This is a genomic window from Corynebacterium sp. HMSC067D03 (assembly GCF_001811185.1).
Lineage (GTDB): Bacteria > Actinomycetota > Actinomycetes > Mycobacteriales > Mycobacteriaceae > Corynebacterium > Corynebacterium coyleae.
This window is the reverse complement of sequence record NZ_KV803783.1, coordinates 1-91,231: the sequence shown is the minus strand read 5'-3', so window position 1 is coordinate 91,231 and position 91,231 is coordinate 1. Positions and strand designations below refer to the sequence as shown.

Annotated in this window: 99 protein-coding genes, 1 tRNA gene, 3 pseudogenes and 1 riboswitch; of the genes and pseudogenes, 49 read left to right on the top strand and 54 right to left on the bottom strand. The window is 61.6% G+C overall.

Going from position 1 to position 91,231, the window contains the following annotated elements; translation table 11 throughout:
* Positions 1-143: 143 nt before the first annotated feature.
* The gene (locus tag HMPREF2785_RS02130; protein ID WP_246821131.1) at positions 144-836 is read right to left on the bottom strand and encodes a CPBP family intramembrane glutamic endopeptidase; all 693 of its coding nucleotides are present in this window, start codon (positions 834-836) and stop codon (positions 144-146) included.
* 10 nt (positions 837-846) lie between these two features.
* Between HMPREF2785_RS02130 and HMPREF2785_RS02125 the strand changes: the two genes are divergently transcribed.
* Positions 847-920 (top strand) — tRNA-Leu (locus HMPREF2785_RS02125).
* 196 nt (positions 921-1,116) lie between these two features.
* Positions 1,117-1,581 (top strand): S-ribosylhomocysteine lyase, encoded by a 465-nt coding sequence (locus HMPREF2785_RS02120; protein WP_070614141.1) that lies wholly within the window; start codon positions 1,117-1,119, stop codon positions 1,579-1,581.
* 5 nt (positions 1,582-1,586) lie between these two features.
* On the opposite strand, the gene HMPREF2785_RS02115 is transcribed toward HMPREF2785_RS02120, so the two are convergent.
* Positions 1,587-2,528: a suppressor of fused domain protein gene (locus HMPREF2785_RS02115; RefSeq protein ID WP_070614140.1), complete on the bottom strand. Its 942-nt coding sequence runs from the start codon at positions 2,526-2,528 to the stop codon at positions 1,587-1,589.
* A gap of 98 nt (positions 2,529-2,626) precedes the next feature.
* On the opposite strand from HMPREF2785_RS02115, the gene HMPREF2785_RS02110 reads away from it, so the two are divergent.
* Positions 2,627-3,409: a Bax inhibitor-1/YccA family protein gene (locus HMPREF2785_RS02110; RefSeq protein WP_070421698.1), complete on the top strand. Its 783-nt coding sequence runs from the start codon at positions 2,627-2,629 to the stop codon at positions 3,407-3,409.
* Between the two features lie 105 nt (positions 3,410-3,514).
* Here HMPREF2785_RS02110 and HMPREF2785_RS02105 read toward each other — a convergent pair whose 3' ends face one another.
* The 3 genes from HMPREF2785_RS02105 to HMPREF2785_RS02095 form a co-directional block, all read right to left on the bottom strand.
* Positions 3,515-4,024: a hypothetical protein gene (locus HMPREF2785_RS02105; RefSeq protein ID WP_070452562.1), complete on the bottom strand. Its 510-nt coding sequence runs from the start codon at positions 4,022-4,024 to the stop codon at positions 3,515-3,517.
* 37 nt (positions 4,025-4,061) lie between these two features.
* A complete protein-coding gene (gene greA, locus HMPREF2785_RS02100) occupies positions 4,062-4,583 on the bottom strand; it encodes a transcription elongation factor GreA (protein ID WP_070421690.1) in 522 nt (173 codons plus the stop codon).
* 106 nt (positions 4,584-4,689) lie between these two features.
* On the bottom strand, positions 4,690-5,139 hold the full coding sequence (locus tag HMPREF2785_RS02095; protein ID WP_246821130.1) for a DUF4307 domain-containing protein: 450 nt from the start codon (positions 5,137-5,139) through the stop codon (positions 4,690-4,692).
* 102 nt (positions 5,140-5,241) lie between these two features.
* Here HMPREF2785_RS02095 and mca point away from each other — a divergent pair, with 102 nt between their 5' ends.
* From mca to HMPREF2785_RS02080, 3 genes are read left to right on the top strand one after another with little or no spacing between them, the layout of a single operon-like run.
* Positions 5,242-6,123 (top strand): mycothiol conjugate amidase Mca, encoded by an 882-nt coding sequence (mca, locus tag HMPREF2785_RS02090; protein WP_070614138.1) that lies wholly within the window; start codon positions 5,242-5,244, stop codon positions 6,121-6,123.
* Positions 6,123-6,422: a hypothetical protein gene (locus HMPREF2785_RS02085; RefSeq protein WP_070452565.1), complete on the top strand. Its 300-nt coding sequence runs from the start codon at positions 6,123-6,125 to the stop codon at positions 6,420-6,422. The genes mca and HMPREF2785_RS02085 overlap by 1 nt, the downstream gene beginning before the upstream one ends.
* A gap of 20 nt (positions 6,423-6,442) precedes the next feature.
* Positions 6,443-7,222: an isoprenyl transferase gene (locus tag HMPREF2785_RS02080; protein ID WP_070421686.1), complete on the top strand. Its 780-nt coding sequence runs from the start codon at positions 6,443-6,445 to the stop codon at positions 7,220-7,222.
* Positions 7,223-7,234: 12 nt separating this feature from the next.
* On the opposite strand, the gene coaA is transcribed toward HMPREF2785_RS02080, so the two are convergent.
* The gene (coaA, locus tag HMPREF2785_RS02075) at positions 7,235-8,158 is read right to left on the bottom strand and encodes a type I pantothenate kinase (RefSeq protein ID WP_070421685.1); all 924 of its coding nucleotides are present in this window, start codon (positions 8,156-8,158) and stop codon (positions 7,235-7,237) included.
* A 112-nt stretch (positions 8,159-8,270) separates the two neighbouring features.
* Between coaA and glyA the strand changes: the two genes are divergently transcribed.
* Complete coding sequence (gene glyA, locus HMPREF2785_RS02070) at positions 8,271-9,563, top strand: serine hydroxymethyltransferase (protein WP_070614147.1); 1,293 nt, start codon at positions 8,271-8,273, stop codon at positions 9,561-9,563.
* Here glyA and HMPREF2785_RS02065 read toward each other — a convergent pair.
* Positions 9,560-9,946 carry a DUF5997 family protein gene (locus HMPREF2785_RS02065; protein WP_070421696.1) on the bottom strand — a complete coding sequence of 129 codons (387 nt, stop codon included), beginning with the start codon at positions 9,944-9,946 and terminating at the stop codon, positions 9,560-9,562. The genes glyA and HMPREF2785_RS02065 overlap by 4 nt on opposite strands.
* 25 nt (positions 9,947-9,971) lie before the next feature.
* Here HMPREF2785_RS02065 and HMPREF2785_RS02060 point away from each other — a divergent pair, with 25 nt between their 5' ends.
* Positions 9,972-10,592, top strand: coding sequence for a LysR family transcriptional regulator substrate-binding protein (locus HMPREF2785_RS02060; RefSeq protein ID WP_070614137.1), 621 nt, complete (start codon positions 9,972-9,974; stop codon positions 10,590-10,592).
* 25 nt (positions 10,593-10,617) lie between these two features.
* Entirely contained in the window at positions 10,618-11,226 is a 609-nt protein-coding gene (locus HMPREF2785_RS02055) for a hypothetical protein (RefSeq protein ID WP_070421683.1), read from the top strand.
* Positions 11,227-11,292: 66 nt separating this feature from the next.
* On the opposite strand, the gene HMPREF2785_RS02050 is transcribed toward HMPREF2785_RS02055, so the two are convergent.
* The 4 genes from HMPREF2785_RS02050 to HMPREF2785_RS02035 form a co-directional block, all read right to left on the bottom strand.
* Entirely contained in the window at positions 11,293-12,852 is a 1,560-nt protein-coding gene (locus HMPREF2785_RS02050) for an MDR family MFS transporter (RefSeq protein ID WP_070421682.1), read from the bottom strand.
* Complete coding sequence (locus HMPREF2785_RS02045; RefSeq protein ID WP_070452573.1) at positions 12,846-13,454, bottom strand: TetR/AcrR family transcriptional regulator; 609 nt, start codon at positions 13,452-13,454, stop codon at positions 12,846-12,848. The genes HMPREF2785_RS02050 and HMPREF2785_RS02045 overlap by 7 nt, the downstream gene beginning before the upstream one ends.
* A gap of 27 nt (positions 13,455-13,481) precedes the next feature.
* Entirely contained in the window at positions 13,482-13,985 is a 504-nt protein-coding gene (locus HMPREF2785_RS02040) for a hypothetical protein (RefSeq protein WP_070614136.1), read from the bottom strand.
* Between the two features lie 66 nt (positions 13,986-14,051).
* A complete protein-coding gene (locus HMPREF2785_RS02035) occupies positions 14,052-15,452 on the bottom strand; it encodes a class II fumarate hydratase (protein WP_070452579.1) in 1,401 nt (466 codons plus the stop codon).
* 103 nt (positions 15,453-15,555) lie between these two features.
* Between HMPREF2785_RS02035 and HMPREF2785_RS02030 the strand changes: the two genes are divergently transcribed.
* Positions 15,556-16,248, top strand: coding sequence for a CPBP family intramembrane glutamic endopeptidase (locus HMPREF2785_RS02030; RefSeq protein ID WP_083308821.1), 693 nt, complete (start codon positions 15,556-15,558; stop codon positions 16,246-16,248).
* A gap of 53 nt (positions 16,249-16,301) precedes the next feature.
* Here HMPREF2785_RS02030 and glpX read toward each other — a convergent pair whose 3' ends face one another.
* Complete coding sequence (gene glpX / locus HMPREF2785_RS02025; protein WP_070452585.1) at positions 16,302-17,312, bottom strand: class II fructose-bisphosphatase; 1,011 nt, start codon at positions 17,310-17,312, stop codon at positions 16,302-16,304.
* A 142-nt stretch (positions 17,313-17,454) separates the two neighbouring features.
* Here glpX and HMPREF2785_RS02020 point away from each other — a divergent pair, with 142 nt between their 5' ends.
* On the top strand, positions 17,455-18,027 hold the full coding sequence (locus tag HMPREF2785_RS02020; protein ID WP_083279348.1) for a DUF4245 domain-containing protein: 573 nt from the start codon (positions 17,455-17,457) through the stop codon (positions 18,025-18,027).
* Between the two features lie 10 nt (positions 18,028-18,037).
* Here the strand turns inward: HMPREF2785_RS02020 and HMPREF2785_RS02015 are convergent, their stop codons facing one another.
* Both HMPREF2785_RS02015 and xseA read right to left on the bottom strand, forming a co-directional pair.
* Entirely contained in the window at positions 18,038-18,307 is a 270-nt protein-coding gene (locus tag HMPREF2785_RS02015) for an exodeoxyribonuclease VII small subunit (protein ID WP_070421676.1), read from the bottom strand.
* A gap of 42 nt (positions 18,308-18,349) precedes the next feature.
* Positions 18,350-19,624, bottom strand: coding sequence for an exodeoxyribonuclease VII large subunit (xseA, locus tag HMPREF2785_RS02010; RefSeq protein WP_244268710.1), 1,275 nt, complete (start codon positions 19,622-19,624; stop codon positions 18,350-18,352).
* A 103-nt stretch (positions 19,625-19,727) separates the two neighbouring features.
* On the opposite strand from xseA, the gene HMPREF2785_RS02005 reads away from it, so the two are divergent.
* Positions 19,728-20,699: a 4-hydroxy-3-methylbut-2-enyl diphosphate reductase gene (locus HMPREF2785_RS02005; RefSeq protein ID WP_070421675.1), complete on the top strand. Its 972-nt coding sequence runs from the start codon at positions 19,728-19,730 to the stop codon at positions 20,697-20,699.
* 53 nt (positions 20,700-20,752) lie between these two features.
* On the opposite strand, the gene HMPREF2785_RS02000 is transcribed toward HMPREF2785_RS02005, so the two are convergent.
* From HMPREF2785_RS02000 to HMPREF2785_RS01990, 3 genes are read right to left on the bottom strand one after another with little or no spacing between them, the layout of a single operon-like run.
* Entirely contained in the window at positions 20,753-21,430 is a 678-nt protein-coding gene (locus tag HMPREF2785_RS02000) for a DUF6542 domain-containing protein (RefSeq protein WP_180949987.1), read from the bottom strand.
* Between the two features lie 11 nt (positions 21,431-21,441).
* The gene (locus HMPREF2785_RS01995; RefSeq protein ID WP_070614134.1) at positions 21,442-22,491 is read right to left on the bottom strand and encodes a DNA recombination protein RmuC; all 1,050 of its coding nucleotides are present in this window, start codon (positions 22,489-22,491) and stop codon (positions 21,442-21,444) included.
* A gap of 31 nt (positions 22,492-22,522) precedes the next feature.
* The gene (locus HMPREF2785_RS01990; RefSeq protein ID WP_070614133.1) at positions 22,523-23,899 is read right to left on the bottom strand and encodes an AI-2E family transporter; all 1,377 of its coding nucleotides are present in this window, start codon (positions 23,897-23,899) and stop codon (positions 22,523-22,525) included.
* 83 nt (positions 23,900-23,982) lie between these two features.
* Between HMPREF2785_RS01990 and ychF the strand changes: the two genes are divergently transcribed.
* The 4 genes from ychF (at position 23,983) to HMPREF2785_RS01970 (ending at position 28,147) form a co-directional block, all read left to right on the top strand.
* Positions 23,983-25,071 carry a redox-regulated ATPase YchF gene (gene ychF / locus HMPREF2785_RS01985; RefSeq protein WP_070452600.1) on the top strand — a complete coding sequence of 363 codons (1,089 nt, stop codon included), beginning with the start codon at positions 23,983-23,985 and terminating at the stop codon, positions 25,069-25,071.
* An 18-nt stretch (positions 25,072-25,089) separates the two neighbouring features.
* Positions 25,090-25,386 carry a recombinase family protein gene (locus HMPREF2785_RS12165; RefSeq protein ID WP_070452603.1) on the top strand — a complete coding sequence of 99 codons (297 nt, stop codon included), beginning with the start codon at positions 25,090-25,092 and terminating at the stop codon, positions 25,384-25,386.
* Between the two features lie 255 nt (positions 25,387-25,641).
* Positions 25,642-27,426, top strand: coding sequence for a hypothetical protein (locus HMPREF2785_RS01975; protein ID WP_228496378.1), 1,785 nt, complete (start codon positions 25,642-25,644; stop codon positions 27,424-27,426).
* A complete protein-coding gene (locus tag HMPREF2785_RS01970; protein ID WP_016456434.1) occupies positions 27,413-28,147 on the top strand; it encodes an ATP-binding cassette domain-containing protein in 735 nt (244 codons plus the stop codon). The genes HMPREF2785_RS01975 and HMPREF2785_RS01970 overlap by 14 nt, the downstream gene beginning before the upstream one ends.
* Positions 28,148-28,280: 133 nt before the next feature.
* Here the strand turns inward: HMPREF2785_RS01970 and HMPREF2785_RS12160 are convergent.
* Positions 28,281-28,403, bottom strand: a pseudogene (locus HMPREF2785_RS12160) (IS3 family transposase); the annotation flags it as partial.
* A gap of 146 nt (positions 28,404-28,549) precedes the next feature.
* Here HMPREF2785_RS12160 and HMPREF2785_RS01965 point away from each other — a divergent pair.
* Together HMPREF2785_RS01965 and erm are read left to right on the top strand one after the other, a co-directional pair.
* Positions 28,550-28,783, top strand: coding sequence for a recombinase family protein (locus tag HMPREF2785_RS01965; protein WP_224784272.1), 234 nt, complete (start codon positions 28,550-28,552; stop codon positions 28,781-28,783).
* 349 nt (positions 28,784-29,132) lie between these two features.
* Complete coding sequence (erm, locus tag HMPREF2785_RS01960) at positions 29,133-29,987, top strand: 23S ribosomal RNA methyltransferase Erm (protein WP_070600915.1); 855 nt, start codon at positions 29,133-29,135, stop codon at positions 29,985-29,987.
* Between the two features lie 70 nt (positions 29,988-30,057).
* Here erm and HMPREF2785_RS12155 read toward each other — a convergent pair whose 3' ends face one another.
* The 4 genes and pseudogenes from HMPREF2785_RS12155 to merA form a co-directional block, all read right to left on the bottom strand.
* Positions 30,058-30,411, bottom strand: a complete 354-nt coding sequence (locus HMPREF2785_RS12155) for a type IIL restriction-modification enzyme MmeI (RefSeq protein WP_016423158.1) — start codon at positions 30,409-30,411, stop codon at positions 30,058-30,060.
* Between the two features lie 374 nt (positions 30,412-30,785).
* Positions 30,786-31,175: pseudogene (locus tag HMPREF2785_RS01950) on the bottom strand (peptide chain release factor I).
* A 192-nt stretch (positions 31,176-31,367) separates the two neighbouring features.
* Positions 31,368-31,718, bottom strand: a complete 351-nt coding sequence (locus tag HMPREF2785_RS01945; protein WP_005293255.1) for a hypothetical protein — start codon at positions 31,716-31,718, stop codon at positions 31,368-31,370.
* Positions 31,715-33,136, bottom strand: a complete 1,422-nt coding sequence (gene merA, locus HMPREF2785_RS01940) for a mercury(II) reductase (protein ID WP_070452615.1) — start codon at positions 33,134-33,136, stop codon at positions 31,715-31,717. The genes HMPREF2785_RS01945 and merA overlap by 4 nt, the downstream gene beginning before the upstream one ends.
* Before the next feature lie 98 nt (positions 33,137-33,234).
* Here merA and HMPREF2785_RS01935 point away from each other — a divergent pair, with 98 nt between their 5' ends.
* Positions 33,235-33,624 carry a heavy metal-responsive transcriptional regulator gene (locus HMPREF2785_RS01935; RefSeq protein ID WP_005290994.1) on the top strand — a complete coding sequence of 130 codons (390 nt, stop codon included), beginning with the start codon at positions 33,235-33,237 and terminating at the stop codon, positions 33,622-33,624.
* A 46-nt stretch (positions 33,625-33,670) separates the two neighbouring features.
* Here HMPREF2785_RS01935 and HMPREF2785_RS12340 read toward each other — a convergent pair.
* Positions 33,671-33,916: pseudogene (locus HMPREF2785_RS12340) on the bottom strand (alkane 1-monooxygenase); the annotation flags it as partial.
* Positions 33,917-34,121: 205 nt separating this feature from the next.
* Here HMPREF2785_RS12340 and HMPREF2785_RS01925 point away from each other — a divergent pair.
* Together HMPREF2785_RS01925 and HMPREF2785_RS01920 are read left to right on the top strand one after the other, a co-directional pair.
* Positions 34,122-35,096: an NAD-dependent epimerase/dehydratase family protein gene (locus HMPREF2785_RS01925; protein ID WP_070568673.1), complete on the top strand. Its 975-nt coding sequence runs from the start codon at positions 34,122-34,124 to the stop codon at positions 35,094-35,096.
* A 560-nt stretch (positions 35,097-35,656) separates the two neighbouring features.
* Positions 35,657-37,660: a hypothetical protein gene (locus HMPREF2785_RS01920; protein WP_246821128.1), complete on the top strand. Its 2,004-nt coding sequence runs from the start codon at positions 35,657-35,659 to the stop codon at positions 37,658-37,660.
* A 235-nt stretch (positions 37,661-37,895) separates the two neighbouring features.
* On the opposite strand, the gene HMPREF2785_RS12335 is transcribed toward HMPREF2785_RS01920, so the two are convergent.
* Complete coding sequence (locus tag HMPREF2785_RS12335; RefSeq protein ID WP_210386074.1) at positions 37,896-38,513, bottom strand: RCC1 domain-containing protein; 618 nt, start codon at positions 38,511-38,513, stop codon at positions 37,896-37,898.
* A 29-nt stretch (positions 38,514-38,542) separates the two neighbouring features.
* On the opposite strand from HMPREF2785_RS12335, the gene HMPREF2785_RS01915 reads away from it, so the two are divergent.
* The 3 genes from HMPREF2785_RS01915 to HMPREF2785_RS12265 all read left to right on the top strand — a co-directional run bounded on the left by HMPREF2785_RS01915 (position 38,543) and on the right by HMPREF2785_RS12265 (position 40,803).
* Positions 38,543-40,024: an ApeA N-terminal domain 1-containing protein gene (locus HMPREF2785_RS01915; RefSeq protein ID WP_070568670.1), complete on the top strand. Its 1,482-nt coding sequence runs from the start codon at positions 38,543-38,545 to the stop codon at positions 40,022-40,024.
* A gap of 274 nt (positions 40,025-40,298) precedes the next feature.
* On the top strand, positions 40,299-40,628 hold the full coding sequence (locus HMPREF2785_RS01910) for a nucleotidyltransferase family protein (protein WP_070614131.1): 330 nt from the start codon (positions 40,299-40,301) through the stop codon (positions 40,626-40,628).
* Positions 40,549-40,803, top strand: coding sequence for a HepT-like ribonuclease domain-containing protein (locus HMPREF2785_RS12265; RefSeq protein ID WP_083308018.1), 255 nt, complete (start codon positions 40,549-40,551; stop codon positions 40,801-40,803). Before HMPREF2785_RS01910 ends, HMPREF2785_RS12265 begins: the two co-directional genes overlap by 80 nt.
* Positions 40,804-40,894: 91 nt before the next feature.
* On the opposite strand, the gene HMPREF2785_RS12140 is transcribed toward HMPREF2785_RS12265, so the two are convergent.
* The 3 genes from HMPREF2785_RS12140 to HMPREF2785_RS01890 all read right to left on the bottom strand — a co-directional run bounded on the left by HMPREF2785_RS12140 (position 40,895) and on the right by HMPREF2785_RS01890 (position 41,758).
* Positions 40,895-41,056: a VOC family protein gene (locus HMPREF2785_RS12140; protein WP_246816755.1), complete on the bottom strand. Its 162-nt coding sequence runs from the start codon at positions 41,054-41,056 to the stop codon at positions 40,895-40,897.
* Positions 41,057-41,267: 211 nt separating this feature from the next.
* Positions 41,268-41,510, bottom strand: coding sequence for a hypothetical protein (locus HMPREF2785_RS01895; protein WP_070568665.1), 243 nt, complete (start codon positions 41,508-41,510; stop codon positions 41,268-41,270).
* A 2-nt stretch (positions 41,511-41,512) separates the two neighbouring features.
* Positions 41,513-41,758 carry a ribbon-helix-helix domain-containing protein gene (locus HMPREF2785_RS01890; protein WP_034662589.1) on the bottom strand — a complete coding sequence of 82 codons (246 nt, stop codon included), beginning with the start codon at positions 41,756-41,758 and terminating at the stop codon, positions 41,513-41,515.
* 129 nt (positions 41,759-41,887) lie between these two features.
* Here HMPREF2785_RS01890 and HMPREF2785_RS01885 point away from each other — a divergent pair, with 129 nt between their 5' ends.
* Together HMPREF2785_RS01885 and HMPREF2785_RS01880 are read left to right on the top strand one after the other, a co-directional pair.
* Positions 41,888-42,169, top strand: a complete 282-nt coding sequence (locus HMPREF2785_RS01885) for a type II toxin-antitoxin system RelE/ParE family toxin (RefSeq protein ID WP_070568662.1) — start codon at positions 41,888-41,890, stop codon at positions 42,167-42,169.
* 34 nt (positions 42,170-42,203) lie between these two features.
* A complete protein-coding gene (locus HMPREF2785_RS01880) occupies positions 42,204-42,464 on the top strand; it encodes a HigA family addiction module antitoxin (RefSeq protein ID WP_070568690.1) in 261 nt (86 codons plus the stop codon).
* A gap of 54 nt (positions 42,465-42,518) precedes the next feature.
* Here HMPREF2785_RS01880 and arfB read toward each other — a convergent pair whose 3' ends face one another.
* From arfB to HMPREF2785_RS01860, 4 genes are all read right to left on the bottom strand, one after another.
* Positions 42,519-42,962: an alternative ribosome rescue aminoacyl-tRNA hydrolase ArfB gene (gene arfB / locus HMPREF2785_RS01875; RefSeq protein WP_070614130.1), complete on the bottom strand. Its 444-nt coding sequence runs from the start codon at positions 42,960-42,962 to the stop codon at positions 42,519-42,521.
* Between the two features lie 31 nt (positions 42,963-42,993).
* Complete coding sequence (locus tag HMPREF2785_RS12135) at positions 42,994-43,281, bottom strand: putative glycolipid-binding domain-containing protein (RefSeq protein ID WP_070614129.1); 288 nt, start codon at positions 43,279-43,281, stop codon at positions 42,994-42,996.
* Positions 43,282-43,302: 21 nt separating this feature from the next.
* Entirely contained in the window at positions 43,303-43,620 is a 318-nt protein-coding gene (locus HMPREF2785_RS01865) for an amphi-Trp domain-containing protein (protein WP_070614128.1), read from the bottom strand.
* A gap of 95 nt (positions 43,621-43,715) precedes the next feature.
* On the bottom strand, positions 43,716-44,762 hold the full coding sequence (locus HMPREF2785_RS01860) for an FUSC family protein (protein ID WP_070614127.1): 1,047 nt from the start codon (positions 44,760-44,762) through the stop codon (positions 43,716-43,718).
* Positions 44,763-44,900: 138 nt separating this feature from the next.
* Between HMPREF2785_RS01860 and aac(3)-XI the strand changes: the two genes are divergently transcribed.
* A complete protein-coding gene (gene aac(3)-XI, locus HMPREF2785_RS01855; protein ID WP_046095284.1) occupies positions 44,901-45,347 on the top strand; it encodes an aminoglycoside N-acetyltransferase AAC(3)-XI in 447 nt (148 codons plus the stop codon).
* Here the strand turns inward: aac(3)-XI and HMPREF2785_RS01850 are convergent.
* Both HMPREF2785_RS01850 and HMPREF2785_RS01845 read right to left on the bottom strand, forming a co-directional pair.
* Positions 45,344-46,375, bottom strand: a complete 1,032-nt coding sequence (locus HMPREF2785_RS01850; RefSeq protein ID WP_070568648.1) for a sensor histidine kinase — start codon at positions 46,373-46,375, stop codon at positions 45,344-45,346. The genes aac(3)-XI and HMPREF2785_RS01850 overlap by 4 nt on opposite strands.
* Positions 46,372-47,040 (bottom strand): response regulator transcription factor, encoded by a 669-nt coding sequence (locus HMPREF2785_RS01845; RefSeq protein WP_210384137.1) that lies wholly within the window; start codon positions 47,038-47,040, stop codon positions 46,372-46,374. The genes HMPREF2785_RS01850 and HMPREF2785_RS01845 overlap by 4 nt, the downstream gene beginning before the upstream one ends.
* A gap of 83 nt (positions 47,041-47,123) precedes the next feature.
* Here HMPREF2785_RS01845 and HMPREF2785_RS01840 point away from each other — a divergent pair, with 83 nt between their 5' ends.
* Together HMPREF2785_RS01840 and HMPREF2785_RS01835 are read left to right on the top strand one after the other, a co-directional pair.
* A complete protein-coding gene (locus HMPREF2785_RS01840) occupies positions 47,124-47,963 on the top strand; it encodes an acetyltransferase domain-containing protein (RefSeq protein ID WP_070614126.1) in 840 nt (279 codons plus the stop codon).
* Positions 47,944-48,795 (top strand): trypsin-like serine protease, encoded by an 852-nt coding sequence (locus tag HMPREF2785_RS01835; RefSeq protein ID WP_070614125.1) that lies wholly within the window; start codon positions 47,944-47,946, stop codon positions 48,793-48,795. The genes HMPREF2785_RS01840 and HMPREF2785_RS01835 overlap by 20 nt, the downstream gene beginning before the upstream one ends.
* A 52-nt stretch (positions 48,796-48,847) precedes the next feature.
* On the opposite strand, the gene HMPREF2785_RS01830 is transcribed toward HMPREF2785_RS01835, so the two are convergent.
* The 4 genes from HMPREF2785_RS01830 to HMPREF2785_RS01815 form a co-directional block, all read right to left on the bottom strand.
* Complete coding sequence (locus tag HMPREF2785_RS01830; protein WP_070614145.1) at positions 48,848-49,396, bottom strand: DUF488 domain-containing protein; 549 nt, start codon at positions 49,394-49,396, stop codon at positions 48,848-48,850.
* Between the two features lie 20 nt (positions 49,397-49,416).
* A complete protein-coding gene (locus HMPREF2785_RS01825) occupies positions 49,417-50,955 on the bottom strand; it encodes an HNH endonuclease signature motif containing protein (protein WP_070614123.1) in 1,539 nt (512 codons plus the stop codon).
* An 82-nt stretch (positions 50,956-51,037) separates the two neighbouring features.
* Complete coding sequence (locus HMPREF2785_RS01820) at positions 51,038-52,132, bottom strand: hypothetical protein (protein ID WP_070614121.1); 1,095 nt, start codon at positions 52,130-52,132, stop codon at positions 51,038-51,040.
* A 37-nt stretch (positions 52,133-52,169) separates the two neighbouring features.
* On the bottom strand, positions 52,170-52,649 hold the full coding sequence (locus tag HMPREF2785_RS01815) for a DUF1707 SHOCT-like domain-containing protein (RefSeq protein WP_070484427.1): 480 nt from the start codon (positions 52,647-52,649) through the stop codon (positions 52,170-52,172).
* Between the two features lie 51 nt (positions 52,650-52,700).
* On the opposite strand from HMPREF2785_RS01815, the gene HMPREF2785_RS01810 reads away from it, so the two are divergent.
* Positions 52,701-53,474, top strand: a complete 774-nt coding sequence (locus tag HMPREF2785_RS01810) for a MerR family transcriptional regulator (protein ID WP_070614119.1) — start codon at positions 52,701-52,703, stop codon at positions 53,472-53,474.
* 56 nt (positions 53,475-53,530) lie between these two features.
* Here the strand turns inward: HMPREF2785_RS01810 and HMPREF2785_RS01805 are convergent, their stop codons facing one another.
* From HMPREF2785_RS01805 to HMPREF2785_RS01785, 5 genes are all read right to left on the bottom strand, one after another.
* Positions 53,531-54,283, bottom strand: coding sequence for an ABC transporter ATP-binding protein (locus tag HMPREF2785_RS01805; protein ID WP_070614116.1), 753 nt, complete (start codon positions 54,281-54,283; stop codon positions 53,531-53,533).
* 4 nt (positions 54,284-54,287) lie between these two features.
* A complete protein-coding gene (locus tag HMPREF2785_RS01800; protein WP_083279338.1) occupies positions 54,288-55,370 on the bottom strand; it encodes a FecCD family ABC transporter permease in 1,083 nt (360 codons plus the stop codon).
* Positions 55,370-56,581, bottom strand: coding sequence for an ABC transporter substrate-binding protein (locus HMPREF2785_RS01795; RefSeq protein ID WP_070614114.1), 1,212 nt, complete (start codon positions 56,579-56,581; stop codon positions 55,370-55,372). Before HMPREF2785_RS01795 ends, HMPREF2785_RS01800 begins: the two co-directional genes overlap by 1 nt.
* A 118-nt stretch (positions 56,582-56,699) precedes the next feature.
* Positions 56,700-56,984, bottom strand: coding sequence for a hypothetical protein (locus tag HMPREF2785_RS01790; protein ID WP_070484440.1), 285 nt, complete (start codon positions 56,982-56,984; stop codon positions 56,700-56,702).
* A complete protein-coding gene (locus tag HMPREF2785_RS01785) occupies positions 56,984-58,003 on the bottom strand; it encodes a hypothetical protein (protein WP_070614112.1) in 1,020 nt (339 codons plus the stop codon). The genes HMPREF2785_RS01790 and HMPREF2785_RS01785 overlap by 1 nt, the downstream gene beginning before the upstream one ends.
* A 38-nt stretch (positions 58,004-58,041) precedes the next feature.
* Between HMPREF2785_RS01785 and HMPREF2785_RS01780 the strand changes: the two genes are divergently transcribed.
* On the top strand, positions 58,042-58,533 hold the full coding sequence (locus HMPREF2785_RS01780) for a 2'-5' RNA ligase (protein WP_070421633.1): 492 nt from the start codon (positions 58,042-58,044) through the stop codon (positions 58,531-58,533).
* A gap of 16 nt (positions 58,534-58,549) precedes the next feature.
* Here HMPREF2785_RS01780 and HMPREF2785_RS01775 read toward each other — a convergent pair whose 3' ends face one another.
* Positions 58,550-59,326, bottom strand: a complete 777-nt coding sequence (locus HMPREF2785_RS01775) for a spermidine synthase (RefSeq protein WP_070614110.1) — start codon at positions 59,324-59,326, stop codon at positions 58,550-58,552.
* Between the two features lie 46 nt (positions 59,327-59,372).
* Between HMPREF2785_RS01775 and HMPREF2785_RS01770 the strand changes: the two genes are divergently transcribed.
* Positions 59,373-59,888: a pyridoxamine 5'-phosphate oxidase family protein gene (locus HMPREF2785_RS01770; RefSeq protein WP_070452676.1), complete on the top strand. Its 516-nt coding sequence runs from the start codon at positions 59,373-59,375 to the stop codon at positions 59,886-59,888.
* Positions 59,889-59,929: 41 nt separating this feature from the next.
* On the opposite strand, the gene HMPREF2785_RS01765 is transcribed toward HMPREF2785_RS01770, so the two are convergent.
* The 5 genes from HMPREF2785_RS01765 to HMPREF2785_RS01745 all read right to left on the bottom strand — a co-directional run bounded on the left by HMPREF2785_RS01765 (position 59,930) and on the right by HMPREF2785_RS01745 (position 65,607).
* The gene (locus HMPREF2785_RS01765) at positions 59,930-61,414 is read right to left on the bottom strand and encodes a DHA2 family efflux MFS transporter permease subunit (protein WP_246821126.1); all 1,485 of its coding nucleotides are present in this window, start codon (positions 61,412-61,414) and stop codon (positions 59,930-59,932) included.
* 33 nt (positions 61,415-61,447) lie between these two features.
* Entirely contained in the window at positions 61,448-62,950 is a 1,503-nt protein-coding gene (locus HMPREF2785_RS01760) for a DUF4185 domain-containing protein (protein ID WP_070614106.1), read from the bottom strand.
* 127 nt (positions 62,951-63,077) lie between these two features.
* Entirely contained in the window at positions 63,078-63,497 is a 420-nt protein-coding gene (locus HMPREF2785_RS01755; RefSeq protein WP_070421628.1) for a cupin domain-containing protein, read from the bottom strand.
* Between the two features lie 53 nt (positions 63,498-63,550).
* Complete coding sequence (locus HMPREF2785_RS01750; protein ID WP_070614104.1) at positions 63,551-64,627, bottom strand: hypothetical protein; 1,077 nt, start codon at positions 64,625-64,627, stop codon at positions 63,551-63,553.
* A 20-nt stretch (positions 64,628-64,647) separates the two neighbouring features.
* A complete protein-coding gene (locus HMPREF2785_RS01745) occupies positions 64,648-65,607 on the bottom strand; it encodes a DUF808 domain-containing protein (RefSeq protein WP_070614102.1) in 960 nt (319 codons plus the stop codon).
* A gap of 216 nt (positions 65,608-65,823) precedes the next feature.
* On the opposite strand from HMPREF2785_RS01745, the gene HMPREF2785_RS01740 reads away from it, so the two are divergent.
* The 9 genes from HMPREF2785_RS01740 to HMPREF2785_RS01700 all read left to right on the top strand — a co-directional run bounded on the left by HMPREF2785_RS01740 (position 65,824) and on the right by HMPREF2785_RS01700 (position 76,283).
* Positions 65,824-67,422 (top strand): peptide ABC transporter substrate-binding protein, encoded by a 1,599-nt coding sequence (locus HMPREF2785_RS01740; RefSeq protein WP_070614100.1) that lies wholly within the window; start codon positions 65,824-65,826, stop codon positions 67,420-67,422.
* Between the two features lie 223 nt (positions 67,423-67,645).
* On the top strand, positions 67,646-69,223 hold the full coding sequence (locus HMPREF2785_RS01735; RefSeq protein ID WP_070614097.1) for a peptide ABC transporter substrate-binding protein: 1,578 nt from the start codon (positions 67,646-67,648) through the stop codon (positions 69,221-69,223).
* Positions 69,224-69,342: 119 nt separating this feature from the next.
* Complete coding sequence (locus tag HMPREF2785_RS01730; protein ID WP_070421623.1) at positions 69,343-70,269, top strand: ABC transporter permease; 927 nt, start codon at positions 69,343-69,345, stop codon at positions 70,267-70,269.
* Positions 70,270-70,306: 37 nt separating this feature from the next.
* On the top strand, positions 70,307-71,257 hold the full coding sequence (locus tag HMPREF2785_RS01725) for an ABC transporter permease (protein WP_070421663.1): 951 nt from the start codon (positions 70,307-70,309) through the stop codon (positions 71,255-71,257).
* A complete protein-coding gene (locus HMPREF2785_RS01720; RefSeq protein ID WP_070614095.1) occupies positions 71,254-72,939 on the top strand; it encodes an ABC transporter ATP-binding protein in 1,686 nt (561 codons plus the stop codon). The genes HMPREF2785_RS01725 and HMPREF2785_RS01720 overlap by 4 nt, the downstream gene beginning before the upstream one ends.
* Before the next feature lie 92 nt (positions 72,940-73,031).
* Positions 73,032-73,135: riboswitch (TPP riboswitch) on the top strand.
* Positions 73,127-73,729 carry an ECF transporter S component gene (locus tag HMPREF2785_RS01715; RefSeq protein ID WP_070421621.1) on the top strand — a complete coding sequence of 201 codons (603 nt, stop codon included), beginning with the start codon at positions 73,127-73,129 and terminating at the stop codon, positions 73,727-73,729. It overlaps the preceding riboswitch by 9 nt.
* Positions 73,730-75,064 carry an ABC transporter ATP-binding protein gene (locus HMPREF2785_RS01710; protein WP_070614093.1) on the top strand — a complete coding sequence of 445 codons (1,335 nt, stop codon included), beginning with the start codon at positions 73,730-73,732 and terminating at the stop codon, positions 75,062-75,064.
* On the top strand, positions 75,061-75,822 hold the full coding sequence (locus tag HMPREF2785_RS01705; protein WP_070614091.1) for an energy-coupling factor transporter transmembrane component T family protein: 762 nt from the start codon (positions 75,061-75,063) through the stop codon (positions 75,820-75,822). The genes HMPREF2785_RS01710 and HMPREF2785_RS01705 overlap by 4 nt, the downstream gene beginning before the upstream one ends.
* Positions 75,819-76,283, top strand: coding sequence for a nucleoside/nucleotide kinase family protein (locus tag HMPREF2785_RS01700; protein WP_070568601.1), 465 nt, complete (start codon positions 75,819-75,821; stop codon positions 76,281-76,283). The genes HMPREF2785_RS01705 and HMPREF2785_RS01700 overlap by 4 nt, the downstream gene beginning before the upstream one ends.
* Here the strand turns inward: HMPREF2785_RS01700 and HMPREF2785_RS01695 are convergent.
* From HMPREF2785_RS01695 to HMPREF2785_RS01670, 6 genes are all read right to left on the bottom strand, one after another.
* The gene (locus tag HMPREF2785_RS01695; protein ID WP_070614089.1) at positions 76,273-78,198 is read right to left on the bottom strand and encodes an ABC transporter ATP-binding protein; all 1,926 of its coding nucleotides are present in this window, start codon (positions 78,196-78,198) and stop codon (positions 76,273-76,275) included. The two genes, HMPREF2785_RS01700 and HMPREF2785_RS01695, sit on opposite strands and share 11 nt — an antisense overlap.
* The gene (locus tag HMPREF2785_RS01690) at positions 78,195-79,184 is read right to left on the bottom strand and encodes an ABC transporter permease (RefSeq protein WP_101740371.1); all 990 of its coding nucleotides are present in this window, start codon (positions 79,182-79,184) and stop codon (positions 78,195-78,197) included. Before HMPREF2785_RS01690 ends, HMPREF2785_RS01695 begins: the two co-directional genes overlap by 4 nt.
* A gap of 103 nt (positions 79,185-79,287) precedes the next feature.
* The gene (locus tag HMPREF2785_RS01685; RefSeq protein ID WP_070421616.1) at positions 79,288-80,271 is read right to left on the bottom strand and encodes an ABC transporter permease; all 984 of its coding nucleotides are present in this window, start codon (positions 80,269-80,271) and stop codon (positions 79,288-79,290) included.
* Positions 80,272-80,399: 128 nt separating this feature from the next.
* Positions 80,400-82,103, bottom strand: coding sequence for an ABC transporter family substrate-binding protein (locus HMPREF2785_RS01680; RefSeq protein ID WP_070421615.1), 1,704 nt, complete (start codon positions 82,101-82,103; stop codon positions 80,400-80,402).
* A 388-nt stretch (positions 82,104-82,491) separates the two neighbouring features.
* The gene (locus tag HMPREF2785_RS01675; protein WP_070614087.1) at positions 82,492-83,028 is read right to left on the bottom strand and encodes a ribonuclease FAU-1 family protein; all 537 of its coding nucleotides are present in this window, start codon (positions 83,026-83,028) and stop codon (positions 82,492-82,494) included.
* A 3-nt stretch (positions 83,029-83,031) separates the two neighbouring features.
* Complete coding sequence (locus HMPREF2785_RS01670) at positions 83,032-83,649, bottom strand: Rv1157c family protein (protein WP_224213884.1); 618 nt, start codon at positions 83,647-83,649, stop codon at positions 83,032-83,034.
* Between the two features lie 277 nt (positions 83,650-83,926).
* On the opposite strand from HMPREF2785_RS01670, the gene HMPREF2785_RS01665 reads away from it, so the two are divergent.
* From HMPREF2785_RS01665 to HMPREF2785_RS01630, 8 genes are all read left to right on the top strand, one after another.
* The gene (locus tag HMPREF2785_RS01665) at positions 83,927-84,253 is read left to right on the top strand and encodes a hypothetical protein (protein ID WP_070452725.1); all 327 of its coding nucleotides are present in this window, start codon (positions 83,927-83,929) and stop codon (positions 84,251-84,253) included.
* 74 nt (positions 84,254-84,327) lie between these two features.
* Positions 84,328-86,244 carry a translational GTPase TypA gene (typA, locus tag HMPREF2785_RS01660; protein ID WP_070484497.1) on the top strand — a complete coding sequence of 639 codons (1,917 nt, stop codon included), beginning with the start codon at positions 84,328-84,330 and terminating at the stop codon, positions 86,242-86,244.
* A 10-nt stretch (positions 86,245-86,254) separates the two neighbouring features.
* Complete coding sequence (locus tag HMPREF2785_RS01655) at positions 86,255-87,877, top strand: ABC transporter family substrate-binding protein (protein ID WP_070614085.1); 1,623 nt, start codon at positions 86,255-86,257, stop codon at positions 87,875-87,877.
* The gene (mshB, locus tag HMPREF2785_RS01650; RefSeq protein WP_070614083.1) at positions 87,874-88,749 is read left to right on the top strand and encodes an N-acetyl-1-D-myo-inositol-2-amino-2-deoxy-alpha-D-glucopyranoside deacetylase; all 876 of its coding nucleotides are present in this window, start codon (positions 87,874-87,876) and stop codon (positions 88,747-88,749) included. Before HMPREF2785_RS01655 ends, mshB begins: the two co-directional genes overlap by 4 nt.
* Positions 88,746-89,069 (top strand): hypothetical protein, encoded by a 324-nt coding sequence (locus HMPREF2785_RS01645; protein ID WP_168164669.1) that lies wholly within the window; start codon positions 88,746-88,748, stop codon positions 89,067-89,069. The genes mshB and HMPREF2785_RS01645 overlap by 4 nt, the downstream gene beginning before the upstream one ends.
* Positions 89,070-89,082: 13 nt before the next feature.
* On the top strand, positions 89,083-89,406 hold the full coding sequence (fdxA, locus tag HMPREF2785_RS01640; protein WP_070421608.1) for a ferredoxin: 324 nt from the start codon (positions 89,083-89,085) through the stop codon (positions 89,404-89,406).
* A gap of 3 nt (positions 89,407-89,409) precedes the next feature.
* The gene (gene dapC / locus HMPREF2785_RS01635) at positions 89,410-90,519 is read left to right on the top strand and encodes a succinyldiaminopimelate transaminase (RefSeq protein ID WP_070484506.1); all 1,110 of its coding nucleotides are present in this window, start codon (positions 89,410-89,412) and stop codon (positions 90,517-90,519) included.
* An 85-nt stretch (positions 90,520-90,604) separates the two neighbouring features.
* The gene (locus HMPREF2785_RS01630) at positions 90,605-91,111 is read left to right on the top strand and encodes a GtrA family protein (RefSeq protein ID WP_070614142.1); all 507 of its coding nucleotides are present in this window, start codon (positions 90,605-90,607) and stop codon (positions 91,109-91,111) included.
* Positions 91,112-91,231: the final 120 nt, after the last annotated feature.

Sequence of the window (91,231 nt, the reverse complement as noted above, 5' to 3'; positions counted from 1 at the left end):
CCCCCGTTTTAGGACCAGGCACGCCATAACAGCCTTCAAGACACGAAAACACCGTGTTTCAACCCTACGAGCAGGCCAGTCCACCATTAAGACGGCGCCCGGCTCGATGCCTATGTATAGGGACAACAATGAGTTCGGTGCACTCAGAGAAGGGAAGGCAAGATCAGCAGCATTGCGATGCTCCACGTCAGGTGGAGTGCGATGGGGGAGTACAGCCTGCCGGTGCGTACCGCCTCCATGTAAGCGAGCGCACCGAGGACCACTGCGGCGAACACGAGCAGCGGAACCCCCATCACGACGGTGACCAACCCGTAGGCGACCGTCGACCACACACCAGCCTGCAGCACCGTTTGTCCCATGCTTCGCAACTGGCGAGGGACGACGTCGCGGAAGATGAGCTCCTCGCCGACGCCGTTGACCACGAGGACGAGCAGCGTCAGGACGTACCCGCCTTTGCTAGGGGTATCCAGGATCTCTGCCACCGGTCCGGCAAGTGCTGGGATGCGGGTGACAATAAGTGCGCCCAAGAAAAAGACAACCGCAAGTGCAGTGCCTAACCCTATGCCACGTGCGATGTCGCGAAGTTTGCTTTGTCCAGCGAACGCGCGCCTGTCGCCCCACACCCACCAGGCAGCCAGGTACACGGCGGCGGTAAATGCGGTCGCCGAATAGAAACCTGCGGTGCCGTCGCCAGCTTGGCGCGCGAGGAAGAGTCCGAGCGCACCAAGAATGCAGGGCAGAAGAAACAACCATTGCCTGGCCACGAGAGAAACTCCGTCCGGGTTCATGAGATACAGTGCGCCGGTTTCAGCATTGAGGCGCCGGGGAAGTACCATATTTCTCGGCGCCCCTATAGCCCAATTGGCAGAGGCAGCGGACTTAAAATCCGCCCAGTGTCGGTTCGAGCCCGACTGGGGGCACAATTACTAGCCCGGTAACCGGGCTACATGGCGGTATAGCAGCCGTTGACGAGGTGTCGTCGGAAAGCAAGAAGCTCACTCGCGCAGCAAGCTACGCAGCCTCGCCGATTCGGGATGCGGCAGCCGTGACCAGCACGACTCGCAACGATGAATCCAGTGATGGGAACGGGCCAGCGCGTTCAGTACAGTCGAGGCCATGACTGATCGCATGAATGTTGAATCCTTCAACCTCGACCACACCAAGGTTGACGCACCGTTTATTCGCCTGGCGGACCGAAAGGAACTTCCCCAGGGTGACACGCTGGTGAAGTGGGACATCCGCTTTAAGCAGCCGAACGTCGAGCACCTTGAGATGCCGGCAGTGCACTCCCTGGAGCACATGTTTGCCGAGCACGCCCGCAGCCATGCAGACAACGTGATCGACTTCGGCCCGATGGGCTGCCAGACCGGTTTCTACCTGATGCTTTCCGGCGACGTCGCAGAGGCAGAGGTCGCTGATCTGGTGGAAAAGACGCTCACCGACATCACCAACGCCACCGAGGTGCCGGCTGCGAACGAGAAGCAGTGCGGCTGGGGCGCAAGCCACGACCTCGAGGCCGCTAGGCGCGAAGCGCAGGCGTTTCTGGACAAGCGTGACGAGTGGGGCAACGTCTTTAAGTAAGCGTCCTACGTTGTCGGGTCGATGACCTGGAACGTCAACGGCACGGTCCTCAACGCATAAGTGCCCGGCGCAGTGTCGAATACAGCGAGCAATTCATTCGCTACATCGGCACGGCCCGGCACGACAATGTGATCCTCGGCCAACTCGAGATCGATTGCCTTCGGGTCGAACATGAGCCACGTGTCGTTGCGGATGAGGGCATATGACTTGCCAAACAGCAATCGGTAGCGCGCCGCCCGAAGGAGTGCGGCGGCGGCACGTTCGTCGAGATCCACACGGCCAGCGACATCGACATCTAAATACTTGGCGGTGTTTGCGCCGATAGAGGAGCCGTCGGTGTGCGAGGCGTCGTCGAGAAGCACACGCACCTGCGGATCGCTTGACAGCGGGGCACGTGCAGGATCCGTCAACCCAAGCGGCACATGCTCGCCGAGCACGCCCGCGAACTTCACCGGATCCCACCGCAACATCCGCTCCAGATCATCTCCGACCAGCCCCGCGGCGTAGGTGAACTGCACTCGCCCGGTCGGTCCCTCCGCACAGCCGAGGAGTGGATCCGCGACGAACACAAACCCCGCGAGCGAGCCAGAAGCCGACGATAAATAATGCCCAGGCTCAATCTCGACTCCGCTGCGGACCACGTTGCGAGCCATGCGTGCCAGCTGCTGCGCCGGCCACTCAGGAGGGAACACCTCATCGTCCATCGGGATGCGGAGCGTGAGCTCGGTCTGTGTGCCCGCAACGCGTTGCGACGACTCCACCTGGGACAACCCGAACGTGCAGTACAAGACGTGGGGGAGGGGGTCGTCGACAAGAAATGCGAGGACATCTACCTCTGCGTAAGAAAAGGTGTAGGACTGCGCGCCACCAGTTGCTGCAGACAGTCTGTCCAAAACAAGATCGCCGCCCGTGCTCGGGCCGCGACGCCAACGATCGAACACACCCATGTGTCCAAATTCTACGCCTCGGGAACCTTTTTGAAGGTGCAAGCGTTACAACCTGTGAATAGTGGTCGCAACAAGACTCGAAAGGAATGTTGGACGACGTGAGAAGTACCAACCCGGTTCTGAAGAACCTGACCAATGAAGAACACACCGCTGGCTACGGCTACGCGCCCGAAATCCAGCAGGACCGCCCGCTGACGGTCGATGACATTGTCTCCAAGACCGGCATCACCATCGCCGTCATCATCCTGTTCGCCGCCATTAACTTCGGCATTTACCTGTCCGGAAACGCTGGCGTGGGGATGATCCTGACGCTTGTTGGCGGCATCGGCGCGTTCGTGGTCACCCTGGTCCACGCGTTCTCGCGCACCTTCGGCTCCCGCACGGTGACGCTTCTGTACGCAGCCTTTGAAGGCCTGTTCCTAGGCGGATTCTCTCTGCTGATCTCCGGCTGGTTCTCCGTCGGCGGGGCTGACGCTGGCCAGATGATTTTCCAGGCCATCCTGGGCACCCTCGGCGTGTTCATTGGCATGCTCGTGGTTTACCGCACCGGCGCCATCCGCGTCACGCCGCGACTGAACCGCCTGATCACCGGCGCCATCTTCGGCGTTGTCATCATGGCGCTGGGCAACCTGCTGCTCGCTCTTTTCACCGGCCAGAACCCACTGCGTGATGGCGGCACCATGTCCATCATCTTCGGCGTCGTATGCGTGGTCCTCGCAGCTATTTCCTTCCTGCAGGACTTCGACCTGGCCGACAGGCTCGTGCGCACCAGCGCACCGTCGAACGCCGCGTGGGGCGTCGCACTGGGCCTCGCTGTGACGCTCGTGTGGCTCTACACCGAGATCCTGCGTCTGCTGTCCTACTTCGCCAACGACCGCTAGACGGCGCTGAGCGTCGTTAAGCAGCGACGCGAAACGCTGCAGACAGCAAAGCGGCCCTGTTCCAATTGGAACAGGGCCGCTACTCTTTGCGCCGATGAGAGGCGATTAGAGACGATCCGGGTTCACGGTCGCACCATCAACCGAGATGGTGGTGAACAGCAGATCGTTGTTCACAACCTGCGGAGCGCCAAGGACGACCTTGACGCCTTCCTCGCGGTTATTCGGGTCCAGGACAACACGGGTTGCGGTGCCCTCAGCCAGGTCGGCGGTCCAGGTATCCCAGACGATGTCCTGCAGGAAATCGTTCTGGCTCTTGCAGTCGACCGTCAGCTGAGTCGGGCGCAGCAGGCCGGTCTCGCCACAGTTGTTGAAGGTTGGCAGCTCGTCCGCGGCGGCCTCGAGGGGCTCCGTCGCGGTCGCCTCGCTGGCCTCGACAACATTGGTCGCGGCGGTGGCGGAAGCACCAGCACCCTTGAGGGAGCCAGCGTCCTGGCTCGTCGCGGTGTCGATCTTCTTGTCAGACGGGTTCTCGTTCGGCGGGGTGCAGCCGGCGAGGGCGAGAGCAGCGATGGCAGCTACGCCAACCAGAGCTTTGCGGGAAGAGGTTGCAATCACAGGATGATCCTTCGCTATCGAAAAAGAACGGGTAAAACTACTTTGCACGAGGCGTTGAAGCTTTAACTGAATCATACGGCTCAGCCTTGACGATCGTGACCGAAATCTCGCGACCATTCGGAGCCGTGTAAGTACGGGTCTCGCCCTCAGCGGCACCAACGACGGCGGCGCCCAGCGGGGACTGCTCGGAGTAGGTCTCCAAATCAGCGTTGTCGGTCGACGCAGCGCGGGTACCGATGAGGAACGTCTCGCGGTCCTCCTTGTCGCCGTTGTAGTAGACGTGAACGACGGAACCGATGTGAGCGACACCTTCGACAATGCCGGTGCGCTCGGTGGTGGAGTTGGAGAGGATCTCAGAGATCTGCTTAATGCGAGCCTCTTCCTGATCCTGCTGCTCACGAGCTGCGTCGTAACCAGCGTTTTCCTTCAGGTCGCCTTCCTCGCGGCGCTCGTTGATCTCCGCGGCAATCACCGGACGGTTATCGATCAGCTGCTGGAGTTCGGCCTCCAGCTTGGCCTTCATTTCCGGGGTAATGTACTGCTGCTGGGGTTCAGCCATAGGGGTAACACCCTTCCCTCATACGTAAAACGAGCCCGCAGGCTGCGGGCGAAACTGTGCAGATATACCGCAAAAGATTAGCACATGGTAGTGCGTGGCCCGTGTGCTAGCGGGCGTCGTAAAATTTGCTCTCCGGGTCCATGTAGAACGGCAGATTTTCGGAACAGCCGTAGATGCGGCCGGAAACAAGCGGTTCACGCAGCGGCAGGTCCACCGGGATGCGCTGGTGCTTCTCCCCGCCGGCGGGGAGGATGACCTCGCGGCGACCCACCTCAGCGTGGGAGTAATCCACCGCGGTGACGATGCAATAGGACGGTACCGACGGGTCCTTGCGGGTCACGTCGATCCAAAGCCGTCCGGTTGAGTCGTCGATATGTTCTTGCGAAATAAATTCAGCGGTGACGGGACGGTCCAACCTGTCGATGATCGTTCGGGCGCCGAAGAAGATGAACGCGATGGCGATGAGCACAGCGGCGACTGCGACCACTTTGCCGCTTACGCCGTCGCTCTTGCCGGAGCTATAGCGTTGCGACGGACGGCGCACTGGAGTGGACACGGATGCAACCTCGCAATAACAAGGGGGATAGGGACTTAACTGGGATGGTACTAAGATGTTCCGAAGTTCTAACAACACCCCTACAAAAGTTGGAGAGTACGAGTGGCTGGTCTGCGTCTGATGGCGATCCACGCTCACCCGGACGATGAGTCCTCGAAGGGTGCGGCGACCATGGCGAAATACGCTGCCGAAGGGAACCGTGTGAAGGTGGTGACCTGTACCGACGGACGACGTGGGGACATTTTGAACCCTGCGATGGACCGCCCTGGGGTGCTCGAAAACATGACGGCCGTGCGCCACGAGGAGATGGCGCGTGCCGTCGAGGCGCTTGGTGTGGAACACGTTTGGCTGGGCTACGAAGACTCCGGCTTGCCTGAGGGGGACCCGCTGCCGCCGCTGCCGGAGGGGTCGTTTGCGGTCCAGGACCCGGAAGAGGTTGCGGTGAAGATCGTGGAGGAGATCCGCGAGTTCAAACCGCACGTCATCATTACCTACGACGAAAACGGTGGCTACCCGCACCCGGACCATCTCATGGTTCACGCGATTTCGATGATTGCGTGGGAGAAGGCGGGTGACGCCTCGTTTGCGCCAGAAGCCGGCGAGCCGTGGACACCGCTGAAGCTCTACTACACGCATGGTTTTATCCTCCAGCGCATGAAGCTGCTGCAAGAGGCGTTGTACGAACGCGGTGAGAAGAGCCCCTACGAGCTCATGATCAAGCGCTGGGAGGAAGCCGAGGGGGATGTGTTTGACCGCGTGACCACCCAAGTGGAGTGCGCCGACTACTTTGGACAACGTGAGCAGGCGCTGACTGCTCACGCCACCCAGATCGATCCGGCAGGGGCGTTTTTGGCCAGCCCGGTGGCGGACCAGCAAAAGGTGTGGCCGACGGAAGAATTCGAGCTCGCACGTACCCGGGTGGAGACCACCTTGCCTGAAGATGACTTGTTTGCCGGTATCGATGCCGGTGCTGAGGAGGAGTAGTGTTCGCCAACTTCATCAACGCCGCCGCAACCGTTGATCTGGTCCTGGCGCAGTCGCCGGGGGAGACCCCGGCTGGTCCGGACTTTGGCAAGGCGTCGCCGATTGGGCTGCTGCTGCTTGTCTGCCTCGCGGTCGTTGTCTTGTCGATTGGGTATGCGTTTCACCGGCGTTTCTCCCGGTTCCGTCGTCGTCAAGCATTTGCTGAGGCGCATGGCATTGATCCTTTCGACGAGAAAGCTATCGACGAGGCCATGGCGAAGGCCGGCGTTGCCGACCAGCGTAAGAAGCGCACCTTTTAAGCCCCGCTAGAATCAACGTTGTGTCTGTCCTCTCCAAACTGCGCTACCCGCTGTACCAGCTGTACGAAGCACGACTTAAGCGTGAGCTGCGTGGAAAGAAACGCCCGAAGCACATCGCCGTGATGGCTGACGGGAACCGTCGCTGGGCTCGTGAGTCGGGGTTTAAGGACATTTCCCACGGCCACAGGGTCGGCGGCGCGAAGATCGGTGATTTAGTCCGCTGGTCTGCGGAAATGGACGTCGATGTCCTCACGATCTACCTGCTTTCCACCGAGAACCTTCAGCGCACCTCGGAGGAGGTGGAGCTGCTCTTCGACATCATCTCCGAAGTCATCGAGGACCTCGCCACCGAGGATTACACCTGCCGCGTGCGCTTGGTCGGCCAACTGGACCTGCTGCCGGACGATGTGGCAGCACGCATGCGAGAAAGCGCCGCTACCACTACCGAGAAAGCCGGGCTGACCGTGAATATTGCGGTGGGCTATGGCGGGCGCCAGGAGATCGTGGACGCGGTGCGTGCGCTTATCGACGACACCGCAGCCGCCGGCGCAACCCCCGCCGAAATCAAAGAGGCGGTGACGGTCGACTCGATTGGTGAGCACCTCTACACCAAGGGCCAGCCCGACCCAGATCTGGTGATCCGCACCTCCGGTGAGCAGCGTCTTTCCGGATTCCTGCTGTGGCAGGCCGCGTACTCCGAAATCTGGTTCACGGATACGTACTGGCCGGCGTTTCGCAAGATCGACTTCCTGCGAGCACTGCGCGACTATTCGCAGCGCTCCCGCCGCTTTGGCAAATAAAACCCTGGCGAATTAGAGCTTGCGCATGCGGACGCGCTGAACGGTGTGGTCGTAATCCTTGCGCAGCACAAGCGATGCGCGCACCCGCGTGGGCAGAATGTTTTCCACCAGGTTTGGCAGGTTGATGGACTGCCAGATTTCGCGTGCGGCGTAGGTCGCCTGCGCGTCGTCAAGACCTGCGTAGTGAGCAAAGTGTGCGCCGGGCTCCTGGAAGGCGGTATCGCGCAGTTTGAGGAAGCGCTCGATGTACCAGTGCTCGATGTCGGAGGTCTTGGCGTCGACATAGATGGAGAAGTCGAACAGGTCCGACACCATCAGCGTTGGGCCGGTCTGCAATACGTTGAGGCCCTCCAGAATCAAGATGTCTGGCTGGCGTACCTCGATGTACTCGTCCGGGAGAATGTCGTAGGCCTCGTGGGAGTAGATCGGAGCCTTGACAAGGGGCTGGCCCGATTTCACCTCGGTGACAAATCGCATGAGGTTGCGGCGGTCGTAAGACTCAGGGAAGCCCTTACGGGCCATCAAGCCGCGCTCCTTGAGCACTGCGGAGGGGTGCAGGAACCCGTCAGTGGTGATCAGGTCGACGCGGGGGTGGGAGTCCCAGCGCTGAAGTAGCACCTGCAGCACACGCGCGGTGGTTGATTTGCCTACTGCGACCGAGCCTGCAAGCCCGATGATGAACGGCACATGCCCCGGATCGCCGCCGATGAACGTTTCGGTGGCTTTGGTCAGTTTCTGGCGCGCTCGTACCTGCAGGTGGATCAGGCGCGACAGCGGTAGGTAAATGTCTTCGACCTCTTGCAGATCGAGGCTCTCACCGATGCCTGCGAGTTTGGTGAGCTCATCTTCGGTGAGCACCTGTGGCATGGTGGCACGACGTTTGCGCCAGTCCTCGCGGTGAAAATCGAGGTAAGGCGAAGAATCGACACGTGGCATGGCCCTATTGTTTCACCTTGGATCCTGTGCATGGAATTCGACATAACACCCGGGTTGCTTACATATACTTCGAAGCGGTAACTACGACCGAACGAGAAAGGACCCGGTGGACGTGTCTGAAGATTTCCGTTACCAGGATCTGGCTACTTTTGACCCCGAAGTTCACGCCGCGATTGTCGACGAGCTAGCGCGCCAGCGCAACACCCTCGAAATGATTGCGTCTGAAAACTTCGTTCCGCGCGCCGTACTTGAGGCACAGGGTTCTGTGCTGACCAACAAGTACGCCGAGGGCTACCCGGGCAAGCGCTACTACGGTGGCTGCGAGCACGTGGACGTTGTGGAGACCCTGGCACAGGAGCGTGCCAAGGAAGTCTTCGGTGCAAAGTTTGCAAACGTGCAGCCACACTCCGGTGCGCAGGCGAACGCCGCTGTGCTAATGGCACTGGCGGAGCCGGGTGACACCATCCTGGGCCTGAACCTGGCTCACGGCGGCCACCTGACCCACGGCATGAAGATCAACTTCTCCGGCCGTCTCTACAACGTGGCAGCGTACGAGGTAGAGAAGGACACCCACCTCATCGATATGGCCAAGCTGCGTGAGCAGGCTCGCGAGGTCAAGCCGAAGGTGATCATCGCCGGCTGGTCCGCCTACCCGCGCCACGAGGACTTCGCTGAGTTCCGCTCGATCGCGGACGAGGTCGGCGCCTACCTGTGGGTTGACATGGCCCACTTCGCCGGCCTGGTTGCGGCTGGCCTGCACCCGTCGCCGGTCCCGCATGCGCACGTGGTGTCCTCCACGGTGCATAAGACGCTGGGTGGCCCCCGTTCCGGCTTCATCCTGACCAACGATGAGGAGCTAAACAAGAAGATCAACTCCGCCGTTTTCCCCGGTCAGCAGGGTGGCCCGCTCATGCACGTCATCGCTGCGAAGGCGACCGCGTTCAAGATCGCGGGTATGGAGGAGTTCAAGGACCGTCAACAGCGCACCATCGACGGTGCGAAGATCCTGGCCGAGTGCCTTACCAGCGAGGACGCGAAGGCTGCCGGCATCGACGTTGTCTCCGGCGGCACCGACGTCCACCTCGTGCTGGTGGACCTGCGTAACTCGCCGATGGATGGCCAGCAGGCCGAGGACCTCCTGCACGCCGCAGGCATCACGGTCAACCGCAATGCGGTGCCGTTCGACCCGCGCCCGCCAAAGGTCACCTCTGGCCTGCGTATCGGCACGTCGGCGCTTGCTACCCGTGGCTTCGGCGAGGAGGACTTCCGCGAGGTGTCCGACATCATCGCCGAGACCCTGATCCAGGGCGAGAAGGCTGATATCCCGGCGCTGCGCGCCCGTGTCGAGGCCCTGGCGGAGAAGTACCCGCTGTACCCGGGCCTTGAAGACTGGAAGATGCTCTAGTCGTTCTGGCCGTCGGCGGCGCTTGCGGTGTCGACATTGTGCCCGCGCTGCTCTGCGAGAGCGGCGCGGGCTTTTTGTAGCCAGTCCGGTTGGTCGTCGAGAAGCGCGCGGATTTGCTCCGTGGTCATCGACTGCTCAACGCCGGCTGCTTTCAGCGCGGTCACCGAGATGCCGAGCTTGCGTGCGACCTCGGTACGGGGGTGCGGGCCGTTGAGGCGCAGTTCTTGCAGCCAGGCGGGCGGGTTTTCCTGCAGTTCGCGCAGTTCGGCGTGGGTGATGGCGCCGTCCTGGAACTCCTGTGGAGTGGCGGGAAGGTAGATACCGAGTTTTTTCGCCGCGGTCATCGGCTTCATTGCGGTGCCGGATGGGGTCTGTTCACTCATGCCCAAAACGGTAGCATTACCTGCCATGCTCACCATCGCGTTCGTCACCGGTACTGAACCCGGCAAATGGTTCCGCCGCTATGCCCAAATGTCGGGCGAGGACCCTGCGACATTGCCGTCGGATGATCCGTTTCCCCTCGTCGGCAAGGATGCGGACGCGGCGCTGGTCAGGCTTCCGGACGAGCGGGTCACGGACGAATACCACGTGGTCCGGCTCTACGAGGAGGCCTGGGGCGTGGCAGTGCCAAAGGACTCCGTTTATGCGGAGGTGGGGGAGGTTGATCGCGGGGATCTTGCGGAAGAGATTGTGAATTTCGAGTACGCAGAGCAGACGCTTATCGACGATCTGCGTACCGCCCTTTCCGTTGTCGCCGCAAACGTCGGCATCGCCTACGGGCCGTTGCCGTTGCTGAAGACGCTTGCGAAGAAGCAGATTAAGGCGCTGCCGATCGACCCGGGGGAAGGCGTTAATACCACGACGGTTGCGCTCGTGTGGCGGAAATCGGACGATTGTGACGCTGTCCAGGACTTTGTTGGTATTACGAAGGGGAGAACTCCCAGGTCGTCGCGCAACACATCACACCCCCGATCGGGTGGGAAGAAGACTCGACGTTCGCGCGGTGCCCATAATGGGCGACGCACCTAAATCAACATGAAAGGTATGACAAATTATGTTTTCCCGTAAGATCGCTGCTTCCGCCGCTGCTGTAGCCCTGGCTGCTACCGGGTTAGTTGCGTGCTCTAACGACGACGACACCGCGGCAGAGACCGAGGTTGTGGAGACCACCGCTACTGAGACGAACGTAGAGACTGAGACTGCGGCTGCGAAGACGGAAACCGCTGACGCTTCCGCAACCGATTCCGCGGACTCCACCGGCGCTGCGGGCGAGGGCACCGAGGCGACCGAGGAGATTACAACTGCTGACGGCGGCACCGCAATGGTTCCGGCTGGCGTCGTTGCTGCCATGGATAAGTTTGCTGAGCCGTCCTGGGGCGAGCCGATGAAGGTTGAGCAGGTCGACGAAGGCTGGATCGTTACGTACGACCAGGAGCACTACGTCACCTGGAATGAGAACACCGGTGGCGCACCGACCTGGGGTCAGATTGCCAACGAGTGGATGACCGACGTCAACGTGGATAAGAAGCTGGGCTTCCCGCTGGCTCCGGAGGCTGCTAACCCGGACGAGTCCGGCTGGACCCAGGAGTTCGAGCGCGGCTCCATCAACTGGACCCGTGCTGGCGAAGGCGAGCCGTTCGCCGCGGTGATCACCGAGAAGTAAACCGCGCCCATGTAACGGCGTTCGGCCCGGCCCCATGTGAGGGGCCGGGCCGTTTTCGTTTCCCGGTTAGCTCAAATCTTCCTTGAGTGGGTCTTCCTTGACCGGCAGGAGTATCACGAACGCGATGATAGCCAGCGGCACCATGAGGAGGAACACGGGGGTAAGGCCGTCGTTGTAGCTCGACAGCACGACTTCCTTCACCGGCTGAGGCAATTGCGCCACGCTGCTCGGGGTTAGCGAGTTCGCGGCACCCTCACCGAATTGCTTGCCTAGCGCAGCACCTTCTTCGCCGAGTTTCGCCAGAGCTTCCGGCAGGCGCTCCTCCAGCTTTTCGCGCATGTTGTGAATGAACAACGAGCCGGACAGGGAGGCGCCGATAGCGGAGCCGATCTGGCGGAAGAAGTTGTTCGTCGACGTTGCGGTGCCCACTTGGGCGAGTGGGAACGAGTTCTGCACGATGAGCACAAGAACCTGCATGACCAGACCAAGGCCGAAACCGAAGATGAACATGTAGATCCCGAGCACGGTCAGCGACGTGTCCACGCTCAGCCGAGAGAACAGGAACAGTCCCACGGTGGTAATGAGCATGCCGGACAGTGGGTACATCTTGTAGCGGCCGGTGCGAGAGATGATGAAGCCGACTGCCGTGCCGGTGCCGAGCATGCCGAGCACCATCGGCAGCATCATAAGGCCCGCGTCGGTCGGGGTCAGTTCGTGCACCATTTGCAAGTACGTCGGGAGGTAGGCGAGAGCACTGGTCATCCCGAGGCCAAGCACCGTGCCCGCCAGGGTGGTCAGCACCATGTTGCGGTTGCGGAACAGCCCCATGGGGATCAGCGGGTTAGTCGCGCGCAGCTCGACAATCACGAACAGCACGGCAGCGATCACAGCGATAGCGCTGGTGGCGATGATGGTCGGGGAGGTCCAGTCGTACTGCGTGCCACCCCACGTGGTGGTGAGGATCAGCGACGTGGTGGCCACGATCATCAGCGTGGTACCGATGTAGTCAAAGTTCATGCCCTTGGCGGATCCGCGGCGCAGCTTCAGCACCTTGGTGCATACCGTCATGGCGAGCAGGCCGAGCGGGATGTTCATCCAGAGCGCCCAACGCCAGCCGGGGCCGTCGGTAAACCAGCCGCCGAGGACCGGACCGAGCACCGAGGACACACCAAATACTGCGCCCATCACGCCCATGTACTTGCCGCGCTCGCGAGCAGGAACGACTTCCGCGATGATGGACTGCGAGTTCACCATCATGCCGCCCGCGCCGAGGCCTTGGATGGCGCGGCCGATGATGAGCAGCTCCATCGTGTTAGCAAAGCCGCCGATGGCGGAGCCGATTACGAACAGGCCGATGCCGGTGATGTAGAGCCACTTGCGGCCCAATACGTCGCCAAGTTTGCCGTTGATGGGCATCGCGATGGTCATCGTGACCAAGAACGAGGAGATGACCCAGCTCATGTGGTCCACGCCGCCGAGGTCACCAACAATGGTCGGCAGGGCCGTGGCGAAGATCATCTGGCCCAGCGAACTCATCAGCATGGTCAGCAGCAGGGCGGCGAACACGACGCCGACGTTCGGGGGAGTGGCTTGAAGTGGGTGGCGTCCCGCGCGGTTGTCTACCATGTCATGTCCTTTGCGTAATTCGTGATGTCTTTGGCGTATTCGATGAGCAGCTCGATTGGGTCTCCTTCATCAGGCGGTGCCCAGAGGTACCTGGTCACGACCCCTTGAAATAGCACGACGATGAATAGTGCTTCCGCCTCCAGCGATCCCGAATGCTTGCGGTCCTGCGGGAAGGTTTCAAAGTGGGCGCGGAGGGCGCGACCAATTTCGGTGAGGAATCCGCGCTTTCGGGCGGCTTCGGCGTGCATCAAGCCCGGGTTGTTCTCCAGTAATTGACGACGACACTTCGCCGCCGGACCATCAAACGTGCCCGGCTCAACCACGATGGAACGAATGACAAGCTCCAGCACGTTGTCGCTCTGGGTCGTGCGGATCGCGTCCAGCGCGTCCTCGTCGAGGGTGAACGGAAACGATCCCAAGATCGCCTCGTCCTTAGATTCCACATAGTTGAAGAAGGTTCGCCGGGAGATGCCTGCCTCGCGGCAGATGTCGTCGACGGTGACGTTGTCGTAGCCACGCTTGTCGACAAGCGCCGCCGCCTCGTTGCGGATGCGCTTTAGCGTCTCGCGGCGCTTCTGTTCCCGAATTCCCTCATTTTGCACGGGGTGCAATATTACACCCGGTGCATGTTAAGGCAAACCGGCGGAGAGTTCCCCTTCTACCAGCGCTTTTTCGCCTTCAAAGTACGTCAGTTTCACAATCCCGGGCTCTTGCTTTTCGACGACCCACCGCCCCGAACCATCCCCACACGGCTTCGTCAACGGCACCGACGCACCGTCCTCACCGATCAGTGCGGTGCATCCGGTCAACGGATACGTCACCGACGCGGTCCCACCACCGAACGTGGCCACCGCCGGCCAGGCCTTCACTTTCGCGTTTTCCTCCAGGCTGTTCAGGGTGCCGGTGTAGGTGCCGGTGGGGGAGGTGGAGTCGTCGTCACGCAACTGCGGTTGTGCCGTCACCGTGACGGTTTCGGGCACCTCGTTGGTCGGCTCCGGCTTCGGGTTGGCGTACCAATATGCCGCAGCGAGCGCGACGCCGATCACGGCGACAATCAGCGCAAGCACGCCACCGACGACCCACGGCTTGTTCGGGCCACCGGCGGTGCGCAGCTCGGAGAAAGAATCAGGCATGAAAAAGCCCCCAGCATGTTGAAGTGAAGTGCTGGGGGCAGATTCTAGCTAGGTGCGAGCTACGGCCTAGTTTCGGTCGGTGTTGGCCATGGACAGCACATCGAGGCGCTTGTCCAGCTCCTCCTCGGTGAGCTTCTCACCATCGACGAAACCAAGGTCGATGGTGGCCTGACGGATGGTGATGCCCTCCTTGATCGCATGCTTAGCAATCTTGGCTGCGTTCTCGTAACCAATTGCAGAGTTCAGCGGGGTCACGATCGACGGGGAAGACTCGGCAAGCTCGCGCATGTGCTCGACGTTCGGCTCGATGCCGTCGACAAGCCTGGTGGCGAACTGACGGGAAGTGTTCGCCAGCAGGCGGGAGGACTCGAGCACGTTGCGTGCCATCATCGGGATGAACACGTTGAGCTCGAACTGGCCCTGGGTGCCGCCGAACGCAACAGCAGCGTCATTGCCAATGACCTGCGCGGACACCTGCGTAGCGGTCTCGCACAGCACCGGGTTGACCTTGCCCGGCATGATCGAGGAACCCGGCTGCAGATCCGGCAGGTGGATCTCAGCGAAACCAGCCAGCGGGCCCGAGCCCATCAAGCGGATATCGTTAGCAATCTTGTACAGGGAAACCGCCACGGAACGCATCGCGCCGGAGAACTCTACCAGGCTGTCGCGGTTCGCCTGCGCCTCAAAGTGGTTCTTTGCCTCGGAGAGCTCATCCAGGCCGGTGAGCTTCTTGAGCTCCTCGGTAACCTTGCCGCCGAACTCAGCCGGAGTGTTGATGCCGGTGCCCACAGCGGTGCCGCCAATGGCCAGCTCGCCCAGACGGTGCAGGGTCGCCTCGACGCGCTCGACACCCAGCTCGATCTGGCGTGCGTAGCCGGAGAACTCCTGACCCAAGGTGACCGGGGTGGCATCCATCAAGTGGGTGCGGCCCGACTTCACAACCTCGTGCCACTCCTTCGCCTTCTTCTCCAGGGACTCCTGGAGCACCTTCAGCGCCGGGATGAGATCGTTTGCGGCAGCCTCGGTGGCAGCAACGTGAGTAGCGGTCGGGAAGGTGTCGTTAGAGGACTGGCCCATGTTCACATGGTCGTTCGGGTGAACCTCAACACCATTCGCCTTCGCGATGGACGCGATGACCTCATTGGTGTTCATGTTCGACGAGGTGCCGGAACCGGTCTGGAACACATCGATCGGGAACTGGTCGTCGTGCTTGCCGTCCGCAATCTCCTTCGCAGCAGCGATGATCGCGTCCGCCTTCTCAGCGTCCAGCTTGCCCAGGTCCTTGTTCACCTGAGCACACGCAGCCTTCAGCAGACCAAGTGCGCGAATCTGCTGGGCCTCAAGGCCGCGGCCGGAGATTGGGAAGTTCTCCACAGCACGCTGCGTCTGGGCGCGCCAGAGAGCGTCGACGGGCACCTTGACCTCGCCCATCGTGTCATGTTCGATGCGGTATTCCTGATCAGCCATGATTGTCCTTTACTTCTGTCCCATGCACGCCACGCACGCTAAAGTGCGCTCGTGCCTTTCCAAAGATCGATTATGCCCCAGATAACAAAAATGAGGAGCTGTAATGTCTGAAAACCGGACACAAAAGGCCCCCGCATTGAGGGATGCGCTGGTGGCGTTGGCAGCAATGGCCACTATGTACGCCCTTTTGGCGGGACAAGGTCTGCTGTTGGTGCACGCGAACGTGTCCCGCACCGTCGCGATCAGCATGCTGCCCCTCGCGGTTCTCATTGCCATCGTTGTGCCCTTGGTGCTGCTTATCCGCTACATGAAAAGTCGCGGACTCGAGCTGGGGTTTACGCGGCTAGGGAGTCGAGGCTGGCATGTGCTGTGGCAAGTTCCGGCAGTGATCGTCGGGGCGGCTGCATCGAGCGCTATCGTCGGCTCGCTGATCGGGATGGAACCAGGCGGAGGCTCAACCGCAGATGACTTAGCCAAAGATGCCGGAAGTGTGGCGCCGGTGCTCATCTTGCTTGCCAGTTATCTGCTGCTCGGGCCAGTGATTGAAGAGATTGTGTTCCGCCGTGTGCTCATGGGCTACTTTGACACGCACATGCCGGCAGCAGCGAGCGTGCTGCTCACCTCCGCCATCTTTGCTGCAGCCCATATCGCGCCACCCGTGATCGTCTACACATTCTTCTGCGGCATCGGCCTCGCACTGGTCGCAAGGTTCCACGGCAGCATCACCGCGAGTTTCATCGTGCATGTAGCCAACAACTTCGCGGCTAGCGCAGCAGTCATTGGAGCCTTGTTCTAGAACGACAAAGCCCCGCACTCTTCGCTGAGAAGGCGCGGGGCAAAAGTCAGGTTCTACTTGGTTGGCTCGGAGTAATCGACCACCGAGTAGTCCTGCAGCTTGGCCAGCTGGTGCTGGGATTCGACGTAGCGCACGGTGCCGGACTTCGAACGCATCACCAGCGAACGGGTGGTGGCGCCAGACTTGCGGTAGGTCACGCCACGCAGCATGTCACCGTTGGTCACGCCGGTAGCGGCGAAGTAGCAGTTATCAGAGGTGACCAGGTCGTTGATGCCAAGGACACGATCCAGGTCGTGGCCAGCGGCGAGTACCTTCTCGCGCTCCTCGTCGGACTGCGGGGCTAGCATGCCCTGGATGTCGCCCCCGAGGCACTTCAGCGCACATGCGGTGACAACACCTTCCGGGGTGCCGCCGATGCCCATGGCGATGTCGATGGAGCTGTTGTCCTGAGCGGCAGCAATTGCGCCGGCAACGTCGCCGTCCATGATGAAGCGAACCTTGGCGCCGGCGGCACGGATTTCCTCGACAAGCTTGTCGTGGCGCGGACGATCCAGCACAACAACCGTGATGTCAGCCGGACGAACGCCCTTCGCCTTTGCAACCGACTTGATGTTGTCCTCTACGGAAGCGGTGATATCAATCGCTCCGACCGCCTCCGGGCCAACCGCGATCTTGTTCATGTAGAACGCGTCCTGCGGGTTAAACATGGAGCCACGATCCGCGGCAGCAATGACAGAAATCGCGTTCGGGCGACCCTCTGCCATCAGACGGGTGCCATCTACCGGGTCAACGGCGATATCCACCGCAGCACCACGGCCGGTGCCAACCTGCTCGCCGTTGAACAGCATCGGGGCCTCGTCCTTCTCGCCTTCGCCGATCACGATCACGCCGTCCATCTCCACGGAGTTGATCATCTTGCGCATCGCGTTCACGGCGGCGCCGTCGCCCTCGTTCTTCTGTCCGCGACCCACCCAACGACCGGAGGCGAGCGCTGCTGCCTCCGTCACACGGACGAGCTCCATTGCTAGGTTGCGGTCAGGGACAAGATCAGACTGTTCAGTCATCGCGGGGGCCTTCCTCCAGAGGACAAAAATCGACCCCTCTATTCTGGCACTTCCACACGCCGAAGTGTTGGTATCGCCCACCTTTACGGGGGAGAAGCCCGCCCGTTCTGGGGTGCAGGTGGCTCATGACATACTGAAACGCGTGGCAAACGACAAGAAACCCCGCATCTTCCAAAACGGCCGAGACATGGCAATCAACGCCGTGCTCATTGTGGTGCTCATGCTCGTCGCTGTCGGCGCGACCGGGCTGTGCTCCTTCAACCCCGGCGCCCCAGAATCCGGCCCCGTGCAGGAGGTCGACGCAGAAGCGTTCCTCGACCTCGAGGCGCGTGCGGTGAACTACCCGGTGCGCTACCCGCAGATGCCAGAAGGCTGGACCACCAACTCGGCGCGCCGCAGCATGCTTGCCGGCAACTCGGCACCCGTCGTCGGGTGGGTCACCCCGAACCGTGGCTACCTGCAACTCACCCAGACTGGCGTCGATAAGGATGCGGCGCTCCAAGCCTCCAACGCCGACAACCGCATGCTCGATCGCACAGTGCGTATCGACGACACCGACGTCGAGGTCTACACCAGCGACGAACGCGAGGTCCGCGACCTGTGGATTGTGGACGCCGGCGACGCACGCTTCGTCGTCACCGGCGCAGGCAGCACGGACGAGTTCGAAGAGCTCATCAGCGCAGCGCTGAAGGCTACTCCGATCACACCCCAGTAGCTTCTAGTACTTACTGCTCAGGAGCCTGCCCGCTGACCTGACGGGTGCTGATGGCTTCTTCGACGCGCTTCGAAGCGCCGTCGAGAAGCACCTCGCACCGCTTCGCCAGCGCCTCACCGCGCTCCCAATACTTCAACGACTCGTCCAAACTCATCTGGCCGAGCTCCAAAATCTTCACCGTCTCCACAAGCTCATCGCGAGCCTGCTCGTAGGTCAGCGTCTCCGGGTCCGGGAAAGCATTGTCGTTCGCCTGGCCGGATCCAAACGTGTTGTCTGTCATGAGTGTTCCTTAAACGTTCTTAGTTGACTTCAGCTGGTTGCATTAATCAGCGGGAGTGGTGGACATCGAAGCGGCGGTAATCGAGCCATCGCCGACACGGATACGCAGCTGCGCGCCGGGCTGAGCCTGATCAATAGAGGTCACAACCTCAGGGCCAGAGTGGTCGCGCGGAACCACCTGCACCACGGCATAACCACGGGCCAAGGTTGCAGAGGGGCCGAGCGCCGACACCTGCGCGCGCAACGCCGAGACCTGCTGGTTCTCACGCTGCAGCACATGGGAAATGTCGCGGCGGATCAACGCCTGGGCGCGCTCCACTTCCTCGCGGCGGCGCGTGATCGCCATCATCGGATCCGCTAGGGCAGGACGGGTGCGAATCGACGCGAGGCCGTTTCGTTCCCGCTGCACCCATCCGCGCAGGGCGGCGGACATGCGGGCACGTGCTTCGTCGATAAGCGCACGCTCCTGCACAACATCCGGCACGGCACGCTTCGCAGCATCGGTCGGGGTGGCGGCGCGAACATCCGCCACATTGTCCAGCACCGGGTTATCCGGCTCGTGGCCAATCGCCGAAATGACAGGTGTGCCAGCGGCCGCCACCGCGCGTTGCAGGGCCTCCTCCGAAAACGGCAACAAGTCCTCAACCGAACCGCCGCCGCGGGCGATGATGATCACCTCCACGTCCGGATCGCGATCCAGCACTTGCAGTGCCTCGATCACCGCAGGCACGGTCGTCGGCCCCTGTACCGGCGTGTTGATGATCTCGAAGTTCACCTGTGGCCAACGTCCCTGCGCCACCGTGACCACGTCACGCTCAGCAGCCGAACCACGCCCCGTGATCAGGCCAACCTTTTTCGGAAGGTAGGGCAGCGGGCGCTTGCGTGCCGGATCGAACAGGCCCTCGGCCGCCAACTGCTTGCGCAACGCCTCAATGCGCGCCAGCAACTCGCCCGCGCCAACGTGGCGGATCTCCGCCACCTTCATCGAAAACGAGCCGCGGCCTTGATAAAACGTCGGCTTACCGTATGCGACCACGCGGTCGCCGTCCTTCAACGGCACAGCCATGCCGGTCAGTAACGACGTCTCCGCCGTCAACTGCACCGAAACCTGCTCCTGCGTGTCCCGCAACGTCATATACGACAGCCGCCACGACGGCTTCGTATTAATCTGCGTGAGCTGACCCTCAATCCACAACCAACCCAGCCGGTCGATCCAACTCTTCACGGAGTTATTGAGCTTGGCCACAGACCACGGCGTTTCCGGCGTGCTCTTCGGCGGCGCACTCTGCGCACCTTGCACACCTTGTGTTTCTGTCACGCGATGCTCCTTTCTCCCCAGTTCTTCTGCCAGGTAAACAGTACCCGGCGGGCACGATTTACCCGCCTACTGTTTTTGACGCAGATTCGTTAGGGTTGGTTCCATGACTGATCAGGGTAAGAAAGTGCTACTCGCGTCCCCACGCGGATACTGTGCAGGCGTGGATCGCGCCGTGGAGACCGTAGAAAAGGCGCTGGAGAAGTACGGCGCCCCCGTCTACGTGCGCAAGGAGATCGTGCACAACAAGTACGTGGTGGAGACGCTGCAGGACCGCGGCGTGATCTTTGTCGACGAAACCGACGAGGTCCCCGAAGGATCCCACCTCGTGTTCTCCGCCCACGGTGTGTCGCCCGCAGTGCGCGAATCCGCCAAGGAGCGCAGCTTGCACACCCTCGATGCATCCTGCCCGCTGGTGACTAAGGTGCACAACGAGGCGAAGCGCTTCGCCCGCGACGGCTACCACATCCTGCTCGTCGGCCACGAAGGCCACGAAGAGGTCGAAGGCACCGCAGGTGAGGCTCCGGACATCACCCACCTCGTCGACGGCGTCGACGGCGTCGACCGCCTGCCGGACTTCCCGGAGGGGCAGAAGCTGGTGTGGCTGTCCCAGACGACGCTGTCTGTCGACGAGACCATGGAGATCGTCAACAAACTGCACGAGCGTTACCCGAACTTGGAGAACCCGCCGAGCGACGACATTTGTTACGCCACCCAAAACCGCCAGGCCGCGGTGAAGAAGATCGCGCCGCAAAGTGACCTGGTCATCGTGGTCGGCTCCCAGAACTCGTCCAACTCGAAGCGCCTCGTCGAGGTCGCGCTCGAGGCCGGCGCGCAGGAGTCCCACCTGGTCGATTACGCCCACCAAGTCGACGATGCCTGGTTCGAGGGTGTCAACACCGTTGGCGTGACCTCTGGCGCCTCGGTGCCGGACATCCTCGTGCGCGAACTGCTCGACTATCTGGGGGAGAAGGGCTACGGCGACGTGGAAGAGATCACCACCACCGTGGAGACCATCACCTTCTCGCTGCCGCGCGAACTGCGCCTGCCGCGCCGCGAGGCACCGCTCGAGGCATAAACCCCGCCGAGAACGACCAAAGGCCTTGCCCCGTTGACATCGGGACAAGGCCTTTAGCCTTTGTACAAGTCCTCGCCGAGGCGGTGAACCGCACGTGAAGAACCACCGGTTTCTCCGGATCTACGCGAGCCACTCGCATTTGCCTTGCGACGACGCGCCCCCTCCGACTTCGCCCGCTCCAACAACTCCTGCACAGGAACCGACCGAGCCTGCTCGCGAGCCCTCCGCCCTTGAGAATTTGTGCGACGGTTGCTGCGGTTCTGCGAGGTCCGCTGGGCGGTTTCGCGTCGGCGAATCGCATCGTTTTGCCGACGGATCAGTCGCAGCCGCACCGCAGCGATAAGCAGCGAGCCCGCGGTGGTGAAAAACAGCACCGGGAAGTACTCCGCCACCGGGTACGCGATACCGAGCAGTGCAGTCTTAGCGCTCGCGCCGCCAGCCGACAGGCTCTCGCGCGACATGAAGTAACCCGTGGCCACCAGCGCGGCGACAAACATTAATGGTGCGCTCGTCACCGTCAGGGAAAGCCCCTTCGGGTTCACCAACGTGGTCACCACGATGACCGCGAGGGCATACAGCGCAAGAAACGGCCACGAAATTACACCTGCGGACAGCGACAGCAGCACGCCGGTGAACAGGGCGGCGAACACGATGCCGAGGCCAGACCCCGTCGGCAACCCAACAAAGGTGGCGGACGTAGGGGAATGGCTCCGGCTCGAAAGATGTGACACGCTGACGCAGCTTACCTGTCATTGTCCTCCGCCATGTGCCGGGCACGCGTTGAAACCGGATTCAGCTCGGGCGCCTGCTCCCGCCGTACGGGAACGTTGGCCTCCTCAAGCTTGCGGGCCGTCACCATTACGCGGGAATCCATCGACGCCAACGTGGCGTTGTATGCCTCAACTGCCTTCTCCAATGAGGCGCCGACTTTGTTGTAGTGGCGGGCCATCGTCGATAAACGCTGATGCAGTTCCGCACCGAGGCGCTGCACCTCCTTCGCGGACGCGTTGATAGCTTCCTGCCGCCACCCCAGCGCCACTGTGCGTAGCAGCGCAAACAGTGTGGTCGGGGTGGCGATGACCACGTCGCGCGAAAATGCATAGTCAAGCAGTTCCGGATCGAGCCCGAGCGCGGCATCCAAAAACGGGTCCGCCGGAACGAACAACACAACAAACTCCGGGGTGGGTTGAAACGCCTCAATGTAGGCCTTGCCCGACAACGTATCCACATGCGAACGCAACAAATGCGCATGGCGACGCAGGTGGGCCTCGTGCTCCTCAGGATCGTCCGTGTTCAGCGCGTCGAGGTAAGAGCCGAACGGAACTTTCGCGTCCACCACGATGTTTCGGCCCTGGGTGAGGCGGATGATCATGTCGGGGCGGACCCGGGTGTCGTCGATACGCATGTGCGCCTGCGTATCAAAGTCGACATGTTCGAGCATGCCTCCGAGCTCCACGACGCGCTCCAGCTGCATCTCGCCCCAACGCCCGCGCGTCTGCGGGGAGCGCAGCGCAGTGATGAGTTGATCGGTGCGGTCACCGAGGCGCGCGGAGGTGCGCCCGATCGCCTGCACCTGCCCTGCGATTGCCGACGACGCCACCGCCTGCTGCTTATCCATCGCATCAATCTGCTCACGCATGTCCTTCAACGCGCGAGCGACGGGGCGAAGATCCTGCGGCGGCGCCGGCTGTGGCGCAGAGCGGCGAAACCACGCCACGCCGGTGAACACCCCGACGATAAACCCGGTGAGGAGACCCGTTGCAAGGATGAGAAAGACCGTGGAGGTTTGCATGCCGGAGATCTAACCACCCCGGCACGACACACTACTCGTCGGGTTCGCTTTTATGTTCGAACTCCCTGCGGCGCAAGATGGTGCGATTGCCTACCTCGCGCAACTTCTTCAAGCTGTTCGACGCGAAGTGGGGCGACTCCTTGTCCTCATCACCTTCTTGCACGTCCTCTTCGGGGGTCTGCGGAGCGTTCACCCAGTCACGCTCGCCACGCCACGCCTCGCGCTTGTGTACAGACTCGGCCTCGTCGATTTCCGCAATGAGCTTGCCTTCCGGAGTGGCGAAGGTGAGGTCCTCGGCACGGACCTCGCCGGCGTTGATGCGCAGGATATCCAGCACGTAGCGGTACACCACAGCAATCATCGCCGCCGCTGGTACCGCGAGGAAGCCGCCCATGAGGCCGAAGAGGCCGCCGCCGACGGTCACGGAGATCAGCACGATCACCGGGTGCAGGTTCATCGCCTTGGACTGCAGCAGGGGAGAGAGCACGTTGCCCTCAAGCTGCTGGGTGGCCAGGACGATGCCGAGCACGATCAGGGCCTTGGTGAACCCGAGCGTGACCAGTGCGATCAGGACCGCCAGCGCGCCCGCGACCACCGCACCGACGATCGGGATGAAGCCTGCAACGAACGTAATAATCGCAAGCGTGAACGCCATGGGAACGCCGACGATGGCAATGCCGATGCCGATCACCAGCGCATCGATGAGGGAACACACCGCCTGCGCCCTGATGAAGCCCGACAGGGTGTTCCAAGCGCGGGTCAACAGTTCCGTGAAGTGGAGTCCCGTGCGTCCGCCCGTCGCGCCGCGCAGCCACGGCAGGAAGCGGTGGCCGTCCTTCAGGAAGAAGAAGGTCAGCACGAACAGCACCATCAGCGTCACCGACAGGCCTGCCGCGGTGTTGATGCCGGAGAACACGCCACCGGCGATGGCGCCGGCCTGGTTCTGGACCCACCGCGTGATTTCGTCGACACCCTCGTTCAGGTTCTCCGGATTCACGTTCAGCGGTGGACCCTGCGCCCACAACTGCAGGCGCTGCACACCCTCGAGCGCCTGGATGTACAGCAGCCGCGATTGGCCCACAATATCGGGGGCGACGATCATGCCGAGGGCTGCCAGCACGCCGAAGAACAGCAACATGGTCACCATGGCCGCGATGCCGTCGGTGAACTTATGGTTGCGCAGCCAGCTCGCAACCGGGGCAAGCACCGTGCACACAATCAGCGCGAGCACCGCAGGCAACACGCCGACCCAAAAGGCGCCGATGAGCTTGCCGATTGCGAAGAAAAACAGCGCGATGACCAGCAGGCGCAGCGTAAACTTCGCCCCGGAGGAAACCCAGGCGTTAAACACCACGATGCGATCGACGCGGTCGTCGCGCTTGTCTGCAGTCTGATTCGGAGCGGTCACGCGAACTATTGTGCCCCACTGCACATTGCTTTGCGACGAACCCCTCACAACCAGCGCCACAACGTGGGATAGGATGGAGCGCCGTGAGCCTTACTCTTGGAATTGTCGGTCTGCCCAACGTCGGTAAATCCACCTTGTTTAATGCGCTGACGCGCAACGAGGTGCTTGCCGCTAACTACCCGTTCGCCACCATCGAGCCGAACATCGGCCTGGTGGAGCTGCCGGATCCGCGCCTGGATCGGCTGGCGGAGATCTTCGACTCGGAGCGCGTGCTGCCAGCAACCGTGTCCTTCGTGGACATCGCCGGCATCGTCAAGGGCGCGTCCGAGGGCGAGGGCATGGGTAACGCCTTCTTGGCCAACATCCGTGAGGCGGACGCGATCTGCCAGGTGGTGCGTGCGTTTTCCGACGACAACGTCATCCACGTCGACGGCCAGGTCAACCCGTCCTCGGACATCGACGTGATTAACACCGAGCTGATCCTCGCGGACCTGCAGACCATCGAAAAGGCCCTGCCACGCCTGGAGAAGGAAGGCCGCAAGGACAAGGACGTCGCCGACCAGGCCGAGGAGGCTAAGAAGGCCCAGGCCATTCTCGAAGACGGCCGCACCCTCTTCGCCGCCTCCAAGACCGGCGATATCGACCTGGCACTGCTGCACCACCTGCACCTGATGACCGCCAAGCCGTTCCTCTACGTCTTCAACTCCGACGAAGCCGTGCTGACCGACGAGGCGAAGAAACAGGAACTGCGCGAACTCGTCGCCCCGGCCGAGGCTGTGTTCCTCGACGCCCAGACCGAAACCGAGCTGCTCGAACTTGACGACGAAGACGCAGCCGAGCTCCTCGCCGCCGTCGGCCAAAACGAACCAGGTTTGAAGACCCTGGCCAAGGCCGGCTTTGACACCCTCGGCCTGCAGACCTACCTCACCGCAGGCCCGAAGGAGGCTCGCGCCTGGACCATCCACAAGGGGGACACCGCCCCGAAGGCCGCAGGCGTGATCCACTCCGACTTTGAAAAGGGTTTCATCAAGGCCGAGATCGTCGGCTTCGAAGACCTGGACGCGCTCGGCTCCATGGCCGAGGCCCGCGCCGCCGGCAAGGTCCGCCAGGAAGGCAAGGACTACGTCATGGTCGACGGCGACGTGGTCGAGTTTCGTTTCAATGTAACCTAAATACGCTATGAATAGCGTATGACTACACGCGCTGCTATTTACCTCCGTATCTCGTTAGATGCTGCCATGGACGGCCTCGCCATCGACCGGCAGCGTCAGGACTGCGAAGCCCTCGCCGAGCAACGCGGCTGGGACGTCGTGCATACCTACGTCGATCAATCGATCTCTGCATCAAAGAAGGACGTGGACCGTCCCGACGAATCGGTGCCATACTTCGACTGTGACCGTCAACGGCAGAACGCAACGAAGCATCAACACCCGCGGCGGCCAGAAGTCGATCGCCGAGCTTTCGGCAACGAATTTGCCGGGCACTAAGGACAGCTACTACTACAACTTCTGCTAGAACTCATGCGCATTCGACCCCTAGTACTTGGGCTTTTGAGCCTACTTCTTGCTGCAGTCATCGCGACTACTGGGTGGCTGCTGACAGCCCTGGTTGACTCCACCAAGCCCTTGTCCTTAGGGGTCGAATCAACCTTTAGTCTTGACTACGTCGAGCCTAAGACTTCACTCGCGGAGGAACTTGAGTCAGACTACGCACCGACGGTAATCCGTAACTCACTGGTTTCATTGGCCGAGCAGAACGGCTACTCCATCTACCGGCTGACTGGCACCGATGACGCAAGCGGGACTTCCCACGAGGTTTTCATCCCGCTGGAGCAAAATTATCCAGCACCGGAACGCATTCCCCGGCTCAACCGGCCGGATGCCTTGAGCCAAGCGTCCAGTGAGCTTGGGTCGCTGGATTACCACGGTGACTACGTCTTGGTTCCCAAAGCAACGGGTGGCAATGCGAACCACTTCTACGAATCGGCCAGGAATGACGGGCTCAGGCTAAGCGAAAAGACGCAGTTCCTTCACCTCATCCAATCGGTCGTATTCCGCCTGCCCGCGTTGGTGGCGATCCTGTTTCTATTTGTCGTTTCCCTTTTTGCCCTGGTATTTGTTCTTCGGGTTTCCGGTCTTAGATTGGCAGCGCTGCGCACAATAAATGGCGGGCACCGCAGTCAAAAAGGCAATTGGCGGCAATGGGCCTTTGTCATCCTCCCACACCTAGTTCTCATTGGCCTTGCGAGTACATTCCTCGCCCGCCAAGGAAGCTATTCTTTTGCTTTCCTGTTCCTCAGGTTCTACGCCGCCGGGATAGGCTTGGCCCTGGCCACCACCGGTTTGGCCGTAGCCGTCACCGCCCCATTGTTGCGCCGCGCAGTAGCGCTGCTGGGGCAGCGTGCCCCCGCAGAGAAGGCGGCGGGAAAAGCGCTGAAAGTAATTTCGGTCTTTACCTGCGTGACCTTTGTAGCAGCGGGTCTTAGCTCAGCGGCTGCGCTCCGCTCCTACCAGCAGGAATCCGAGGCCCAGCAGACCTGGAAATCTCTCGCGGAGTTTGGAGCCTTGCATTTTTCAGCCAACTTCGACGGCCCTGCTGGCCGCGCGGAAGGAGGCGAGCTCTTGCCGCCCAGTGTGCAGCAGAACTTCCGCGACTTCGCGCTCAGCTGGGAACGGGAGCACGGGGCTGTCCTCAGCCATACTTTGCCGAAAGAAGGTACCGGTGTGCCGGACTCCTGCCCCGTGGCACTTGCTAACCGCCAATGGCACGATCTGCAGGATTATCAGTTCCGTCCCGGAGACGACAACCACTCGGTCGACTATTCCGCAGCCCAAGAGCATTTCGCAGCTTCCGTGGATCTGTGGGCTCAGGAATCCGGCGACCTGCTCCTTAAGTCTGCGCAAATTGGTCCGGTCAGTGCCGATCATGCGGTCGGATTCATTAGTGGAACAATGTCGGGGGAACTGGTTCCCGGCGATTGTTTTTACGTGCTTGAAACGGACGATCTATCCGGCTTCGACGCAGACTTCCTAAGCTCCACAGCTTCGAGTGAAAATTTGCTCTTCGCGGATTTCTCGGAACTGGGTCCAGAACTTACCGCTGCCGGCCTCGAAGGCTACGTGTACCCGGTACGCGCGGCCGATCGCGGTCTGGCCGAACTAGTAGCCAGCACGGCGCTGTTCTGGCTGAATATCCTGAGCGTCCTCGGAGCTTTGCTCGCCACGCTTGCGGCCTTGATAGTCCAGGCGCGCATCCAGCTCCGAGTTCACCGTCGCCTCCTGGTACTCCTCCACAGCGCTGGGCAATCACCGGACAAAACGATGTGGCGACTATTCAAAAGCCAACTGGTCAGCCTGACAGTTGTCGTCATATTGTCCGTCCTGGCTCCGCTACTGCTTCCCAACCCGTTCCTCTACACCTTCACCGCGCTAAGCTGCCTTGTCTTAATCGTCTACCTCGGTTTTGCCCGTCTCAGTATTTCTCAGCACATGTCCGCCTCCCCTAGGAGTCACAATGTCATTGGCTAGCCCCAATCAGTCCCCCACTCTGCCGCCGGAGATTTCCACCTCTCATCTCTGTCTCGCCGCGGAGTCGACTTTTTCTGTGGGGCGCAGCACGCGGATGGTGAAGAAGTCCCTCGTGGAAAATGCAACGTTTTCCCTACCCGGGCCAGGCTTTGTCGCCATCTGTGGAGCCAGCGGTTCCGGAAAGACTTTGCTGCTCAACACCTTGGCCGGGCTCCTGCCGCCGGCGGACGGCCTCCTCCGGATAGACGGTGAGAATGCCTCCGCGTGGAGGATGAAGCGGAGGCGGAGATTCTGGCGAGAACGCGCAGCGATAATCCACCAAGACCACGGAATCATTCCCGAACTAAGCTGCGAAGATAACCTCACCCTCGGACTATCCAGGAAGCAATACTCCAAAGAAGAATTGCTGCACTCCCTCGGCGAAGTCGGTCTTGATGTCCCCTTCGACGGGCCGGCAGCTATTCTCAGCGGAGGCGAGCAGCAGCGGCTGGCGATCGCCCGAGCCCTGCTCCGCGGCGCGGCTTATGTGTTCGCTGACGAGCCGACCGCCTCCCTCGACCCCACTAACCGCGACCAAGTTATCGCGCTCCTGCGGCGAGCTGCGGACGGGGGCGCACTCGTTCTGGCCGCCACGCACGATGCCGCAGTTATTGCTGCCGCTGACAGCACCTTGCGCATCAATGATCGCCAGGTCACAGTCTCCGGCTCTGCGCGGGATTAAATCGCGATGCCCGCGGCCTTGGCCACCTTCCGGTACCCGGCCGCATGGTCCGCGACGCTGGCGTGGGCGTTGAGTCCGCTGGGGTTGTCGAGCACGGGCCTGACCCCCGGAAAGTAGACACGTCGGGGGTTAGCTATGCTGCTTGGGCCAGCGTAGCTGATGTGAGTGCTTCGAAGTCATTGGGGGCTAGAAAGTTGCACCAGGAGTGCCGTCTGCGGGTGTTGTAGCGCATGCACCACCGGAAGACTTCTTGGCGACTGATGTCGAAGTGGTCGGGTTTTAAGTTCAATGTTAGCTAAGGGCCTTATTAAAAGCGTTTGGCAACACGCGCTCCTATTTACCTTCGTATCTCGCGAGACGCTGACGTGGATGGCCTCACCATCGACCGGCAGCGTCAGGACTGTGAAGCCATTGCAAAGCAGCGTGGCTTGGACGTTGGACATAGGACATAACTACGTCGATCAGTCCATTTCCGCGTCAAAGAAGAATGTGGCTCGCCCCGACTACGACGCCATGGTGGCATCCTTTGAACGCGGCGAAATCGACGCGATCATCTGCTGGGACCTCGAACTACCCGCCCCACGTCGGTGGGTAGTCCGATCAGTCGGACAAAACTACTCCCGCACCACAGCGTAATAAGGGGTGCACCTTAAAAACATCCGGAGGTGGGGGTAACTCCCCCTCGTTGCCCAGAGACAAAATACGCCAGTGGCGTCTGTACGACGAGCCGAAGGTAGGACAAATTCCAATCCAGAGAGGTCTTGCACTGTTGCGGTGCGGTTGTCTTCTTTCTCACCGTATTGGACCCTGCGAAATTAATTGGATACGATAGGCCCATGTTGATTTCAGGTTCCGTTTTCATGCGGCCGCCCACCAGCCGCTAAGGCGGTTTTCTCCCTCCCGCAGGTTAGAAACCGCTCCGGTCCTTTAGCCGGGCGGCTATTTGTCATGCCCGGCTCCCTTTCAAATCCAAGGAGCACACCTGATGTCTGCATACGGACACGGCCGTCACGAGCATGGCCAAAATTTTCTCACCAACCACAAGATCATCAACTCCATCATCGACCTTGTGAAACAAACCTCCGGCCCCATCATTGAGATCGGGCCAGGAAGCGGTGCCCTCACTCACCCGATGGCCCACTTGGGGAGGGCGATAACGGCAGTTGAGGTAGACGCAAAACTAGCTGCCAAACTCACAAAAAAGACCGCCTCGGCGGCGGTCGAAGTGGTCCATGATGATTTCCTTAACTTCCGGTTACCCGCCACTCCCTGCGTCATTGTGGGAAACATTCCCTTTCACCTCACCACTGCCATTCTTCGAAAGTTGCTGCATGCGCCGGCATGGACTGACGCTGTACTCCTCATGCAGTGGGAAGTCGCTCGCCGCCGGGCCGGGGTAGGTGCAAGCACGATGATGACAGCTCAGTGGTCCCCATGGTTCACGTTTCACCTTGGTTCCCGAGTACCAAGGTCTGCTTTCCGGCCACAGCCAAACGTTGACGGGGGGATCTTAGTGATCCGCCGGGTGGGTGACCCGAAGATCCCGATAGAGCAACGCAAAGCCTTTCAGGCGATGGTGCACACCGTTTTCACCGCCCGGGGACGCGGGATAGGGGAAATTCTCCGAAGGGCAGGGTTGTTTTCATCACGTTCAGAGACACAATCATGGTTGCGCTCGCGAGGAATCGACCCCGCAACCCTACCTCCCAGATTGCACACCAGCGACTGGATCGATCTCTTCCAGGTGACTGGTTCCTCTTCACCGCGCCATCGGCCCATTTCACAATCGGGAAGTAGTCAACGCCCTCCTCAACGGAAAAATCGAGGCCGGCGGCGGTAATCCCCCCACCACCAAAACCGAAATCCACCAGTAGTAGTGAACGACCCATGTTCGTCTACCGTGAGCCGCGTTATGGCAGTGACGTGTTCTCGTCGGGCACAGTCATAGTTCCCGGCGTTGCCAGCGACAGGGTTCTACACCCAGCAGCGGGACCGATCAAAATCACCCGCACGGGGAACGACCCTGCTGGTGGTTTCGATTTTGATGAAAGCGAGGAGACATAGCCCCTCGCCAACTCCCCGTAGCTGGCGAACAGTAGCTCCTGGCGCTGGCGCTCGTTGGTGAGTTTGCGTGCCACATCGAAAGCCTTATCGACTTCCCGGTCCAAGTTGTTGTGAGCCTTGAGCAGAATTGGGTCCATCGATAACGGGTTGTAGTGCTCCGCGAGTGACCGCTGGGGGTGCCGCTCGCGTGCCCGCAGCACCAACTGTCCAGCGTCGATGATTCGCTGCTGCGCCTTCTCATCTAGTTCACACAGAGCTGGTCCGCAGTTGTAGCTCCCGATGTACTCCGAAAAACGGAAAAAATAAATAGTGGGGATACATCAACCTTCCACTTTCCATTCTTCCGGCTCAGAGTATTGAGGGGTCTGGGACCGGGTCCGTAAACCCTTTATGTTTTTCGCGCACAGCGGTTTTTAGCGACGCACCCTATAGGTTTTCCGCAGAACTTATATGTGTTTCTGTGCACCCCATATGTTGTCTGTTTTAGCGGTATTTCGTTGTTAATTCCGCACGCGCGCATCAAATGGTTATTTATCGACGACACTCCGTCGAGTTCAAGTTCAACGTGTAGTGCTTAACCTCTGCGATGAACTCTTTGATCCCGGGACGTGATGAAGACTGGGGCTATTGTGCTCCCCCGAACGCTACGGCCCGGGGGCACGAGGCTGTGTCGCAGGTGCAGGCGAGAGGACCACTAGCGAAACACAGACCGCTGAGTCGACGCAGTCACGGTAAAGACGGAGCCGTCTAGGCGGTGCTCGAGGTTGCGCGGGATACGGTGACGCTGGGCGTCGGTAAGCGATGCGCATTCCGCGACATCGATGGAAAGCTGGACTTTGCCGTCCGTCGTGTTGACGCCCTGGCCGCCCGGAGTCGACGATTTCGCGAAACGCTCCGCGAGATCGGCGGCGATGACCGCACCGTCGGGGATCCCCGGGCCGGGTGCTATGGTCATGTCGTTCATGCCGCCCAGCCTAGGTGCCCACAACCCTTTCTCGTCTCGGCGGAAGCGGAGACCGCGTCGCGACGGCCGGGATCCAGCCTCAGTATTATCCTCGTCACCGGTTGATTCGAACGCTTTTTGCTCCTCCTTCTCCCGTCGGGCTTCGATTTCAGCGGCCTCCGCAGGTGGCAGTGATCGCTGGATCCGCTCGAACTACCGGTTCCGATCAGCGGTCGAAGGATTCTCGCAGCAGCCGGACCTGCGGCGCCGGTGCCGCCGCCGTAGCCTGACGAGCATCCCCGCCATGACGGCCATCACGACGGCGGTCCCGGCACCGATGATCCAGGGATTACCGAGGAGCCCACCGACGCCTGCGAGTGCTCCGCCCGCCGCGATGAACGGCAGGCCGCAGCAGAGCAGCGACGGAAGCGCGCAGCATGCCAGCAAGAGCAGCCCGGTCACTGCAGCGACGACGGGACCGGCGCGCCATTCGTCGCGGTCCTGATCGGCGCTCATCGTCTGCTTCAGGATGAGATCTCCCCGATTGCCTGCGTTGCCGTTCATGCGCAGCACGACAGCAGCGACGGGTCGGTGGTGAAGGCCTTCGCGGCGATCCGGATGCCCTCGGCCATGGTCAGGTAGGGGGCCCAGGCGTTGGCGACCTCGGCGACGGTCCTGCCGAGCACGTGGACGCCTGCGGCGGCGAGCTCCCCGGCGTCCTTGGCGACGGCGGTCAGGCCGAGGATCTCTTTCGTCTCGGCGTTCACGACGATCTTGATGAACCCGCGGGTGTCGCGGTTGACCAAGGCGCGGGGCACGTGGTGCAGGGGCAGGACGCGGCAGTCGCAGTGGATCCCCGCGGCGAGGACGTCCTTCTCGGTCATCCCGACCGCGCCGATCGCGGGCCCGGTGAACGTCACCCGCGGCAGGCGGGCGTAGTCGACGGACCGGTCGGCGTCGGCGAACGCGTTCTCGGCGACGAGGGTGCCGTGGTGGGCGGCGACGTAGACGAACTCGGGGTGCCCGGTCACGTCGCCCGCGGCCCAGACCCGCGGGTTCGAGGACTGCAGCCGGTCGGAGACGACCACCTCGCCGGAGTCTCCGGTATTCACCCCGACCGCATCGAGGTTCAGGCCATCGGTGACGGGACGGCGTCCGAGGGCGACCAGGACCTGGTCGGCGCGGAACTCCTGCGAGCCGCCGGACAAGGCGGCGGTCACGACGGCCTCGCCTCCCGTGCCGCGGGAGACCCGGGTGGGCACTGCGCGGCTGACGACGCGGATGCCCCCGTCGGCGAACACCTCCTGGAGCGCCTTCGACACCTCCGGCTCCTCCTTCGAGGCGAGCCGGGACCGCACGAGCAGCGTGACCTGCGAGCCGAGGCGGGCGAACAGCTGCGCCTGCTCCAGGGCGACGTAGCCGCCGCCGAGCACCAGCAGCGACTCGGGGACCTCCGTCAGCTCCATCGCCGTGGTCGAGGTCAGGTATCCGGTCTCCTTCAGGCCGTCGATCGGCGGTGCCCACGGGCGAGAACCAGTCGCGACCAGGTAGTGGTGGGCCTCGATGGTCTCGACGCTTCCGTCGGATCCGGCAACATCGAGAACCGGCGCATCAGGGGTGCCCACGAACGAGGCGTCGCCGCGGAGGACCTGCCAGCCGTAGGAGTCGGCGACGTCGGCGTACTTCTCGCCGCGCAGCGACTCCACCAACGCTTGCTTCCCAGCGATCAGCGCGGGCATGTCGACGGGATCCGCCGTCGTCGCGATCCCGGGGAACCGGGTTGCGGCGTCGACCGCGACGTGCCGCGCGCCGGCCGCGGCAATGAGCGCCTTCGACGGGACGCAGCCCGTGTTTACGCAGGTGCCGCCGAGCGTCCCGCGCTCGATCATCACCACCGACTTCCCGAGCGTGCTGGCGCGGATCGCAGCGGCGAACGCGCCGCCTCCCGATCCGATGATGGCGAGATCGTACTTCGTAGGCATCGCTACTCCTGTCAACTCTTGGCTTTCTGCTCTGTCTCAGCCATACTGGACCTTCCAGTGCAGGGGAAGGTCAAGCGCGGCCACGGAGGGAGACAGCAATGTGGATCGGAGAACTCGCCGAGAGGGCGGGCACTACCGCGAAGACCCTTCGCTTCTACGAGGAACAGGGCCTTCTGCCCCCGACCGAGCGCACGCCGTCTGGATACCGCGACTACGCGCCCGAGACGGTCGCTCGGATCGACTTCATCCACCGCGGCCAGGCCGCGGGTCTCACTCTCGCCCAGATCCGCCAGATCCTCGACATCCGCGACGGCGGCCATGCGCCCTGCGAGCACGTGCGCGACCTGCTTGACGTGCGCCTCGCTGAGATCGAGCAGCAGATCGCGCAGCTCTCCGTGCTGCGCGACACTATCGCGGACCTTAGCCAGGACGCCGCGCACCCGGATCCTGAAACGTGCAGCACCGATCAAGTGTGTAGATACTTGTAGACGGCGGGAGTCAATGACTCAAACGCTACAACCCCGATATGCGCTAGCGCATGTCGATGCCGCCGGTGCCCACCTCGATGATTTTGGTGGTGGCCGCGATAGCACACAGCAGCGGCATCGGGGCGGAGGCCTGCAGTGCGAAGTGGTGGACTCGGAAGGACGCGTTGTTCACGCCGATTTCGTCCGCAGCCTGGGTGATCTCCAGACGAGTCTTGGCGATCTTTTCCGCAGATGGCCCGCACTAGCTGCCGAAGGCGTAATGCCCGAAGCTTAAGAAGCCGAACGCTTTCATTGGATAACACTCCTTTTGATGGTGTTAACGAGAGGGGGTAACTTTGCAACGACATACCGTTGAATTTAAGTTCAATGTGTAGGTTAGCCGAATAAGAAGCTCTGACAGATGGTGGGGTAATCCTGCTCTGACATCTTATTCCAGCTTGGATGCGCTGGGATTAGGACTGGTCACGTGTGAGAAGGTTTCGTGTACAACTAGTGACATGAACTTTTTATTGCTCGGTGGTACCGGTTTCCTTGGAGGACACATTGCGGCGGCAGCAATCGACCGAGGACATCAAGTTACTTGCCTCGCGCGGGGTAACGGGAAGGTTCCCAACGGAGCCGAATTTGTGAGTTCAGACCGTGACCGTGACGGTGCGTACGATGAGGTTGCGGGGAAAACTTGGGACACCATTGTGGATCTGACGAGTCAGCCGAAGCATGCGCGGGATGCGGCGACGAAACTCCAGGCCAAGCATCGTATATTTCTGTCTTCGAGCAGCGTATATGAGGACCAAGGAAGTATTTCTTCCGAGTCTGATTCCGTAGTCACTCCGCTTGAAATTGACTACATGGAGAACATGGGGCAGTACCCGGCCGCAAAGTCTGCTTGCGAAACGATTTATCGCAACATAAATAGGTCGGTAATGGTAGTTCGACCCGGTCTGATCGCCGGCTACGGCGACGAAACAGGGCGCAGTGGTTACTATCCGTGGCGCTTCGCGCATCCCACGGGTGAGAACGTGATCGTCCCAGACCCGGCGTTTCCCGTCGCTATGATTGATGTGAAAGACCTTGCAGACTGGATAGTTGAGTCTGCAGAAGTTGGAACTTTCGGAACCTTTAACGCCACGGGGTTTGCTACTTCCTTGTCCGATGTGTTCAAGATTTCGCGTGAGTTAACCGCATCGGAGGCTACGGAGCGACCTTGCTCTGATGAACTGCTTCTCGCTAATGATGTAACCCCGTGGATGGGCCCAAAATCGTTGCCGTTGTGGGTACCAGGTGAACAGTTTCGCAACATCGCGCTACTCGATTGCGCCACAGCCTACGAAGCTGGCCTGCAGATTCGCCCGTTGAAAGAAACATTGGCGGATGCGCTGCGATTCGAAGAAGAACAGCAGGGGGAAAGACTCGCTGGGCTCAGCGATGAAGAGGAAGTCGTGCTTCGCCAGCGGTTAGAAGATGGTATTTAGTTTCGGCAGGAACAGTTTTAGTTGCAGTCGGGACCGTACTAAGTTGGGTTTCGTTCCGCGACTGACTGTGAGAATGAGTCCGAATCTGACTTGAGGGGAACTTCGGCGGTGCTAGCTCTTCATGACGCGGAACGATCTAGCCTGCAGAGGCTGCCTTTCCGAGCAGGAAACGCCTTGCGGCACACTTTTCGGCTTCTCGAATCGCTTGCAACTGAGTGAGGTAGCCTTCTTTCGCCACTCCGTGGAGTTCCGTTTCAATAACTAGTGAGATTCGTTGATGATTCTCGTCGAGTGTTGAGTCAGGACTAGTGCCCGGCGCTTTTGCCAGGGACCTACCCGCGTAGTTGTACATCGTCCGTCGTGCGCCGCTCCGCGGTGGGGAGGAGCCCGATGGGGCGCGGGACTATGCCCATGGAGACGTAGGTCGTGTCCGCCTCGGGGTGATGCGCCGCTAGTTCGGCTCGCCTCCACGACAGAACGAGGAGCCGGCGCAACGATCGACGTGGACGACGGCTCCGCCCAAGGGGACTGCTGCACGATCAGGCAACAACTTCAAATTCGTGTCACTAGGCGCCCCCGAACTGTATAGAGTGACGCCTACCGGGAGGGAGATTCGAGTGTCGGAAAGCGGACCAGAGAAGAGACTGAAGTTCTTCGGCCTCAGCGACTACGGAACCTTCTGGCAGGCCGACCGCCTCCTAGAGCTCGTCCGTGAATTCGATGCTACTCGTGGCGATCAAGGCATAAACGACATCGTTGAGTTGCATCATCTCGCGTTGTTCCTAGAACACAAAGTTCTCCCGAAGGACCTGGCCGAAGCAGAGCGAGACGCGCCTCTGGCGCACGTCCCCGAGATCCGGGAAGTCATCGGCAGGTTTTTCGGCAAAGTGACTGACGCCACCTTCTCAACGCTCGTTCAGGACGTTGACTTTCAGTACCGCACAGACGTCCTCGATCTCCTCGGAAAGAACAAGGTCTTCGAGCGCTGCACTGACTCGATCGTGCTTGCTGCACTTCAAGAGCAGAGTTTCCACCCGCACGATCTGCTCTCATGCCAGACACTCGTGCGTGCCTACGACCAGGAGATTCGGGCCCTGCTACTCGATGAGCCGCGCAATGCTGAGCTGCTTGCGCGGAAGTTCCTCCAGTCCGAGGGGCGGGATCCAATCCATCTTCCGAAGAGCTTTACTCCCGCGGATCAGCGTGGCCTGTTTGACCGATATCTCGATGAGGAAGAGCCCAACCTCAACTTCGTCAAGCTGATCGCATCCGCACGAGCTGACAAGAACACCGGCGTCGATGCTCGACTGAAGCTAAAGGCTCGTCGCAAGGCAGATGCGCTCACGAAGAAGATGTTCGAGTCCACGGAGGGGATCAAGACCGGCTGCGAAGTGGGCATCTCGGCCGATCAGGTCGAAGAGGTCGTCCAGTCTTTGGACGGCATGGTTGGCAAGTACTCCTACAGTCGAACCTGGCTCACGGAGAACCTCGACTACCCGACTATCCTGAATAACTTTGTTCACCTGTTCCAGTTCGCCAACGACCACATGCTCCTGGAACTCCCTTCCTACGGAGCGCGACTTGGCGTCTTCGAGCGGTTCATGGGTACGCCGGGCAAGGGCGACTACCGGACGGGGGCGGTGTTCAGGCTCAAGGATCAGGCGTCCTTGCTCCAGACCTTGATGTACGAGCGCTTCCTCAGCTCCGAAGGTATAGAGCTCGAGTTGGTCATCGCTTGGTTCTTCACGGACTACCTTGAGCAGGAGTTCGGTGCCAAGGGGCTGAAGTACCGCGCCTCCAGCCCGACCGCTACCTACCTTGAGAAGAGCCGCCATCTGTTCTCAGAGATGGAGAGCGTCCTCAAGCAGTTCACGCTGCATGTCGACTACGGCGAGGTTGACCCGGAGCTGCTGACAATCACATCGGAGCAGCTTTCCTACGGCGACATCCCGAGTCAGGTTGTGGATAAGTACGCCTACGTTGCCAACAACGCGGACATCCAAGGAATTCAGCACCTGCTCTTCTCGGACCAATCCGGATTGGTGCACATCAGCAGCGATCTGGAGGCAGAGAGCTTCCTCCACTTGGTCATCGCCAATGACATCGCCTACGACCAGTTCCACGAGTACCAACAGCGCAACATCGACTTCCTGGTCGAGAAGGGCATCCTGACCGGAGATCGTGACCGAATTGCGTTTGCAAGCGCGCCACAATTGCATGTGCTCAAGGAACTCTGGGAGTACGAGGTGACGAGCTGTCTCCATCATTCGGCGGCCGGCCAGAAAGCCATTGACGAGATGGTGAGCGCCGGATGGCTGGTGCATCGATCAACGCTGCTCAGCGCCGCGGAGGTCAGCTACTTCAACTACTTCCTTAACGATAAGGAGTTCAGCAACGGACCTAGCCTGCGCAACCGCTACCTCCATGGATCACAGGCAGACGGTGACGACGACCGCGTTCACCGCCACACGTATCTAACAGCGCTCCGCCTACTCGTTGCGCTGGTCATCAAGATCAACGATGACTTCTGCCTGACGGATAACGCCGTGCTCGCGAAGGAATAGGGGCCGACCGCTGGCATGGTCGAGCCCTCTTCAGATCCCTAGTATGTGGCGTCTCAGCCGGGTTCCCTGCCGGCGTGATGGCGCGGTACCTCCTTCGTGGCGTCCTGCAGGCTGACCCACGTCGAGGGTGAGCCTGTGTCCCCTGATCAGTAGCGAGCACTGACCGTGGGGAGGGGGAGCACGTGAACCCTGTGTTCAGATGTACCTATGTGCCGGAACTCGGTGGAGTTTAGAGTCAACGTGTGATCGACGGCCGATTATCGGGCACGCTGGACTTCAGTTCATCTGTGGTCGAGCGGCCCAGGCGTTGACATTGCATTGCTGCTCGGTGTGGTCGCCCGCAGCCACGACTGTTTCGTCGGCCCGCAGCCACGACTGTTCCGTCGGCGCGCAGCCCGAGCGAGTGTCTCGCTCCGGCTGCGATCGCTGTGATGCCGGTCCATGACTGGACATCGCACTGGCCGAACTGGTTGTCGCCCGTTCCGAAGACCCTTCCGGTCTGGCTCAGCGCGAGCGTATGGACGGAGCCGGCTGCCACTGAGGTGATGCTTCTCCACGATGACACCTCGCACTGGCCTCTGCTGTCGTCGCTGACGGCGACGACGGTGCCGTCGTCGTGTAAGCCGACGGTGTGCAGGTAGCCGGCAGAGACCTCGGACACGTGTGTCCACCGGGCGACGTCGGTCTGCCCTCGCTGATTGTTGCCAGTTGCGAGGGCTGTGCCGTCGCGTCGAACTGCGATTGTGTGCCAGTCGCCGCATCCGATCTCAGTTGACCATGATCTCGCTGTAGATTGTCCTACGTGGGGGGCATGTGGTGGAGTAAAGATTTTCGACCTGACATCTGGCCGCAAGACAGGAAGGAGCCCGGACCGGGAGCACGATGCCTAATGATCCTCTCAACCTCGACAAGGCCGGCGAGTGGGCTGGCGTGTGGTGGCTGCCGGAAGCCCCTAGCGAGAAGGTCCCGGGTGTCCTACGGTACGACCCGGAAGATGGTCTCTCTCTGTCGCTGATCGGCACCTTCGAGGATCGGATCTTGACGACGGACTCGTCTGGATGGACTGCTGTTCACGAAGGAACCCGCACCTGGGAAGTCATGCACGGTGTGGCCGAGCTCAGGGAGATCACACTGCTCGGCTGTGTTCCTAGGAGCACCAGAAGGACCATGGGTGCGCGAGTGGCGAGCCCTGATAAGCAGACCGTGACCGCGACGGTCGCCATCATCGGCGCGCATGTCAGCGGTGACGCGGATCCGGCGTTCGCTAGGGCAGAAGTCTCAGTCGAGGATCTGAGTCTCTGGGCGGTGTCTTCTGTGTTCGAAGGATCCCTCGGGGCTCCCGACGGCAAGATCGACGGGACCGGGCGTATCTCGGTGAAGCCGGTCAAGGCGCAATCGGTCGTAGTCGACGACACTGAGTATCGCCTTCAGCACACGCACACGCTTCCATTCTTCGACCAGCGCAAGGGAGGAAGCGTCGGACGTGTGCGGGACACGGTGTCCATCTGCGTCGTGCCAGCCGAACCATTCTCTCTGAGTGTTGCTCTGCAGGAGGCGAGCCTGGTGCAGGACCTGATCTCCCTGGCGACGCATCGCGCGGCCGGAGTGATCTGGCTCCGACTGGAAGTTGCCGGGACCGAGTCGCACTTCCCTGATGGCCGCCCGCTGCCGCGCCGACGTGCCGATGTGCTCTACTCACCGGCCGCGCTTGGAAAACACGACGCGAAAGCCGTCGATCACCACCGAATGTTCTTCACCTGCGGCACGATCCCATTTGAGGAGGTCATGCCCCGATGGTGCGACGCCCATGGCCGCCTGGAGGCAGCGACAAACATGATCTTGGGCTTGCGCTACGCACCGGCCCGTTTTGTTGAGAACAATCTTCTGACGGCAGTCGGTGCTGCCGAGGTGTTGCACCGCAACCTCCGCATCGACGAGAAACCGTTCCCCAACGCGGAGTTCAGGGCGATGCGAGAGGCGATGCTGGCGCAGGTTCCCGATGAGCACCGAAACAGGTTCAAGGGAGCGATCCGCAACGACCCGACCCTCCGTGATCGGCTCCATGCCCTCGCCGCGCGACCCGATCAGGAAGCGATCGCACAGCTCTTACCGGATGTCGACCATTGGGCGAAGTGGACGACGCGCGCCCGCAATGACCTCGCGCACGAGGGCAGAACGCCCAACCATTCCATCGAGGAGCTGATCGCCGTCGTCGAGGTGACGACCGCGGTCGTAATCCTCAACGTCTTGCACGAGCTCGGGTTGCCGGCAGAGCGACAGCGAGAGATCGTGCGGGAGCACCCGCAACTGAGGGCTACGTTCCGTACCGCTGCCGAATGGCTGGTTCCCTCACCAAACCCTTAGGTGCACTGCGATAGCCGCTACTTCGGAACCTCCGTGACGCTGCTGCCCGGTCGTTTAGTGCGAGACGCGTGTAAGCCTGCTCTATCGCTCGTTCGTTGAGTGCGTCATGGCGGGCGGGCGAGACGACCGGCTGTAAGTGGTGGCAGCGCGTCAGTGCCGCCTGGTGCGGCGGTGAGACGGGAGAATGTCGTCGGCCCTTAAGAACGCGGTGGAGTTCCGCTTCAGTGTCAAAGCTCCATGTCGACGTGCTGCCGGGCCCGTTACCCCCGGAAGCATGTCTGAGACCGTCATGACGCCTGAGACGCTTGCCCTACGCGAGATTCTCGTTGCGCGTCTTGACGAGTTCCAGGTGCTCCTCGATCGGTACGGTGCGACCAACCCGAAGTTGTTCGGGTCCGTCGCGCGCGGCACCGCGTCTGCAGGATCGGACATCGACATCCTCGTCGGGATGGACCCTGCGGAGGGACGTCTCCTGATGCGTGCGTCTGGTCTGCTCGAGGAGAGTCGCGCTCTGTTCGGGCGCGATGGCATCGATGTGTTTCCTGCCCAGTTGCTCAGGCACCCGGTATCCGCTTCGACGCTCGCCGAGGCGGTGCCGCTGTGAGTCGCAGTCCGGCGAAGCCGTGAACCATCTTCCCGATGAGATCACCGGCGCGCACCCTGAGATCGTCTGGCCTCAGATTCGGGATCTCCGCAACATCCTGGTGCACCAGTATTTCGGCGTCGACATCGACGTGGTCCGCGATGTCGTCGATACTCATCTGCCTCCTCTTGCCTAGGCGCTGCGGTGCCACATCTCTGCTGACTGACGGCACGGCTCCAAAGGTTATTCGGCTACGGAACGGGGTCGAGTTCAAGTTCAATGTGTAGCTAGGCCCCGGGAATACTCACGCAGAACTCGTTGCCTTCCGGGTCCTGCATGACAGTCCACACCAATCCCGGCGCCTCGTGGGTGATGAGTTCGGTAGCGCCTAGGTCTTTGAGGCGTTCTATTAAAGTTTCGCGCTCCGCCCCGCCAACGTCGATGTGCATGCGGTTTTCCCAGGTATCGGATCCTTAACGCGCTGAAATCCCAGCGCCGGGGTGGAATCAACCATCACAAAATCGCCGTAATCCGCGGCGATTTCGCAACCGGTTGCGGCGGACCAAAACTCGCCGAGTTTTGAGACACTTGCAATGCCTTGGCGAGCGCATGATTGCTGTATCCGGTAAGCACACCGGGTTTCTTCGAAGATATTCGTGCCTAGTCGAGCAGGGCGCGGTACTGTTTGCGTGCCTTCATGGAGTGAATGATCGTTTCGGTGCCGTCATCCCAGATGAGTACGACAATCTCGAGTAATCTCATTGAGCCGTCGAACCCGAGGCGCAGTTCCCTTTGAGGGTGTTCCTCATCGAGTGGGGTCTTAAAAACGCAGCCTGAAGTCGCGGCAGTAACGGAGTCGTCTGGCTTGATGCCGTGTTTCGTGGCGCTTCGGCGTACGTCCATTTCTAAATAGCATTCTTTAGCGCTTCGCGGATTGCCTGAGAGCGTGACCATCCGTTTTCAGCCGCAAACTTGTCGAGGTCCGATATCTCGCCGGGGGAAAGCCGAATGGAGATAACCTTCGCAGCATCTTCGTTTCGAGGTTTCCTTCCACGTCGACGAAGTGTCTCTACGTCGTAGCCTTTCTCGGCTTCGGTTACCCACGCATCGATTTGCTCTTCGCTGACTAGCTTCCCGTTGATAGTTTTCATGCACGTAATCGTAATACGGAAAAGGCTTGGCGGCTAGGGGGAGGTTATATTCTTTCGACAATCCGTCGAGTTCAAATTTAACGTGTAGCGTTATTGACGCTTCGCGTTATGGGGGGGATAAGGTGAAGCATGATCCAGTCGTTCGCTGACAAGGACACCGAGCGTTTGTGGAATCGAGAGCGGGTTCGCTCGATCGATTCCCGCATTCACTCAGTAGCGCTGCGCAAGCTTCGCCAGCTTGGGCACGCGCAGACTCTTGATGAGTTACGGAATCCCCCGGAGAACCGGCTTGAGGCGTTGAAAGGTGATCGGCGGGGTCAGTTCAGCATTCGAATCAATGACCAGTGGCGGATCTGTTTTCGGTGGTCCGCCGCGAGGCCAGAGGAGGTTGAGATCGTTGACGACCACTGACAAGCTCCCTCCGGTTCACCCCGGTGAGATCCTCATGGAGGACTTTCTCAAGGAAATGGGGATCACCCAGCACAAGCTCGCCGTCTCCATCGGCGTTCCGCCCCGCCGGATCAACGAAATTGTTCACGGTAAGCGCGCTGTAACCGCTGACACGGCCCTTCGTCTAGCGAAGTTCTTCGGAATGAGCCCCCAGTTCTGGCTCGGGTTACAGACCCAGTACGACCTGGATGTGGCAGAAGACAAAATCCTCGCCGAGATCGAGAGGATTCAGCCGATTCACGCTGTCTCGACGTAGCGGTTACCCGAACCAGGTCCGTCAGCGTGAGGATATGCACGCGGATGGTTCGAACTAGGGAATTTGGGGTCGCCGTCGCGTGGACTTGAGTTCCGAGCGCCGCTTTTTCGCTTCGAGACGGCGCCGCACCGAGCCGCGCGTCGGCTTCGTTTTCCGCCGCGGGGGAGGCGGTGGGGCGAGAGCCTCGCGCAAGAGGGCGGCCATGCGTTCGCGTGCCTCGGCACGGTTGCGGATCTGCGAGCGCTGCGTCGATGCGCTCACGGTGAGCACCGTGCCGTCCAGGCGGTGTTCGAGGTTGCGCAGGGCGCAGCGACGCTGGGCGTCGGAAAGCGATGCGCATTCCGCGATGTCGATGGAGAGCTGCACCTTACTGTCGGTGGTGTTGACGCCCTGGCCGCCCGGGCCCGATGCCTTCGCGAACCGCTCCGACAGGTCCGCCGCGGCGACGACAAGGCCACCGGGGATCCCTGGGCCGGGCGCGATGATCAAGTCCTGCATGCCGCCCAGCGTAGTCAGAGTTGTTTCCGGATCAGACCCGCCGTGCGAGATCAGGGTAGTGTACGACCACTCCGTCACCGTCGACCTCCAACTCGACGTCGACTCCCCGTGTTCCGCTTTCGTATCGGACAGTTTCAGCATCGACGGAGCTGTAGTACTGGTCTGATGCGATCACCTGGAGGGACGGTATATCAATCCAAGCCCTGATTGCGCCCCACGCCAACCCGAGGACCTTCTCGCCGTCCACGTCAACACCGAGCCCTGCCAGCACGCCGACGACGAGCACATTCCCGGCACCGGTCGATGTGCCAGAAGACATTGGGTTCGGCGATACGCGACGCTAGGAGATCGTGAACCCAGACGCCGGCGCTTCCGTATCGACGGGGGCGCCGTTGTCATCGACGTACCACTTCATTTCCAGCTCGAGTTCGCGCTCGATGCCGCGACGCTTTTGTGCGTCGGTGACCTCCATCGTGGTGCGGAACGTACCTGGCAGTTCCATCGCTAGGGCGGATTCTCCGGTACCAAGTGTGATGTCGCCGGCCCGGATGCGGGTGGCGAGGGATTCAAACAGGTCGGCCAACTGGTCGCGGCTGAAGTCGGTCTTGCTCTTGAGTAGCTTCCGGCTCTTGCGGGAAGTATTCGCCTTTTGTGTCATTGTGACCCCATCCTTTCTCACCCAGCCCGATCGAACTTTACGGGCAACCGCCACCAGTATAGCGAATAAAAAATGCGCGAACTGGGGAAATGCGGTTAGTAGGGGTCGTCGCCACGCCGTGGCAGCACCACGGTGGGGTACTTGCGCACGTATCCCACCGCGATGATCGTCAGGGCGGCCACGGCGCCGAGCATGGTTTCTGCGGTGCGGGCGAGCAGCATTGGGACGACTGGGGCGGCGTCGACAACTTGCACCATCAAAAGCGCGGTCGGGGTGATGAAGCTGGCGGCGATGGTGTAGTTGCGGGTCACGTACATCTCGGTCAGGTACTGCAGGATGACGATCCACACCACAATCTGCCAGCCCTGCGGGTGATGCGACAGCAGGAAGCCGGTCACAGCGATACCGGTCAGGGTGCCAAGGACGCGCTCGATGGCACGGAAGTACTGCACCTTAAACCGGGAGTTCACTAGGGGAGCGGCCGCGGCGACCATGGCCCAGTAGGAGTGGGAGAGGGGGTCGAAAAGCGTCACCGAAATCAGGCCTAAGGTTCCAGCGAGCAGCGGGGCGAAGAAGAACCGGTTGGCCTCGACCGCAAGGCGGCGGCGCGGCACCCGGCCTGCGTCGGGGGATCGGGTGGGGATTTCGCTTTCCTTCGCGTCGCCACCCGGCCCTTCGCCGATGAGGTGAGAGAACAAACCTAAAACAAGGCACACCAGGGCCGCGCCGCCTGCGATGGCGCAGGCGAGCAGCGGATGGACCGGGTTGCTCAATGAACCGACGGCGGCGACAGCGAAGATCACGAACACGGAGCCGGTCGGTTTCATGTCGGTGGCCAGCGCGATCGTCGCCCACACAGACGACGCAATAGAGGTGACAATCAGCAGGACCCAGGGGCTGACATCAAACCACGCGATGGTGGCGCCGAGGGTGACCATCAAGGTCAGTGCGGTGCCGGCAAGCATGTGGTGCTTCAGACGAACCTCGCGGGTGGCATGGCGGCCGTACACGCCGGTAAAAGCGCCGAAGTTCGCGTAGATGGCAAGGTCGAGCCGCCCGAGCGCCAGCAGGGTAAACATGGGGATGGCCACGCCGAGCGCGGTGCGGAAGGCGGGGATGTGGTCGCGTCGTGCAGGTCCCATCGTGAATAGTGGGCTGAAATGACGCAACCGGGGCCTCCTCAATATCGAACTTTTCTCATGCTGCCCTGCTAGGGCACTCGAAATACTCTAATGGTCACTTCAAAATGTTTCAGAAGAGGGCCGTTAAGGTGTGCGCATATGACTACAACCAACGAGATCAGGGTCGCGGAGGTAGCGGACGCGGGGGTCGTCGCAAAGCTATTGCGCGATTTCAACACAGAGTTTGATACCCCGGTTCCCGAAGGCCTTGAGGAGCGGTTTGCGCAGATCATCGCACACGACGACGCCTTCGTTCTCCTCGCCGGCGATATTGGTTTCGCCTACGTCACCCTGCGCCCGAGCCCGTATTACGACGGGCCGGTGGCGATGCTCGACGAGCTCTACGTCGCACCTGCCCACCGCAATCGCGGGGTCGGCACGGCGCTGCTGCAGCGGGTCTTCGAGGAGATCCGCAAGCACAGCGCCGGCGAATTACAAATCAACGTCGACGAGGTAGACACCGATGCGCGCCGCTTTTACGAACGCCACGGCCTGACCAACATCGAGCAAGGCTCCCGCATGCTGCTCTACATCCGGGAGCTTTAGGCCGGAAGCGATAGCTTTGCGACGAGCCCACCACCGGCCCGCGGCGCAAGCACCAGGGATCCGCCGTGGGCGTTTGCGATCGCATCGACGAGTGCCAGCCCGAGCCCGTGGCCGGCGCCTGCGGTGCGTTCGGCGCGCGCGAATGGTTCGGTCCAGGTTGCAACCTCGGCCGCGGAGTAGGTCTCGCCGCCGGATTCCACGGTGACCTCAGCGAAGTTGCCCACCTTGCGCAGGGTGAGCGCGGGGTTGTTGCCGTGGGTGAGTGCGTTGCGCACCAGGTTGTCCACCGCCTGGCGGGTCAGGGTGGGGGAGGCGTCCACGGTCACGGGCACGGCGTCGGCGGGGACGTTGCGGTCGGCGCACACCTCGCGGCACAGTTCTGCCAGGTCGAGGCGCTGCCGGTCGCGCACGTCCACGTTGGCCAGCTGGAGTAGGGCGGCGACGGTGTCGGCGCTGCGGGCGTTGACCTCGCGCACGCGGGTTAGCGTGGGACGCAGCCCGCCGTCGTCGCCGGTCAGGGCCACGTCTGCCATGGTCTGGATGGTTGCGATCGGAGTCTTCAACTCATGGGAGGCGTTGGAGGCGAACCGGCGCTGGCGCTCCACTGCGCCCGCCAATTCGTCGAGCATGACGTTGAGCGCGTCTGCGAGTTCGCCGACCTCGTCGTCGGGACCATGGTGGGTGATGCGGGCTGAGAGGTCGCCGCGGGTGACGGTGGCGGCGTCGTCGGCAATGTCGCGAAGAGGTTTGATCACCAGGCCTGCCACGAACCAGCCGATCACACCCGCAAGCAGGGTCAACAGGGCAAGTACCGACAGGGAGGCGAGGAGGACGCGGCGCAGGATCTCGCTGGTGATCGGCACGGCACCGTCGATGATGACACCGTCCTCCACCGTGGGGAAGGTGGCCGTTACCGGCACCGGGGTGAGCTTCAGGTAGGCATACACCAGCCCGATCAGCGCTAACCCCATCCCAAGCACCGTGGCCACGAACATCACCGTGATGCGGGCCCGCAAACTCAGCCTCATCGTTCCTCCTCCGCCACGTAGTAGCCGGCGCCGGCCACGGTGTGCACGATGCGCGGCTCGCCTAGCTTCTTGCGCAGGTGCGACACCGTCACGCGCGGGGAGTTGGTGAACGGGTCCGCGTTTTCGTCCCACGCCTCCGCGAGCAGGTCCTCGGCAGAGATCACTCCGCCGTCGGCCTCCATGAGCACCTCGAGCACCGCGAACTCCTTCGGGCTCAGCGGCACAGTCTCGCCACCACGGGTGACCTCGCGCCGAAACGTATCCAGGCGCACATCCCCGCACCGGTACACTTCGCCGCGCGCCGGGGCGTTGCGCTTCGCCAGCGCATTAACCCGCGCGATTAACTCCGGCACCTCGAACGGCTTGGGTAAATAATCGTCGGCGCCGAGCCCGAACCCTTCCAGCCTGTCGTCCAGGGAGCCGGACGCGGTCAGCATGATCACCCGGGTCGCGGGATGCGTATCGACGACCCACCTGCACACCTCATCACCATGCAACCCCGGCAGGTCCCGGTCGAGGACGACAACGTCGGGGCGGGTGTCGTCGATACGCGAACGTGCTTCGAGGCCGTCGTAAACGGCACTAGCCTGCATGTTCGCGTTGTTGAGCGCGGTGGCGATGGCGTCGGCGAGATAGGCTTCGTCGTCGACCACAAGTACCCGAATTGTCATGGCCCCGATCGTATCGGCGGGGGTGTTGCGTCCACGTTAACGTCACCGCAACATCTGGCTGCGTAACTTCCACAGCCATGCAGACCCGAAACGTAGGAATCGACGCCGCCCGCGCGGTGGCACTCGTCGCCATGATGGTCGCGCACCTCACCGTCCAAGAAGGCATCACCGCACAGGTGCTGTTCGGCTTCCCGGCCGCGCTGTTCGCCTTCATCGCCGGTGTCTCAATGGGGTACATGCGCGCCCAGCCCGCCGAGTTCATCGTGCGCGGCATCCTTCTGATCGCCCTGCACTTCGCGCTCGCCCCATTTTCGGGATCGATCGTGGTGGTGCTCGGCACCATCGGGGTCTGCATGGCGCTGCTCGCCTGGGCGCCACGCTGGGACACACCACTGTTGCTGTGGCTCGCGTGCGCCCTCACTTTTGGCTCGGCGGTGCTCGCGCCGTCGTCCTGGCCGTACCCGCCCATGATGTGGGCCACGCTCATGATCGCCGGCATCCTGTTCAAACGCTACATGCCGTTGTGGCCCGGCCTCGTGGTCGGCGGGGCGCTGTTCGCCCTGGATGTGACGCTGCGCTGGACCACACCGTTGCCACCGCTTCTCGACGCCACCGGACACACCGGCGGGCTCATAGACGTTGTGGGCAGCGTGGGGGCGTCGATAAGCATCTGCTCCCTGTGCTGCCTGGCGCAACGGTGGCTCGGATGGCTCGCGCCGCTGGGCCGGATGCCACTGACCCTGTACTGCATCCACGTGCTCACCGCCGAATGGCTCAACGTCTGGGTGACCGTGGGCGGCGCCATCGTGATCGCCTACGTATGGCTCGCGGTATTTCCGCGCGGGCCGCTTGAAACTGTAATTCGCCGCATCACCGCGGTAGTGAAGGAGAACAATCGTGAAAAAGTACGTAGCTAGCCTCGCCGTCGCAGGCGCCCTCGTCGCCCAACCCGCATGGGCGATGGAAAGCACCACCTTCGCCGGTGATGCCGACGAGGCCAAGCCCGTGGTCTCCGTGCGTGTCGACGACTCCGACCCCGACGACGGCGTCTGCACCGGCACCGCCATCGACCCCCACTGGGTAATCACCGCCCGCCACTGCGTCGAGGCTGCCGCCAAGCCGGGCGGATCGGTGCGCACCGGCCAGGGCGACGACCAGCGCGTCTACAAGGTCGACCGCCACGAGATTGCCCCGCGTGGCGACATCGCCCTGCTCCACACCGAAGAGGAAATGCAGCTAGACACGTTTGCAGAGGTTGCCGACGAGGTCCCCGCTGGCGCAGTCAACATCTACGGCTGGTCCTCCGACGGCTCGGGCGGCTCCACCAAGCTGCCCTCCGCCGAGGCCGAGGTGCGTGGCGATTCCCCGCTCGCCCTTTTCGACGCCCCAACCGCCCTCGAGGTCGCCCTCAAGAACGGCGCCCGCATCCAGCCGGGCGACTCCGGCGGCGCCATCTTCGCCGACGGCAAGGTCGCTGGCGTCATGTCGGCCGGTCTGTTTGAGGATCCCGAGAACCCGACCGAGGAGGAAATGACCTCCAACGCCGCCGTCGCGGTGGCGCCGGTCGCGGAGCAAGCCGAGTGGATCCGCAGCGTTGTTGGTGGTGAGGCGGCAGACTCTTCCGCGACCGCCTCTCCGGAATCGCAGGCTGAGCCATCGGCGTCCTGGCGTAACGTTGCCATCGGCCTGGGCGTTTTGGCCCTCGTGGTTGCTGGCTTCCTGGTGCTGCTGCGCCGCCGTTCTAACTAATCGCACCCGCTAGCCACTCTCGCTAGAGCACAGGGTTAAAACTCGAGGTGTGCTACTCGGTTTCTTTCGCCGGGTAGCGCACCTTTTTGTCGTCGACGACGATGGCGCCGTCGTTGAGCTTCGCGGGGGTGAGGGTGGGACCATGCTGGGTCATGCCCATGATGTGCTGCACATCGTCCCCGTGGGCGAGGAGGTGGTCGGCGATGATGCGACGGTGGCAGCGCCACCACACTGCTTCCGAGCACATGATCGCCGTTGGGGTTTCCGCGGCCTGGTCTCTGAGTTCTGCGAGGGCTTGCACGAACTCGCTACCAAGCGCGTGGTCCGCGTAATTGTGGAAGCTGCGGTTGCGCCAGTTTCCGTTGACCTCAAAGGGGATGGTCTTGGAGACGTTGCGCCGCCCGGTAAGACCTTCGCTTCGGGCATATGTGATGCCGTGTTCTGGCAGGTTTTCGGCGAGGTAGTCGTCGTTGAACCAGGGGTACTTCCTGGAGCCGGGGAGTTTGCGCACGTCCACAATGGCGCGCACGCCGGAAGCCTCGAGCATGCCAGTGAACTGGTCAAACTCGAGGTTGGAATGGCCGACGGTGAAAATACGCATGCCTTCGAGGGTAGGCACCGTTAGGCACCTTTGGGCATCGGTGGGCTACCAGGTGGGTGGCCCGGTGGGTAAAAGGCAGGGTCGAGTGTCCCGGTCCGGGCGCAGTCGCATCTTCCTTTGGCTGCGTAAATTCTGCTGACTGCGGAGTGTTTCGCGGGTACTGATTGGTTGTATTTCAGCGGGTCAAAGGGGTGTTTTCGGTACCCGGCTTTGCCTGTTTGGGGGTCGTAATCCATGTACCCCTTGTTCAAGGAGCCGTCTCTGTTGTCGTTGTTGCACCTGTGATGTTCGCGGCACAGTCCGGTGAGGTTTTCGATGTCCGTGTTGCCGCCCTTGATCCACGCGAGGATGTGGTGGGCTTCGCACTCCGTCATTGGGGTCGTGCAGCCGAGCCAGGAGCACACGCCTTGGATGGCGAACATTGCGATGCGCTGTTCGACCGAGGCGAGTCGTGTGGTCCGGCCCATCCACAGCGGCACTGAGGTGACGCCGTCGACTTGGAGGAGGAAGTCGGTGGTTCCGTCCATGCCGAGGCGGATGAGGTCGAAGCAGTCGACTTCGATGCCGGTGTTGGTGTCGTAGAGCATGGAGGCGTCGCCGTCGGCAAGGTCGTCGAGCGTCATCGAGATCACTACCGAAGCCGCCCCACCGTTTTTCTTCTGGCAGTCCTGTTCGTACTGCTGGAAGATGGCGAAGAACTGGTCGAAGCGCCGCTGTTGTGGGGTGCGGGAATCGACCTCGTTGTGTTGGTCGGCGGGCAGGTTCGAGTTCGGTGCGAGGCCTCTATCAGCGTGCGCCTTGATCAACGCGGCGGCGCCGGCCGTGGCGGTGATGTGGATATCAACGGTGCCATCTGCTTTACGACGACCAAACGACAAACCACGGTTCTCATACCCCGCATTCGGATTGGAGTGGGGAGCGTGCTTCCGGTTCGCTTCAGCCACGGCGCGGCGGACGAACTGGCGGAGGTCTTCCGGGCTGCGCAGGAGCGCTTCGGCCATGGCGTCGGCGTAGATGCGGGTGCGCTCACCGGCGGCGGCCTTGAGCAGCTTGTCCAGTTCGCGCCGGATGATGTCTTGCTTTTCGGCGCTGACTTGGGAGGAGTTCTTGCGGGCGTCGTCTTGCTGCTGCTTCTGACGGTCCTGTTCCCGCTGCTGCTCTTGCTGCTCCTGCTGCTCCTGACGGTCCTCGTCCGCGGCACCAAAAAGGTCGTCATCCTGGTCTTCCTCAACCGGGGGAGCGGCAGGTTCCGGCGGTGGGCCGAACAGCAGGCGTCCGCGCTCGAGGCGGTTGTAGGCTTCGCCCTTCGACAGGTCGAGGTACTGCTGGAGGTATGCGTTGGGGTAGTTGGCGCCAACGATGCGGCCGGCGTCGTCGCGTTCGGCAATAAAAGCGAATGCGGCGTCGATGGTTGCCTTCTTTTTAAATTGTTCTTCCAGGCGTTCCATGTCGCGGCGGATGTCGTTGAATGCGAGGGTGGAGGGGTCGTCGAAAAGCGAGCTCAATGTGCGAAGCGCAGCGGAAATCTCGTTGACGCATTGCGTGATGGTACTGGTCATGGCCCCTCCTTTCTTGAGTTGCCATAAACCTATCAGCCCCTCACGACATCAACCCGACTCATTCGAACAAAGATTCGAACATTTAAAGAATCTCCACACTCTCGTAGCGCCCAACGCGAAGCGCACCCACTGGCATTCCAGCGTCGGTCTGGAAGTGCATGTACTGCGGCGCAACGGTCAACCGCACGCGTTGTCCAACGACCTTCTCCCACTCGACGTTTTGGAGGTACTGGTGGCCACGGGCGCCGATTTCCCGACGCCCCAGGCTCACGGAATCCGTGGACTTTGTGTACACGGATCCGGCGTGCTGGTAATCCGTGAACTCCTGGGGAGAATCCAGCTCAAGCAGGAAGTATTCGCTCGAGGGGTCCTCGCCGTTTGGCATGCCTTCGGGTTGCAGCTCGGCACCAGTTTTCATCACCACAGTGCCCTCGATAACAACGTCCTCGCCGCCAACGCGCTCGACAGTGCTTTCCTCCAGGTGAACGGTGAGTTCGCCAGTTTCAAGCGGTGCTCGGTCTTCGAGTGTCATCCAGTCAATGACCAGGTGTAGCGGAGACGGATTCATAGCGTAGAAATCAGAGGATTCCTGCGATGCAACCAACGAGGCGCCCTCCAGATCTACCCAGGTACTTTGGCCCTCGCCCATGCCCGAAGAGTGCGTGGTCTGGTACAGGCCACGCCCAAGCTGGGAGGCAAAGAGACCAGCCCGGAAACCACCGGCTCCAGCGGCGCCGTATACAAGTGATTGGTCAGCAACTTCCAGCGCCCCACCGTCCGTCGTGAACACCAAGACACTGGCATAACGGTCCGAGTACATGTTGTCGCCCCACTGGCTGAGCAGCAGTTCCGGGTTGCCGCCACCGTTGGCTTCAACGAGCGCGTAGTTGTAATTACCGTTCAGTGTGAAATCTAATTCGCCATCCGTGGCCAGCGGAACCTCGAAATCCTGCTCGCCTGGCGCGTCGAGGACTCTCTCGTACAGCTCGCGCCAATCGCTTGTCGACGACCCCTTCTCACCATCCGGATCATCTTCCCCTTCAACCTCCGAGCCATCGGGGTTGACCCACTTCACAGAGGTGACCACGACGGTTTCCCTGGAATCCCCACCCGCGCAGGCGGAGACGAACGCAACGGAACTGGCAGTAACAAGCGCGAGCGCGCGACGCAACATCATGCGCCAACTCTAACCGCCGTGCACAGGAAATATCCGGCTATTTCCCAAGTTCTTTGCGACGCTCGTAGGCCAGCTTGAGCCGTTCAGCACGCTCTTTCTTGTCCTTTTCTAGAAGCTCCTCGAGGACCTCGTCTTCCTCTTCGGAGATATCGAATATCGCGTACCAGGCGATCATCAGTGCGCCCATCACGGGCCACACCACCCAGGCGTAATCGAGGTCGACGAAAAACGTGATGAAACCGAGGACGCCCGTTGCCGTCATGGCCGCATCCATCTTCTTCTTCGCGGAGAGTTTGCGTTCCAGCTCCATCTCCGAAGGGGACGGTTGTGCTGGTGTTGCGGGTTCGGCCGGGAGGTCGTCGAAAAGCGTGGTTAACTCGCCACGTGTGCGCGCTACTGCAGCCTGCCCTGTGCGTTCTTCGAACTCGCTCACGTCGAGGTAGCCGTCGGCGAACAGAGTGCCCAACCTGTCCAGGGCTGCTGAGCGCTCCGAATCGCCTACACGCACATCGTCCATGTTCGCCTCCAATTTGTGCTTGCCCCTGCGGCAACCTGTTCAATCACATGCATGACAGAGGATAACGAGTACACGATCGGCGAAGCAGCACGGGCGCTTGGTGTATCCACGAAAGCCCTACGCCACTGGGAAACCCTCGGGCTCATCGAACCGGAGCGCACGTGGGCGGACCACCGCATCTACACCGAGGCGGATCTTGAACGTGGCGCAGCTATTGCGCTTTACCGCGGCGTTGGCGTGCCACTCGCGGAGATTGCGCCGCTTCTCAGCGCCTCCCCGCACACCCTCGCAAACGCCCTCAAACACCACAAACAGGCACTTGCTTCTCGACGAGACGCCCTCGAGGAACAACTCGCCTCTGTCGAACAACTCATCAACGAATCAACACAAGGAGCGATCAACATGGACGCAATGAAGAAGTACCTCGGCGAGAACATGCCCGCCTACCAGGAGGAAGCACAGCAGCGCTGGGGCGAAACGCCGGAGTGGGCACAGTCCCAGGAGAAGCTGGCGCAGATGGGTGACGGCGACTTCAAGCGCCTCCAGGAAGAGCAGGACGCGCTGGCTAAGGACCTAGTCGTGGCCCGCGATGCCGGCGTCGCACCTGGTTCCGAGGAGGCCGAGGCGTTGGTGGAGCGTCACCGCGCGAGCATCGGCCAGTGGTACGACGTCACCCCGGCGCGCCAGCTCATCCTGGCCCGCATGTACGTCGGCGACGACCGCTTCCACGCCGCCTACGATGGCGCGCAGGATTACCTGCTCGAACTGATCACCGCGCACGCAAAGAATGCCGGCGTGGATGTGGACAACCCGCAGTGGGGGTAATCCGTATCTTCAACTCCCATGATTGCCCCGGACCTGCCCTGGATCTGTGCGGATACCTATACTGGGCAAATCACAGGAATGTTGCCGTCGTGGAGAACTTTGGCGCGGATGCCGTAGACCTGCTCCAACAGTTCGGGTGTGAACGCATCGTTGGGGGAGTCGTGGGTGATCGTCTTGCCGCCTTTCATAACGAGTAGCTCGTCGCAGTAGCGGGCAGCGAGGTTGAGGTCATGGATGGCGACGATTGCCAGCTTGTCGGTGCCTGCGATGACCTCACGGACCAGCTGGAGGACGTCGACTTGGTGGCGGAGGTCGAGGGCGGAGGTGGGCTCGTCGAGAAGCAAGATGCGAGGCTCGCGTACCAACATCTGTGCGATGCCGACGAGTTGTCGCTGGCCGCCTGACATGGCGGACATCATGCGGTCTGCAAGCGCTGTGATTCCGAGCCGACTCATGATGCGTGCTGTGGCTTCGACGGGATTTTCGGTGGAGCCACCGCCGCGCCGGGCTGCGATCACGATGGACTCGAACGCGGTGAGCGAGGCTCCAGTGAGCAGATCCTGTGGTACATAGCCGACGACGTGAGGGCGGTTAGCGTCGGAGACAGTCGCACCGTCGAGAGTGATTGTGCAGGTGCCGGACGTTGGCGTTTTAATGCCTGCCAGGGTTTTGATCAGCGTTGATTTTCCGGCGGCGTTTGGGCCGAGCAGGCCGATTACGTTGCCTTCAGTTAGCGGGCCGAACGACATGGAGTCGAGGATGGTGCTGCGCCCGTATTTCACTGTCAGGTCGTCTACTTGGACTGCCATGGTTTCAGCCTTTCCGCCGGTTGCGGGTGAAAATGAGGAAGATGAAGAATGGCACGCCGACGAGCGCCGTGATGATGCCGATCGGGATCGCCACGCCCGGGATGATGGAAAGGGATACGGCGTAAGCGACGCTGAGCAGCATTGCCCCAGCTGCAGCTGAGGCGGGTAGGAAGAACTTCTGGTCTTCGCCGACCAGCATCCTGGCCACGTGCGGGCCGACGAGACCGATAAAACCGATGATGCCGGTGAACGCCACCGAGGCTGCTGCGAGCACTGAAGCGACGAGCAGGGTGGTGATGCGGAGCCGGGCGACATTGATACCGAGGGCGGCGGCTCGGTCGTCGCCAAGCCGAAGCGCTGTAAGCCGCCATGAATTGGCAACGCAAAACGGGATGGCGACTGCAATAACCACGGCAAGAATGGACGTGGTGGTCCAGTTCGCACGTTGCAGCGAGCCCATTGTCCAGAACACAATCTGTTGGAGCGCTTCGGTGTTCGCGCCGTATTGCAACAGCGAAAGTAGCGCCTGGAAGAGGAATGATAGGGCGATGCCGAGCAGGATCATCGATTCAGCGCTTGCACCTTTCCACACTGCGGCAGCGGCAACGATGGCGACTGCGACAAGTGCCGACAATGCTGCGGTGAACGCCAAGTTGAGTTGCGCGTTCGGCAACACCACCCAACCGATGACGATGGACATTGCCGCGCCGAAGGCTGCCGCTGCGGAGATACCGAGGGTGAACGGTTCCGCTAGCGGGTTGTCCAGGATTGTCTGCATCTGCGCGCCTGCGAGCGACAGTGCTACGCCGACGAGGACTGCCATGATCGCAGCCGGAAGGCGTAGGGTGCGGATGACGGTGCGCGTTTGCTCGTCGACAAGTTCAGGGCGGAAAACCGCATTCCAAACCTGGCCGAGCGAAATGTCCAACGGACCGACGATGACTGCGATGAGGAAGCTCACAACCGCGGCGAGGGTGAGCCCCGCAATCGCGATTGCTTTGCGACGACCCCGTTGCCGGTACGTCGCAATCGCCTCCATTGCCTCTGCCTCGTCAAACATGACTGGAGGTGTTACCGCTGTAGCCATTAGGAGTTAGCGTCCGACGCGTTGACGAAGAAGGTGCCGCTGTAGTCGTACGGCAGCCATTCGTCGTGGAACTCTTCGAAATCCTTTGCCGGATCGAGGTCCTTGAACTCCTCGGGGTGCAGCCACTTCGCAATCGCTTCGAGGGCGAACACGTTGAACGGGTTGTCGTAGAACTGGTGGTAGATGGCGTAATAGTTGCCGTTCTTCGGGGCGTCGAGCAGCTCGATGCCGGGGATCTCCAACGGACCAGAGCAGGTTTTAAGTGCTGTGTTGGCGTCGGCCTGGTAACCGAGTTCGACATGCTGGAACTGCTCGGTCTTGTTCGGATCGCGGGCCCACTCACCACCAGTGACGATGAGCTTCTCCGGGTTGATCTCTACCAGCTTCTCTGCGGTGAGCTTTGGAGAGTCAACGCTGATGACATCAGGTCCGAGGTTATGCCCGCCTGCAGCGGTGACCAGGGTGCCCAGGTGGACATCGCCTGCGACGTTGCAGCAGTCGGTGAACCCGGCTGCAGTCCACACCAAGGTGTCGGGGCGGTCCTTGATGGTTGCGACACGGTCCGTCACAGTGCGGACCTTAGTGTCGTAGAAGTCGTTGAATTTCGCTGCCCGATCTTCCTTGTCCAGCAGGGCGCCGAGCAGGGACATGGAAACGGTAGTGTTTTCCAGTGGCTTTTGGCGGAAGTCGATGAAGGCGTACGTGATGCCGGCGGCGTCCATGTCCGCCAGGAAGCCGCTTTCTTCGGTGGCCTTCTTCTGGTCGAGCGTCATGATGACTACGTCCGGATCCTGTGCGAGCAGGTTTTCCACCGTGACGTCACCCTTTTGAATCGAGCCGATCATGGGCATGTCGATGGCTTCCGGGAACTGCTGGAAAAGCTTCTCGCGGAATGCGGGCGCGGCTTTAAACAGGTCTTGGCCGTAGGCGACGATGTTGTCGAATGGGTCATCTTGCAGAGCAGAGGTAGCAAAGACCGCGCGTCCTTCGGCGAGGACGATGCGGTCGGGGTGCTCGTCGAATTCGAGAGTGCGTCCCGCAGCGTCTGTGACGTGGACGCTACCGTCCGCCTTGCGTGTCGAGGACGCCGTGGCGGATGTCGCCGACGTTGCGGTGGTGTCTTGTGGTTGGGTCTCGCCGGAGCATGCGACGAGGCCGAGAACTGTTGCAGCGGAGACAATGGCTACCCCTGCGCGCTGGATGAGCTTCAACCCAGTACCTTTCTAAACAATGATTAGGCTTACCTTACAAGCCTCGGAGGTAAGGTAAGGCAAGCCTGGCTTGGTGTCAAGTGTCTGGGGGTGAGTTAGGGGGACGCTGGGGAATCGCCTAGAGCGCCCCGTGCTCCAACACGAGGTCGGCGAAGTCCAGGTCGCCGTCGGGCATAGCGACCTCGGCCACGTACAGCAGGCTGAGTGCATAGTGGCGTGGGCAGAACAGCAGCGTTTCACCCGCGTGCGCTGAGCCATGTTCGGGGCAGGGATAGGACACGAAGTACTGTGCGGTGTCGCCACACGGCGCGTTGGTCCAGTTGCAGCCCTTGTGGGACCAGCCGTCGTCGGTGTCCATCGGTGGCAGCGAATCGACGGTGTCGGTGGTAAAGCGTGTGCTCATCATTTACCCCCAATGGCTTCGAGTGCGGTCGCGATTGCGGCGTCGATTTCGGCGTCGGTGTGCGGGATGGAGTCGTCGGCAAGGTGGCCCCACCTGCGCTGGAATCGTTCCTGGAGTTCGTGGCGTTTGGCGTACGGCACTTGGTGCTTATTTTCGACGACCACACTTCCGCCGTTGTTATCCACCGTGATGTACAGCAGCGTGGCGTCAAGGGAGACCTTGAGCATGAAGTTCAGGTCGGGAAAGCACAGTGCCCACCAGTTGTACTCAGCCGACGGTTCGAAGGTGACGTATTCGGGCAGGTCGGAGATCCGGTACGCGGTCGCCGCACCGCACTGGGTTGGCTGGGTGCTTGCGGCGGCGTCCATGTACTGGGCGTAGACGTAGGAGGCGTAGCCCATGTCCTGGAGGATCTCGTACCACTGGTTTGGCTCGATCGAGGTGGTGTAGGGGCCTGGGGAGTATGCGTCGGGGTGGCCGGTGTCGGCAATCAGACTGGCATCCCCAAGCCCGGTTTGTGTCGCATTGCCCGGCCAGGACAGCTCGCGTACCTCGACTCGCACTGGGCTGGAGGAAAGGACACGGTTGAGGTAGTCCTCGCAGGCCTTCGGGTCGGCGAACGCTTCCAGGCGCACCGGGGTGTAGGACACCTCGACCACGTTGTGCTCGGCGCGCTCGAGTTCGGATTCCAGATCGTCGCCGTGCCAGCGCGGATCCTGCCGGTCGGCTTCGCGCCCGCAGCCGTCGAGGTAGACGATGGCGTCGTACCAGTCCAGAAGCGTCACCGGTCGCTGCGGCAACTCGGGGATATCGGGCGTGACCACACCGTTGATAGTCACGGTCTCCACGGTGTCGTCCTCGCCGAGGCGCAAGCCGTACACCGCGTCGCTGCCGGTGTAGGTGCGGGCGTGGATCTGCCAGGTGTCGCCTATAAGCGAAAAGTCCCCCGGTGAAACCTTGGATAAATACGACGGAACGTAATCGGGTGCGGCGGCCAGCGCGCGCTCGAAAGGATTCATGCAGCCACAATACGCATGTAAATAGGTACGCTACTGGCGTGTCACCCGAGAATATTTTGTTGCGCATCCCGGAGGAGGAAGAACGCGCAGTTCGGCAGATCTACGCGGAGCTCGCGGAGCGGGGCTTCCCGCAGCAGCACCAACGGCCGCACATCTCGGTTACCTTCGCACCGACAATGCACCGCAACGCTATCGGGGAGGCGGCAGTCATCCTGCCGCCAGAATTGCCAGCTGCTTTACGACGAACCGGGGTCGTCGTCTTCGGCACCAAATCCAAACAAACCGTGGCCTGGCTGCTTGAAGCCCCCGAATCCCTCGACACGGCAGCCCAGCGCGTCAGCGCCGCCAACCCGGACGGTCGCGGCGCTCGCTGGATCCCGCACCTGACCATGGGACTGCGTATTCCCAAGGCCATGGTGCCGGACTACATCGCAGCGTTAGCCGAGGTCACATCCCCGCACTTCAAAGAACTCACCGCGGAATACGCCGCGCTCTACCAGCCGTCGCTGGGCACTGAGTTACGGCTCTGAAGTCCCTTGCGGTGGGTTAGTCGTGGTGGGGCGGGGTGTCGTCGATAAGCAATTGCCCCAACTTCGACGGCACGTCAGCACAACACCGCAACGGCTGATCAGACGCCGCGACCACCACGTTGCCGTACGCGCCGCCGGCGAGCACCGGCGCACTTGCCGCGACCATGGTGTGGCGAAACACCTCGCTCAAACCCGCTAATTCCGCACGCGTGCGTGCAAGACCAGCGGCATCTCCAATGTTCGCCACAAACAACCCACCCGGACGCAGCGCTCGATGTACTGCCCGATAAAACTCCACCGTGGTTAGTGGGCGGGGCGTGTCCGGGCCAGCGAACACATCGCGCACAATCACATCCACCGAACCTTCCAGCAACGCATGCGTAAACGCGCGTGCCTCCGCCACCTTGATCGCCACCGGCGGATCAAACGCATCGCGCACCAACCGCGCCAACTGACCATCCAGCTCCACCGCAACGTTGCTGCTCGGCCACCGATGCTGCACATAACTCGGCAACGCACACCCCGCAGCACCCAGATGCACCGCAGCAAACGGCGCGAGGGGCCGGTCCTCCACAAACCCCTGGATAAACCCCGCGATCCACCGCATGTAGTCGTACTCCAACACCTCGGGCGCGCCGGGCACCACATACGACGACGGGACGTTATTCACCTCTAACGTGTAGCCGCCGTCGCGGTCCGGATCCGCGATGATGGCCGCGTGGCCTGAAGCAATGGGGTAGGTGCCCGTGATGCGTCGCTTTGGCGCACGAGGTTTACGCCGTGGGGAGTTCATAAGGGAAATACCAGCACAGGGTCGGACCAGTTGTTACGATCGCTGCATGATCTACTTGTCGCAGGATTATATCGGTGAGCTACCCAAGCAACATATCTCGCTGGGAAAGTTTGATCCCGACAATATTCCTGCGGACCCGAACGAACTGTTTGCCACGTGGTTTAAAGAAGCCGTTGAGAACGAAGTCGGCGACCCTACTGCGGTAACCGTGGCCACGGTGGACGACAACGGTCAGCCCGATGCGCGAGTTGTTGACCTGTTGTACCTCAACTCCGACGGCTTCCACTTCGGAACCGCGACAGGAACGGCGAAGGTAGACCAGCTTGAAAAGAGCTGGGCCGCTGCGCTGAATTTCTGGTGGCAGCCCATGCGCCGGGCAGTGCGCATCCGCGGCGCTGCGTCGCGCGTTGTCGATGGTGACCGCTTTAACCTCTGGCGGGTGGAGCCGAACCACTTCGAATTTTTCAACCTTTGGGACGACCGCTCGAACTCGGATCGCGTGGCCTACGTGCTCAATGACCACGGTGACTGGGATCGCGTCCGCATCATGCCGCGCCCTTAAGCGCACCAACCTAGGCGCTGTTCCGCTACGGTCCTACCTCTCTAGGCGCTGCCCCAGGACTTGGTTTTTGCAAAGAAGCAGGCAGTCAGAGCGCCGGCGGCGATAACGAGGCACGGCAACCAAATCGACGTTGCCATCGCAGCCGCAAACGGCTCGTGCAAAAACTCCGGCAGGGGGCCGGAAACCTGCGTTGGCGATGCAGTTGGCGATGCTGGCGGTGTCTCCGCGGCGCCGCCGTTCGCACCCGCGTGTGTACCCAACCGCGAATCGAGCTGCGCGGACATCATCGCGGCAATCGCCGCCGATCCGATCACTGCACCAATCTGGCGGGTGGTGTTGTACACACTCGAACCGGCACCCGCCAACTTCGGGTTCAGGTTGCGGGTGGCAATCATGGAAAGTGGCCCCCACATCATCGAGTTGGCCACGCCGTACACCACCGAAATGGCATACATCCAGTTCGGGTCAACCCCAGGTGTTGTGATCAGTGCGGTTGCGCCGATGCTTAGCGCCGCCAGCGTCATTCCCGCTATGGCGAACGGCTTCGGGTCGTGCGTGTTGGTGAGTCTGCCGATGTACGGCGACAACACCCCGGAGACCAAGCCAGACGGCAAGATCAGCAATGCGGCGTGGGTGGGGGAGAGCTCGCCGACGGTTTGGATGTAGATCATCCACGGAATGACATAAGTGGATACCGCGAAGCCGACGGTGGAGATGGTGAAGGCGGCGAGGGAGAAGTTGCGGTCGTCGAAAAGTGCAAGCGGCACCAATGCGTTCGTGGATTGGCGTGACTGCCAGCGGAAGAAGAACACCATCGCAACAACGCCTACGACGAGCAGGGTCCACACGCGCCAGTCCCAGCCGAACTGCTGGGCTTCCTGCACGCCGAAGACGAGGCAGAACATGCCGAGTGCACTCAGCACCACGCCAAGCAAGTCAAAGTGGCGGTTATTCTGCTCCAGCTTCGGCACAAATATCCAGGCCAGGATGAGGCCGATGATGCCGATTGGGACGTTGACGTAGAAGATCCAGGGCCACCCGGCGGCGTCGACAAGCACACCGCCCAGCAGAGGTCCGGTCACCGTGGCAAGGCCGGCAGTCGCACCCCACACACCCATCGCGCCGCCGCGCTCTTTCGGCGCGAACGTGCGGATCATCACCGACATCGTCTGCGGCGTCACCAGCGCGCCACCCAAACCTTGGAAAGCGCGGGCGGCGATGAGCGCAGCCGAACTTTCCGCCAACCCGCACGCCAGCGAGGAAGCAGTAAAGATTGTCAGGCCGATCAGATAGATCGTGCGCGGCCCGAAGCGGTCCCCGAGACGCCCCGTGATCAGCAGCGGCACCGCGTAGGCGAGCAGGTAAGCACTGTTGACCCACAACACCTCGTTATATGACGCCTCCAACCCGTCAGAGATCGCCGGGATGGCTACGGAGACGATGGTGGAATCCACCAAAATCATGAAAAAGCCCAGCATCATGCTCCAAAGAGCAGGCCACGGCGAGCGCTTTACAGGGACAGTCACTGCCGAGATGATACTGGGCTTTCCCAGGGGTGGCTAGAGGCCGAGCATCTGTCGAATCTGAGGCGGAAGCATATCGACGACCTGCTGCGGGATCTGGTCCTTCACATACGGGAACACCAGCATGCCAGCCGCGCCAAGTGCGGCGACGACGCCCAACACGATGCCTGTGGTGCGCAGCGCGTCGTTGTCCTCGGAGGACAGGAGCGTCTCCGGCTTGCTCTGGACCAGGTTTTCCTCGGATTGCATGTCCGGAGTGTCGGTTGCGGCGTGCTCTTCGACCTCCAGGACCTTGTCGTCCTCGATAGCCTCATCCATGTTGATGCCGAAGAAGGTGTCCAGGCCCTTCACGTTGAACTGGGTGGACATGTAGCGGTCGTTCGTGCCGGTGTTCCACTGGGAGACGACGATGTCCATGTTGTCAATCGTGGACCCAGGCACGATGTAGCCGCCGTAAGGCTGCGACCAGTTCTTGGGATTTTGCGGCCTGAGCCAGGAGCCGTGCTTGGCAATCGTCGCCACGGGCACGTTGTCCCAGTTTTGCTCAAGCGTGTCGGAGATGCGTACCTCGATGGCCAGCTTCTCCTCGTTGAACATCACGAGCACCCAGTGACCGTTGATGTAGCGCAGGTTCATCTCGCCGGCCTTGACACCGTCCGACAGAATTGGGGCAGCGACGTTGCTCCACTTCTTGTCGGCGTCGGGTTCGGAGTAGTCGTAGAGCTCCCACTTGCTGCGATCCGCAATGTCCTGCGGCTTAAAACGCGAAAGGAAAACCTTTTCCTTGCGGGTGAAGGCACTCGACATCACGTACACGTAGCCGTCCGGGCCCTTCTCCCAGGTGATCAGGTCGCCGAGGCCTCCCGGAATGTAATTCGTTGGGGTTTTGGAAATCGACTTCCAGGTCTGGCCGTTGTCAGTGGACTTCCAGATCTCCGTGTAGAGCACGTTACCGATGCCCTTGTTCCACATGCCCTGCATGTACAAGGTGCCGTCGAGGTTGATCACATCCGACGGGATAAGCGTCAGGTTGTCGGTGTGGTGGTACGACACCAGGCTTTCCACTCGGCGTCCGTTGTTCAGGGGGCGGACGATTTCAATAAAACCGTCGTCGTTCATCTTCGCCACAACACCAACCGGGCTCAACCATTCGTTCTTGGGGCCCTTGATGGATTCGCGGAAGGAGTCGCCGAAGATCATGGCAAACTCCTTGCTGTTGTTCAGCGGCGCCATCGCACCCAGGTCGCCGTCCTTAAACCCGACGTGCTTCGAATACTTGCCCAGCACATCGTCCATCACCTGCACGATTGTGCCGTCGGGCATGGTCACAGGGTCGGACGCGCGCTTCTCAGGTGGTTTCGGGAAGGTGTAGGACTCGTTCGACGGCGATGAGGGGCGCGACGAGCCGGACGAACCAGACGAGCTAGAAGAGCTCAGGCTGGACTGGGCGTGCGCGGGGGCGCATACGGAACCGGCGAGGAGCAAGCTGCCTGCGGTGGTTGCACACAGCAAAGCGTTGCGACGAGAGGGGAAACGCATGGGAGGGCCTTCTTAAACAAAGATGTCGAATTGCGTGTGAATAAGCCCTTAGAATGTAGCAGACGAAAACGGCCCCGGCAGGTGCTCGGGGCCGTGACGTTATTGCTGTACGTTGCCTGTGTTTGGATTAGACAGCGTCGTGTTCATCCGGGTCGTTATCGGCGTCCGCCTTGGTCTCGTGACGGGTGCCCGGCTTGTGCTCCGGCGGTGCGTAAATGGAGTACAGCTTTGCCGGCTTGTCGGACTCGTTGACAAAGTTGTGCCACTTGCCGCCCGGGACGAATGCTGCCCAATCATCCTTGATCACTTCGTCGACTTCGAGGTCGTCCTCGGATGCGCCGATCATTGCGCGCAGCTCGCCTTCTTCGAGGCGCAGGAACTGGTCATGACCGTCGTGGATCTCAGCGCCGATCTCGCCGCCCGGCGGGATGGTCATGACGGTCAGCTGCAGGAACTTGCCGGTCCACAGGGTGTCGCGGAACGCCTCGTTATCAAGCGTCGCCTTTTCAATGTCAACGACGTACGGATTCGGTCCATGGTCAGCCATGATCGCTCCTTAAACTTCGGGTTCGTTACGGTTCCCACCATAGGAGCTTTTGCTTATCGACGATGCCTTCCGCCACGACGACGCTTCCGGTTCCGCCTCCTGAGCTGGACCTTCTCCACCTCGGTGAGGTAGCCCTCTGGGCGGTCGTTCTGCGCAACTCGTGTTGCGTCCGGGCGCTTCGCGGGCGCTGCAGGCGCTGCGGGCTTGTCGGGTGTTTCGGTCTCGTTGAGACGCGCGAACATCTCCGTCGGTGCGTCGAGCTCGTCTGGGCGGCCTTTGCCCTCAAGCGAGACATAGCGTGCGGTGTGCTTCGGGTGCACCGTGTCTTGAGGGTCGATCGCTGCGTCGCGCTCCACGGTGATGGCCCAGCTGCCGTCTGGAAAGTCGATCACTTGCCAGGGCGTGATCTGGCGTGCCGGCGCCGCCGATAGCGGCGGGACGGTGTCGGTGCCTTCGTCCGGGCTTGCGGCATCCAGCGCCGCCATGCCGTCGAGCAGGATCGCGCGTGCCCAAAGGTTGCCGTGCTCGTAGGAGCGAACCCATTCGACGACCTCGGGCTCCGCAAGCGAGCCGAGCACCTTGCCATCCAGGGTCGCGACGGCGGTGTCGCCGAGCGCTTGCAATCCGACGAACCATTGGCCGGGGGAGCGGTGTGCTAGATCTGCCGCGTTAAATTCCCCTTCGGTGGTGTCGATGACCAACATGTCGCCGGCACGCAGGACAGTGGCGGTCTCAGGTGCGTTGTTGCGCGGAACCGTCAACTGGGGCTCGGGCAGCAACAAGTTGACCTCGAATTGGCCGATGTCGCGTTCCAACTTCACTGCCGCCAGGGCGACGGGTTTCAGGATTGAGGAGTGGACGCGCTCCACCTCGTCGAAAAGCGAACGCCACTGCGGCGAAACTTCCCCGAGCACTGGTCCAGCCAGCATGCTGTTTTGCGATGCTGCATTGTGTAGCCGCAAACGCCACGAGGCGTTGAGGGGGTTCGCCTCAAGCACGACGGGCACGTAGGAGGTGCCCCGCTTACCAGCGAAATCCGAGAACAACGCCGCTTGGGAGACGTGATCTACAGGGATTTCAACGGCCGCACCCCATGTGGATGGAGCCAGTGGGTAAAGCTTTTGTGCCATGGGCGCATTGTAGGCGCAGCCTACGCAGCGTCCGTCGGGGCAGTCTCTTGGGAGCGCTCGGATGCGTTACCACCGCGCAGTTTGCCCACAGCAGTGACGATGCCGACGATGATGAAGCCGACGATCAGGCCAACGACGAGCGAGACGCCGGTGTCCACGAACCAGCCAAGCACACCGCCACCGACGAGTTCCTGACCCTTTTCGATGATGTGGTGTGGCCAGTCAATGCTGAAGACCTCGTCGAGGCCACGAACAATGAGGTGACCGCCGACCCAGAGCATCGCAACAGTGCCGATAACGCCGATGGTGCTAAGCACGTACGGCATGCCTTTCACCAGTGCGTGACCGGTTTTCGGTGCGTTGCCGCGCTTGATCATGCCGTGGCCGATGTCATCGATCTTCACTAGTAGCGCCACAGCGCCGTAGACGGCAAACGTGATGAAAATGCCAACCGCGAGCAGTACTGCGGCCTCCATCCAAATTGACTGGTCCTTGACCTCGTCCAACGCGATGATCATGATCTCCGCGGAAAGGATCAAGTCCGTGCGGATCGCGCTGTTGACCAGAGAATCCTCGTCCTGCTCTGTTCTATTGACCGCTTGTTCTTGCTGCTCCTCGGCGTCGGAGGAAAGCTTATGGGCGATCTTCTCCGCGCCCTCAAAGCACAGGTATGCGCCGCCAAGCATGAGGATCGGGACCAACGCCCACGGTGCAATCGCGTTGAGCAGCAGCGCGATCGGCAGGATAAACAGCAGCTTGTTGCGCAGGGATCCTTTGGTGATGCGCCAGATCATCGGAAGCTCACGCGCCGGAGTAACACCGGAGACGTATTGCGGGGTGACCGCGGCATCGTCGATTACAACCCCGGCTGCTTTCGTGGATGTTTTTGCGGTCAAGGTGGCGACATCGTCGACGCTTGCCGCGGCTTGTCGTGCGATCAGTGCGACATCGTCGAGAAGTGCGAGGAGGCCACCGGCCATGAGGGTCCTTTCATACAGGTGCAACTGCTTTGCGACGCAAACGCCACGGGCCTCGAGTGTATTGCACGTACCTCCTGACACACGATGCTCACAGCGTTTCAAAAGATATTTGTGAAACTCCCCACGGGCGACCGTCAAGTGTGGTGAAATACATGGACATCCAAATTGTGAGCCACAGGACATTCCTTGGCTCCATACTTGGTCGAAGGAGAACACATGCAACTGAAGAAGACAGCGGCGATTCTTGGCGCCGGTGCCCTGACGTTCGGTCTGGTCGCCTGCGGTGACTCAAACGATTCTGCAGATGGTGGCGCTGAAGGCACCACCAGCGGTGGCGACAACTACGTTCTTGTCAACGGCTCGGAGCCGCAGAACCCGCTCGTACCGGGCAACATCAACGAGACCGGTGGCGGCCGCATCATCGACCAGATCTTCGCAGGCCTGGTCTATTACGACGGCGACGGCGAAGTGCAAAACGATATCGCCGAGTCCATCGAGCCGGAAGGCGACGCAGGCTACCGCGTCACCCTGAAGGACGCGAAGTGGTCCGACGGCACCGCAGTGACCGCCAAGGACTTCGTCGACGCATGGAACTACACGGTAGAAAATTCGCTGCTCGGCGCGTACCACCTCGAGCCGATCAAGGGCTTCGAGGAGGGCAAGAAGCTCGAAGGCCTCGAAGTTGTCGACGACAAGACCTTCACCATCGAGCTGACCCAGCCGGAGTCTGACTTCCCGAGCCGCCTTGGCTACACGGCGTTCTTCCCGATGCACCCGTCCGCATACGACGACATCGAGGCGTACGGTGAGAAGCCGATCTCCAATGGCCCGTACACGCTGTCCGAGTGGAACCACAACCAGAACGCAGTTGTTGTCCCGAACGCTGAGTACGACGGCCCGCGCAAGGCCCAGAACGACGGCCTGGACTACGTCTTCTACGCGCAGCAGGACGCCGCCTACGCCGACCTGCTCTCCGGCAACCTGGACGTCCTCGACGCCATCCCGGACTCTGCATTCGCAACCTTCGAAGACGAGCTCGGCGACCGTGCAGTGAACCAGCCGGCAGCGATCTTCCAGTCCATGACGATCGGTGAGAAGGCCGACCACTTCAGCGGTGAGGAGGGTGCGCTTCGTCGTCAAGCAATCTCGCGTGCGATCAACCGCGAGGAGATCACGGCAACGATTTTCGACGGCACCCGCACCCCGGCCACGGACTTCACCTCCCCGGTGCTGCCGGGCCACTCCGACAGCCTCAACGGTGTTGAGGTACTGAAGTACGACCCGGAGGAGGCGAAGCGTCTGTGGGCTGAAGCCGACGCAATCGCACCGTTCACCGGCGAGTTCACCATCTCCTACAACGCTGACGGTGGCCACCAGGCATGGGTCGATGCTGTTGCGAACTCCATCCGCAACACCCTCGGCATCGAGGCAGTGGGCAACGCGTACCCGGACTTCAAGTCCCTGCGCGATGACGTGACCAACCGCACCATCGAAGGCGCATTCCGTACCGGCTGGCAGGCAGACTACCCGCTGCTGAGCAACTTCCTTGGCCCGTTGTACGGCACCGGCGCAGGCTCGAACGACGGCGACTACTCCAACGCTGAGTTCGACGACCTGCTGAAGAAGGCCAACGGTGCAGCAGACCAGGAAGCAGCCGTGAAGGACCTCAACGCGGCGCAGGAGATCCTGCTGAAGGATCTGCCAGCAATCCCGCTGTGGTACTCGAACCTGACCGGTGGCTACTCCGAGGACGTTGACAACGTTGTCTTCGGCTGGAACCAGGTGCCGCTCTACTACCAGATCACCAAGAAGTAACACCCCGCTGTTGGCGAATTAGATTCGCGACAACGGCAACGACCGCGCCGTCCACATCCCCCCTGGGTTGTGGCGGCGCGGTTTCTATTTTTCGGTCCGTTGGACCGCACGCGCGGGGCGGCCGGATTATGGGAGGTTACGTTTATTGTGGTGGACTCCTTAGAGCACGCTGAGTGTTTGACAGCACAACATGCGAAAACATGAAAAGACACAAGGAGTCAAGGTGCATATCAAGAAAGCAGTTGCCGCCCTCGGCGCCGGCGCACTGGCGCTCGGCCTTGCCGCATGTGGTGGCTCCGCCGACAATTCTGCCGACGGAGCAGGAAACTACGTTCTGACCAACGGTTCCGAGCCACAGCGTCCGTTGCTGCCCGCAGATACGAATGAGACTGGCGGCGGCCGCATCGTCGATGTCCTGTACGCAGGTTTGACCTACTACGACAAGGACGGCGAAAGCCACAACGAGCTCGCAGAGTCCATCGATCTCGAGGGTGAGAAGACCTACCGTGTCACGCTGAAGGACACGAAGTGGGCCGATGGTACCCCGGTGACGGCGAAGGACTTCGTCGACGCGTGGAACTACGCAGTCGAGAACTCCCAGATGAACGCGTACTTCTTCGAGCCGATCAAGGGCTACGAGGACGGAAAGCCGCTCGAGGGCCTGGAGGTTATCGACGACAAGACCTTCACCATCGAGCTCGAGCAGCCGGAGGCTGACTTCCCGCAGCGTCTCGGCTACACGGCATTCTCGCCGCTTCACCCGTCTGCGTTCGACGACATGGAAGCGTACGGCGAAAACCCGATCTCGAACGGCCCTTACAAGCTGCTGGAGTGGAACCACAACCAGGACGCCATCGTGGTGCCGAACGAGGAGTACCAGGGTGATCGCAAGGCGCAGAACGACGGCGTGAACTTCATCTTCTACGCCCAGCAGGACGCGGCCTATGCCGACCTGCTCTCCGGAAATCTCGACGTGCTCGATGCTGTGCCAGATTCTGCACTGGCCAACTTCGAAGACGAGCTTGGCGAGCGCGCTGTGAACCAGCCAGCAGCTGCATTCCAGTCGATCACCATCAACGAGAACGAAGAGCACTTCGGCGGCGAGGAAGGCAAGCTTCGTCGCCAGGCAATCTCTAAGGCGATCGACCGCGAGCAGATCACCAAGACCATTTTCGACGGCACCCGCACCCCGGCGACCGACTTTGCCGCACCGGTGATCCCGGGCCACTCCGACAACCTTGAGGGCGTCGACGTGCTCAAGTACGACCCGGAGGAGGCAAAGCGCCTGTGGGAGGAAGCCGACAAGATCAACCCGTACACCGGTGACCTGGAGATCTCCTACAACTCCGATGGTGGCCACCAGGCATGGGTCGATGCTGTTGCGAACTCCATCCGCAACGCCATCGGCATCGAGGCAGTGGGCAACGCCTACCCGGACTTCAAGTCCATGCTCGACGATATGGACAACGACGCCGTCAAGGGCGCATTCCGTACCGGCTGGAGCGCTGACTACCCGTCGCTGGGTAACTTCCTGATCCCGCTGTACGGCACGGGCGCTTCCTCGAACTATGCGCGTTACTCCAACCCGGCAGTCGACGCACTGCTGGAAGAAGCAGCAACCGCAGCTTCTCCGGAAGCTGCTGCTGAAAAGTACAACGAGGTGCAGAAGGTTCTGTTTGAGGATCTCCCAGCGATCCCGCTGTGGTACTCCAACGTTGCAGGTGGCTACTCCGAAAACGTAGAGAACGTCGCGTTCTCCTGGCGCTCACTTCCGGTGCTGCATCAGATCACCAAAAACTAGGTGGTAACCTAAGCAACCACGCAAAGTGGCCCGTTCGCATTTTGCGGCGGGTCATTACTCGTTTCACACTCAATACTGGTTTTCGTCCCGACTCACATGGAAAAGGAGAGCCCGGAACCATGCTGCGTTATATCGGGCGGCGGCTGCTCCAAATGATCCCCGTCTTCTTCGGGGCCACACTGTTGCTTTACGCCCTCGTGTTCCTCATGCCGGGCGACCCCGTACAGGCGCTTGGCGGAGACCGCGGCCTGTCCGAGGCCGCCCGCGCCCGCATCGAAGCGGAATACAACCTTGATAAACCATTTATCGTCCAATACCTGCTCTACATCAAGGGCATTTTCATGGGCGATTTTGGCAAGACCTTCTCCGGCCAGCCCGTCGCGTCGGTGATGGCTAACGCGTTCCCGGTGACCATCAAGCTCGGTTTGATGGCGCTGGCGTTTGAGGCTGTGTTCGGCATCATCTTCGGCGTGATCGCCGGTGTGCGCCGCGGCGGTGTCTTCGACTCCACGATTCTCGTCGCATCGCTGATCGTCATCGCCGTCCCGTCGTTCGTGATCGGCTTTGTCATGCAGTACCTCTTCGGCGTGAAGTGGGGACTGTTGCCTGCAACGGTCGGGCGCAATGAGTCATTTGAAGCGTTGCTCATGCCTGCGATCGTGCTTGGTGCGCTGTCGTGCGCGTACGTGATCAGGCTGACGCGTCAGTCCGTGAGCGAAAACCTTCGCGCAGACTACGTCCGTACCGCGCGAGCTAAGGGTCTGAGCGACGGTACCGTGATGACCCGCCACGTGCTTCGCAATTCCATGATCCCGGTCGTGACTTTCCTTGGCGCTGACCTTGGTGCGCTGATGGGTGGCGCGATTGTGACCGAAGGCATCTTCGGCATTAACGGTATCGGTGGCACGATCTACCAGTCGATCATTAAGGGCGAGCCCGCGACCGTCGTGTCGATCACCACTGTGCTGGTGATTATCTACATCGTTGCCAACCTCATCGTTGACCTGCTTTACGCAGTACTCGACCCAAGGATCCGCTATGACTAATTCCATTCCACAACCTGAAATGTCGGCTGATCGCACGATGGCCAATGCTGGGGTGCTGCGCGGTCAGGAATACTACGTCGCAGAGACCGATGAGACTGGTCTCGGCGCAGTTGATGCTGTGCCGGATGCCGGTACACCCACCAGCCAGTGGGCTGAAGCTTGGAACTACCTGCGTCGCAGGCCGCTGTTCTGGTTCTCTGCAGTATTGATCCTGCTTGCCGTCACCGTCGCTGTGTTCCCTGGTCTGTTCACCAGCGTCGATCCGCGCGAGTGCATGCTGTCGCGCTCGCTGAACGGGCCGACGGACGGGCACATCTTCGGCTTTGACCGTCAAGGCTGCGATATTTACTCGCGCATGATGTACGGTGCTCGCGCATCGGTTACGGTCGGCGTGCTGACCACACTGATCGTGACCGTGCTTGGTGGCCTCATCGGTGCGATCGCCGGTTACTTCGGCGGCATCTGGGACACACTGCTATCGCGTCTGACTGACATCTTCTTCGCGGTGCCGCTCGTGCTGGCCGCGATCGTCGTCATGTCCATGTTCCAGAACAAGCGCTCGATCTGGATGGTGGTATTCGCGCTGTCCATGTTCGGCTGGACCCAGATCGCCCGCATCACCCGCGGTGCAGTGATGGGGATTAAGAACGACGAGTTCGTCACCGCCGCCCGCGCGGTGGGGGCGAGCGACTGGAAGATCATCACCTCCCACATCCTGCCGAACGCCGCGGCGCCCGTGATCGTGTACGCCACGGTTGCGCTCGGCCAGTTCATCGTGGCCGAAGCGACCCTGTCCTTCCTGGGCATCGGTCTGCCGTCCACGGTGGTGTCGTGGGGTGGCGATATTTCGGCTGCGCAGGCGTCGCTACGCACTCAGCCGATGGTGCTGTTCTACCCGGCAATTGCGCTCGCACTGACGGTGCTGAGCTTCATCATGATGGGCGACGTCGTGCGCGACGCCCTTGATCCGAAGGCGAGGAAGCGATGACCACCGCAATCGGCAAAGACAACAACACTGGCGCGCCCGAGCCGCTGCTTGAGGTGACCGACCTCCGCATCACGTTCGAGTCCTCCACGGGTGTGGTTGAGGCTGTGCGTGACTTCGATATGACGATCTACCCGGGCCAGAAGGTCGCAATCGTGGGCGAGTCCGGTTCGGGCAAGTCCACCTCTGCCATGGCGGTGCTCGGCCTGCTGCCTGGCACCGGCAAGGTCACTGGCGGCTCGATCAAGCTGCGCGGCGAGGAACTGACCAATCTCGATGAGAAGGGCTGGCAGAAGATTCGCGGCAACAGGATTGGTCTGGTGCCGCAGGATCCGATGTCTAACCTGAACCCGGTGTGGCGTATCGGTACCCAGGTGGAGGAGTCGCTGAAGGCGAACAACATCGTCGAAGGCTCCGAGCGCCACCAGCGCGTCATCGAGTTGCTTGAGCATGCAGGCCTGCCGGACGCGGAGCGTCGTGCGGGTCAGTTCCCGCACGAGTTTTCCGGTGGCATGCGCCAGCGCGCACTCATCGCGATGGGCTTGGCTGCGAACCCGGAGCTGCTCATTGCCGACGAGCCCACGTCTGCCCTCGATGTGACCGTGCAGAAGCGCATCCTGGACCACCTTGAGATGCTCACCCAGGAATCCCAGACCGCGCTGCTGTTCATCACTCACGACCTGGGGCTTGCAGCAGAGCGCGCTGACCACCTGCTGGTTATGCACCGCGGCCGTGTGGTTGAGCGCGGACCGAGCCTGGATATTTTGCGCAACCCGAAGCATCCGTACACCCGCAGGCTGGTTAACGCGGCTCCGTCGCTGGCAGCCGCGCGTACGCACGCTGCGCTGAAGGATGAAGACGTCACGGTGGCCGAGACCAAGCCGGAGGACGTGGTCATCCGGGTGGATAACCTGGTCAAGGAGTTCGACGTCCGTGGCCAAAAGGGTGCGAAGAAGACACTGCGCGCGGTCGACGAGGTGTCCTTCGATCTTCGCCGCGGCACCACGCTTGCGCTGGTGGGTGAGTCTGGCTCCGGCAAGTCCACTGTGGCCAACATGGCGCTAAGCCTGCTTGAGCCGACCAGCGGCACCGTGTACTTCGAGGGTCGCGACATCTCGGAGTTAAACCGCAAGGAACTGTTCAAGCTGCGTCGCAAGATGCAGGTGGTGTTCCAGAACCCGTACGGTTCGCTCGACCCGATGTACTCGATCTACCGCTGCATCGAGGAGCCGTTGCGCCTGCACAAGGTGGGCTCGCGTAAGGAGCGCGACGCTCGCGTGGCGGAGCTGCTGGACATGGTGCAGATGCCGAGGTCCGCGATGCGTCGCTACCCGAACGAGCTCTCTGGCGGTCAGCGTCAGCGCATCGCGATTGCACGTGCGATGGCGTTGGGCCCAGAGGTCATCGTCCTCGACGAGGCGGTCTCGGCCCTCGACGTGCTCGTGCAGGATCAGATTCTGCAGTTGCTCAAGGGCCTGCAGGATGAGATGAACCTGTCCTACCTGTTCATCACCCATGACTTGGCTGTGGTCCGCGAGACCGCAGACGACATTGTGGTGATGCGCCAGGGCAAGGTTGTGGAGCAGGGGCCGGCGGATGCGATCTTCGCCGACCCGCAGGCGGATTACACCCGCAACCTGATCGATTCCGTGCCGGGTCTCCACATCGAGTTGGGGCGCGGCTAGGAGCATAATTGCTTATCGACGACGCCACCGCACCGATGCGGGACGTCGTCGATAAGCATGTCTGGGGCGTGTTGTAGCATCGCCTCCGAGAACTGAACACACACGGGTGCTGCGTTCGCAGCTGAGATGCCTTCGGGCGGACCGTTGAACCTGATCCGGGTAATGCCGGCGATAGGAAGGAAAGCACATGACTGTGCCTGTTAAGAACAATTCTTGGCGTGTAATCGATATTGTCACCGCCGCCGTCCTCGGTGTGGCGTGTGGTCTGCTGTTTTGGGTGTGGAACAGCGTTGGCTACGCAGGGTTTAAGGCACTGGATACGTTGACGCCGGGCCTTGGTGGCCTGGTCACCGGTATCTGGTTCACCGGCGGTGTGCTTGGCGGACTGATCATCCGCAAGCCTGGCGCAGCCGTGTTCGTCGAGGTCATCGCGGCGTCGGTTTCAGCGCTGATCGGCAGCCAGTGGGGCATTGAGACGCTCTACTCGGGCCTGGCCCAAGGCCTTGGCGCAGGGTTGATCTTCCTGCTCTTCGCGTACCGTCGCTTCGATCTGACGGTGGCAATCTTGGCCGGTATCGGCTCCGCTGTCGGCGCGTTCATCCTCGAGCTGTTCCTGTCGGCGAACCTGGCGATGAGCCTGCAGTTCAACATCATCTACCTGACCTGCATGGTCATCTCCGGCGCGATCCTTGGCGGCGTGCTGTGCCACTACCTGGTCAAGGCACTCGCGAAGACCGGTGCGCTGGACCGCTTCGGCGCAGGCCGTGAGCGTTTCAACCAGGCTGCGTAAATGACGCTGGCGATTCGTGCTCGAGGGTTGACGTACCAGCACGCCACGCGTCCCCAGCCTGCGTTTACTGGCGTTGATCTCGACGTCGAGCGCGGCGAGCGCATCCTCATCTCCGGCGACTCTGGTTCCGGCAAGTCCACGTTGCTCGCGGTCATCGCGAAACTTATCGACGACTCCGAGGACGGCAGCAAAACCGGCATCCTCGAGGTCAACGGCACGGTAGGCATGGTGCTGCAGGACCCGGAGGCGCAAACAATCCTGTCGCGCGTGGGCGACGATGTCGCGTTCGGCGCCGAAAATCTTGGGGTGCCGCGCGACGAGATCTGGCGCCGCGTGGAGGCCTCCCTGGGCGCCGTCGGCTTGGACCTGCCGCTCGATCACCCCACGTCACGCCTGTCCGGTGGACAGAAGCAACGCCTTGCACTGGCCGGGGTGTTGGCCATGGGAGCGGATATTTTGGTGCTCGACGAGCCGACCGCGAACCTCGACCCGCGTGGCCGCGACGAGGTCATCAACGCCGTCGACCGCGTCTGCAAACGCACCGGTGCGACCCTGATTGTGGTGGAGCACCGCCCCAAGCACTGGTCGCACGTGGTGGACACCTACTACCGCTTGGATGCGGACGGTCTTCGCCGCATTACCGAAGAAGAGCTACCGCAGGTGCCTTCGTTGCCGCCGGCGAAGCAGGTTCCCGCTGGCACGCCGGCTGCGGTTGCGACGCAGAACTTGCTCACCCGCTTCGGCCCGCCGCGCACGGTGCTTGCGCCTGAGGGGTTCTCCACTGTGGTCACCGGTGAAAACGGCTCGGGAAAAACTACGCTCGTGCAGGTACTTGCCGGGCTAACACCGCCGAAGCAAGGGCGGGTGGAGTACTCGGAAACTATCCGCCAGGGGCTAGCCAAGCCGTCGATTGACTGGTCCTCGGCAGATCTGGCGCAACGCATCGGGTACGTCTTCCAGGAACCGGAACACCAATTTGTCACTGCCACCGTGCGCGAGGAAATGGCGCTGTCTGGTGCGCCGCAGGAACGCATCGATGATCTGCTGCAGCGTTTGCGCCTGACCCACCTCGTCGACGCCAACCCGTTCACACTCTCTGGCGGGGAGAAACGCCGACTTTCGGTGGCAACCGCGCTGGTCAACGCTCCGAAGTTGCTTATTTTGGACGAGCCGACCTTCGGCCAGGACGATCGCACCTTCGTCGAACTCGTCGGCCTGATCCGCGAACTCACGGACAAGGGCGTCACGGTCATCTCGATTACCCACGACGAAGCGTTTATCGCATCGCTTGGAGACCACACCGAACACATCACGGCAGGGGAGGGTCAGCCATGAACCTGCTGGCAAACATCAACCCCGTGACCCGGATCCTTGGCCTGGCGCTACTGACAACCCCGTTGATGTTCACCGTGGACTGGGTTTCCGCCACCGTTGTGCTCGCGTTCACGCTGCTCATGGTGCCGTTGTGTGGGTTGAGCTACGGACGGTTTTTCAAACGCGCGGTGCCGATCCTCATCGTCGCGCCCCTGGCCGGTATCCCGATGGCGCTCTACGGACAGGCGGGCGGGGAGACCTACCTGAACTGGGGTTTGGTCCACGTCACGGAACTGTCCGTCTCTCTTGCGGGTGCGATGGTGTTGCGCGTGCTCGCCATCGCGCTGCCGGTGGTGCTGTTGTCCGCCGATGTCGACCCGACTGACCTTGGCGACGGCCTCTCCCAAGTCCTTCGTCTCCCCGAACGCTTTGTCATCGGCACGGTCGCGGCCCTTCGCATGCTCACACTGCTTCGCGACGACCTCGACGCCATGCGCCGATCGCGTCGCGCCCGCGGTATCGCGGACCAAGGCAAGATCAAATACTGGTTCACCTTGTCATTCGGGCTGTTGGTGATGTCGCTGCGCCGTGCCGGAAAACTCGCCACCGCAATGGAGGCGCGCGGTTTTGGCGGACCGACGAAGCGTTCCTGGGCCCGAGAATCCAAACTGCGCAGCCGCGACTGGGGCGTCATGGTTGTGTGCCTTGGGGTGGCACTTGTCGCACTTGGCATCGCGTGGCTCACAGGCGACCTGCGTCCAGTGTGGTCAGTGCGATGACATACACCCTGCTCATCGATGGCCCATCTGGCTCCGGCAAGACCACCCTGGCCAACCAGATCGGCGACGCGCTCGGTATCCGGGTGGTGCACCTCGACGATTTTTACCCCGGTTGGTACGGCCTCGAAGAAGGTGCCGCGATGGTCGCCCGCGATGTGCTGCACCCTGCCAGGCCAGGGTTTTGGCGCTGGGACTGGATCAACCACGAGCGCGCCGAGTGGGTGCCGCTCGACCCCGCAGAGGATCTTGTGGTGGAAGGTGTTGGGGCGGTCACGGAGTCGTCGATACGCGCCGCCCGGGCGCGTGGAACCGTCAACACCATCCGCGTGACCGCCGACCTAAAGATGCGAAAAACCCGGGCCCTGCGCAGGGACCCGGGCTACGCCCCCTGGTGGGGGATGTGGGCAGCGCAGGAAGCACGACTTCCGACGCTGCCCGTCGATGTGACGGTTAGGAGATAGCCTCCTCCGCCGGCTTGTACACCGTACGCACGCGGGAGCGCTCCGCATCCGGATCAGGGATCGGAATCGCCGACAGCAGCGCCTTCGTGTACGGGTGCTGCGGGTTGTCGAAGACGTCGTCGGTCTCGCCGAACTCCACAAAGTCGCCCTTGTACATCACGGCCACACGATCCGACAGGTGGCGCACCACCGACAGATCGTGTGCGACGAACAGGTAGGACAGGCCAAGCTTGCGCTTGAGCGAATCCAGCAGGTTAATCACGCCGGCTTGGATGGACACGTCGAGGGCTGACACTGGCTCGTCGAGCACAATCACCGCAGGGTTCGTCGCCAACGCACGAGCCAAGCCGATGCGCTGACGCTGACCACCAGAGAAGTGGCCAGGGAAGCGGTCCAACTGCTTCTCATCCAGACCCACCGTGCGCATGAGCTCGGAGATACGGGCATCCTTGTCGCCCTCGTAGCCCAACGCATCCAACGGCTCTTGGATGATCTCCTTGACCGTCATACGCGGGTTCAGCGAGCTCATCGGATCCTGGAACACCATCTGAATATTGCGGCGTGCCTGACGACGATCCGACGCACTCATCTTCGCCGCGTCCTTGCCACAGATCACGATGCGGGAATCACCCTGTGGATCCAGGCCCATGATCTCTAGCAGGGTCGTGGTCTTACCGGAACCGGACTCACCCACAATGGCCATGCACTCACCGGCGCGAACATCGAAGGAGATGTTCTTCACAGCCTCCACGGTGCCGATGCGGCGCTTCACCAGCGCGCCCTTGGTCAGTGGGAACGCACGGTAGAGGTTCTCTACCTCGAGGGTGACTTCGCGCTCCTCGCGCGGGATGCCCGCGAACTTGTTCTCCGGCAGGACAGGTGCGGGGAACAACGGCTTACCGTCGAGAGTGCCGTTTTCAATCTCATCGTGGCGTACGCACGCAACCATGTGGTTCTCGTCGCCCTTGTTCGGCACCAGCGGCGGCTCCTGCGTCAGGCAGGCCTCGGTGGCGATGGGGCAGCGTGGTGCGAACTGGCAGCGGTCGGCGACGTCGATGAGCATCGGCGGGTTGCCGTCAATGAACGTCAGCGGCTCGTTCGACGGCTGATCCACACGTGGAGTGGAACCCAGCAGACCCACTGAGTACGGCATCTTCGGGTTGCCGAAAAGCTGGTGGACCTCGGCGCGTTCCACCGGTCGGCCGCCGTACATCACCAGCACGTCATCGGCGGTGCCTGCGACCACACCCATGTCGTGGGTAATCATGATGCAGGCAGCGCCGGTCTCACGCTGCGCCTTCTTGATCACTTCCAGAATCTGAGCCTGGATGGTTACGTCGAGGGCGGTGGTGGGTTCGTCGGCAATAAGCACCTTCGGGTTATTCGCAATTGCGATTGCGATCACCACACGCTGACGCATACCGCCCGAGAATTCGTGCGGGAAGGAACGCAGGCGCTTCTTCGGCTCGGGGATACCCACCAGGTCGAGCAACTCCGCGGCACGGTCCATCGCCTTCGACTTAGAGATGTTCGTGTGCGCCTGGATGGCTTCCACCAACTGCGTGCCGATGTCGTACACCGGGGTCAGAGCGGACAGCGGATCCTGGAAGATCATGCCGATGCCGTTGCCACGAATCTTCGACATTGCGGCATCCGACTTGCCCAGGAGCTCCTCGCCCTCAAACTTCACAGAACCGGTGACCTTGGCGTAATCCGGCAACAGGCCCATGACAGCGAGAGAGGTGACGGACTTGCCGGAACCTGATTCGCCCACGATGCCGAGGGTACGGCCTGGGAGGAGATCGAAATCCACGCCTCGCACCGCGCGGACCACGCCGGCCTCCGACGGGAACGACACGTTGAGGTCGCGTACCGAAAGCACCGGGGAACCCGAGTTGTTGATGCTGGTTGTCATGCTGCAGAACCTCCAGAGTTCGAGTTCGGGTCGAGTGCGTCACGCAGACCATCGGCGATGAACGCCATGGACACGGTGAGCAAGGTCAGGACGAGGGCAGGGAAGTAGAACTGCCACGGAGCGGTCACCAGGGTTGCGGTACCAGACTGCAACAACGTACCCAGGGACACGTCCGGCAGCTTCACACCGAGGCCCAAGAACGACAGGGCGGTCTCAGACATGATCGTGGACACGATGCCCAACATCAGCTGGATAATCAGCAGCGACGCGACGTTCGGGATGATGTGGCGCACGATTGTCTTGGAGTTGGACACGCCCATGAACTTGGCGGCACGCACATAGTCGTTTTCGCGGATGGACAACGACAAGGACCAAATCACACGTGCTGAGTACATCCAGCCAAACGCGATGAGCACGACGGTGAGCACCTTCCAGTCGCCGCCCGAGCCGGATACCAGCAGGGCGATGATGAGGAACGTCGGCACAGCCAGCAGGAAGTGGATCACTGCCAGCACAATCTTCTCCAAGCTTCCGCCAAACAGGGCAGCACCTGCACCGACAATCGCGGAGATCACCGTGGTGGCAATCGATGCCGGTACCGCAATAGACAACGAGCGACCGAGGCCGTGCACCACCTGTGCAAACAGGTCGTTGCCGGAGTCAGTAGTGCCAAACCAGTGCTCGCCGGAAGGTGCGACGGACAGGTTCATGAAGTCCGGGTCGTCGTAGCTCCACGGTGTCATGAACTTGCCAAAGAGCGCGAGCAGTACCATCAGGAAGAAAATCACCAGGCCGACAACCGCGGCCTTGTTACGCATGAAGCGGCGCAGGTAAATCTTCGACTTACGCGTTGCGCGCATCGTCTGCTGATCTTCGATGCTGTCGCCCTGCTTCGGCAGGATTGGCGGCGTGTTCTTGTCTTTACTCATCACGCCGTCGGCCTGGCGGCCGGTCTCAGAGATGGCGGTCATGTCGTTGACCGGCATTGCGGCGTGCAGCGCCAGCTCGCTCGAGGTGGCGTGGGCGCGGGGGTCACTGAGCTTGCGGGATGTACCGCGTGGTGGCTTGTTTGTCATGGCTGTGATCTCCTTAGCTCACGCGCACGCGCGGGTCGAGGGCAACAACGATGAGGTCGGCCAAGATAGCGGACACTGCGGTCATTGCGGCACCGAATGCGGCCACAACGACGACACCGTGGACGTCGTTACGCGCAATCGTTTGGATGAAGTACTGGCCCATGCCTTGCCAGGCGAAGATGCGCTCCGTCATCACGGCACCGGTGAAGATGCCGGGCACCGAGAACGCCACCGAGGTAGCAACCGGAATTAGCGAGGTTCGCAGCGCGTGTTTGCGCACTGCTTGCGCCTTGGTTAGGCCCTTCGCGCGGGCGGTGCGGACGTAATCGGCGTTCAAGTTATCCAACAGCAGTGTTCTCTGCATGAAGTGATAGCCCGCATACGAAATGATCAACAGTGACAAGGTGGGGAGCACGAGGTGTTGGGCGTAGTCGACCATCTTCGGGAAGAACCCTTCAACGCCCGGGTTGGAAGCACCGGTGACGTAGAAGACGCGCTTGCCGGTCCACTCGTTGACCTTCAGACCGAACCACACCACGGCGATCGAGGCGACGACCACGTGAATGTTCATCGTGATGATCGAGATGCCCTGCCACATGCGGTCGGCGCGCTTGTACTGGCGCGACGCAGTGTACACACCGAGGGCGACACCGAGGAGGATCGACAGCAGGGTGGCAAACAGGGTCAGCTGCGCGGAGACCCAGATGCGGTAGGAGACTTGTTCATTGACGGAGTCGCCGATCGGGGATTTACCCCAGTCCCAACGCGTCAGGACGCCAGTAAGCCACGTCCACCAACGCTCGAAGATTGGTGTGTTTGGGTTCAAGTTCAACGGATCGAGCAGTGCATCGATCTGCTCTTCTGGCAGAGGTGGTCGGCGGCCAAAGTAGTTGGCGCGGGGATCGAGGAAAAAGCTGGCGAGAAAAAACGTGAGGTTGGTGGCAAGAAAAACAATCAAGCCCCAGCTCAGCGTCTTCCGGATCAGGTATCGAAACATAGTGTCTCTCAGTTCCGTGGTGGGCGGACGGGGGAGTTATTGAGAAAGATTGGAAGCCCGCCCAGCGTGGGAATGCTGGGCGGGCTCGCACTCAGTTCGTGGATTTCACGTGCGTCGAACCGTTACGGTTACTTCGCCCAGCCCACGTTCTCGATCGGGAGGATCGCAAAGGAGTTAGCACCGAAGTTTGCCAGGCCCTTCTTCACGGCGACGATGGCCGGGCCGTTGGCGTACGGCATGATGCCGTACTGAGCCAGGGCTTCCTTCTCAAGCTCGTTTGCGCGCTTGATCTGCTCGTCAGCATCCGGGAGCTGCTGCAGTTCCTCAATCTTCTTGTCCATCTCCGGGGTGCCGGTGCCGGACTTGTTCAGCTCGGAATCGGACTTGTAGATCTGGCCGAAGTACGCCACACCGAACGGGTCGGAGGAGCGGAAGCCGGACATGAACAGGTCGAAGTCGCGCTCGGAGACGACCTTGGAGAAGTCGGAGCTCGGACGCTCCTCAACCTGGACGTCGATGCCAATGTTGCGCAGCATTGCCTGCAGGGCAGTGGTGGTCGCCTGGATCATCGGGGAGTCACCCAGGGTGACGTAGCGCACGGACAGCGGGTTGGACTCGTCGTAGCCTGCTTCCTTGAGCAGCTCCTTGGCCTTCTCCGGGTCGTACTGGATGACCTCGCCGAAGTTGTCCTCGTAGCCCGGCTGGGTCTGGTACAGGTTGAACGAACCTGGCAGATCCTCGGTGTAGCCGAGGCCCTGGAAGCGGATCGCGGCGAGCTGCTCGCGGTCAACACCGCGCATGATGGCCTCGCGGACCTTGATGTCGTCCAGGCCCGGGGCGGTGGAGTTGATCGTCATCAGGTAGTTCGCCGGGTTCAGGGCGGTGCGGATCTCGATGGAGTCGCCCATCTCCTTCGCCGTTGCCAGACGGTCACGGGAAGAAACGCCGGTTGCGTCGATCTCGCCTGCGCGGAAGGCGTTCAGGGATGCCTGGTCTTCCATCTGGCGGTAGGTGATCTTGTCCAGCTTCGGCTTCTCGCCCCACCAGTTCTCGTTCGGGACGAAGGAGGCGGTGCCGCCTTCGAAGTCAACGTTCTCAACCTTGAACGGGCCAGCGCCCCACTCCGGGTTGACCTTCTTCAGGTAAGCGTTCATGAACGTGTCCGCGTCCTTGACCTGCGGCGGCACGAGGGTGCCGAAGAGGCCCTCCCACCACGGGTATGCCTGCTTGAAGGTGACAACGGCCTGCTTGTCGTCCTCGCCGCGCTCGACGGACTCGATGAGCTCGTAGCCGTCGGTGGAGTTGACCTGGACATCCGGGTTGGAGCCGTTGTTGAACTTGAAGGTGTTCTCGAAGGCGGTCCAGTCAAGCGGGGTGCCGTCGTTGTACACGGCGTCCGGGTTGATGGTGTAGGTGACCACGGTCTTGCCGTCGACGGTCTCATCCTTCACGTCGGTCAGATAAGCCGGGTTCGGGTGATAGGTGCCGTCGCCGTCGAAAAGCGTGAGCTGCGGGTTGTACTTGCTCCAGATGGTGTCCGTGTAGGACGTCATGTTCGCGTGGAACACGTTCTGCTGCTCAGCAATTTCGGTAATCGCGAGAGTGAGCTCGCCGCCATCCTGGATCTGGTCGCGCTCGAGCGGGTTGTAGTCACCGGCAGCGTTGACTTCGAGCTGTTCGCCCGAGTTGTCAGCTTCCTTGGAGTTCGCGGAGTCCTGTCCGGCCTGGTTTGCGGTGGTCTCTTCGGTTCCGCCATCCGAGGAGCAGGAGGCGAGGACGAGGGACAGGGAGGAGAGTCCGGCGAGAGCGGCGACACGGAGGCGTTTGCTCATGGTCTGGGTCCTTTCAGTGATCGTCCGTACGCAGAGAACTTTGCGACGGTTGCCCGTGTTTGGGCGGTACGACGAAATGGGTATTTCGACGACCCCTGCACCACGATTGGGCCCACCAAAACTTGAAGCTCAGGTGAACACGACGTAATCAGGTTGCACAAAAACTTACATGAAGTGTTAGGCAGTTCACAGTGTTTGTGAAAAGTAATTTACGGCGAAATGCACGCTGCCTCACAGGGCTATGACAGGAATGGGTGTTTCTGCACGCTGATAGGCATCTGTAGCCATCGCAACGCTTTCTCAGCTTCTTCACGGATCGTGAATGTTATTCGCATAAAACGACCCCACCTGCGGGGTGCAGGTGGGGTGCAGTACGGGAATTGGGGTGTTATGCCACAGGAGTTAACTCGACTTCGTCCGCCCACGTCAGTTCAATACCCAGGGCGCGCAGCCACTCCATGGCATCGTCGCCGTGCCGAGTAATGCCCTCAACGGCGTTGAGGGTGACGTCCATGGCCTTCTCTGCTTCTTCGGCAGTGATCAAGCCTGCAGACGTCGCGGCTGCGAGTTCGTCGATATCAAGCACGTCGATCGGGTTGCCTGTCAGCGACACAATGTCGACGTACAGGTCGCGTGTGCGCCAGATATCGCCATCAACGTCAATGTCGGCGATATCAAAATAAAAGTCCTGATCGCGCTCTGCGCCCTCGCGGTAGTGGAAGATGTTTACCCGCAGGCCGAGTTCCGGCAGCAGCCAGCTTTCTAGGTAGCCGAACTCGGGGTGATTCGCCCCGCGTGCCATGTAGAGGCCAAAGTCGGTGACCTGGTACGTGTCTACCTCGCGCAGGAATCCCTTTGGGTCCGTGTTGATGTTCGCGGACGTGTCAAAGGTCTCTTGCTTTACCGGGTGTAGGTCGACGGTCATCGGTTACCTCACGTTGATCGAAGCGGCGGTCGGGGCAAATGCGCAGGTCTTGTCGGTGGTGCGTACTGCACCGTCGACGACTGCGAGGACGCGGCCCTTGCCTGTGTTTGCGGTGGCGGACAGGGTGGACGGTCCTGTTGGGTTTATACCGTTGTTATCTAAAGGTGTTACGCCGGTGCGAAAAGTGTTGAGGTTAACCCAGTACACCTTCATGAGCCCCTGGTCCTTGGCGGCTGCCGGGGTGCCTAGTGCGGTGAACACAAACGTGGTCTGTCCCGCGCCTGCGCCTGGCGCTGGTGTTTTGGTCGGTCCCGGTACCGCAATTGCGGACGCGGTCGAGTGCAGCCCCTTGCCCATGCAGTGCCCGGAGACCGTCGGCCAGGCGAACTGCGTGAAGGCCGGGGCGTCCTCTGGCAGTGGAGGGCCGCCGAGCTCGCCGGTACCAGCGAAGAAGTTCACGGCGGTGCGAAGCGCGTTGCCGACCTGTTCCGGCACCTGTGGTTGGTCCGCGAACGCGTGAACTCGGGCGACGGTCTCGGGGGTGGGGCGGCCAAGGCTATCGAGCGGGTTCGATGATTTGGCATGAGCCATTTGCGTATCGACGACACCGGCAACCAGCATGCCGGCAGCGCAAACCGCCGCGACGGCGGAGCGTGCAAAAGATCGGGGAGTGCGCACGGCTGTCCTTTATTACATAGGGGCCACGGACATTAACTCAAGCAACATTAGTCACATAAGTAACAGCGTCAAGTGGAAACCGTTGATTTTGCAAGGAAAATTGCCGGGAAACTCCAGGCGTGCCCACAGTTACACCTGATTACGATTGTGAGCACGGGCACATTTAAGGCCTGTGAGAACGTGAGATCCGTTGTCCCCAACACTGAAAGGACTGATCGCAATGGATACCCAGACGTTCACCACCAACCTGTCACTGCAAGAGATTGAGCAGCGACTGTCCGGACTGGACAAGTTCAACGTCAAGGACAAAACCGCCAGCGAACTGGCTGTCAACGTCGGCAGTGCACTGAAGTTCCGTCTTATCGGTGTGTATTTGAATAAGGACTACCAGGCGCCGCTGGCTATCGATGCCGCAGATAACGGCGATGGCACCACCACCGTCGAGCTCTCCGCGCGAGGGACTGAAGGTGCTGTCATTACTACTGGAACGGCCGAACAGTTCTTCAATGACGCGTTTGCAGAGCTCCGCGCCACGTTGGAGGGGTAGCGGAGAGGTGCGCTCAACTTAGCTGGGGAGTATCGTGTAACCGTTATTTCCGACAATGTAAAAGGATCTGTTGAGTGTCGCACCCTGAATTTCGCAACGTAGCTATCGTCGCCCACGTTGACCACGGCAAAACCACCCTGGTCAACGCCATGCTGGAGCAGTCCGGCGTCTTCGGCGACCACGGCGAGCATGGCGACCGCGTGATGGACTCCGGCGAGCTCGAGTCCGAGCGCGGCATCACCATTTTGGCCAAGAACACCGCCATCCGTCGCGCCGGCAAGGGTAAAGACGGTGCGGACTTGGTCATCAACGTCATCGATACCCCGGGCCACGCCGACTTCGGCGGCGAGGTCGAGCGCGGCCTGTCCATGGTTGATGGTGTCGTGCTGCTGATCGATGCTTCCGAAGGCCCGCTTCCGCAAACCCGATTCGTCCTGGGCAAGGCCCTCGAAGCGAAGAAGCCGGTCATCATCTGTGTGAACAAGACTGACCGTCCGGACGCACGTATCGACGAAGTCGTGGAGGAAGCACAGGACCTCCTGCTCGAACTTGGCGCTGGCCTGGAGGACCCGGAGGCTGCAGAGGCTGCTGAGAACCTCCTCGAGCTGCCGGTGCTGTACACCTCAGGCCGTGCAGGCCGCGCGTCCCTGGAAAACCCAGGCAACGGCAACCTGCCGGACAACGAGGACCTACAGCCGCTGTTCGACGTCATTTACGACGTCCTGCCGGAGCCGTCCGCTGAGATCGACGCTCCGTTCCAGGCACAGGTGACCAACCTGGACTCCTCCTCCTTCCTGGGCCGCATCGGCCTGATCCGTGTGTTCAAGGGCTCGGTAAAGAAGGGCCAGCAGGTCGCATGGGTCCACTACGACGAGGACGGCAACCAGCAGGTTAAGAACGTCAAGATCGCTGAGCTGCTCGTCACCGAGGGCCTCGACCGTGTTCCGGCTGAAGGCGACGTTGTCGCAGGTGACATTGCCGCTGTCTCCGGTGTGGAAAACATCATGATCGGTGACACGCTGTGCGATCCGGAGCACGTCGAGCCGCTGCCGCGCATCGCCATCGACGATCCGGCAATTTCCATGACCATCGGCGTGAACACCTCGCCGATGGCTGGCCGTAACGGTGGCGACAAGCTCACCGCCCGCATGGTCAAGGCTCGTCTGGATCAGGAGCTCATCGGTAACGTCTCCATCAAGGTGCTGCCGACCGAGCGTCCGGACGCGTGGGAGGTCCAGGGCCGTGGCGAGATGGCGCTGACCGTGCTGATTGAGACGATGCGTCGAGAAGGCTTCGAGCTCACCGTTGGCAAGCCGCAGGTAGTGACCAAGGAGATCGACGGCAAGACCTACGAGCCGTACGACCACATGATCATCGACGTCCCGTCGGAGCACCAGGGTGCTGTCACCCAGCTCATGGCAAACCGCAAGGGTCAGATGACCGCAATGTCCAACGCGGGTTCCGGCGATTGGGTCCGCATGGAGTTCGACGTCCCGTCGCGTGGCCTGATCGGTTTCCGTACGACCTTCCTCACTGAGACCCGTGGTGCCGGTATTGCCAACTCCTACTCGATCGAGCACCGTCCGTGGGCCGGCGAGATCAAGGGCCGCCCGACCGGTTCGCTCGTCGCCGACCGTTCCGGCCAGGTCACCGCGTACGCCCTGCAGCAGCTTGCAGACCGCGGCGATTTCTTCGTCGAGCCGGGTGCCGAGACCTACGAAGGCATGGTCGTTGGTGCGAACTCGCGTGACGAGGACATGGACGTCAACATCACCAAGGAAAAGAAGCTGACCAATATGCGTTCCGCCACTGCGGACGCGACTGTCACGCTGCAGAAGGCCCGTACCCTCTCCCTGGATGAGGCCATCGAGTTCTGTGACGAGGACGAATGTGTTGAGGTTGCCCCTGAGGCGATGCGTGTGCGCAAGCTCATCCTGAACGCTACCGAGCGTGGCCGTGCCCGCTCCCGTGCGAAGCAGAAGAACAGCTAGCCTGTTCTTCATGCAGCCTCCTCGATCGCGCCGCCCAGCCACCCGTGCTGCGGCGGCGCTTTCCGCGCTTTGCCTCGTCGCGTCGTGCTCGGCGAACCCGGGCCCACCGCCGCTCGTTGAGCCGGAATCCGCCCAAAGCGAGACATCTGGCGTATCGACGACACCTTCCGACGACAACCCGCGCCGCAGCGACCGCACCCAGGTACAAGTGGGCGTCGACCCTGTACGAGGAGGCTTTAACCCGCACCTGATTGCGGACGATTCCTCGACGGTGCGTGCCATCGCAGACCTCACCCTGCCTAGCGCATATGTGGGCACGAGCCCGAACAGGGACCTGCTGGTGGGGGTTTCAACGCTGCCGACCTCGCCCGCGGCCCAAACCGTGCGCTACGTCATCGCACCGGAGGCGCAGTGGTCTGACGGCACTCCAATTACCGGCTCCGACTTTGCCTACCTGTGGCGCGGGATGGTGACCACCGCCGGAACCGTCAACCCTGCGGCCTACCGGTCAATTCAGGCGATCCGCATTTCTGGTCAAGGCGGCAAGGTCGTCGATGTGGACTTTGAGCGCCCCGTGGCCAACCGCGAGGAGCTCTTTGCCTACCTGCTGCCGTCGCACCTGTTCGCCGCTGACGCCAGCGATTTCCCGTTCGCACTGCGCAACATGGTCCCTGCGTCTGCCGGGCGTTTCCTCATGGCAGATGTCGGCCGGGCCCGCGGCACGGTAGTGCTGAATAGAAACGACAGGTTTTGGGGTACTGAGCCAGCAAGCGTGGACATTTTGACGCTGACCGCCGCGCGCGATACAACACAAACCGCCGACCAGTTGCGCTCCGGCCAGCTCGCGTTCGCCGACGTCACGCCGCAGGAAACCACGGAAGAGGTCTTTCGCCGGGTGCCGGGGGTGGAGGTGCGCGAGGCGTCGTCGTCACGCGTGCTTGGCGTCGTCATCTCCGCGACAAGCGGGCTCGACCAAGCAATGCGCGAGCAAGTGCGATCGCTTATCGACGTCCCCCTGCTCGCCCACATCGCCGCCGGCCGCAGCACCAACCTGGCCGTAGCAGAGCATGCGTTCACGCCGGGGGAGAAGGACACCGCAGCGCTACGAGCGCGCACCGTTCCCATCCGCGTCGGGGCGGATGCGATGGACCCGGCGGCGGCCGCTGCGGCGCGCACCCTTGTCGACATCCTCAACGGCGCCGGCATTCCCGCAAAACTCACCTCTACCGACGCGACGACGCTCGCCGGGCGCAGCCTGCCATCGTCGGAAGTTGACCTGGCAGTGGTGTGGCAGCGCAACTCCACGTCCATGACCACGCTTGCCAGCCGCATGGCGTGTCCGTCCAAAACTTCGCGTGCTGGCAACCTCTCCGGCCTGTGCTCCGTGGGCAACGAAGCACTCGCCGGGCGAATCCTGGACGGGACCATGAGTGCGACCGAGGCCCGAGCAGCCGTGGCCGAAGCCGAAGAGCGCGACGCCGTGTGGGTGCCCATCCTCAACGAAACACGCATCGCTGCATCCTCGGGTGGCGTCGCCATCCCAGGCGCGTCCACCTGGCCCGGGGGTATCAGCGACGCCGCCCGCTGGCAACTGGCCGATACAGTAGGCCCGACACCGAAGGAGAAACCATGACAACGCGCGACCTCACCGGCTACCGGGTAGTGGCCGTCCACGCCCACCCTGACGACGAAGCCATCACCACCGCAGGCACAATCGCCGACCTGAGCCGACGTGGCGCCGACGTCCTCGTCGTCACCTGCACACTCGGCGAAGAGGGCGAAGTCATCGGCGAGCCGTACCAGCACCTCGTCGTCGACGAAGCCGACCAATTGGGTGGATTCCGCATCGGCGAACTGCGCGAATCACTTGCAGCCATCGGCGCACGCGGAGCTTTCCTTGGCGGAGCAGGCCGTTTCCGCGACTCTGGTATGGCCGGCTCACCCGCAAGCCGCAACCCGCGTGCCTTTGTAAACTCCGGCGACGCAGCGGTATCCGAACTTGCCGCGATCTTCGAAGCCGAGCGCCCCCACCTTGTCATCACCTACGGCCCCGACGGCGGCTACGGCCACCCGGACCACATCCGCGCCCACGAAATCACCCACACCGCCGCCGAACGCGTCGCTATCCCGCGCATCCTGTGGGCCGTGCGCCTCGCCGAAGAAACCGCAGCGCTTACGCCCGAGACCGCCCCCGACGGCTGGCGCCTTGCCCAACCCGGCGAACTCGACGGAGTCGCCACCTCCGACATCGCCGTCTCCCTTGACGACCACGCCTACAGCGCCAAAATCACCGCCATGCGCGCCCACGCCACCCAACTCTGGATCGCCGACGGCCGCACCACCGACGTCAACCCCCACGCCGCCATCGCCCAAGGTCCCGTCGTCTACTACGCCCTGTCCAACCTCATCACCCAGCCCATCCAACGCGTCGAACACTTCCAACTCGGCGCAGGCACGCCACTTCACGACGACGCCACCCACGTCCTATCCGGAATCCCCAAATGAGCCAACCCGTCATCCGCGACAATTTTTCACGCGGGGAAGCCATCGCCGGCATCACCTGGCTGAGCGTCGGCGCCCTCGGCTCGCTCATCCTGGAAGTGGCGTACCTGAACTGGTTCTGGGTGATCATCGCCGCCGTGTTCAATGCGGTGTTGACGAAGACGGCGCGGCTGTGGTCGTCGAAAAGCATGATTGTTCCACTCGCCGTCTGGGCAGCAGCACTGTTCGCCTCCATGGTCATCCTCCCTCCAACCGGGTGGACCCTCGCACTCCTTCTCACCGGAATCGCCGGAGGCGTTTGGCCACTACTCAAGGCGAAGTGACATACTGTTTCCCATGACTTACGTGATTGCTCAACCGTGCGTCGACGTCATGGACCGCGGCTGCGTCGAAGAATGCCCCGTTGACTGCATCTACGAGGGCAAGCGCATGCTCTACATCCACCCCGACGAATGCGTCGACTGTGGCGCCTGCGAACCTGCCTGCCCCGTCGAAGCCATCTTCTACGAAGATGACACCCCCGACGAGTGGAGCGAATACTACGACGCCAACGTCGGCTTCTTCGACGAACTCGGCTCGCCAGGCGGCGCCGCCAAGACCGGCCCACAGGACTTCGACCACCCCTTCGTCGCAGCACTGCCGCCGCAGAACCAGGACTAAACCGTGGCACGCACCCCACTCGGATCACAGCTGCCCGACTTCCCATGGGACACCATCGCCGACGTGCGCAAGCACGCCGCATCCCATGAGGACGGTCTGATCGACCTTTCCGTCGGCGGCCCCGTCGACCCAGTCGCCCCGTCCATCCAACTCGCGCTGTCCGAAGCTGCCGCAACGCCCGGCTACCCGCAAACCGCGGGTACGCCGGAATTGCGCGAAACGATCGTGGCCTCCCACGCCCGCCGCTTCGGCATCGCAGGGTTGACCGAACGCTCCGTGCTGCCCGTGATCGGGCTCAAAGAAGCCGTCGCGTGGCTGCCCACATTGTTGGGCCTGCGCGGCGAGAAAGTTGTGATCCCCGAGATCGCGTACCCCACCTACGAGGTCGGCGCGCTGATGGCAGGCTGCGAAGTTATTCGTTGCGACGACCCCGCCGCCGCACCCCGCGACGCCGCCTTCGTCTTCATCAACTCGCCGTCGAACCCAACTGGCGCAGTCCTTGACGTCGAGCAGATGCGCGCCTGGGTGGAATTCTCCCGCGAAACCGGCGCAATCATCGCCTCCGACGAGTGCTACCTCTACCTCGGCTGGTCCGCCGAACCGGTATCCATCCTGCACCCGTCCGTCACCGACGGCGACAACACTGGCCTGCTCGCCCTGCATTCGCTGTCCAAGACGTCCAACCTGGCGTCGTATCGCGCCGGCACCATCTCCGGCGACGAAGCCCTAGTGCAAGAACTTCTGCTTATCCGCAAGCACTCCGGCCTCATCGTGCCCGGCCCAATCCAAGCCGCCATGGTGGCCGCCCTCGGCGACGACCTGCACGAACAAATGCAGCGCTCCACCTACGCCGCGCGACGGCTTGTACTCATGAAGGCCCTCCAAAACGCAGGTCTTACTATCGACGACTCCGATGCCGGCCTCTACCTCTGGGTCCACCACGACGGCATGGATTCCCGCGAACTCCTCAACTGGTTCGCCGACCACGGCATCCTCGGCGCCCCCGGCGACTTCTACGGCCCCGCCGGCGCCCAACACGTGCGCATCTCGCTCACCGCACCCGACGAGCGCATCGAAGCGGCAGTCGCCCGCCTAGGAAACACCGTTGACTAACCCCACTCATCCGTCGCCGGCCGCCGGCGACCAACACGCCGCCGCGCCCGAAAGCGGCAGCACTGCCGTACGCCTCGTTGCCGGGCTGCGCCAATTTTTGCGCTTCGGCATCGTCGGCGGCTCCGGCGTGCTCGTGAACTTCGTCGTGTTCTACTTGGCCAACAAAGCCCTAGAGAACGGCTTTGATCTGCACGCCAACGACGTGTTCATGCAACTCGGCTCCACCCGTTGGAACATCCGCTGGTACCACCTCATGTCCACCCTGGCGTTCCTCCTGGCCAACACGTGGAACTACCAGCTCAACCGCTCCTGGACATTCCGTGGGGTGCACGCGCGCTCCTGGCTGCGCGGGTTCTTCCCCTTCTTGGCCACCGGCGCGCTCGCGTTCGCGGTGTCGCTGACATGCATGACGTTGCTCATGAACCCGACGACTCCCATCGGACTCTCCGATTCACTTTTCGACGACTCCACCGGCCTGCGCACCAAATCCTACTGGGCCCAAGCCATCTCCACACTGATCGCGATGCCGGTGAACTTTGTGATCAATAAGGTCTGGACCTTCGGAAAACCGAAAACACCAAAAACGACCTAACCAGCGGTTTGTGGGATTTGGTGTTGGAGTTATCCACATTTTCGTGGTGGGTCTTGTGCGGCGGTTTCTCGCTTCGTAGCGTGTGATGCATGGCATTTGTAGACCTTCTCGGCTTCCGGC

Bases quoted from the DNA above. Each gene is read 5' to 3' on its own strand.
- HMPREF2785_RS01915 (WP_070568670.1), top strand. From the start codon at position 38,543: ATGCCTAATGATCCTCTCAACCTCGACAAGGCCGGCGAGTGGGCTGGC.
- HMPREF2785_RS02040 (WP_070614136.1), bottom strand. From the start codon at position 13,985: ATGCCTGATTCTTTCTCCGAGCTGCGCACCGCCGGTGGCCCGAACAAG.
- HMPREF2785_RS01895 (WP_070568665.1), bottom strand. From the start codon at position 41,510: ATGGACGTACGCCGAAGCGCCACGAAACACGGCATCAAGCCAGACGAC.
- HMPREF2785_RS01935 (WP_005290994.1), top strand. From the start codon at position 33,235: ATGTGGATCGGAGAACTCGCCGAGAGGGCGGGCACTACCGCGAAGACC.
- HMPREF2785_RS01925 (WP_070568673.1), top strand. From the start codon at position 34,122: ATGAACTTTTTATTGCTCGGTGGTACCGGTTTCCTTGGAGGACACATT.
- HMPREF2785_RS01820 (WP_070614121.1), bottom strand. From the start codon at position 52,132: ATGATGTTGCGTCGCGCGCTCGCGCTTGTTACTGCCAGTTCCGTTGCG.
- HMPREF2785_RS02005 (WP_070421675.1), top strand. From the start codon at position 19,728: ATGACTGATCAGGGTAAGAAAGTGCTACTCGCGTCCCCACGCGGATAC.
- arfB (WP_070614130.1), bottom strand. From the start codon at position 42,962: ATGCAGGACTTGATCATCGCGCCCGGCCCAGGGATCCCCGGTGGCCTT.
- glpX (WP_070452585.1), bottom strand. From the start codon at position 17,312: ATGACTGAACAGTCTGATCTTGTCCCTGACCGCAACCTAGCAATGGAG.
- HMPREF2785_RS01710 (WP_070614093.1), top strand. From the start codon at position 73,730: ATGACGCTGGCGATTCGTGCTCGAGGGTTGACGTACCAGCACGCCACG.
- HMPREF2785_RS01840 (WP_070614126.1), top strand. From the start codon at position 47,124: ATGCAGACCCGAAACGTAGGAATCGACGCCGCCCGCGCGGTGGCACTC.
- HMPREF2785_RS12135 (WP_070614129.1), bottom strand. From the start codon at position 43,281: ATGTCTTCTGGCACATCGACCGGTGCCGGGAATGTGCTCGTCGTCGGC.
- HMPREF2785_RS01970 (WP_016456434.1), top strand. From the start codon at position 27,413: ATGTCATTGGCTAGCCCCAATCAGTCCCCCACTCTGCCGCCGGAGATT.
- HMPREF2785_RS01760 (WP_070614106.1), bottom strand. From the start codon at position 62,950: ATGCGTTTCCCCTCTCGTCGCAACGCTTTGCTGTGTGCAACCACCGCA.
- HMPREF2785_RS01815 (WP_070484427.1), bottom strand. From the start codon at position 52,649: ATGGACGATGTGCGTGTAGGCGATTCGGAGCGCTCAGCAGCCCTGGAC.
- HMPREF2785_RS01685 (WP_070421616.1), bottom strand. From the start codon at position 80,271: ATGTTTCGATACCTGATCCGGAAGACGCTGAGCTGGGGCTTGATTGTT.
- HMPREF2785_RS01850 (WP_070568648.1), bottom strand. From the start codon at position 46,375: ATGAGGCTGAGTTTGCGGGCCCGCATCACGGTGATGTTCGTGGCCACG.
- HMPREF2785_RS01695 (WP_070614089.1), bottom strand. From the start codon at position 78,198: ATGACAACCAGCATCAACAACTCGGGTTCCCCGGTGCTTTCGGTACGC.
- HMPREF2785_RS01800 (WP_083279338.1), bottom strand. From the start codon at position 55,370: ATGGCTACAGCGGTAACACCTCCAGTCATGTTTGACGAGGCAGAGGCA.
- HMPREF2785_RS01740 (WP_070614100.1), top strand. From the start codon at position 65,824: ATGCAACTGAAGAAGACAGCGGCGATTCTTGGCGCCGGTGCCCTGACG.
- HMPREF2785_RS01865 (WP_070614128.1), bottom strand. From the start codon at position 43,620: ATGACACAAAAGGCGAATACTTCCCGCAAGAGCCGGAAGCTACTCAAG.
- merA (WP_070452615.1), bottom strand. From the start codon at position 33,136: ATGCCTACGAAGTACGATCTCGCCATCATCGGATCGGGAGGCGGCGCG.
- HMPREF2785_RS12265 (WP_083308018.1), top strand. From the start codon at position 40,549: ATGGCATCGATGTGTTTCCTGCCCAGTTGCTCAGGCACCCGGTATCCG.
- HMPREF2785_RS01655 (WP_070614085.1), top strand. From the start codon at position 86,255: ATGCAGCCTCCTCGATCGCGCCGCCCAGCCACCCGTGCTGCGGCGGCG.
- HMPREF2785_RS01730 (WP_070421623.1), top strand. From the start codon at position 69,343: ATGCTGCGTTATATCGGGCGGCGGCTGCTCCAAATGATCCCCGTCTTC.
- mshB (WP_070614083.1), top strand. From the start codon at position 87,874: ATGACAACGCGCGACCTCACCGGCTACCGGGTAGTGGCCGTCCACGCC.
- HMPREF2785_RS02055 (WP_070421683.1), top strand. From the start codon at position 10,618: ATGTTTTCCCGTAAGATCGCTGCTTCCGCCGCTGCTGTAGCCCTGGCT.
- HMPREF2785_RS01700 (WP_070568601.1), top strand. From the start codon at position 75,819: ATGACATACACCCTGCTCATCGATGGCCCATCTGGCTCCGGCAAGACC.
- HMPREF2785_RS01725 (WP_070421663.1), top strand. From the start codon at position 70,307: ATGGCCAATGCTGGGGTGCTGCGCGGTCAGGAATACTACGTCGCAGAG.
- HMPREF2785_RS02120 (WP_070614141.1), top strand. From the start codon at position 1,117: ATGACTGATCGCATGAATGTTGAATCCTTCAACCTCGACCACACCAAG.
- HMPREF2785_RS01995 (WP_070614134.1), bottom strand. From the start codon at position 22,491: ATGCAAACCTCCACGGTCTTTCTCATCCTTGCAACGGGTCTCCTCACC.
- HMPREF2785_RS01755 (WP_070421628.1), bottom strand. From the start codon at position 63,497: ATGGCTGACCATGGACCGAATCCGTACGTCGTTGACATTGAAAAGGCG.
- HMPREF2785_RS12165 (WP_070452603.1), top strand. From the start codon at position 25,090: ATGACTACACGCGCTGCTATTTACCTCCGTATCTCGTTAGATGCTGCC.
- HMPREF2785_RS02035 (WP_070452579.1), bottom strand. From the start codon at position 15,452: ATGGCTGATCAGGAATACCGCATCGAACATGACACGATGGGCGAGGTC.
- HMPREF2785_RS01825 (WP_070614123.1), bottom strand. From the start codon at position 50,955: ATGACCAGTACCATCACGCAATGCGTCAACGAGATTTCCGCTGCGCTT.
- HMPREF2785_RS02015 (WP_070421676.1), bottom strand. From the start codon at position 18,307: ATGACAGACAACACGTTTGGATCCGGCCAGGCGAACGACAATGCTTTC.
- HMPREF2785_RS02130 (WP_246821131.1), bottom strand. From the start codon at position 836: ATGGTACTTCCCCGGCGCCTCAATGCTGAAACCGGCGCACTGTATCTC.
- HMPREF2785_RS01890 (WP_034662589.1), bottom strand. From the start codon at position 41,758: ATGAAAACTATCAACGGGAAGCTAGTCAGCGAAGAGCAAATCGATGCG.
- HMPREF2785_RS01670 (WP_224213884.1), bottom strand. From the start codon at position 83,649: ATGCTGGTTGCCGGTGTCGTCGATACGCAAATGGCTCATGCCAAATCA.
- HMPREF2785_RS01805 (WP_070614116.1), bottom strand. From the start codon at position 54,283: ATGGCAGTCCAAGTAGACGACCTGACAGTGAAATACGGGCGCAGCACC.
- HMPREF2785_RS01790 (WP_070484440.1), bottom strand. From the start codon at position 56,984: ATGAGCACACGCTTTACCACCGACACCGTCGATTCGCTGCCACCGATG.
- greA (WP_070421690.1), bottom strand. From the start codon at position 4,583: ATGGCTGAACCCCAGCAGCAGTACATTACCCCGGAAATGAAGGCCAAG.
- HMPREF2785_RS01705 (WP_070614091.1), top strand. From the start codon at position 75,061: ATGAACCTGCTGGCAAACATCAACCCCGTGACCCGGATCCTTGGCCTG.
- erm (WP_070600915.1), top strand. From the start codon at position 29,133: ATGTCTGCATACGGACACGGCCGTCACGAGCATGGCCAAAATTTTCTC.
- HMPREF2785_RS01830 (WP_070614145.1), bottom strand. From the start codon at position 49,396: ATGCGTATTTTCACCGTCGGCCATTCCAACCTCGAGTTTGACCAGTTC.
- HMPREF2785_RS01665 (WP_070452725.1), top strand. From the start codon at position 83,927: ATGGATACCCAGACGTTCACCACCAACCTGTCACTGCAAGAGATTGAG.
- HMPREF2785_RS01690 (WP_101740371.1), bottom strand. From the start codon at position 79,184: ATGCCGGTCAACGACATGACCGCCATCTCTGAGACCGGCCGCCAGGCC.
- HMPREF2785_RS01810 (WP_070614119.1), top strand. From the start codon at position 52,701: ATGACAGAGGATAACGAGTACACGATCGGCGAAGCAGCACGGGCGCTT.
- HMPREF2785_RS01720 (WP_070614095.1), top strand. From the start codon at position 71,254: ATGACCACCGCAATCGGCAAAGACAACAACACTGGCGCGCCCGAGCCG.
- HMPREF2785_RS01910 (WP_070614131.1), top strand. From the start codon at position 40,299: ATGTCTGAGACCGTCATGACGCCTGAGACGCTTGCCCTACGCGAGATT.
- HMPREF2785_RS01775 (WP_070614110.1), bottom strand. From the start codon at position 59,326: ATGAACTCCCCACGGCGTAAACCTCGTGCGCCAAAGCGACGCATCACG.
- HMPREF2785_RS02115 (WP_070614140.1), bottom strand. From the start codon at position 2,528: ATGGGTGTGTTCGATCGTTGGCGTCGCGGCCCGAGCACGGGCGGCGAT.
- HMPREF2785_RS01645 (WP_168164669.1), top strand. From the start codon at position 88,746: ATGAGCCAACCCGTCATCCGCGACAATTTTTCACGCGGGGAAGCCATC.
- fdxA (WP_070421608.1), top strand. From the start codon at position 89,083: ATGACTTACGTGATTGCTCAACCGTGCGTCGACGTCATGGACCGCGGC.
- HMPREF2785_RS01880 (WP_070568690.1), top strand. From the start codon at position 42,204: ATGGAGGACTTTCTCAAGGAAATGGGGATCACCCAGCACAAGCTCGCC.
- HMPREF2785_RS01750 (WP_070614104.1), bottom strand. From the start codon at position 64,627: ATGGCACAAAAGCTTTACCCACTGGCTCCATCCACATGGGGTGCGGCC.
- HMPREF2785_RS01675 (WP_070614087.1), bottom strand. From the start codon at position 83,028: ATGACCGTCGACCTACACCCGGTAAAGCAAGAGACCTTTGACACGTCC.
- HMPREF2785_RS01715 (WP_070421621.1), top strand. From the start codon at position 73,127: ATGACTGTGCCTGTTAAGAACAATTCTTGGCGTGTAATCGATATTGTC.
- HMPREF2785_RS02030 (WP_083308821.1), top strand. From the start codon at position 15,556: ATGTCTGAAAACCGGACACAAAAGGCCCCCGCATTGAGGGATGCGCTG.
- HMPREF2785_RS01745 (WP_070614102.1), bottom strand. From the start codon at position 65,607: ATGGCCGGTGGCCTCCTCGCACTTCTCGACGATGTCGCACTGATCGCA.
- HMPREF2785_RS01860 (WP_070614127.1), bottom strand. From the start codon at position 44,762: ATGGGACCTGCACGACGCGACCACATCCCCGCCTTCCGCACCGCGCTC.
- HMPREF2785_RS01785 (WP_070614112.1), bottom strand. From the start codon at position 58,003: ATGAATCCTTTCGAGCGCGCGCTGGCCGCCGCACCCGATTACGTTCCG.
- HMPREF2785_RS02060 (WP_070614137.1), top strand. From the start codon at position 9,972: ATGCTCACCATCGCGTTCGTCACCGGTACTGAACCCGGCAAATGGTTC.
- HMPREF2785_RS01680 (WP_070421615.1), bottom strand. From the start codon at position 82,103: ATGAGCAAACGCCTCCGTGTCGCCGCTCTCGCCGGACTCTCCTCCCTG.
- HMPREF2785_RS01945 (WP_005293255.1), bottom strand. From the start codon at position 31,718: ATGAACGGCAACGCAGGCAATCGGGGAGATCTCATCCTGAAGCAGACG.
- HMPREF2785_RS01770 (WP_070452676.1), top strand. From the start codon at position 59,373: ATGATCTACTTGTCGCAGGATTATATCGGTGAGCTACCCAAGCAACAT.
- HMPREF2785_RS01885 (WP_070568662.1), top strand. From the start codon at position 41,888: ATGATCCAGTCGTTCGCTGACAAGGACACCGAGCGTTTGTGGAATCGA.
- HMPREF2785_RS02065 (WP_070421696.1), bottom strand. From the start codon at position 9,946: ATGAGTGAACAGACCCCATCCGGCACCGCAATGAAGCCGATGACCGCG.
- coaA (WP_070421685.1), bottom strand. From the start codon at position 8,158: ATGCCACGTGTCGATTCTTCGCCTTACCTCGATTTTCACCGCGAGGAC.
- HMPREF2785_RS12140 (WP_246816755.1), bottom strand. From the start codon at position 41,056: ATGCACATCGACGTTGGCGGGGCGGAGCGCGAAACTTTAATAGAACGC.
- HMPREF2785_RS02050 (WP_070421682.1), bottom strand. From the start codon at position 12,852: ATGGTAGACAACCGCGCGGGACGCCACCCACTTCAAGCCACTCCCCCG.